At 37.9% G+C, this 115,343-nt stretch carries 102 protein-coding genes, 1 tRNA gene and 6 pseudogenes (2 of these 109 only partly in view); 49 read left to right on the plus strand and 60 right to left on the minus strand.

Annotated elements, in window-relative coordinates; translation table 11 throughout:
- The 6 genes from DYQ05_RS10650 to DYQ05_RS10665 form a co-directional block, all read right to left on the minus strand.
- A protein-coding gene (locus tag DYQ05_RS10650) for a hypothetical protein (protein WP_206183407.1) crosses the window boundary here: on the minus strand, window positions 1–376 show its 5' end (the start). The gene continues 890 nt to the left of window position 1, outside the view; only the first 376 of its 1,266 coding nucleotides appear in the window; it begins with the start codon at window positions 374–376; its stop codon lies beyond the left edge, outside the window.
- A gap of 168 nt (window positions 377–544) precedes the next feature.
- The gene (locus DYQ05_RS14115; RefSeq protein ID WP_353934583.1) at window positions 545–868 is read right to left on the minus strand and encodes a hypothetical protein; all 324 of its coding nucleotides are present in this window, start codon (window positions 866–868) and stop codon (window positions 545–547) included.
- A gap of 91 nt (window positions 869–959) precedes the next feature.
- Entirely contained in the window at window positions 960–1,658 is a 699-nt protein-coding gene (locus tag DYQ05_RS14120; protein WP_252723358.1) for a ComEC/Rec2 family competence protein, read from the minus strand.
- Entirely contained in the window at window positions 1,651–2,151 is a 501-nt protein-coding gene (locus DYQ05_RS14125) for a hypothetical protein (RefSeq protein ID WP_252723359.1), read from the minus strand. The genes DYQ05_RS14120 and DYQ05_RS14125 overlap by 8 nt, the downstream gene beginning before the upstream one ends.
- Window positions 2,145–3,344 (minus strand): hypothetical protein, encoded by a 1,200-nt coding sequence (locus DYQ05_RS10660; protein ID WP_020966011.1) that lies wholly within the window; start codon window positions 3,342–3,344, stop codon window positions 2,145–2,147. Before DYQ05_RS10660 ends, DYQ05_RS14125 begins: the two co-directional genes overlap by 7 nt.
- Before the next feature lie 2 nt (window positions 3,345–3,346).
- On the minus strand, window positions 3,347–4,462 hold the full coding sequence (locus DYQ05_RS10665) for a PilZ domain-containing protein (protein ID WP_020966012.1): 1,116 nt from the start codon (window positions 4,460–4,462) through the stop codon (window positions 3,347–3,349).
- A 32-nt stretch (window positions 4,463–4,494) separates the two neighbouring features.
- Here DYQ05_RS10665 and DYQ05_RS10670 point away from each other — a divergent pair, with 32 nt between their 5' ends.
- Window positions 4,495–4,941, plus strand: a complete 447-nt coding sequence (locus tag DYQ05_RS10670; protein ID WP_020966013.1) for a CPBP family glutamic-type intramembrane protease — start codon at window positions 4,495–4,497, stop codon at window positions 4,939–4,941.
- Window positions 4,942–5,058: 117 nt separating this feature from the next.
- On the plus strand, window positions 5,059–6,840 hold the full coding sequence (locus DYQ05_RS10675; RefSeq protein WP_206183408.1) for a YifB family Mg chelatase-like AAA ATPase: 1,782 nt from the start codon (window positions 5,059–5,061) through the stop codon (window positions 6,838–6,840).
- Between the two features lie 107 nt (window positions 6,841–6,947).
- Here the strand turns inward: DYQ05_RS10675 and DYQ05_RS10680 are convergent, their stop codons facing one another.
- The 4 genes from DYQ05_RS10680 to DYQ05_RS10695 all read right to left on the minus strand — a co-directional run bounded on the left by DYQ05_RS10680 (window position 6,948) and on the right by DYQ05_RS10695 (window position 12,690).
- Entirely contained in the window at window positions 6,948–8,498 is a 1,551-nt protein-coding gene (locus DYQ05_RS10680) for an AbgT family transporter (RefSeq protein WP_024466456.1), read from the minus strand.
- A gap of 167 nt (window positions 8,499–8,665) precedes the next feature.
- Entirely contained in the window at window positions 8,666–9,808 is a 1,143-nt protein-coding gene (locus DYQ05_RS10685; protein WP_020966017.1) for a hypothetical protein, read from the minus strand.
- Window positions 9,805–10,980, minus strand: coding sequence for a (E)-4-hydroxy-3-methylbut-2-enyl-diphosphate synthase (ispG, locus tag DYQ05_RS10690; RefSeq protein ID WP_029409670.1), 1,176 nt, complete (start codon window positions 10,978–10,980; stop codon window positions 9,805–9,807). The genes DYQ05_RS10685 and ispG overlap by 4 nt, the downstream gene beginning before the upstream one ends.
- Window positions 10,981–11,043: 63 nt before the next feature.
- Complete coding sequence (locus DYQ05_RS10695; RefSeq protein ID WP_206183409.1) at window positions 11,044–12,690, minus strand: outer membrane protein assembly factor BamB family protein; 1,647 nt, start codon at window positions 12,688–12,690, stop codon at window positions 11,044–11,046.
- Window positions 12,691–12,868: 178 nt separating this feature from the next.
- Here DYQ05_RS10695 and DYQ05_RS10700 point away from each other — a divergent pair, with 178 nt between their 5' ends.
- Window positions 12,869–13,162, plus strand: coding sequence for a YciI family protein (locus DYQ05_RS10700; protein ID WP_206183410.1), 294 nt, complete (start codon window positions 12,869–12,871; stop codon window positions 13,160–13,162).
- Between the two features lie 230 nt (window positions 13,163–13,392).
- Here the strand turns inward: DYQ05_RS10700 and DYQ05_RS10705 are convergent, their stop codons facing one another.
- The 10 genes from DYQ05_RS10705 to DYQ05_RS10750 form a co-directional block, all read right to left on the minus strand.
- Complete coding sequence (locus DYQ05_RS10705) at window positions 13,393–13,779, minus strand: DUF1667 domain-containing protein (RefSeq protein ID WP_206184141.1); 387 nt, start codon at window positions 13,777–13,779, stop codon at window positions 13,393–13,395.
- Entirely contained in the window at window positions 13,779–15,059 is a 1,281-nt protein-coding gene (locus DYQ05_RS10710; protein WP_206183411.1) for an NAD(P)/FAD-dependent oxidoreductase, read from the minus strand. The genes DYQ05_RS10705 and DYQ05_RS10710 overlap by 1 nt, the downstream gene beginning before the upstream one ends.
- A complete protein-coding gene (locus tag DYQ05_RS10715; protein WP_206183412.1) occupies window positions 15,056–16,510 on the minus strand; it encodes an NAD(P)/FAD-dependent oxidoreductase in 1,455 nt (484 codons plus the stop codon). The genes DYQ05_RS10710 and DYQ05_RS10715 overlap by 4 nt, the downstream gene beginning before the upstream one ends.
- Before the next feature lie 57 nt (window positions 16,511–16,567).
- The gene (gene flgF / locus DYQ05_RS10720; RefSeq protein WP_020966024.1) at window positions 16,568–17,380 is read right to left on the minus strand and encodes a flagellar basal-body rod protein FlgF; all 813 of its coding nucleotides are present in this window, start codon (window positions 17,378–17,380) and stop codon (window positions 16,568–16,570) included.
- Between the two features lie 139 nt (window positions 17,381–17,519).
- Window positions 17,520–19,022 carry a glycerol kinase GlpK gene (gene glpK, locus DYQ05_RS10725; protein WP_024468549.1) on the minus strand — a complete coding sequence of 501 codons (1,503 nt, stop codon included), beginning with the start codon at window positions 19,020–19,022 and terminating at the stop codon, window positions 17,520–17,522.
- Between the two features lie 190 nt (window positions 19,023–19,212).
- Entirely contained in the window at window positions 19,213–19,932 is a 720-nt protein-coding gene (locus DYQ05_RS10730) for an HAD family hydrolase (RefSeq protein WP_024465191.1), read from the minus strand.
- Window positions 19,933–19,943: 11 nt separating this feature from the next.
- Complete coding sequence (locus DYQ05_RS10735) at window positions 19,944–21,608, minus strand: tetratricopeptide repeat protein (RefSeq protein WP_206183413.1); 1,665 nt, start codon at window positions 21,606–21,608, stop codon at window positions 19,944–19,946.
- A 9-nt stretch (window positions 21,609–21,617) separates the two neighbouring features.
- On the minus strand, window positions 21,618–22,046 hold the full coding sequence (gene nusB, locus DYQ05_RS10740; protein ID WP_194075658.1) for a transcription antitermination factor NusB: 429 nt from the start codon (window positions 22,044–22,046) through the stop codon (window positions 21,618–21,620).
- An 11-nt stretch (window positions 22,047–22,057) separates the two neighbouring features.
- The gene (locus tag DYQ05_RS10745) at window positions 22,058–23,134 is read right to left on the minus strand and encodes an MOSP complex formation periplasmic protein, TDE1658 family (protein WP_020966029.1); all 1,077 of its coding nucleotides are present in this window, start codon (window positions 23,132–23,134) and stop codon (window positions 22,058–22,060) included.
- Between the two features lie 109 nt (window positions 23,135–23,243).
- Window positions 23,244–25,043, minus strand: a complete 1,800-nt coding sequence (locus DYQ05_RS10750; protein ID WP_024466355.1) for an alanine--tRNA ligase — start codon at window positions 25,041–25,043, stop codon at window positions 23,244–23,246.
- A 300-nt stretch (window positions 25,044–25,343) separates the two neighbouring features.
- Between DYQ05_RS10750 and DYQ05_RS14130 the strand changes: the two genes are divergently transcribed.
- From DYQ05_RS14130 to DYQ05_RS10765, 3 genes are all read left to right on the plus strand, one after another.
- Complete coding sequence (locus DYQ05_RS14130) at window positions 25,344–25,976, plus strand: CdiA C-terminal domain-containing protein (protein WP_252723361.1); 633 nt, start codon at window positions 25,344–25,346, stop codon at window positions 25,974–25,976.
- Between the two features lie 233 nt (window positions 25,977–26,209).
- The gene (locus DYQ05_RS10760; protein ID WP_206183414.1) at window positions 26,210–26,656 is read left to right on the plus strand and encodes a helix-turn-helix domain-containing protein; all 447 of its coding nucleotides are present in this window, start codon (window positions 26,210–26,212) and stop codon (window positions 26,654–26,656) included.
- Between the two features lie 11 nt (window positions 26,657–26,667).
- Window positions 26,668–27,267: a hypothetical protein gene (locus tag DYQ05_RS10765; RefSeq protein WP_206183415.1), complete on the plus strand. Its 600-nt coding sequence runs from the start codon at window positions 26,668–26,670 to the stop codon at window positions 27,265–27,267.
- Window positions 27,268–27,545: 278 nt separating this feature from the next.
- On the opposite strand, the pseudogene DYQ05_RS10770 reads toward DYQ05_RS10765, so the two are convergent.
- Window positions 27,546–28,147: pseudogene (locus DYQ05_RS10770) on the minus strand (ATP-dependent Clp protease proteolytic subunit).
- Window positions 28,148–28,340: 193 nt separating this feature from the next.
- Here DYQ05_RS10770 and DYQ05_RS10775 point away from each other — a divergent pair.
- Entirely contained in the window at window positions 28,341–28,889 is a 549-nt protein-coding gene (locus tag DYQ05_RS10775) for a GNAT family N-acetyltransferase (RefSeq protein WP_020966037.1), read from the plus strand.
- A 140-nt stretch (window positions 28,890–29,029) separates the two neighbouring features.
- Here DYQ05_RS10775 and pth read toward each other — a convergent pair whose 3' ends face one another.
- Genes pth through pyk form a run of 3 tightly spaced genes read right to left on the minus strand, consistent with a single transcriptional unit; the run spans window position 29,030 to window position 31,975 of the window.
- Window positions 29,030–29,641, minus strand: coding sequence for an aminoacyl-tRNA hydrolase (pth, locus tag DYQ05_RS10780; RefSeq protein WP_206183416.1), 612 nt, complete (start codon window positions 29,639–29,641; stop codon window positions 29,030–29,032).
- Window positions 29,642–30,514, minus strand: coding sequence for a PHP domain-containing protein (locus DYQ05_RS10785; RefSeq protein ID WP_020966039.1), 873 nt, complete (start codon window positions 30,512–30,514; stop codon window positions 29,642–29,644).
- Between the two features lie 45 nt (window positions 30,515–30,559).
- Window positions 30,560–31,975, minus strand: a complete 1,416-nt coding sequence (gene pyk, locus DYQ05_RS10790) for a pyruvate kinase (RefSeq protein ID WP_024466878.1) — start codon at window positions 31,973–31,975, stop codon at window positions 30,560–30,562.
- 279 nt (window positions 31,976–32,254) lie between these two features.
- Here pyk and DYQ05_RS10795 point away from each other — a divergent pair, with 279 nt between their 5' ends.
- Window positions 32,255–34,147 carry an alpha/beta hydrolase family protein gene (locus DYQ05_RS10795; RefSeq protein ID WP_206183417.1) on the plus strand — a complete coding sequence of 631 codons (1,893 nt, stop codon included), beginning with the start codon at window positions 32,255–32,257 and terminating at the stop codon, window positions 34,145–34,147.
- A gap of 193 nt (window positions 34,148–34,340) precedes the next feature.
- Complete coding sequence (locus DYQ05_RS10800) at window positions 34,341–35,462, plus strand: glycosyltransferase family 4 protein (RefSeq protein ID WP_020966043.1); 1,122 nt, start codon at window positions 34,341–34,343, stop codon at window positions 35,460–35,462.
- 24 nt (window positions 35,463–35,486) lie between these two features.
- On the opposite strand, the pseudogene DYQ05_RS10805 reads toward DYQ05_RS10800, so the two are convergent.
- The 5 genes and pseudogenes from DYQ05_RS10805 to DYQ05_RS10825 all read right to left on the minus strand — a co-directional run bounded on the left by DYQ05_RS10805 (window position 35,487) and on the right by DYQ05_RS10825 (window position 40,073).
- Window positions 35,487–36,192: pseudogene (locus tag DYQ05_RS10805) on the minus strand (queuosine precursor transporter).
- Entirely contained in the window at window positions 36,174–36,755 is a 582-nt protein-coding gene (purN, locus tag DYQ05_RS10810; protein ID WP_029410397.1) for a phosphoribosylglycinamide formyltransferase, read from the minus strand. Before purN ends, DYQ05_RS10805 begins: the two are co-directional and overlap by 19 nt.
- Window positions 36,756–37,066: 311 nt before the next feature.
- Window positions 37,067–37,930, minus strand: coding sequence for an Rpn family recombination-promoting nuclease/putative transposase (locus DYQ05_RS10815; RefSeq protein WP_206183418.1), 864 nt, complete (start codon window positions 37,928–37,930; stop codon window positions 37,067–37,069).
- 660 nt (window positions 37,931–38,590) lie between these two features.
- Window positions 38,591–39,364: a leucine-rich repeat domain-containing protein gene (locus DYQ05_RS10820; protein ID WP_206183419.1), complete on the minus strand. Its 774-nt coding sequence runs from the start codon at window positions 39,362–39,364 to the stop codon at window positions 38,591–38,593.
- A gap of 82 nt (window positions 39,365–39,446) precedes the next feature.
- The gene (locus tag DYQ05_RS10825; protein WP_206183117.1) at window positions 39,447–40,073 is read right to left on the minus strand and encodes a hypothetical protein; all 627 of its coding nucleotides are present in this window, start codon (window positions 40,071–40,073) and stop codon (window positions 39,447–39,449) included.
- Between the two features lie 1,148 nt (window positions 40,074–41,221).
- Between DYQ05_RS10825 and DYQ05_RS10830 the strand changes: the two genes are divergently transcribed.
- On the plus strand, window positions 41,222–41,665 hold the full coding sequence (locus tag DYQ05_RS10830) for a hypothetical protein (RefSeq protein WP_020966053.1): 444 nt from the start codon (window positions 41,222–41,224) through the stop codon (window positions 41,663–41,665).
- A 237-nt stretch (window positions 41,666–41,902) separates the two neighbouring features.
- Here the strand turns inward: DYQ05_RS10830 and secA are convergent, their stop codons facing one another.
- A complete protein-coding gene (gene secA, locus DYQ05_RS10835) occupies window positions 41,903–44,653 on the minus strand; it encodes a preprotein translocase subunit SecA (protein ID WP_024466371.1) in 2,751 nt (916 codons plus the stop codon).
- A 98-nt stretch (window positions 44,654–44,751) separates the two neighbouring features.
- Here secA and DYQ05_RS10840 point away from each other — a divergent pair, with 98 nt between their 5' ends.
- From DYQ05_RS10840 to DYQ05_RS10870, 8 genes are all read left to right on the plus strand, one after another.
- The gene (locus DYQ05_RS10840) at window positions 44,752–46,353 is read left to right on the plus strand and encodes an ATP-binding protein (RefSeq protein WP_024469806.1); all 1,602 of its coding nucleotides are present in this window, start codon (window positions 44,752–44,754) and stop codon (window positions 46,351–46,353) included.
- A 150-nt stretch (window positions 46,354–46,503) separates the two neighbouring features.
- The gene (locus DYQ05_RS10845) at window positions 46,504–48,114 is read left to right on the plus strand and encodes a hypothetical protein (protein WP_206183420.1); all 1,611 of its coding nucleotides are present in this window, start codon (window positions 46,504–46,506) and stop codon (window positions 48,112–48,114) included.
- 27 nt (window positions 48,115–48,141) lie between these two features.
- Complete coding sequence (gene dgcA / locus DYQ05_RS10850; protein ID WP_206183421.1) at window positions 48,142–49,251, plus strand: diguanylate cyclase DgcA; 1,110 nt, start codon at window positions 48,142–48,144, stop codon at window positions 49,249–49,251.
- 26 nt (window positions 49,252–49,277) lie between these two features.
- Window positions 49,278–49,907 carry a rhomboid family intramembrane serine protease gene (locus DYQ05_RS10855; protein ID WP_020966059.1) on the plus strand — a complete coding sequence of 210 codons (630 nt, stop codon included), beginning with the start codon at window positions 49,278–49,280 and terminating at the stop codon, window positions 49,905–49,907.
- Window positions 49,908–49,926: 19 nt separating this feature from the next.
- The gene (locus DYQ05_RS10860; protein WP_024467870.1) at window positions 49,927–50,619 is read left to right on the plus strand and encodes a hypothetical protein; all 693 of its coding nucleotides are present in this window, start codon (window positions 49,927–49,929) and stop codon (window positions 50,617–50,619) included.
- A 124-nt stretch (window positions 50,620–50,743) separates the two neighbouring features.
- The gene (locus DYQ05_RS10865; RefSeq protein ID WP_020966061.1) at window positions 50,744–51,943 is read left to right on the plus strand and encodes a coenzyme F420-0:L-glutamate ligase; all 1,200 of its coding nucleotides are present in this window, start codon (window positions 50,744–50,746) and stop codon (window positions 51,941–51,943) included.
- A gap of 38 nt (window positions 51,944–51,981) precedes the next feature.
- Window positions 51,982–52,386, plus strand: coding sequence for a hypothetical protein (locus DYQ05_RS14135; RefSeq protein ID WP_252723362.1), 405 nt, complete (start codon window positions 51,982–51,984; stop codon window positions 52,384–52,386).
- Window positions 52,387–52,411: 25 nt separating this feature from the next.
- Entirely contained in the window at window positions 52,412–53,560 is a 1,149-nt protein-coding gene (locus DYQ05_RS10870; RefSeq protein ID WP_252723363.1) for an LTA synthase family protein, read from the plus strand.
- Between the two features lie 53 nt (window positions 53,561–53,613).
- On the opposite strand, the gene DYQ05_RS10875 is transcribed toward DYQ05_RS10870, so the two are convergent.
- The gene (locus DYQ05_RS10875) at window positions 53,614–55,095 is read right to left on the minus strand and encodes an ATP-binding protein (protein ID WP_024469781.1); all 1,482 of its coding nucleotides are present in this window, start codon (window positions 55,093–55,095) and stop codon (window positions 53,614–53,616) included.
- Between the two features lie 151 nt (window positions 55,096–55,246).
- Here DYQ05_RS10875 and DYQ05_RS10880 point away from each other — a divergent pair, with 151 nt between their 5' ends.
- The 4 genes from DYQ05_RS10880 to DYQ05_RS10895 are packed head-to-tail and all read left to right on the plus strand — an operon-like array spanning window position 55,247 to window position 58,636.
- A complete protein-coding gene (locus tag DYQ05_RS10880; protein WP_024469782.1) occupies window positions 55,247–56,251 on the plus strand; it encodes a cyclic nucleotide-binding domain-containing protein in 1,005 nt (334 codons plus the stop codon).
- 1 nt (window position 56,252) lies between these two features.
- On the plus strand, window positions 56,253–56,912 hold the full coding sequence (locus tag DYQ05_RS10885; RefSeq protein ID WP_020966065.1) for a Crp/Fnr family transcriptional regulator: 660 nt from the start codon (window positions 56,253–56,255) through the stop codon (window positions 56,910–56,912).
- An 11-nt stretch (window positions 56,913–56,923) separates the two neighbouring features.
- A complete protein-coding gene (gene lspA / locus DYQ05_RS10890; RefSeq protein WP_020966066.1) occupies window positions 56,924–57,472 on the plus strand; it encodes a signal peptidase II in 549 nt (182 codons plus the stop codon).
- Between the two features lie 3 nt (window positions 57,473–57,475).
- Window positions 57,476–58,636 carry an FAD:protein FMN transferase gene (locus DYQ05_RS10895; RefSeq protein WP_206183422.1) on the plus strand — a complete coding sequence of 387 codons (1,161 nt, stop codon included), beginning with the start codon at window positions 57,476–57,478 and terminating at the stop codon, window positions 58,634–58,636.
- On the opposite strand, the gene DYQ05_RS10900 is transcribed toward DYQ05_RS10895, so the two are convergent.
- The 3 genes from DYQ05_RS10900 to DYQ05_RS10910 are packed head-to-tail and all read right to left on the minus strand — an operon-like array spanning window position 58,633 to window position 63,487.
- Window positions 58,633–59,829 carry a class I SAM-dependent RNA methyltransferase gene (locus tag DYQ05_RS10900; protein WP_206183423.1) on the minus strand — a complete coding sequence of 399 codons (1,197 nt, stop codon included), beginning with the start codon at window positions 59,827–59,829 and terminating at the stop codon, window positions 58,633–58,635. The two genes, DYQ05_RS10895 and DYQ05_RS10900, sit on opposite strands and share 4 nt — an antisense overlap.
- A 53-nt stretch (window positions 59,830–59,882) precedes the next feature.
- Window positions 59,883–61,055: a M15 family metallopeptidase gene (locus tag DYQ05_RS10905; RefSeq protein ID WP_020966069.1), complete on the minus strand. Its 1,173-nt coding sequence runs from the start codon at window positions 61,053–61,055 to the stop codon at window positions 59,883–59,885.
- 8 nt (window positions 61,056–61,063) lie between these two features.
- Window positions 61,064–63,487: a hypothetical protein gene (locus DYQ05_RS10910; protein WP_493666651.1), complete on the minus strand. Its 2,424-nt coding sequence runs from the start codon at window positions 63,485–63,487 to the stop codon at window positions 61,064–61,066.
- 341 nt (window positions 63,488–63,828) lie between these two features.
- Here DYQ05_RS10910 and DYQ05_RS10915 point away from each other — a divergent pair, with 341 nt between their 5' ends.
- The 3 genes from DYQ05_RS10915 to DYQ05_RS10925 are packed head-to-tail and all read left to right on the plus strand — an operon-like array spanning window position 63,829 to window position 65,374.
- On the plus strand, window positions 63,829–64,356 hold the full coding sequence (locus DYQ05_RS10915) for a pentapeptide repeat-containing protein (RefSeq protein WP_206183425.1): 528 nt from the start codon (window positions 63,829–63,831) through the stop codon (window positions 64,354–64,356).
- Window positions 64,353–64,952 (plus strand): MBL fold metallo-hydrolase, encoded by a 600-nt coding sequence (locus DYQ05_RS10920; RefSeq protein ID WP_206183426.1) that lies wholly within the window; start codon window positions 64,353–64,355, stop codon window positions 64,950–64,952. The genes DYQ05_RS10915 and DYQ05_RS10920 overlap by 4 nt, the downstream gene beginning before the upstream one ends.
- Window positions 64,949–65,374, plus strand: a complete 426-nt coding sequence (locus DYQ05_RS10925) for a hypothetical protein (RefSeq protein WP_206183427.1) — start codon at window positions 64,949–64,951, stop codon at window positions 65,372–65,374. Before DYQ05_RS10920 ends, DYQ05_RS10925 begins: the two co-directional genes overlap by 4 nt.
- 82 nt (window positions 65,375–65,456) lie before the next feature.
- On the opposite strand, the gene DYQ05_RS10930 is transcribed toward DYQ05_RS10925, so the two are convergent.
- From DYQ05_RS10930 to DYQ05_RS10940, 3 genes are all read right to left on the minus strand, one after another.
- Window positions 65,457–65,909 (minus strand): threonine/serine exporter family protein, encoded by a 453-nt coding sequence (locus DYQ05_RS10930; protein ID WP_020966075.1) that lies wholly within the window; start codon window positions 65,907–65,909, stop codon window positions 65,457–65,459.
- Entirely contained in the window at window positions 65,909–66,688 is a 780-nt protein-coding gene (locus DYQ05_RS10935; protein WP_024468151.1) for a threonine/serine exporter family protein, read from the minus strand. The genes DYQ05_RS10930 and DYQ05_RS10935 overlap by 1 nt, the downstream gene beginning before the upstream one ends.
- Before the next feature lie 73 nt (window positions 66,689–66,761).
- Window positions 66,762–67,847, minus strand: coding sequence for a formylglycine-generating enzyme family protein (locus tag DYQ05_RS10940; protein WP_024469679.1), 1,086 nt, complete (start codon window positions 67,845–67,847; stop codon window positions 66,762–66,764).
- 237 nt (window positions 67,848–68,084) lie between these two features.
- Here DYQ05_RS10940 and DYQ05_RS10945 point away from each other — a divergent pair, with 237 nt between their 5' ends.
- Together DYQ05_RS10945 and DYQ05_RS10950 are read left to right on the plus strand one after the other, a co-directional pair.
- Complete coding sequence (locus DYQ05_RS10945; RefSeq protein ID WP_024467233.1) at window positions 68,085–69,914, plus strand: NAD(P)-binding protein; 1,830 nt, start codon at window positions 68,085–68,087, stop codon at window positions 69,912–69,914.
- Window positions 69,908–71,704 (plus strand): [FeFe] hydrogenase, group A, encoded by a 1,797-nt coding sequence (locus DYQ05_RS10950; protein ID WP_024469678.1) that lies wholly within the window; start codon window positions 69,908–69,910, stop codon window positions 71,702–71,704. Before DYQ05_RS10945 ends, DYQ05_RS10950 begins: the two co-directional genes overlap by 7 nt.
- Before the next feature lie 81 nt (window positions 71,705–71,785).
- Here the strand turns inward: DYQ05_RS10950 and miaB are convergent, their stop codons facing one another.
- On the minus strand, window positions 71,786–73,183 hold the full coding sequence (gene miaB / locus DYQ05_RS10955) for a tRNA (N6-isopentenyl adenosine(37)-C2)-methylthiotransferase MiaB (protein WP_020966080.1): 1,398 nt from the start codon (window positions 73,181–73,183) through the stop codon (window positions 71,786–71,788).
- 31 nt (window positions 73,184–73,214) lie between these two features.
- Window positions 73,215–74,096 (minus strand): bifunctional methylenetetrahydrofolate dehydrogenase/methenyltetrahydrofolate cyclohydrolase FolD, encoded by an 882-nt coding sequence (folD, locus tag DYQ05_RS10960; RefSeq protein ID WP_206183428.1) that lies wholly within the window; start codon window positions 74,094–74,096, stop codon window positions 73,215–73,217.
- A 225-nt stretch (window positions 74,097–74,321) separates the two neighbouring features.
- On the opposite strand from folD, the gene DYQ05_RS10965 reads away from it, so the two are divergent.
- Together DYQ05_RS10965 and DYQ05_RS10970 are read left to right on the plus strand one after the other, a co-directional pair.
- Window positions 74,322–74,906: a CbiM family transporter gene (locus DYQ05_RS10965; RefSeq protein ID WP_206183429.1), complete on the plus strand. Its 585-nt coding sequence runs from the start codon at window positions 74,322–74,324 to the stop codon at window positions 74,904–74,906.
- 111 nt (window positions 74,907–75,017) lie between these two features.
- Window positions 75,018–75,371, plus strand: a complete 354-nt coding sequence (locus DYQ05_RS10970) for an Ig-like domain-containing protein (protein ID WP_252723364.1) — start codon at window positions 75,018–75,020, stop codon at window positions 75,369–75,371.
- Here DYQ05_RS10970 and DYQ05_RS10975 read toward each other — a convergent pair.
- The 3 genes from DYQ05_RS10975 to DYQ05_RS10985 form a co-directional block, all read right to left on the minus strand.
- Window positions 75,346–76,401, minus strand: a complete 1,056-nt coding sequence (locus DYQ05_RS10975) for a s-methyl-5-thioribose-1-phosphate isomerase (RefSeq protein ID WP_252723365.1) — start codon at window positions 76,399–76,401, stop codon at window positions 75,346–75,348. The two genes, DYQ05_RS10970 and DYQ05_RS10975, sit on opposite strands and share 26 nt — an antisense overlap.
- Window positions 76,402–76,408: 7 nt before the next feature.
- Complete coding sequence (locus DYQ05_RS10980) at window positions 76,409–77,416, minus strand: DHH family phosphoesterase (protein WP_206183430.1); 1,008 nt, start codon at window positions 77,414–77,416, stop codon at window positions 76,409–76,411.
- A gap of 267 nt (window positions 77,417–77,683) precedes the next feature.
- The gene (locus DYQ05_RS10985) at window positions 77,684–78,103 is read right to left on the minus strand and encodes a hypothetical protein (protein WP_020966086.1); all 420 of its coding nucleotides are present in this window, start codon (window positions 78,101–78,103) and stop codon (window positions 77,684–77,686) included.
- 231 nt (window positions 78,104–78,334) lie between these two features.
- Here DYQ05_RS10985 and DYQ05_RS10990 point away from each other — a divergent pair, with 231 nt between their 5' ends.
- From DYQ05_RS10990 to DYQ05_RS11010, 5 genes are all read left to right on the plus strand, one after another.
- On the plus strand, window positions 78,335–79,468 hold the full coding sequence (locus DYQ05_RS10990) for a GNAT family N-acetyltransferase (protein WP_206183431.1): 1,134 nt from the start codon (window positions 78,335–78,337) through the stop codon (window positions 79,466–79,468).
- A 110-nt stretch (window positions 79,469–79,578) separates the two neighbouring features.
- On the plus strand, window positions 79,579–81,213 hold the full coding sequence (groL, locus tag DYQ05_RS10995; RefSeq protein ID WP_020966088.1) for a chaperonin GroEL: 1,635 nt from the start codon (window positions 79,579–79,581) through the stop codon (window positions 81,211–81,213).
- 354 nt (window positions 81,214–81,567) lie between these two features.
- Window positions 81,568–81,906, plus strand: a complete 339-nt coding sequence (locus tag DYQ05_RS14390) for a patatin-like phospholipase family protein (protein WP_206183432.1) — start codon at window positions 81,568–81,570, stop codon at window positions 81,904–81,906.
- A gap of 116 nt (window positions 81,907–82,022) precedes the next feature.
- Window positions 82,023–82,481 carry a patatin-like phospholipase family protein gene (locus tag DYQ05_RS11005; protein ID WP_206183433.1) on the plus strand — a complete coding sequence of 153 codons (459 nt, stop codon included), beginning with the start codon at window positions 82,023–82,025 and terminating at the stop codon, window positions 82,479–82,481.
- Window positions 82,465–82,815 (plus strand): NusG domain II-containing protein, encoded by a 351-nt coding sequence (locus DYQ05_RS11010; protein WP_206183434.1) that lies wholly within the window; start codon window positions 82,465–82,467, stop codon window positions 82,813–82,815. The genes DYQ05_RS11005 and DYQ05_RS11010 overlap by 17 nt, the downstream gene beginning before the upstream one ends.
- 23 nt (window positions 82,816–82,838) lie before the next feature.
- On the opposite strand, the gene DYQ05_RS11015 is transcribed toward DYQ05_RS11010, so the two are convergent.
- The 5 genes from DYQ05_RS11015 to DYQ05_RS11035 all read right to left on the minus strand — a co-directional run bounded on the left by DYQ05_RS11015 (window position 82,839) and on the right by DYQ05_RS11035 (window position 88,716).
- Window positions 82,839–83,891, minus strand: a complete 1,053-nt coding sequence (locus tag DYQ05_RS11015; protein ID WP_206183435.1) for an ATP-binding cassette domain-containing protein — start codon at window positions 83,889–83,891, stop codon at window positions 82,839–82,841.
- Window positions 83,892–83,927: 36 nt separating this feature from the next.
- Entirely contained in the window at window positions 83,928–85,181 is a 1,254-nt protein-coding gene (locus DYQ05_RS11020) for a peptidase U32 family protein (protein ID WP_206183436.1), read from the minus strand.
- A gap of 41 nt (window positions 85,182–85,222) precedes the next feature.
- Window positions 85,223–86,134, minus strand: coding sequence for an alpha/beta hydrolase (locus DYQ05_RS11025; RefSeq protein ID WP_206183437.1), 912 nt, complete (start codon window positions 86,132–86,134; stop codon window positions 85,223–85,225).
- Between the two features lie 19 nt (window positions 86,135–86,153).
- Window positions 86,154–87,905 carry an ABC transporter ATP-binding protein gene (locus DYQ05_RS11030; RefSeq protein ID WP_029410069.1) on the minus strand — a complete coding sequence of 584 codons (1,752 nt, stop codon included), beginning with the start codon at window positions 87,903–87,905 and terminating at the stop codon, window positions 86,154–86,156.
- Between the two features lie 94 nt (window positions 87,906–87,999).
- Entirely contained in the window at window positions 88,000–88,716 is a 717-nt protein-coding gene (locus tag DYQ05_RS11035) for a hypothetical protein (protein WP_024467246.1), read from the minus strand.
- Between the two features lie 223 nt (window positions 88,717–88,939).
- Here DYQ05_RS11035 and DYQ05_RS11040 point away from each other — a divergent pair, with 223 nt between their 5' ends.
- Window positions 88,940–89,083, plus strand: coding sequence for a hypothetical protein (locus DYQ05_RS11040; RefSeq protein WP_206183438.1), 144 nt, complete (start codon window positions 88,940–88,942; stop codon window positions 89,081–89,083).
- Between the two features lie 52 nt (window positions 89,084–89,135).
- Here DYQ05_RS11040 and DYQ05_RS11045 read toward each other — a convergent pair whose 3' ends face one another.
- Window positions 89,136–89,828 carry a TVP38/TMEM64 family protein gene (locus DYQ05_RS11045; protein ID WP_020966097.1) on the minus strand — a complete coding sequence of 231 codons (693 nt, stop codon included), beginning with the start codon at window positions 89,826–89,828 and terminating at the stop codon, window positions 89,136–89,138.
- A gap of 146 nt (window positions 89,829–89,974) precedes the next feature.
- On the opposite strand from DYQ05_RS11045, the gene DYQ05_RS11050 reads away from it, so the two are divergent.
- The 6 genes from DYQ05_RS11050 to murA all read left to right on the plus strand — a co-directional run bounded on the left by DYQ05_RS11050 (window position 89,975) and on the right by murA (window position 95,494).
- Window positions 89,975–91,576: an ATP-binding protein gene (locus DYQ05_RS11050; protein WP_029408985.1), complete on the plus strand. Its 1,602-nt coding sequence runs from the start codon at window positions 89,975–89,977 to the stop codon at window positions 91,574–91,576.
- 113 nt (window positions 91,577–91,689) lie between these two features.
- Entirely contained in the window at window positions 91,690–92,409 is a 720-nt protein-coding gene (locus DYQ05_RS11055; protein ID WP_152513034.1) for an energy-coupling factor transporter transmembrane component T family protein, read from the plus strand.
- A complete protein-coding gene (locus tag DYQ05_RS11060) occupies window positions 92,397–93,182 on the plus strand; it encodes an energy-coupling factor ABC transporter ATP-binding protein (RefSeq protein WP_206183439.1) in 786 nt (261 codons plus the stop codon). The genes DYQ05_RS11055 and DYQ05_RS11060 overlap by 13 nt, the downstream gene beginning before the upstream one ends.
- Before the next feature lie 86 nt (window positions 93,183–93,268).
- Window positions 93,269–93,340: transfer RNA gene (locus DYQ05_RS11065), tRNA-Glu, on the plus strand.
- A gap of 151 nt (window positions 93,341–93,491) precedes the next feature.
- Window positions 93,492–94,202: an early set domain-containing protein gene (locus tag DYQ05_RS11070; protein ID WP_038095413.1), complete on the plus strand. Its 711-nt coding sequence runs from the start codon at window positions 93,492–93,494 to the stop codon at window positions 94,200–94,202.
- 14 nt (window positions 94,203–94,216) lie between these two features.
- Entirely contained in the window at window positions 94,217–95,494 is a 1,278-nt protein-coding gene (murA, locus tag DYQ05_RS11075) for a UDP-N-acetylglucosamine 1-carboxyvinyltransferase (protein ID WP_206183440.1), read from the plus strand.
- An 82-nt stretch (window positions 95,495–95,576) separates the two neighbouring features.
- Here the strand turns inward: murA and radA are convergent, their stop codons facing one another.
- A complete protein-coding gene (radA, locus tag DYQ05_RS11080) occupies window positions 95,577–96,965 on the minus strand; it encodes a DNA repair protein RadA (RefSeq protein ID WP_038099250.1) in 1,389 nt (462 codons plus the stop codon).
- 139 nt (window positions 96,966–97,104) lie between these two features.
- Here radA and DYQ05_RS11085 point away from each other — a divergent pair, with 139 nt between their 5' ends.
- From DYQ05_RS11085 to DYQ05_RS11105, 5 genes and pseudogenes are all read left to right on the plus strand, one after another.
- A complete protein-coding gene (locus DYQ05_RS11085; RefSeq protein WP_020966105.1) occupies window positions 97,105–98,049 on the plus strand; it encodes an NYN domain-containing protein in 945 nt (314 codons plus the stop codon).
- Between the two features lie 3 nt (window positions 98,050–98,052).
- Window positions 98,053–98,586 (plus strand): hypothetical protein, encoded by a 534-nt coding sequence (locus DYQ05_RS11090; RefSeq protein WP_024468497.1) that lies wholly within the window; start codon window positions 98,053–98,055, stop codon window positions 98,584–98,586.
- A gap of 118 nt (window positions 98,587–98,704) precedes the next feature.
- A complete protein-coding gene (locus DYQ05_RS11095) occupies window positions 98,705–99,409 on the plus strand; it encodes a hypothetical protein (protein ID WP_252723366.1) in 705 nt (234 codons plus the stop codon).
- Window positions 99,402–99,727, plus strand: a pseudogene (locus DYQ05_RS14735) (hypothetical protein). Before DYQ05_RS11095 ends, DYQ05_RS14735 begins: the two are co-directional and overlap by 8 nt.
- A gap of 326 nt (window positions 99,728–100,053) precedes the next feature.
- A pseudogene (locus DYQ05_RS11105) lies at window positions 100,054–102,031 on the plus strand (ATP-dependent helicase).
- Window positions 102,032–102,117: 86 nt separating this feature from the next.
- Here the strand turns inward: DYQ05_RS11105 and DYQ05_RS11110 are convergent.
- The 8 genes and pseudogenes from DYQ05_RS11110 to yajC all read right to left on the minus strand — a co-directional run bounded on the left by DYQ05_RS11110 (window position 102,118) and on the right by yajC (window position 110,255).
- A pseudogene (locus DYQ05_RS11110) lies at window positions 102,118–103,759 on the minus strand (nucleoside kinase).
- 170 nt (window positions 103,760–103,929) lie between these two features.
- Window positions 103,930–104,167, minus strand: a pseudogene (locus tag DYQ05_RS14515) (helix-turn-helix transcriptional regulator); the annotation flags it as partial.
- Between the two features lie 75 nt (window positions 104,168–104,242).
- Window positions 104,243–105,031 (minus strand): ABC transporter permease, encoded by a 789-nt coding sequence (locus DYQ05_RS11120; protein ID WP_206183441.1) that lies wholly within the window; start codon window positions 105,029–105,031, stop codon window positions 104,243–104,245.
- A 1-nt stretch (window position 105,032) separates the two neighbouring features.
- Window positions 105,033–105,833 carry an ABC transporter permease gene (locus DYQ05_RS11125; RefSeq protein WP_020966113.1) on the minus strand — a complete coding sequence of 267 codons (801 nt, stop codon included), beginning with the start codon at window positions 105,831–105,833 and terminating at the stop codon, window positions 105,033–105,035.
- 4 nt (window positions 105,834–105,837) lie between these two features.
- Window positions 105,838–106,662 (minus strand): ABC transporter ATP-binding protein, encoded by an 825-nt coding sequence (locus DYQ05_RS11130; RefSeq protein WP_252723368.1) that lies wholly within the window; start codon window positions 106,660–106,662, stop codon window positions 105,838–105,840.
- 80 nt (window positions 106,663–106,742) lie between these two features.
- The gene (gene secF, locus DYQ05_RS11135) at window positions 106,743–107,984 is read right to left on the minus strand and encodes a protein translocase subunit SecF (protein WP_206183442.1); all 1,242 of its coding nucleotides are present in this window, start codon (window positions 107,982–107,984) and stop codon (window positions 106,743–106,745) included.
- The gene (gene secD / locus DYQ05_RS11140) at window positions 107,981–109,750 is read right to left on the minus strand and encodes a protein translocase subunit SecD (RefSeq protein ID WP_206183443.1); all 1,770 of its coding nucleotides are present in this window, start codon (window positions 109,748–109,750) and stop codon (window positions 107,981–107,983) included. Before secD ends, secF begins: the two co-directional genes overlap by 4 nt.
- 70 nt (window positions 109,751–109,820) lie before the next feature.
- Window positions 109,821–110,255 carry a preprotein translocase subunit YajC gene (gene yajC / locus DYQ05_RS11145; RefSeq protein WP_024466745.1) on the minus strand — a complete coding sequence of 145 codons (435 nt, stop codon included), beginning with the start codon at window positions 110,253–110,255 and terminating at the stop codon, window positions 109,821–109,823.
- A gap of 244 nt (window positions 110,256–110,499) precedes the next feature.
- Here yajC and rpmF point away from each other — a divergent pair, with 244 nt between their 5' ends.
- Genes rpmF through rnc form a run of 3 tightly spaced genes read left to right on the plus strand, consistent with a single transcriptional unit; the run spans window position 110,500 to window position 111,703 of the window.
- Entirely contained in the window at window positions 110,500–110,688 is a 189-nt protein-coding gene (gene rpmF / locus DYQ05_RS11150) for a 50S ribosomal protein L32 (protein WP_024465271.1), read from the plus strand.
- 11 nt (window positions 110,689–110,699) lie between these two features.
- On the plus strand, window positions 110,700–110,936 hold the full coding sequence (gene acpP / locus DYQ05_RS11155; protein ID WP_020966119.1) for an acyl carrier protein: 237 nt from the start codon (window positions 110,700–110,702) through the stop codon (window positions 110,934–110,936).
- Between the two features lie 29 nt (window positions 110,937–110,965).
- Window positions 110,966–111,703 carry a ribonuclease III gene (gene rnc, locus DYQ05_RS11160; protein WP_020966120.1) on the plus strand — a complete coding sequence of 246 codons (738 nt, stop codon included), beginning with the start codon at window positions 110,966–110,968 and terminating at the stop codon, window positions 111,701–111,703.
- Here rnc and priA read toward each other — a convergent pair.
- The 3 genes in view from priA to DYQ05_RS11175 are tightly spaced (at most 18 nt apart) and all read right to left on the minus strand, a layout consistent with a single transcriptional unit that may run on beyond the window.
- On the minus strand, window positions 111,690–113,663 hold the full coding sequence (gene priA / locus DYQ05_RS11165; protein WP_206183444.1) for a replication restart helicase PriA: 1,974 nt from the start codon (window positions 113,661–113,663) through the stop codon (window positions 111,690–111,692). The genes rnc and priA overlap by 14 nt on opposite strands.
- 11 nt (window positions 113,664–113,674) lie before the next feature.
- Complete coding sequence (locus DYQ05_RS11170) at window positions 113,675–114,577, minus strand: uracil-DNA glycosylase (RefSeq protein WP_206183445.1); 903 nt, start codon at window positions 114,575–114,577, stop codon at window positions 113,675–113,677.
- An 18-nt stretch (window positions 114,578–114,595) separates the two neighbouring features.
- On the minus strand, window positions 114,596–115,343 hold the 3' portion of the coding sequence (locus DYQ05_RS11175; protein WP_020966123.1) for a hypothetical protein. Its footprint extends 140 nt past the window's final position; only the last 748 of its 888 coding nucleotides appear in the window; the start codon falls outside the window, past its right edge — the gene reads right to left on this strand; it ends in the stop codon at window positions 114,596–114,598.

Consider the following 115,343-nt stretch of genomic DNA (forward strand, 5'->3'; position numbering starts at 1 on the left):
TTCTCTCGCCGTGCTCATTCGCTTGTAAAAAGTCTTTTTTATAAGTTAATATCAAGTGATTGTTGCCTTGCTGTGTAAGAGTATAATCGGCACTTTGTACGCCGTTTTCAAAAACTATAGGTGAAAGAGAGGCTCCGTTTAAAATAAAGCGGTAATTTTTAGGATTGCGCACCTTTAATATAACCGAAACGTCTCCCGAAGAGCTTACCGAAGGATAACCTTCGCCGTCCTTTATATTCGCGGGAAGTATATGTTCATAAACCGCCGCTTGACTTGACCAATAACTTAAATAGTCCTCCAAACTGTCCTTATATTGCTTACAAGCCGAAAAAATAACCGATAATATTACAAGTAAAAAAAATAAATTTTTGCGCATATTTTATCTCCTTGAGCTCAACCAAGGCGGTTTATCGCCGCAAATTGCCCGGTTCGATGGTTTTACACACAATCAGACACCCTGAAAAACAAAGCTGCACACTTAAAATCTCCAAAATCATTATATCAGTAAAAATCTAAAATGACAAGAGCTATAACCGAGATAAAATTACACCCCGTTAAATTTAAAAACCGCGGTTCTTTTTTCTTTTAAATAACATGCAAAAAGCATTACGGTAACACCTGCCGAAAACGGAACCGCCGAAAAAAAGAATTTCCCGATAAAGGTTTCCGCCCTTATAAGCGGCATACGTGAAAAAGTTTCGGCAAGTGTTAAAATAATACCGTATAAAAAATTCAAAATAAAGTTAAAAATAAAGCCGCTTGACGGTAAAATAAAAGCCGTAAAAATCCCCGTCATTCCCAAAATTAAAAAAACGGAAACCAAGGGACTTATAATTGCGGAAGCGAGTATTCCTATCGGGGCAAGCACTCCGATTTTAAAAACCGCCGCAGGAGCCGTAAACGATTGGGCTCCAAGCGATGCCGAAAGACCGCCTAAAACCCGTTCAGGGATTTTTCCTTTAAAAAACCTCAGTTAAGGCTTTTCCGAAAAGTAAAATTCCTGACAGGGCTCCGTATGAAAATATAAAACCCAAACTGAGAGAGTCTTCAGGTTTTACAGCTATGTGCAAAACAAGCATTGAACTTAAAACCGAAAGCATATCGGGTTGAAGACCAAGCGATTTTCCGGCAACCAAAATAATCATCATACCTAAGGCGCGGTTTAAAGAAGGAGCGGAGCCTGCAAACCATACAAAAAGAATTATCGAAAAAAGCGAAAACTTAATTGCAAAACTGCGTTTACCGAAAACAGTACCCATACGTATCGCGGTAAGACTTACTAAAGAGACGTGCATTCCGGATAAGGCTAAAATATGAGCCAACCCCGCATTTTTAAAAGAAACGGAACAGGCGGTATCCAAAAAATCTTTATTTGCCGAAAGAAGGGCCAGCAATAAACCTCCTGCGCTCCCCCACCCCGCCAAAAGGCGCATTAAATTAAATCTGAGATTTGCACGAATTCCGGAAAAAAAAGAAATCCAGCCTAAAAACTCAGGAATTTCTTTTGCCGTAAAAAAAACCGGCGGAGAAATTTTTTCTTTTTTTTCAATAAACCGCCCTCTTGCAAAAAGAACGGCGCCTTTTGAAAAATTCTTACAAGCGTTATCGGTTTTTCCCTTGTATACCGAAACTCCGAAAGCGTTATTTTGCTTAACCATTTCGGAAGGAAAAAATATTTTTTATATTCCCTTCGGCGGAAAAACTTTGTCCGCCCCTATATGTAAACGAAAAAAGTTTTGCATCGGCGGAATAATATTTTTCTCCGGCAGGAAGGGGGTCTCCCGTAAGTACAAGCTTTACACCTTCGACTTTTTCAGCCTCCGCAAGAGTTGCCTGAGGCGAGTAAAAAATAAGAAGCCTTAAAAAGGATATACAGCCTATTAAAAGCCCGGCAAAAGAAAAAAGAAGAGCTTTTTGCAATTTTTTTTTATTAAAAAAAATGCGTTTAAAAAAACATAAGATTAAAAAACTTACACTTGTAAAAATAAAAAGGGAGCTCCACACATAAAATGAAACATAAGTTTGTATAAAACAAAGTAAATAAAAAGCGGAAAGGGCAAAAGTTCCGGTAAAAATTATGGGGGAAGAAAAAAATAACCCGTTGCCGAACGGCAAGCCGCCGATATTTAAATTTAATTTTTCATTTACCACTTTAACTCCTCTATGGCATTTCGAGAAGCTTGTTTAACCGTTTCCGAATAGTTCAAATATTCCACGTACAAAAGGTAGTCAAATGCGGTTTTATCTCCAAGCCTTCCCAAAGCCGTAATTACGCTGAGCATCAGCTTTTCGTCGTATTGCTTTGTTTTTTCGGTTTCCGAATTTAACACGCCTAAAAATATCGACAAATTTTGTGAAGATTCCGCAGTTCCTAAATTCCCCATACAGTCTATAACCGGAATTAAACTTTCATAAGAAATTCCGGCCTGCTTTAAAGCCGCCTGTTTAAAATAAAAAAACTTATTTACTCCCGAAGAAGCCTTGCTCCATTTTAAATCGGCAAGAACGGGCAAGGTTTCTTCAATAAGTTTTTCCGCAAGCTCGCGCTCCGTTTCCAAATTTTCGATTCCGTAGCTTAAAACGGTTTCACTGATTTCGCCCAATTGCCCGCCGGGAATTTTTTTATTTTCCTTTGCCAATAAATACAGCGTCCATATATATTGTACGTTTTTTTCCGCCTTTTTGTATGCTATTTCATAAAAATAATCAAAAGAAATATTATTTAATGCGGTTTTTACCGCTTTTTTTAGAGTTTCATTTACGGGATAAAGAAGAGTTTTAAATAAAACTTCAAACGAAGAGGTATCGGCAAAATTCCCCAAGGCTTGCGCATAAGCAATAAGAAGATTTATATTAAGTTTTTTCCCTGCAAGTAAATCGGAAAGAGAGTTTTCATAAAGCGAATTTAAGTATACCGTAAACCCTGAATCTTTTTCGAGTAAAACACTTAAACTTTTTAAACAGGCAATTTTAAACTCTTCATTTTCCACCGTAGAAAATAAATATCGTATATCCTGCGCCGAAGATTTTTCGCCCAATTCGCCGAGCTTGGTTACCCCGATTATTCCTATCGTTAAAAGACGCGTATCGTCTCCTAAAATTGCATAAGAATTTTCAACATATTTAACGCAGTCCTTATAAAGCGGAATTAAATTACTTCCGCTTAATTCGGCATTTTTTAAAATTTGCACCTTGTCTTCGATATTTGCAAGCACAAAATCGGAACGCAAGTCGGTTAAAGTGTCGGCCGTTTCAGGGTATAAATTCAAAAAAAAGAAACAAAGAAAAACGGCTGTAAGGCTTCTCGTAAAATGCTTTTTTAAATTAATTAAATTCTCTTTCATAATTACTCTTCCAAGTCGGTTAATTTCATATTATCGGAATGACCTAAGTCTGACTGTAGACCGTTTTCCGAATCTTCAGGTTCTTCCTTAAATACCGAAGTTATAAATTCGTTTGAGTCTTCGGAGGCAATATTATAAACATAAGATAAAATTACATTTTTCATTTTTTGGTCTAAAAATTCACACTGAAAATGAATACGCGATTTATTTGAAGGAATATCATACATAAACCTTACGATTCTTCCGCACATTACAATCGGAATATCCTTTATTTTAAACTGAAGTCTTATGCGCACACCCTTTGCCGCTTTCCCGCGGGCAAAAACCATAGCTCCGTCTTCGGATATATCGTTTAATACGCACTTTACTCCGCCCGATGTCTGATACTTTGAAGTATAAACATCCGTATCATGAAGCGGAAATAAGCGGGCTTCAAAGTTACACGAGGCTCTAACCGACTTCCGCTTTTGAGTGCGTACAATTTTATTTGAATGATTTACGGAAAGCTCCATACAATCTCCTGTTTGACGTGCGTTTATTGCAGTTGAAGAAAAAATATAGCCCGCATCGCCTTGCCTCCAAAAATAAACCCTTATAGGTTTGCCCTGCCACCTAACGGTCTTTGCCCTCTCGGAAGAAGCGTCAAAAAGGGTAAAAATAAGAGAATCTTTTTTATTCGCAACCAGTTTTGCGTAAACCGTATTTTCATTCGGTACAATTATAATGCAAATTTGCCTTGGAGAAATTTCATGAGTCGATTCCAATCTTCGCCTTTTTTGCACCTGTTCAAGTTCAACCTTCGTTCGATATGCGTATAATTGGTTTAAAATGGACTGCAATTTAGCTCCCGTTTCTCCTGAAAAAGAAACATCGACTTGACGGGCAATACATTTTATACAGTCGTCCAATGCGGAAACCGACCAAAACAGCTTTTCTTTATCTTTAATTTTTGCATAAGAACCCGTACGCCAAAGCAACAATAAATCCGAAGAAGTAAATCCCTTATCCTTTCCTTCCGCAAAAAAACGTAGAAAACCGAAAAGCTCAAGGCGGGTCTTGGTAAAATAAATTGCAACAAGAGAAAAAAATACTACAACACAAATAATAAGAATATACATAATTTTCTATTTGTGTTATAATACCATAAATTATGAATTATGATAAGAAGAAGATAGTAAATTTAACCGAATTTATAATTATTTTTTCCTTTTTTATACTGCCCCCTATGCTTACCGAATCTTCCGCCCGATACGAAAACGGAGCATTTTCGTTTTCCGAACTATTACGGATTTGCTTTTTTGCAGGTTACGAGGAAGTATTGTATAGAGCCTACCTTCCTTTCCGCCTGAAAACCCTTTGCTTTAAATTTAAAAATAAAAAGACTTTTTATTTTTGTTTAACGGAAATATTGCCTATTGTTTTTTTTACCGCAGCTCATATTTATTTAGGTGTATTAAATACGGCATACGCTTTTTTTGCCGGAGCCGCATTCAGACTGTTTTACGTTTTTCTAAAAAAGAAAATTCATTATGCAGCCGCATTGGGGGTAATAATTTTTATACATTCCTTAAACAATTGTTTAAGCATATTCTTATAAATAAAGCTCATACCCCTCCCGTTTAAATTTTTCCTCTTTTTTTAAAAATTTTTCCGCAATACGCATTTTTTTCCTTATAAAATAAGAATAGAAGAGTAAAAACTGTAGGGGTCTTGTATGGAAATTTTAAGTTTTTCGTCTTTCGGATATGAAGGTGAAATTATCAAGGTTGAGGCCGATTTAAGGCGGGGCTTACCGGTTACGGATATAGTAGGACTTCCGGGTTCGGCCGTAAAAGAAGCGAGGGAAAGGGTCAGAGCCGCAATAAGGAATTCCGAATTGAATTTTCCGCAAGGAAGAATTTTAATCAACTTAAGCCCTGCCGACCAAAAAAAAGAAGGCAGCGCCTTTGATTTACCCATAGCATTGGCAATTCTTACGGCAAAAGAAAGCGGAAAAGATGAAAGCAATACGAAAAACCGTTTTAAACCGCAAGATTGCGAATTACGGGAAAACGGAGAGGATTTACGTATTATGGTTATGGGCGAATTGGAGCTTTCAGGAGCCGTACGTCCCGTACATGGAATACTTGGAGCAATTTCTTCGGGAACCGATTCGGGTATTCAATACTTTATAGTTCCTAAAGAAAACGAAAAGGAGGCGTCCATTTTGGAAAATACGGAAGTTTTCGGAGCCTCCACTTTAATCGAAGCCTTAAACTGTTTTTGCAGCATAAGGGACGGCTTTTATAATGAAACCCTGAAAAAGCCTTATGTCCGGCCTTTTTCGGACGGAACTTCCATAAAGATACCGGAATTTATATGGTCAAACGATAACGAAGAAGATGATGAAAATTTTCACTCTTCGGCACCAAAGGTTTTAACTTGCGGAGCCGCAAACTTAAAAGAGTGTAATTCTCAAAATCATTCTTTAAATGCGGAGTCTGACTTAAAGCCTTCCGCAGCCGAAGGGTTTGAAGACATACGCGGACAGGATAAATTGGTACGTTCCCTTGAAATAGCCGCGGCAGGCGGACATAACCTTATAGCTTACGGGCCGCCCGGCTGCGGAAAAACCCTTTCTTTAAGACGGTTTAAATTCCTTCTTCCGGATATGGATAAACAAACCGCCCGGGAAGCTACCAGAATTTACAGTACGGCGGGCTTATTACCTTCAGGACACGGTAAAGACGTATTACTTAAAAGACCGCCTTTCAGAATGCCGCACCAAAATGCAAGTTTGGAAGGAATGATAGGAGGTGCCGGAAAGTGTATGCCGGGAGAAGTATCCCTTGCACACGGCGGCACTCTTTTTTTGGACGAAGCCTCTCAATTTAAAGGAAGCGTTCTTCAAACTTTAAGAGCTCCGCTTGAAACGGGCACGGTAACTTTAAGCCGGGCAGGAAAAAGCAGTACCTTCCCTGCCCGTTTTCAGCTTTTGCTTGCAATTAACCCCTGTCCTTGCGGAAACTTGGGAGCAAAAGGAAAGGTTTGTACCTGTATGCCTGCCGAAATAGAAAGGTATTGGAAAAAACTCACCGCCCCGTTACTTGACCGCCTGGATATAAGAATCCCCGTTTTTCCGCCTCCGCCTGAAAGTCTTTTAAAACCGGTAAAATATTCTACGGAAAAAATGCGGCAAAATATTAAAAACGCAAAAATAATTCAATTAAAAAGAATAATGACAATTCGTAAATTGAAAAAGATAAACGGACCGATTTATTGGAATTCAAAACTTTTACCTCAGGATATACCGTCCGTTTGCTTAATGACTGAAGAAGCCGAAAAAACCTTTTCTTTATTTGCAAAAACGAAAAAACTTTCGGGAAGGGGAAGTCATGCAATTTTAAGAATTTCACGCACTATAGCCGATATGGAATCTTCGGAAAAAATCTCCGTCTCTCATATTGAAGAAGCAATTTCATTAAGACAGTGGGCAAACTACCTTCCCGATTTTTAAAACGGAAAACTTTTAAAATCGGGCATAAAAAATACGGCGAAAAAACCTTTTAAGGAAGTTTTTCGCCGTATTTTAAATAACACAGGATAAAAGTTACATATCCCCGTTTAAATACCTATATAAGCTCCGGGTCCGAGCGGAATACCCAGCACATACCATACAATCATTAAAACAATCCATGAAAGAAGGAAGGCAATAGAGTACGGAAGCATAGTCGAAATAAGAGTTCCGAGACCGGAATCTTCATCGTATTTTTTCATAAATACGACAATCATTGCAAAATAATTCATAAGAGGCGTAATAAGGTTTGTACTTGAATCTCCTATTCTGTAAGCTACCTGAGTTAAAGCCGGTGAAAGTCCCAAATTTACCATCATAGGTACGAAAATAGGAGCCATAATTGCCCATTTTGCCGAAGCAGAACCCATAAACAGGTTAAGAAAGGCCGAAATTATAACAAAAGAGATAATTAAGGGAAGCCCCGTAAAACCTATGCTTTGTAAAAAGTTTGCTCCGTTTACCGAAATAATAGTTCCGAGGTTGGTTTTACCGAAATAATTTACAAACTGAGCCGCAAAAAAACTTAACACCAAATAACCGCCCATAGAACTCATAGCAACGGTCATTCCCTTTACTACATCATGAGAGTTATTTATTTTTCCGGTTTTTTTGCCGTATACCAAACCGGGAACTAAAAATAAAATTAAGATAACGGGTAATAATCCGCCGTGCATAAAGTTGCTTAAACTGTTTTGTCCGGTTTTTGCATCTACTTCCTGTAAAATTGCAAGAAAGGGAAGTTTGGGAAGTCCGAACATACCTATAATTAAAACAACCGTAAGAATTAAAATAGAAATACCGGCAAGTTTTAAACCCTTGTTTTCGGTTTCCGAAACGGGCTCGTTGTCCGGTTTATAAGAGCCGGTATATGTACCGAGATTTTTCTCTACGATTTTTTCCGTAACAAAGGTTCCGACGATTGTAAGCAGAACTGTAGAAGCTGCCATAAAAAACCAGTTACAAGTCGGGTCGAGAGGAATATCCATGCCGGCATTATGCAAGGCCTCTACCGTAATACCGGTTAAAAGCGGGTCGGTTGTACCCAAGATAAGGTTTGCGGAAAAACCGCCCGACACACCGGCAAAAGCCGCCGCAAGACCCGCCATAGGATGCCTTCCGGCATTTGCAAAAACTATAGCGCCTAAGGGAATAACAACAACATAACCGGCATCGGAAGCAATATTACTCATAACACCTGCAAATACAACTACAGCCGTCAAAATACGAGGATGCACATTGGAAAGAAGTTTTTTAAGCGAAGTGTTAATAAGTCCTGTCCATTCGGCAACACCTACACCCAACATAGCAACCAAAACGGTTCCCAAAGGAGCAAAACCCATAAAATTCTTTGTTGCGCTGTTTAAAATATAACGGAATCCGTCCGCATTTAAAAGCGAAACTGCACCTATGGTAACCTCTTTTCCCTGTCTTGCATCAAAATAGGTAACGGGTTTACCGAATGCCGCTGCAAATGCGGAAATAATAACAACTGCAATACTTAAAAGTAAAAAAATCATTGCAGGGTGCGGCAGTTTATTTCCGATCCTCTCGACTCCTTTTAAGAAGCCGCCTACTTCATTGTTCTTTTTTATACCCATGAAGAACTCCTAGAAAATGTTAGTTTGCAGAAAATTTACAAAAATCATTCCGCAGTATTTTACGTATAATACACGATAACAATATTGGATTACAAGTAGAAAAATAAAAAAAACGTTTTTATAATACGGTATTTTAACTCTTTTTAAAACTATGCCTTCGGCAAAAATCAATTTACAGTATTATTCAACTTGGCTTTTTTATAAGCGGCTTCCTGTGCATATTTTATTGACGGTATACTTTCCGCCATTTTTTGATATAAGTCGGAAGCCTGCCTCTTATAATTATTTACCGCAAGACTGTCGGCCAAATTTAAAATAGCTTTCCAAAAATTCCGAGTTTCCGCCCATTTAAGAATTTCCTGCCTGCGGTTCAGCTTATGTAAAAGGTCTTGAATGTTTTTATAACCGTAATTAAAATCGACTTTTGAAACCGCATCATCCAAATCGGTTACGGCTATGCTTGCGGCTAAAGCCGCAACCGTTAAAGCCCTTTCTTTATTTCCCGCCTGCAAGTAAATATCCGTTAAATCAATATACGCTTTTAGCGCAATGCTGTTATGGTGCCTGTAAAGTAAAAAGAACTTTTCTGAAGAGTTTTCCGCTGTAAGAGTTCTTACCATTGCCTTAAGTGTGGCGCTTTCCAAACTGGTTGTGCCGTAAACCGGGTCTTCCGTCAGTACAAGCAAAAGATATTTTTCCTGTTCATCATATTTGCGCAAAAGTCTTGAAGTGTCTGCAAGAGCGTAAATTATATCGAAACGGGCATCCGGTATTTCCAAAAACAGGCGGTAATCCCAGGCATTTTTAAAATAGTGAAGCGCCTGACCGTATTCGCCTTCGGCGGAATAAATTTGCCCGGTTAAAAAATCGGTTTCCGGGAAGGAGTCTTTTTTTTCAAGCCATGACATAAGTTTGGAAATAGATTTATCAAAAAACACGGGCGGGTGATTTAAAAAAATCTCATCGAGAATTTCACAAGCATCATAATCTTCCCGCTCTTTTAAAACGGAGTAAACTTCAAAAATATTATCTCCTGCGTGTTTTACCTGTTTCGGTTTTAAGGCCTTAAACATATATTCGTACTTTTTTTCTATTTGCCTTTTATGAACATCGCGTGCCAAATTGGCATAATGAAGAGCCTCTCCGAATTCACCTTTTTCCATTTGTAATTTACCCAGCTCCAATAAATGCCACGTTTTATCTTTTTCTTTTTCGGTTTCCCACCCTGAAAGCGACAAAACAAAAACCGAAAAAAAGAAACAAATGTATAACCCGCGTTTTTTTAAAAATTGAAAATATTTTTTTTTCATAAAGTCTTAAGCTCCTTTTCAAATACCGTATCTACAACCTTAATTTTTTCTTCCGCGTTTAAACCTAAAAGATTTAACCTGTGTTTTATTTCTCCGTGTTTAAAGATTATAACCGAATCTTCCGCACCCGTTATCCCCAAATCGGCATGCTTACCCTCGCCCGGGCCGTTTACAACGCAGCCCATTACGGCAATTGAAGCATCTTTTTTTTCCGCAAGCAGTCTTGTCTGCCAGCGCTTAACAAAGGCTTGAACATCAAAACCTTTTCTTCCGCAGCGCGGGCAGGAAACCAATCTTATTCCGCCTGAGCGCTTTCCGCATTCGGTTAAAATTTCACGGCCAGCTATAATTTCATTTTCGCAAGAATCGGAAAGACTTACGCGGATTGTGCTTCCTATACCCTCGTTTAAAAGGCGGGAAAAAGCGAGGGAGCTTTTTACTATTCCGCTTATTAAGGGCCCCGCTTCCGTTACTCCCAGATGAAGCGGATTGTCAAAATCTCTCGCAAATATTTCGTTTGCAAGAACGGTTTCGTGCACGGTAGAAGCTTTCATAGAAACGACGGCATTTTTAAAATTAAGAGAATCGAATATTTCAAGCTCTCTTATTGCAGCTTCTACAAGGGCCGATGCCCGGGCTTTTTCCTTTTCAAGCGTTTCAAGCCCTTCTTCAGCTTTTTTACGCTTTAATCCGCTTATCTTTTCAAGTTCTTTTTTCATCTTTAATTTTAAATCGGAGGGAATAGAGCCCGAATTTACGCCTATGCGTAAGGCTGTACCCGTATCCAAAGCCTTTTTTATAACCGCTTCGGTTTTTTCCTTTGAACCTATGTTACCTGGATTTATACGTATTTTGGCTGCAAAACCGTCCATACAGCGCAAAGCAAGTTTATAATCAAAATGAATATCCGCAACCAGCGGCATATCGGTAAGAGATGTTAATTTTACAAACAGTTCGGCGGAAACTTCATCGGGAACCGCAAAACGGACAATATCACAGCCGAGCTGTGCAAACTCTCCCAATTGCCGCGCAATTTCCGTCAAATCAGCCCCCGAAAGAGGAGCCTTCCACATAGTTTGCAAAAGCACGGGCGAAAAGCCGCCTAAGGTAAGAGATTTAACATTTCCTTTCCCGCCTATAATAATTTCACGCGGGGTTTTAAATAAATTCATATAATACAATATCGGCAAAAAAAGCTTCTTAGTAAAGAGTTCCTGACCGTTTGTCTTAAAGGTCTATTTTCCTATCGTCTTTATTTTTTGACGGGCATAATTTTGAATAAGACTTGAATATCTTCCCGTACTTACCGAAAAAAGAAGCGCTATTGCGGACTTTGCGGTTTCCCGGTTACCCGTTTTTGTTAATGCTGCAAGACAATCACATGCAGCCTTCATTCTCTCGGAATCTTCATAAGAAGACTTTTGAATAAGAAAATCGATACCTTCAATCGTTTTTCCGTCAGGGTCATAGGCCAAGTATGAAAGTCCGCGTAAAACCCCTGCGTCCACCGTAGAATCATTACTTAAATTTATCTCGCCGAGTAAAATATTTCTATATTCGTAAGAACCGAGTTTTCCCAAAAGCTCCGCAGCATTCGCTCTGTCAAAAGAGGTAAACTCCTGCGCAAAATATGAGGCCTTGCGCTTATTTTGCAAAATCGTTTTTAACTGAAAAGCATATCGCGGCTCTTTTTCACCTACGGAGCCTTTTTTAATCTCATCGGTAATTACTTCCAAAAGCTCACCTACAGTGGAATATTCTATAAAAAAAGGAAGCTCTTCCGCTGCGGATTTTTCTTTTTCATCTATTATTGAATAAAAGCTTTCAGTAACATTGCCGCCTGCTCCCCTTCTGAGCAATTTTGTTTCTACACGGTAAGCATTTAAAAATTCTTTTGTAATACCGATTAAAAGTCCGTTTTCGGTTATAAGAGGAAAAAAACTTTTTTCATTTATTTGCTTTTCCCATTTAATTTTGCCGCTGTCGGTAATTGTGCAGCCGTATCCCTTTGCGGTAATATTAAACTCATTACCCTCGACACGGCAATTAACGCCGTCCGAAAAATTTCCGTTTAAGGAAAGCTCCCAAATAAGCTCTCCCGTTTCAAGAGTTTTAAAAACGGCCTTTCCGTTTTCGAATAAATAAAGAACTTTTCCGTTTTTATAAAAAGCGTTTTTACAAATTCCGTTTTCCGTAACCTGCCAAGCCGCTTCCGAGCCTCCCGCCGTTTTATAATACGAAACCGTTTTATCCGTACAGGCTAAAATATAACCGTTGGGAGCCTCCCCTACAGCCGATACAGTTTTTTTTAGCCGATGCTGTTCCACTACGGTTCCGAAAATTGAAATACGAAGAAAATCTCCCGAGGTTAAAACCAAAACTATATCTTTTGAGCCTGTTTCGGAGGGAGGAGATATGGGAGCGGAAGAAAGAGGAAGAGACCATTTCAATTTTCCCGAGGGAGTAAGACAAATTATGTTATCCTTTTGAATTATAAAACATCTTCCGTCGCGTGCGGTATGAATGGGAAAAATAGGCTTTTTATCGAGTTTATATTGCCATGCCGGAAAACCTTGCGAAGAAAATACTTCAAGATTTCCTTTTGCCGTAACAAGATAAACAAGACCGGAAGAAGAAACCGATAAAAATTCACCGGGAAATTCTTTAGTATTCCGCCGCCATAAAAATTTTCCTTGCGAAGTAATACAATTTAAAGCCCTGTCTTCTCCTGCCGTATAAATATTTCCGTTCCAAAATACAGGTGTAGTTATATTTTTACCGGCCACAACTAAGGTCCAATAAGTATCAAGACCCTGACTTTGAAGCCGTAAAACGGTAAAGAGAAAAAAAGCCGAAATTATTTTTATTTTAACTTTATTCATTTTTTAATCTTAACAATCATGTTCTTATATAAAATTAAGTTTAACATAAAATACGGGATTATACAATATCGAAACTTGACGGGATTCACGGAAATCAATTTTGTAATACGGACGTTAATAAAGGGCTAGAAAAAAATGAAAAAAAAAGATATGATGGACAGCGGAGGCTTTATAAATTATGAAAAAATATGTAGTTATATTAAGCGGAAAAAAGAAAAATACTCTTACCGAATCCTTATTAAAAGAACATGTGGAACATCTGAAGGATATAAATAAAAAAGGAAAGTTATTTATATGCGGCCCTTTAGTAAACAGTGATAAAGCAATAAAAATAATAAATGCCGCTTCTATGGACGAAGCGGTAAAGATTGCACAAAGCGACCCTTTTACCGTCAATGCGTATTATCCGAATATTGAAATATTGGAGCTTGAAGAAGCAAATGAACTGAACGAATATCTCCTTAAGGCTTAAGCGTTATGTTTTGCTCATAAAGCATATAAAAATCTTTATTTTCCGTTGATTTTAATTTGTAACGAAAAATATCATGAGACTTACGGCAAATTGTCGGTACTAAGCTATGCAAAATTGCAAGATATCAATGATGTGCAATATGAAAAAATAAATCCGTCGGATTAAATATTCAACAATATTCCGGGCTTCCACGATAATTCCGATTTTTAATTATGCAATACTTACAAATCTTATAATAAATTTTTTATTTCCATAGTTCTTGCCGCAACTATATCGGAGCCCGTATTAAGGACGTTTTTAATTATTATTTCTCCCGCTTTTATAGGGGCCTTTACCTTAATCCCGTTTATTTTTTCCATTACATTAAAAATCAATCCCTTAGGAATCGGTGCCGAGGTTTTTACCGGAATTGACGGAAGGAAACTTCCTTCTATCATAACTGTAGAGCTTATGTTGCGTCTTGGGTCTTTTATTTCCTGTAAACCGTATTCTATTCCCCGTTTACAAGTATAACCTTCAACAATGTCTTCGTTTTTTTCATTTTTATAAACCGTCAAACGGCAGCCCATAGGGCAGGAAACACAGGTAAATTCTTTTTTTTGCAAGGCTTCCGAAATCATTGTATTACCTCCGCAGTTACTTCGCCTTTAATGTCTTTTAACTTTTCGTAAGAAACCGGAACGGTTATCATTTCCGACGGAACCATTTGCTTCATTTTTTTTTCTGCAAGCACAACACTGCCGCCTTCTCCGTTTGAATTTTCGGCACAAATTTTAAGCACCGCATTTTTATAAACCGCATCGGTACGTAAAAATAAAACGGTACCGTCCTTGTTTTGTGTTAGGATTTTATTGGGCATGATATACCGCACGCCCTTTTTGGCAAGTGTTTTTACTCCGGTTTTTTCTTGAGATATATTTAAGGCATAAAAGGCCGCATTTTTTCCTGCAATACGACTTTCGCGTGTAACAAAATCAACTATGTCATGAACATGCAGTACGTTTCCGCAAGCGAAAATACCTTCCGTTTCGGTTTGCATTGTACTGTCTACAATTGGGCCGCTCGTTATTTTATTTAAAGAAATACCGGCTTTTTGCGACAATTCGTTTTCAGGAATAAGCCCTACGGAAAGTAATACCGTATCACAGGAAAATTCTTTTTGCGTTCCTTCAATTTCTTTAAATGAAGAATCTATTTGCGAAATCGTAACGCCCGTAACCCTGTCTTTTCCGTGAACAAAAGAAATGTTATGGCTTAAAAATAAGGGAATATTATAATCTTCCAAACACTGAGCAATGTTGCGTGTTAATCCGCTTGAAAACGGCATTATTTCAACTACGGCTTTTACCTTAGCTCCTTCAAGAGTCATACGGCGTGCCATAATCAAACCTATATCGCCTGAACCGTAAATTACAACTTCTTTCCCTACGCAATAACCTTCCATATTCATAAGCCGCTGCGCCGTTCCTGCGGTAAAAACTCCTGCCGGGCGGAAGCCTTTTAAAGCGATTGCCCCGGCAGTCCTTTCGCGGCAGCCCATAGCAAGCACAACGGCCCTTGCCGCTATTTTTTTTACACCGCTGCTCCCTACAACGGTAATTTCTTTTTGAGAATTTAAGCCTGTTACCATTGTATTAAGCATTATATCTATATTATTATTTAAAACCTGTTCAACAAACCTTTCGGCGTATTCGGGCCCCGTAAGCTCTTCTTTAAATTCATGAAGGCCGAAACCGGAATGAATACATTGGTTTAAAATACCGCCAAGTTCAAAATCTCTTTCAATTATTAAAACCGAAGAAGCTCCGTTTTTTTTCGCTTCCAAAGCGGCTGCTAAACCGGCAGGCCCTCCGCCTATAACCGCAACTTCGTAAACCGAGTTTTTACCTTCCGTCATTTATTACCGCCTTTTAGTTTTCCGTAAATTATTCTTGCTCCGGCTCTTTCTTTTTTTATTTGCTCAACCGGAATATTAAGTTCCCGCGAAAGGATTTGTAAAACTAAAGGACCGCAAAATCCGCCCTGACATCTTCCCGAACCAGGCCGCACTCTCCGTTTTACCCCGTCCACCGTTCTTGCACCCGCAGGACGGTGAATTGCCTGTACTATTTCCGCTTCCGTTACCGTTTCACAGCGGCACACAATGTGAGAATATTTTTTATCTTTTTTGATAAGTTCGTTTTGCTCTTCCTCGGAAAGCGATGCGAAATGAGGTATAGGAGAGCGAAGTTCTTTAAAGTTTTTCTTTTCGGTAAATTCAATGCCCGAGCTTTTCCCTTCCTGTTTTAAAAGAGCGGCAATATATTCTCCTATTGCGGGAGCCGAGCTTAAACCCGGAGATTCTATTCCGCCCGCATGAATAATACCTTTTGAATTCTTTGAAGCATAAATCATAAAATCGCCCGTGTCGGGACAGGCTCTAACACCTGAAAAAATTCTTATTGTATTTTTAAAATTAAGCGAAGGAACGGTTTTTAAAGATTTTGCATCTACAGCGGAAAGTCCTAAAGCCGAAACGGAGGTATCGTCAACCTCTTTAATATCTTCCGCAGATGGGCCCGTTAAAAAATTTCCGTAATAAGACGGAAGAACTAAAATTCCTTTTCCCATTTTTGAAGGAGCTTGAAAACAAATCTTTTTTACAAGTCCTTCATAACTTTTATCGAAAACTCTATATTCACCGCGGCGCGGTAAGATTTTAAAGTCTTTATCGCCGACCATTTCGGCAATCTTATCGGAATAAAGACCTGCGGCATTTATAACAAATTTTGTTTTAAAACAATCTTTTTCCGTTTTTACCGAATAGCCTTCGTTTATTTTTTCTATTGAAACAACTTTCTGTTCGCTCAGAAATTCGGCTCCGTTTGTAATTGCATTTTCCAAAAATGCAAACGTCATATCGAAGGGACATACCACTCCCGCACTTCCGCAATATAAAGCTCCTATTGCTTCTTTTGAAATATTGGGCTCTTCTTTTAAAAGTTTTTCTTTATCCCAAATTTCAAGAAGTTCCGCTCCGTTTGTAATTCCCCGCTTATAAAGCTCATGTACGGTATTCATTTCTTCTTCGGAAAACGCAATAACCAGCGAACCGCATTGCGAAAAATGAATGCCAAGTTTGTCTTTTAAACTGCGTACTAAAAAATTGCCGCGTACATTAAGTTTTGCTTTTAATGAGCCTTCTTTTGCGTCATAGCCTCCGTGAATAATTCCGCTATTCGCCTTGCTTGTTCCGCAACCCGCTTCCAATTCTTTTTCAAGCACTAAAATTTTCAATTCGTATTTTGAAAGTTCCCATGCAGTGCAGGCTCCTACAACTCCCGCTCCGATAATCACTATGTCGTACATCGGCTTATTTTAGCACTATTTTGAGGCTTGGTCTAGCACCTTGTAAATTTCGATTATTTACCTTTTAACACCTTCATTCCATAATTTCGCCATCATAGTATCGGCCGCCTGTATTGTTTTTTGGTTAGCCTCATAAGCTCTGTTTACTTCAATCATTCTAACCATTTCATTTACTACATTTACGTTGGAAGCCTCGATAAACCCTTGAATTACACTGGGACGCGAAGGACCTTCGGAAGCAATCGCTTCACCTGAAAGAGGAGTGCTTAAATAAAAACTTGAGCCGTTTTTAGTAAGATATCTGTCATTTTCAAATTCAACTATTTTTAATCTATCCAAAAAAACGGAATCGCTTTCCGGTTCCGTAATAGGACGCGTATAAATTTGTCCGTCTTGATTTATTGTATATTCCATATCTTGAAGAAAAATTCTGCCGTTTTCTCCGATAACGGGATAGCCTTCCTTTGTCATAAGATAGCCTTCCACACCGACAATAAAATTCCCGTTACGTGTATATTTTTCGCCGTAAGGTGTTTCAATTGCAAAAAAGCCCTTTCCTTCCAGAGCCAAATCCGACGGAGAGTGAGTTTGCTTTAATGAACCTTGTTCAAATGTTGTAAAAATCTCATTCGTTTCAACGCCTAAGCCGAGCTTACCTATTATGGGAGCTATATCCGAGGAGCCGAAAGGATTTTTCATTACGCCGTCATCATTAAGCCGTCTAATCAACAGTTCGGGAAAACTTTTTTGAACTGCGACGTCCCGTTTAAAACTCGTCGTATCCAAGTTTGCAAGATTATTTGAGATAACGTCCAATTGCCTTTGCTGAGCAAGCATTCCACTTGCTCCCGTATACCAGCCTCGTACCATTTAAACACCTCTACACTTTGTATCGGCTCTTTATTTTTTTTCTTTAGTTTTACACTTTACTTCGAAAAAAGCCAATCGGTGTTTTTAAAGATTACTTATTGCAAATCCGTTCAAAAAGCGTTGCGGGAAAGTATAAATTTTAACTTACCCCCGTTTCCCAATTTAAAGCTCTTTCCACCGCGCGCTGCCAATTTGAGTATAAAAGAGCCGCCCTATCTTCTTGCATTTCAGGCACAAACTCTTTTTCTATTTTTTGAATTTCGCTTACTTCTTTTTGCTCTTTCCAAAAACCTACGGCTAATCCTGCAAGGTAGGCGGCGCCCAAAGCCGTAGTTTCTTTTTCCGAAGGGCGCAAAACCGGAACTCCTAAAATATCGGATTGAAACTGCATTAAAAAATTATTTGCACAAGCGCCTCCGTCTACTTTTAAATAATGCAAATTTATCTTCGAATCTTTTTGCATTGCGGATAAAACGTCCTTTGTTTGATATGCAATTGCTTCTAAAACGGAGCGTACAATATGCTCCCGTTTTGCCCCGCGAGTTAAACCTACCAAGGCTCCTCTCGCATACATATCCCAATAAGGAGCTCCGAGACCCGTAAAAGCCGGGACAAAATAAACCCCGTTCGTATCGTTTACGAGGTTTGCATAATATTCCGTTTCGTGCGCATTATAAATAATTTTTAACTCATCGCGCAGCCATTGCACTGCCGCACCTGCGACAAAGCTGCTTCCTTCCAATGCGTATTTTACCTTGCCGTCAAAGCCGAAAGCAACGGTCGTAAGTAATCCGTTTTCAGATTCTATAATTTCTTCTCCGGTATTCATAAGCATAAAACAGCCTGTGCCGTAAGTGTTTTTTGCACTGCCCGCTTCAAAACAGGCTTGCCCGAAAAGAGCCGCCTGCTGATCTCCTGCGGCCCCTGCAATCGGAATTTTCGCTCCGCCGAATGTGTGTTCATCGGTATGACCGTATACGAAACTTGAAGGCTTTACTTCAGGAAGCATAGATTTAGGAATTTGAAGAACTTTTAATAACTCATTATCCCATTCCAAAGTCCGTATATTAAAAAGCATTGTACGGGAAGCGTTTGTGTAATCCGTTACGTGCACCCTTCCTCTGGTTAAATTCCAAATTAGCCATGTATCGATATTTCCGAAAAGAAGCTCTCCTTTTTCCGCAAGTTCCCGCGCTCCTCTGACATTATCCAATATCCACTTTATTTTAGTACCTGAAAAATATGCATCGATTATTAAACCCGTTTTTTTACGGACCGTTTCGGAAAACCCTTGAGCCTTTAAATCATCGCATATTTTTGCCGTTCTTCTGCATTGCCATACAATTGCATTATAAACGGGACGCCCGGTGTTTTTATTCCAAACTACTGTAGTTTCGCGCTGATTTGTAATTCCTATTGCGGCAACTTCATCGGGGTGAACTCCTGCGGTTTCTAAAACTTCCCTGGCCACACCGCTTTGCTTTCCCCAAATTTCCATAGCATCATGTTCTACCCAGCCTTGTTTGGGAAAAATTTGGGTAAACTCCTGTTGAGCCGACGCAATTTTTTTCCCCTGTTTATCAAATAAAATTGCACGCGAACTTGTAGTTCCTTGGTCAAAAGATAAAATATATTTTTTCATTTTATGCTCCCGAATACATTTATTTACAGTATAGCCTATAAGCTTATTTAATGCAACATACAAATTCCGTATAGCTTAAAATACAAATAAATGATGAGTTTAATAAAAGCTAAGGAAGAATATCTAAAGCGGGTTTTAGGAAACGAAAAAAAAACTGTAAATATTCGGAAGCGAAAGTTTTTCAACTCCGCTAAATCATTTCCGCCAATTCATTCCAATCTTTTATTTGTAAAAATTCAAAATCGGGATTGACATCGGAATCGTTATGGTATGGGCAGCCCAATTCCGTAGTAAACAAAACGGGTTTTATTCCTGCGGAAGCCGCTCCTATAATGTCGGCTCTGCGATTATCTCCGCAATACCATACTTCATTTGAGTTAAGAGATGCTTTTTTTAAGGCGGCTTGAAAAAGCATCTCTTCCGGTTTTCTAAACCCGAATTCGCTTGAAGCGATTATAAATTCAAAATTATTATCGGGTAAATATTTATTTATTCGTTTTTTAAGAGCCTCCGCCGAAAAAGAAATATTGCTTATTACAGCCGACCTTATATTGTTTTTATTTAAGTGAAAAAGCAATCGTTCTATATTAGGCATAGGCATACATGGGGCAAGAGCTTCCCAAAAAATACCTTCAAGCTCGACATAAGATAAATTAAATTCAATACCCAAACTTTGAAAAAGCGAATTAAAAAAACAATGCTGATGAATTTCCAAATCATTGGGAAGAGCTTTTTTCCATATCTTATCACCGATTTCAATTCCCTTTTCATAAAATTCTTGACAAGTTATTTTTAAGGGATTTTTTAAAATGAATTTATAAAGAGATTTATATGCCCTCTCCAAATTAAGTTCTTTTTCAAAAATGAGAGTATTGCCGTAATCAAAAAGAATCATTTTAGGTTTTTGCATAATATAAAACCTCATTGAGCCTGTTTTAAACGCTTTAATAAAACTTCCGCTTGATAGTTTTGCGGATTTAATTCAAGCGAATAACCTAAAACGCTTATTGCACGGTTAAAGGCCTTTCTTTCCGCAAGAATAAGAGCCGCTTCATAATGAAGCCTGCTTTGCTTTTTTTTATCCTGCGTCATAGACGCAGCAAGCGAAAAAGTTTCAATTGCAGTTTCAGGTTTTCCCTGTAAGTATTGGATATAAGCCGTATTTGCAGTTGCCGCATAAGCATTTTCAGGGTTTAAAGCTGCGGCGGCAAATTCCGAAAGAGCGTTTTCAAAGTCTCCGCTTACCGCAAATGAAAGCCCTTTATAAAAAGAATCTTCAGTACGTTTGCCTATTTCGGCAACGCTGAAACAAGCATCAAAATCCCTTAAATTGGAAAAGTACCATTTTGCATATTCCCTAATTACCGGAGAAGAACCGTATTTTTCTACAATTTTCCACATATCTCCTGTGCCGCGCCTTAGGGAATTTTCGGAACGGTCTTTAAACAAGCCGTATCTGAAATTCTCAATGACGAATTTTAAATCGAAATCCGGTTTTTCCATAGCGCGCATTAAAAGAGTTTGCGGACTGTATTTCATTTTAGGCGAGGTAAAATAAGTTTTTTCCATCTGCATAGAATAAAATCCGCGCTCTTCCAAATAAGAAGCTATATCGTCTTTCGAGGCGGCTTCCCGTAAAGCTATATATTCCCGCGTATAGCGCGCAATTACCGGGTAATAATCGGAATATTGCTCTATACATTCAAGAAGCAAATCGGCTCTCTCTCCTTCATCAGGAGCGGTTAAAGCCAGATTGTAAAATATAATCGGCATTTTCCCCGCACCTCTGTCGGCCGCAGCTTGCCAAAAACTTCTTGACCGCTCCGTATCTTCCTGCCCGAAAGATGCGTCGGCAGCAAGCATTAAATGTCGGCGTGCAAAATCGGCATTTTTACCGAAACCGCCGTCCTTATCGGCATAAACAAGAGAAAAATATAAATCGTTAAAAACAGGTTCAAACCGTCCCAAGTCGTACGAAAGACAGCTCCAAAAATACGGGTCTTCAGGAGCGGTCTCTTCATTTATTAAAGAACGTAAAGAAGCGGCTTCTTTAAGCCTTCCTTTGGAAGCAAGTTGAAGAGCTTCATTTTTTAAAAAAACCTGCTCGTCGGTAACATCAAAAGCGGCTTTTAACAAGCCCTTATTTAAATCCGGTTCCATACCTGAAGTAATTGCGGCCTCCGCCCCCAAAGAAGCATAAGCCGAGTTTTCAATATGCTGAAAATATAAGACGGCTTCCCCAGGTTTCCCCGAATCTATAAGCACCGAAATTAAAACAGCCGCAAGCTCGGGGGAAGCGGGAAAGGCCTTTATACCCTTTTCGAGAGTAATAACCGCATCAAAAACCGCATTAAGTTTTAATTGACGTTTAACTATACTTAAATAATTTTTCGAATTTACGGCTTTTTTTTGCAATGATTTTAAATTCTTTAATGCCTTGGAATAATTCCCTTGAATAATATAACTGTCAACGGTATTAAGTTTTTCAGTAAAAATCTCCTCCTTAGTTTTACCCGAACACGATAAAAAAAAGGAAAAAAGAAAAACGATGGATAAGGCTAAAGAAATCTTTTTATCAGGTTTCATTCTTTCAGTTTAAGCGGTCTTTTTGATACTGTCAAGTACCGCATTTACGAATTTATAAGAATCGTCCGTACCGAACTCTTTGGCAAGGTTTATAGCCTCATCTATAATAATAGGTGCGGGAATATCTTTTTGATATAAAAGAGAATAAGCGCTTAAACGTAAAATCGCCCTATCTACGGAATTAAGCCGCTCCAATGACCAATTATCGAGATTGGATTGAATACATCTATCTATTTCTTCAATATTTTCAATTGTTCCAAGAACCATCATTTTCGAAAAAAGATAAGCATTGCCGCTGCCCGAATTTTCAGTTGAAAAGCCGTCTTCGCCGTTGCGCCATGAAAAGGTCAATAAATCATCAAGGACGCTGGCTCCCGCGTCCCAAGCACATAAGGCTTGAAAAGCGAGAATGCGTCCTCTTCTTCTTCCTATATTCATCTATTTTTATTTTACCAAGAAAGAATCTTGTCCAAATCGGAACCCGTTTTAATCAGCACGGTATTTTCCGCAGTACGTAAACTTTCCATAAGCCCTTGAATTGCTCTTTGAAGAGCTGCGGTTTGCAGCTGAGATGAAAGAACGTTTTTAATATATTCGTAAACGGTTATAGGTTGATTCGGGTCAATAACATCGCTTAACGTCAATAACTTAGAATCGTACTTTTCGGTAATAACAAAAAACTGTCTATTATCCTGCATCTCCGTAATATCGGAAACAAAATTAACGGGATTTTCAAAAATTTGCATTAAGGCTTCAGGCTGTAACCCGAGGGCTTCGGCTCCGGCCGCATTTTTAACGGCATAGCGGATTTGTACGGCATAGCCTTCTTTTTCGGCATTTTTTTGAACATCCGCTATGACCTTTACATTCTTTTTAACTTTTTCATTTAATTTTTTTATTTGGTCCCGTTCCGAAGAATCATTTCCCTTTTTCATCACACCCACTATTACAAGTTTCATTGTATCGGGTCTGAAAAAATTCTGTTTATTTAATTCGTATTGCCTTCTTATATCGCCGTCCGTAGGCTGCGACATACGCTGAATTTCTTCAGCTTTTTTTGATGTAACGTATTTTTGAATAAGAATTTGCTCTTTGAGCATTTTTTTCGCTTCGGCAACGCTGCTTCCCGTATTGCTTTTAAAAAATTCATCAAGAGACTGATTATATTTTTGCTTTACCAGCTTTGCAAATTCGCTTTCCGTTATGGGATATCCGACTTGACTTGCCAAGATATTGTTAAAATAATCTTTTACTTCGGAATCGAGAGCTCTTAACCCTTCTTTTTCGGCGGCCTGTAATAATAACCTCTGTCCGATTAAATTATCCAAGGCCCTCTTCCGTTCTTCTACAGTCAATTTTTTGTCTACAAGTTTTTCAGCTTCCGAAACAAACTTTTTAAGCTGCCCGAGCGTAACAGGCTCTTTTTTAAAAAGATTAATCTGTGCAATCGCCTGTAAATCGCTTTGTGCAAAAGCGGCACCGAAAAAACAAAACAACAAAATTCCGATAACTATACCTTTCTTCATTATAAGTATCCTCGTAAAAATACAATTTTTATAATAACAAATCCGATTACGGATAGGTTACGCTGTGAAAAATCGAAAAACCGTCATTTCCGATTAAAAACTAAAGGAGTTATTTTAAAACCGCTTTAATTCTGCGCACTCCGGCTGAAGAAGACTGCTCTTTTTGTATTACAAAATGCCCTAAAGTTCCCGTATGTTCCACATGAGGGCCTCCGCAAACCTCCAATGAAAAATCTCCTATTTTGTAAACCTTTACAACATCTTCATATTTTTCACCGAATAATGCCATAGCGCCTTTTTTCTTGGCATCTTCCAAAGGCATAACTTCCATTGTTACCGGCAAGTCGGCGGTAATAGCCTCGTTTACGAGTCTTTCCACCTCTTTTTTTTCATCATCCGTCATGGGTGCAGGGTGAGAAAAGTCGAAACGGAGCCGTTCTGCGGTAATATTGGAACCTTTTTGCTGAACATGCTCTCCCAAGACCATACGCAAAGCCTTATGTAAAAGATGCGTTGCCGTGTGATATGCCGTAGTTTGCTCGGAATGGTCGGCTAAGCCTCCTTTAAACACCTGTTCGCTCCCCGCCCGCGAAAGTTCCTGATGCTTTTTAAAAGCGTCTTCAAACTCTTCACGGTTTACAGTCATACCGTGCTCCGAAGCCAGCTCTTCCGTAAGTTCAATCGGAAAGCCGTAAGTATCGTACAGTTTAAACGCCATACGTCCCGGAATAACCTTTTTCGGGTTTTTTAAAAGATTCGGAAGGAGTTTTTCAAATTCAGCTTCACCCTTTTTTAAGGTATCAAGGAATTTATCTTCTTCCGTTTTTAATTCGTTTAAAATAAAGGATTCTTTTTCTTTAAGTTCAGTATAAAAAGCCTTATTTTGCTCTATAACGGCGGCGGCAACCGTCTGTAAAAAGTTTCCTTCTATGCCGAGTTTTTTACCGTGCCTGATTGCCCGTCTTATAATTCTGCGAAGAACATAGCCTGCTCCGATATTGGAAGGGGTTACAGTTTTGGGGTCTCCTAAAATAAATGAGGCCGTTCTTACGTGATCGGCAATTATTCTTATGGACATATCCGATTTTTCACAAGCCTTATATTTTACTCCGCTTAAATTTTCAATTGAATTTATTATTGAAGAAAATACCTCCGTATCGTAAACGGAAGGTTTTCCCTGAAGCATTGCAACGGTTCTTTCAACACCCATTCCCGTATCTACACAGCAGCGGCTTAAAGGAGATATAGTTCCGTCTTTATTTTTATGGAACTGCATAAAAACGTTATTCCATATTTCAAAATACTTACCGCAATGGCAACCCGGTTTACAATCCTTTCCGCAAGCAGGTTTTCCCGTATCTACAAAAATTTCCGTATCAGGTCCGCAAGGTCCCGTTTCTCCCGCAGGCCCCCACCAATTATCTTCTTTAGGTAAAAAGAAAATACGCTCGCGCGGAATACCGAGTTCATTCCAAATGGAAGCCGATTCTTCATCGCGGGGAGCTTCTTCGTTTCCTTCAAAAACGGTAACCGAAAGGTCTTCGATAGGAATACCCAGATATTTTTCATCGGTTAAAAATTCAAAACTGTATCTTATGGATTCGTTTTTAAAATAATCGCCTAAAGACCAATTGCCGAGCATTTCAAAAAATGTTAAGTGCGAGTCATCCCCTACATCGTCTATATCGCCCGTACGCACGCATTTTTGCGTATCGGTAAGACGTGTTCCGGCGGGGTGAGGTTCTCCCATCAAATAGGGAACAAGAGGATGCATTCCGGCGGTAGTAAACAAAACCGTAGGGTCGTTTTCCGGAATTAGAGAGCGCCCTGAAATTTCAGCATGGTTTTTACTTTTAAAGAATTCAATATATTTAGACCTAAGCTCATCGGCTGTAATTTTTTTATTCATGAGCTATATAATAAATAATTAGGCTATAATTGTCAAGAAGGATAAAAACAGGGCTTAATCCGTTATGCTGCAAGCCCGCTTATGCAGAGGTTTTTATGAAATTTAAATCAAATACGGCGAATTTGATTTTTCGGATAATATAAAAAAGTATTCTTCTTCCTGGCTCTTTACATACAATATCTTAAAAAATCGAATTGGAGTACCTACGGCTTCCCGCCTTATCATTTTAATTGCCGAACAACATTCCGCGCCGTTTATGATTATGAGATTGGACACGGGACCGAAATTGTAAATACACCGATGAAACAGATAAGGAAAAATTTTAAACTTCAAAAAGGTTTCGGCGGGAATCCGATTGATAACGGCAATTGGTGGATGTTGACCGAAGGGCAAATAGAGCGCGGAATACAGTATGGAATAATCGGAGAATTTAATCGGGAAGAAAATGTTATCGCCGATTATGACAGTGTTTGGAAAGATTATACAAGATATAAAAGTAAAGGCGACGGCTGGTATGACTTGTGTAAAAATCCTCCTAGCGATTGGGAGAAAAACAAACCTGTAGTAGAAGCTCTTGCAAATGCAGGTTATAAAGTTAAGGTTATACCTGAAATTAAGAATATAAAAGATAAGTATAAAAAAGAGTGGAGTAATCCCGATGTTTTCGTTAATGGTTTTTTATGGGATATAAAAGAACCTGAAAAAATGACGGTTAGTGCTATTAAAGGCAGGCTTGTAAGCAGTCAAAAAAGACAGAACCTAACAAAAACCGTTTTAAATGTTCCTGATGAAATGCCTGAAGATGTGTTGATAAACGGCATAAAAAGACAGGCTAATGATCCGAACAATAAGATAACAGATATTCTTTTAATTTATAAAGGGAATATACAAGAATTAAAAATGGCGGACTTTATAATAAAAAAAGCCAAGTAATAAACTTGGCTTTTAAGGGAGGTACAGGTTTCACATACTACTAAGATATGGTAACCCGTACCAGTAAGGTTTTACCTTACCTTATCTTTTATTATACTCTATTATCGGTAAAAGTCAAGTAGGTTTTAACATTTTTTTGTTCAAGGAAGAGAGATGGTATCCCCCCTTGCCTCAGCCGTAGCGGTTGGGCAAAATAGATTAACCAAAACTTCTAGTAGGGAGATACCATCGAAATGGATTATTACACATCTTATAAAAACAGTAAAGACCCCTCATTGTTAAGAAAAGAACTGGTCAGCTATGCGATAAACTGCGGCAACAAAAAAGCTGCACACCACTTTCAAACTACCGTAAAAACGGTAAGAAAATGGAGAAAACGATGGGATGAAAAAAAAGGCGCAGGTCTTAATGACCGGTCTAAAAAACCTGAAAAAAGTCCCCGCATGATGAAGATGTATTGGCAATTCAAGATTAAAAGCATAGCAGAAAAAGCGGCAGCCGATAATAAACGCATTAACGGTGCAATGATTAAACAAGAGTATAGCATTCCTTACTCCGGTAAGACAATCGTCAAATACTTGAAACAATACTACAAACTCCCAGACAAAAAAACGCATCGGGATCGGAACTGCCGCGGGAGATTAAAAATAAATACCGTGCATTTGAAAAAATACAAGTAGATATCAAGTATTTGGACGATATTCCTGAATTTTATGATGATTTTATGCGCTTTCACTTACCAAAATACCAAATAACCGCTCGATGTATCAGAACAGGGGCATTATTCATCGGCTATACACAGCAACATAGTACGACCGCTACCTCCATTTTTATATACCGACTTTTAACTCATTTAAAGCACTATGGCGTAAAACCCGCTGAAGTAACGATCCAAACCGATAACGGTACTGAATTTGCCGCTCCTTGGAACAGCCTGAAAAAAACACTTTTTACTAAAATTATTGAGCTTTCCTTCCGTTCTACACATAAAACTATTCCTGTCGGTGCTAAGACGTATCAAAGCGATGTGGAAAGTTCTCATCGGCTTATTGAAGATGAGTTTTATGCCTGCCGATATTTTTCCGGTACGCAAGACTTTTTGAACAAGGCTCATCAGTATCAAACCTATTTTAACTTTAAGCGTTTTAATACCTACAAAAAAGGCTCTCCGGTGCAGCTGTTACAACAGGCTGCTTGTTATCTTAACCCAGCCGTTTTAAACTTTAAACCGGTTCTTGTTGACAAGTTCTTTAATTTATATAAAGATGAATTTAGATTGCTCGCTTCTTAAATACGGGGGTACCATCTCTCTTCATATCCCATCTATAAATAATTTTTAAACTCTTTCCATTTACCTGCGCTCCCGCAAAGTTCTTTTTAAAAGAGTAAAATAAACTATTATGAAGCATTTCGATTTTTATAAATTAAAAACCGCTTGATTATTTTAAAGAAAACATAATATAGAATGCTTATAAAAACGGTTAAAATAATACCTGTTCGGACTTATTTTTACATACAGGCCAAAACATATAAAACACCGTAAAATTTAAACCGCCTTCTTTATTCAATTCAGATTAAATCTTTTCTTACCGCCGCTATTTTAGAAATAAGACCGTATTTAATCGCTTCTTCCGCATCAAGCCAACAATCTCTGTCGGTATCTTTTGCAACTTTTTTTTCATCTGCGCCCGTTTCTTCCGCAATGAGTTTATTTATTTTTACCCGCATTTTTTCAAGTTCACGTGCATGAATTTCGATTTCCGTTGCAACCCCCTTAATGCCTGAAAGAGGCTGATGAATAAGATAGTGGCTGTTAGGTAAACCGAGTCTTCTTTCTTTTTTTGCGGCAAGAAGGATAATAGAGCCGGCACTTGCAACCAATCCCATTCCTATAGTATAAACGGGAGGTTTAACAAACCTTATCATATCGAAAAGAGCAAAACCGGCATCCGCATCTCCGCCGGGTGTATCAATGTAAATATAAATGGGTTTTGTTGCGGAAATGGATTCCATCAATAAAAGCTGCCTGATTATTTTTTCCGAAAGTTCTTTATTTATTTCTCCCGTTAAAAGAATTTGGCGCGTGTTTAAAAATTTTTGTGTAAGCTGATCCTGTCCTTCGTTTTTTTATTTTTTTTCTCTTCGCTGTCTTCCTCGTTATAAAAAGCCATATTATCTCCTAAAATAAAAATAGAAAAGCACCGGTATAAATAAAACGGCACTTTAAAAGGCAGTATACAAAAAATCCTTATAAGTGTAAAGGCGGGCAAAATACGAACCGATAATACCCGTTGACTTTTTAAATACCGTAATTTATAATACGGCCGTTATAAATAGTTAAAGATAAACTTTCGTGGAGTTTATATGTACATAAAAAAAATGATAGGCTCAAAGTGTTATTTGTCTCCAATAAAAACGGAAGATGCGGAAAAATATGCAATGTGGATAAACGATGAAGAAGTTTCCGATAATCTTACAATGGCTTCCATGTCTTTATCGGCAGAGACGGAATATGAAATACTCCAGCGTATTTCCAAAGAACATAATTACGGTATTATAGATTTACAAACCGACTCCCTTATCGGAAGCACAGGCTTAAGCGGTATCGATTATATTAATAGGTCTGCAAATTTAGGCATCTTTATCGGAAATAAAGAATTTTGGAATAAGGGCTACGGAGTTGAAGCTCTTTCACTTTTAATAAATTATGCTTACAAAAAACTTAATTTGCATAATTTATCGCTTAATGTATATTCTTTTAATAAAAGAGCAATTGCATGCTATACAAAAATCGGGTTTAAAAAAGCGGGAGTAATACGCCAAAGTATTATAAGAAATTTGGAGTATCACGATACAATTTTAATGGACATTTTACCGGAAGAATTTTATAAGTTAAATCCTCAATATAAATAAAGCCATATCCGAAAGAACGGAGACAAGGGCGGTTTATAAATTTAACTTAAAAATTTATTCGCAGGTCTCTTTTAAAATCCTGTCGGATTTTTAGAAACGCCCGTTTGTCTGTATTATACAAACCTTTTACATTCGTTTTTTTAAAAAGTTTTAGGTAATACCTTTGCCCACTCTTTTAATAAAATCTTAGGCTCTTCCGCCTGTAAAAGCTCTTTAAAAAAAACATTTAATGCAGGCACTTGCGAGTTTAAAATGTCAAGTTCCGATTGAGCAAATTTTGAAAGCACATAGCCTGCAATATCCGGGTTTTCTTCCCCGCCCCTATCGGAAAAATCCGGCCGTCCTATTCCTATTCTAAGTCTGAAAAAATCGGCAGTACCCAAAGCGCTTTTTACGGAACGAAGCCCGTTGTGTCCGCCCAAGCCTCCAGCCCACTTAAAACTTAATATGCCCGGTTTTAATTCAAGTTCATCGTGCACTATTAAAATATTTTCAGGCTTTAACCGAAAAAACGAAGCGGCGGCTCCTACGCTTTCTCCCGACAAATTTACAAAAGTTTCAGGCTTTAATAAATGCACGATTTTTCCTTCAGGATAAGAAGGGTTTATTTTTGCATATTGCCCCTTAAATTTATTTTGCCATACAACACCGCAACTTATATCCAATAAGCCGCTAAAAATCCATGCGGCATTATGGCGGGTATTTTCATATTTTTTTCCGTAGTTTCCTAAAAAAGCTATCAGTTCAATCATTTAAATTTCTCCGTCAAAAGGTAAGGGCGGTAAATCCGGGTGAACAGAGCGCAAGTTTTCATAAAAACGGTTTTCGATTTTTATACCGCCTGAGGTAAACCCCAGTTTTCTATCCTTACGTATTGTTCCGTGAAAATCGCTTCCTGCCGTTATCGGCATATTTAATTTATCGGCAAGGGCTTCAAGACGTTTACAGTCATTGTACCGCGTGGAAGCGTTCCACGCTTCAATTCCGATAAGTCCGCGCTCCTTTAAGTTTTCTATAGCCTTCGGAAGATGAGCCCACGAAAGATATAAGGACATAGGGTGCGCAAGTACGGGTATCCCGCCTGCAGAGTCAATTGCACTTACGGCTTCTTCAAAAACGGCATTTTGTTTTTCCACAAAACAGGGGCAGTGCTTCCCCAAATACCTGTCAAAGGCTTTTTGCATATTTTTTACCATTTTATGTGCCTCCATATATGCCGCAAAATGCGGCCGCCCTACCCCTCCTTTTCCGCCTGCAAATTCTTTAACCTTTTCGTAGGTTATATTAAAGCCCTCACCTCTAAGTTTTTCGGCAATAAGAAAGTTTCTGTTTTCACGCTCGCTTTGAAGTTTTTTTAAAAGTTTATCCAACTCACGGGAAGGCTTCCGTAAATCAAGGCCCAAAAGGTGAAACTCTCCCGGCTGCCAGTTTATACTGATTTCAATTCCCCGTATAAAAATAATATTTAAGTTTTTCGCTTCGGCTTCGGCCTCGTCAAGCCCTGCAAGAATATCGTGGTCGGTTAAAGCTATTGCAAAAAGACCGGCCTTTTTTGCCGCTTTAATAAGCTGCGCAGGTGTAAAAGTACCGTCCGAAGCTGTGGAATGTGTATGTAAATCAACCATAACTCTTATTGTATCAAAAAGAGACTTTTAAAGCAAAGGGTGTCTTTATTCTATTGTTTGAACCTTTAATAAATTCGTAGAACCGGACTGTCCGATAGGAATACCCGCCGTTAAAATTGCAAGGTCTCCGGTTTTTACATAACCCGCCTCTTTTGCAATTTGGGAACATATATTAAACATATTATCCGTAGAGTGTATTATCGGAGAAAGTACGGGATATACGTCCCACTCCAAAGAAAGTTTTCGCATAGCATGTACTGAAGGTGTAATTGCAATAATAGGTATTTTCGGTTTAAATTTGGAAAGAGCCCTCGGAGTAATGCCTGAAGCGGAGGCGGTAATTATTACGTTTGCACCCAAACTTAAAGCGGTAGAACAGGTAGCCCGTGCAAGTGCATTGGTAACTGTAGTTTCATGAAGCGAGGCATTTTCTAAAAACAGTTTTTCGTAATCCAAAGTAGCTTCAGTGGTAACCGCAATGGAATTCATCATTGCAACGGTTTCTACGGGGTATTCACCGGCGGCGGTTTCACCTGAAAGCATTACCGCCGAAGTTCCGTCTAAAATTGCATTTGCCACGTCCGTAACCTCGGCACGTGTCGGACGCAGATTATGGGTCATAGATTCAAGCATTTGAGTTGCGGTTATTACAAGTTTTCCCGCAAGATTGGCTTTACGTATAAGTTTTTTTTGTTCATGCGGTATTTTTTCAGGCGGAATTTCCACACCCAAGTCGCCGCGTGCCACCATAATCCCGTCGGCAACCTCCAAAATGGAATCTATATTATCAAGACCTTCCTGATTTTCAATTTTGGCAATAACGGCAATTGTACTGTTGTGTTTATTTAAGATATTTTTAATTTGCATTACATCGTCGGCATTTTGAATAAATGAAGCGGCAATAAAATCCAAGTCATTTTCTATTGCAAATTCGATATCCGCAATATCTTTTTCGCTCATATACGGAATATTTACGCGTAAGCCGGGAATATTTACTCCTTTTTTGCTTGTTAATGTTCCCGAATTAACGGCAACACATTCAATATCCGTATCGTTTAAAATATCTATTACTTGCAGCTCAAGCATTCCGTCGTTAATTAAAATTCTGCTTTTAAGTTTTATATCTTTAGTAAGATTTTTATAAGAAATACTGCATATTTGGTTTGTTCCCGTTACTTCTCGTGAGGTTATTATAAACTCCTGTCCCTGTACGATTTCCGCAGGCTTTTCAAAATTACCCAGTCTTATTTCAGGTCCCTTTGTATCAAGCATAATGGCAATAGGCAGCCCCAAATCTTCTCTTACTTTTTTTATGCGGTCGATTTTAATTTTATGCTCTTCGTGTGTTCCGTGAGAAAAATTAAGACGGCAAACATTTAAACCTGCCTTAAACATTTCTTTTAATACACGCTCCGATTCGGATGCGGGCCCGATGGTACATACTATTTTGGTTTTTTTCATTGTAACAGCCTCCGTTGCAGTGTGCCAATCATACTAAAAACGGAATAAATTTTCAACAGCGCTTGAATATTCGGGAATCTATAAAAACGGAAGATAAAAATACTATTAAAAATCCGCCAAAGAGCATATAATTTTCCCCTTTACCGAATATAAATTATTTATACAATGCCCGGAGTTTACAAGCCAATTTAAGTAGACAGACTTAACAAAATAGTTTATAATACGCCCCTATTTACATTCCGGCTCTGAGGTCGGGATAATTTATTCATGGAGGTTTTAATGAAAAAACTATTATTATTTTTATGTACGGCGGTATTATTGTCCGCCTGTACGGCAAACAATTCGGTTAAGCCTTCCGCACAGCCGATACCTTTGGAAGACTTTTTCCGCAATCCGGAAAAAACCGGCTATTCCGTTTCTCCGGACGGAACACATATCGCCTTTTTACAACCGTGGAAAAACAGGCTTAATATTTTCGTGCAAAAATTGGGAGATGATAATGCCGTAAAAATTACTTCTGCGGAAGAGCGGGATATTTCTTCATATTTTTGGAAAAGCGATAACGTTATTGCATTTTTACAGGACTCAGGCGGAGATGAAAACTATAAACTGTTTGTAGTAAATAAAGACGGAACAAACGAAAAAGCTCTTACTCCCTTTGATAATGTAACGGTAGAGATTGTAGATGATCTTGAAGACCGAGAAAATGAAATGCTTATTGCTATGAACAAACGCAATCCTCAAATATTTGATGTATACAGAATCGATATTGCTACAGGCGATTTAACAATGATTGCCGAAAATCCCGGAAATATTTCAGGTTGGATGACCGACCATGAAGGTAAATTAAGAGTTGCAACTACAACCGACGGGGTCAATACAGGGCTTTTATATCGCAAAACCGAAGCGGAGCAATTTGTTAAAATTATGGAAACGGGTTTTAAAGATAATTTTAACCCTCTTTTAATGACATTCGACAATAAAGACTTGTATGTAGCTTCAAATATAGACCGCGATAAGGCGGCCTTATATACTTTTAACCCGGAAACGAAAAAATTGGGCGAAATGATTTTTGAAAGCGATGAAGCCGATGTTAACAGGATACTTTATTCAAAAAAACGCAAGACGATAACCGGCGTAAGCTATTATACCGATAAACGCCATGTTCATTTTTTTGATGAAGAGAGGCAGGCAATGCAGGAAGACTTAGAAAAACAATTGCCCGATATCGAAATAAATGTAGTATCTTCCGATAAAAATGAAACAACATTTATTATAAGAACCTTTTCGGATAAAACAAGCGGCAGTTTTTATATTTATAATAAGGAAACGAAAAAATTAACTCTTCTTACCGATGTTGCACCGTGGATTAAACCTGAAAATATGGCATCTATGAAACCAGTTCAATATAAAAGCTCCGACGGTTTAACAATACACGGCTATTTAACCTTGCCTGTCGGAAAAGAAAACGAAAAGAATTTGCCGGTAGTTATAAATCCGCACGGAGGACCTTGGGCTCGCGATTATTGGGGCTTCAGTCCCGAAACCCAATTTTTGGCAAACCGGGGCTATGCCGTTTTACAGATGAACTTCCGCGGCTCGATAGGATACGGAAAAGAATTCTGGATAAAGGGATTTAAACAATGGGGCAAAAAAATGCAGGACGACATTACCGACGGTGTAAACTGGCTTATCGCGGAAGGGATTGCCGACCCAAAACGCATTGCAATTTACGGCGCTTCTTACGGAGGCTATGCCGTTCTTGCAGGCGTAACTTTTACACCCGATTTATATGCCTGCGCAATAGACTATGTAGGAGTTTCCAACATATTTACTCTTTTTGAAACCTTGCCTCCGTATTGGGAACAGGGAAGAAAAATGATGTATGAAATGATAGGTAATCCCGAAACGGAGAAGGATATGCTTACGGAGGTTTCTCCGATATTTCACATCGATAATATCAAAGTTCCTCTTTTCGTAGCCCAGGGAGCAAACGACCCGAGGGTAAAAAAAGAACACTCCGACCAGATTGTCGAAGCATTAAAAAAGAAAAACATAGATGTTGAATATATGGTAAAGGATAATGAAGGACACGGCTTCAGCAACGAAGAAAACCGTTTCGACTTTTACCGAGCTATGGAAAAATTCTTACAAAAACACATAGGTAAATAAAAAGCAAAAACGCTTGCCCTAAACGGGGCAGGCGTTTTTTATCCCACTGCTTTGACCTTAATAATAAACTTTCTTAAACAAAGAGCCGAAACTCTATTTTAAGAATACATTTAAAAAAGTTCATACGAAATATGTATCGTTTTTATAGAATAAAAATGAAATTTATGATAAAATAAATACCGGAGGCTTTATTTTGAAGATTGGAATAAATGCATTCGGCTGCGAACACGGCAGGTCCGGAATAGGTTCATATATATTATCGCTCGTAAAAAATTTACCGAGAACCGATTACGAATTTCAACTCTTCGGACCGGAATTGGACAAGTATACCTATACTTCGGACATCGATTATATAAGCTTTGCCGGAATAGACATTGCAGACACGAACTTCGCCGAAAAAATGTGGCATTTTAAAAATTTAAATTCATTTATAAAAAAACAAAAATACGATGCGGTAATTTACCCCTCAGGGATAGATTTATTGCCTCCCATTCTTACGGTACCGTCTATTTTTGTAATTCAGCGTCTTTTATCGGCAAATTTAAACCTCTTGGCAAAAATCGGTGCAAAACGCACATTAAAAAATGCTTCGGGAATTATATGTCCTTCCAAATTCATCAAAGCCGATTTAGCCGAATACGGTATTACCGATTCGGAAGCAAAGGTTATTTATAACGGAATAGATACCTCTCTATTTAAATACCGTGAAAATGACAATTCGGAAGCGGTATTTATACAGCCCTTTTCTATCCGAAAGCCCTATATAATTTATGCGTCCCGTATAACAAGCCCCGAAAAATGCCACATCGAACTTGTAAAGGCTTTTTCGATTTTTAAGAAAAAATTCGGCACAGCTCATAGACTTGTCATTGCAGGTTCCGACGGAGACAATACTGAAACCGTTCATAATGCGGTAATTCAATCGGGCTTTTCATCAGATATTTTGCTTACAGGGTATTTTCCGCATGAAAATCTTCCTCAGCTTTATGCTTCCGCAGACCTTTGCGTCTTTCCGTCCATGGCGGAGGGAGTCGGTTTACCCGTTATTGAAGCTATGGCTTGCGGAATCCCCGTTGCCTGTGCCGCAGCAGGAGCCTTACCAGAAATGGCCGGAGAGGCGGCGGTATTTTTCAATCCTAAAAAACCTGAAGAAATAGCAAATGCAATTTCAAATTTAATAGACACCGAAGAAAATAAAGAACGCCGCGAAGAAGTTATACAAAAAGGACTCGGCTGGATTTCCCGATATAATTGGAAAACAACAGCCGAGGAAACCGTAAAATATTTGGATTCTATTTTTAAGAAAAAAGTATAATGCCGAAATACCGGCTATACGATTTTAATACATCGACGGTTTTTCCCAGTATTCATAAACGTCAATCTGTTCGCGCTTTTTTACAAACCCTATTACTTTATATGTAAGAGGAGTAAAAACAACTTCAATTACGGTTTTAAAAAGATAATTTGAAAAAGCCATAACAATAAGAACAGGAAGACCGTAAAGGCCTAAAAAAGCAACGGCAACAAAAACAATACTATCGATAAATTCTCCTACTACAGTGGAACCTATCGTCCTAAGCCAAAGATGTTTTCCTCGTGTTAAGACCTTTAATTTCGATAAAACTATGGAATTGGAATTTGCTCCCAAAAGATAGCCCAAGAGACTTCCTGCCGTAATGCGCGGCATTTGTAAAAGAATATCATCGAATTCTTTTTGAAGAAGCCATTCTTTTTCGGAAGGAAGAATACTTACAAGATAAATATTTAAAGAAGTGAAAATAAGCATAAAAAAAACCTGCCCAAATAATTTTCCGTGCGGTTTTATGCCCGTACACTTCGGCCAGTACATCGCCTAAGATATACGAAAAAGGGAATAACAGGGTTCCGCCGTCAAAGACGAAAACACCTATTTGAATCATTTTTACCGCTAAAATATTCGATAAAACCAAAACGCCTACAAAGAGTCCTGCAATTACAGGCAAGAAATTACTTTTCTTAATTTTGTCCGTTTCAATGCTCTCAGGCATTAATTTTTCATTTTCCATTTTAATGTCCTTATTATAAGTTTATGTTCCGTTTCGTGAACGCGTTTTTCAAATTCTTCCAAAGTATCATGCAAAAAAAGCGGGACTGTTTCGGTAAAAATTACAGGGCCTGAATCAATCCCCTCATCCGGCACGAAATGTGTCATAATTCCGCACTCCGCTATTTTACCTTCAAGGAAAGCCTTGTATTGCCGCTCTATAGCTTCAGTACCGGGAAATGTTCCGGGCAAAGCAGGATGTAAGTTTATAATTTTATCTTTAAACTGAAGAATAAACGGATTACTTAAAATGCGCATCCAACCTAAGAGCAGCACGTAATCCGGAGAAAAAGTTTTTACGGTTTTTGCAAGTTCTTTATCATAAGCTCTTCTATCGGTACCCTTTTTAAACGGAAAATATACGGCTTTTACACCTGCCTTTTCCGCACGCTTTAAAGCGAAGGCTTCTTTTTTATCGGATATTACAGCTTCAATCGAGTAATCAATTTTGCCTAAGTCAACCGCTTCAATTACAGCTTGCAGATTGCTTCCGTTACCGGAAGCTAAGATAACCAGTTTTTTCAAATTTTTATTCCTCTAGGATAAGCCTCGCATAAACTTTTTTGCTCGCCGCCTTTTATTGTACTTATTTTTTTCCATATATACAAGGAGCCCTGTTCCGCACCCCTTTTACCGTACCTTTGAGAAGTTACGGTTTTGCTCAATACTTTGCCATGCTCTTCCGCTTATTTTTAACCGCTAAGAGCGCAAAGTCCGTTAAGGGTGCCGTATTTTACAAGCCCTCTATTGTCTCTTTGCGTGCTCTGCGAGCTTTGCGGTTTTATTTTTAACCGCTAAGAGCGCAAAGAACGCTAAGAGTTTTAAGGTACTTTGCTCTACAGCTTTTCTATTTCTTCTTTAGTTAAACCGGTAGCCTGCATTATTTTTTGTACCGAATCGCCGAGTTGTTTTAAGACCTTTGCCGTTTCCAGCACGCCGTCGGAAAAGCCTTCACTTCTGCCTTGAGCTATGCCTTTTCTCATCGATTCATTTATCATAGAAACGCGGTCGCTCTCGTATCGCCATGCAGCTTGGTAAAGGGCACGTTGTTCCGCAACAGTGTAGAATTCTTCCATCGTGTCTTCGGCTTTTTGCATTAAAGGATTTTCTTTTGCCAACATCTTCCTCACCTCCTTCTCGTCGGTTTGTATAAACAGCAACCATTTTTCCAGTTCGCTGCGCTGTTCTTTCTCTATTTTCGTTAAATCCAAAAAGTGGATTTCAAGCATTCCGTCCAGCTCGCTGTGTTCTTCCGTTTCCAAAATCTTATAAATTGAGTGGATTTTATTAGCAAGGTGAAACGGCTGATTGAGAATGTTTATCGCTATGCATTTTTTGAGCTCGCTGTAATCGGCTCCCTTGCTGAAATCTTCGAGAAAAAGCTGTGTCCAATAAAAAATGCTGCGTTTGGTAAAGTACTCGAACCAGATGTTTTGCATTTCAAGGTTGATTTTTTCGCCTGAGTGCAGTTTGATTTTTATGTCGAGTCTGCCGGTTTTTTCATCGTAAAAGCGGGTAGTAAGCTCCGTGTTTTCAAGCCGTACATCGGCAAAAGTATTTTCTTGCATTCCGGTTACAAGCGAGACGAATTTTATGAGAATGTCTTTATTCTTTTCCGTGCCGAAGACTTTTTTAAACGCATAGTCGTTGCGGACGGTGAATTTTTCAGGCGGTGCAAGTGTTTCTAAAGTGCTTGCCATAGCGTCTACCCTCCTCATAGTTAAGTATAGCATAAGATACGGGGATTTAAAAGGGGGATAGAGAACCCCGTTCCGAGCAGGGTTTTCTCTCTCCCCCTGTGACCCCCTCTCTTTTCAAAAGAACCGCTTAGGGGCTTCTGCCCTTTGGAATCCCGCTTTACCGAAGTACGTCCTGTACTTCGGTAAAGCCCGAGTTTTCTTACAAGAAAACTCGCGGTAGGGCTGTTCCGGCGGACGTCCTGTCCGCTCCCGCTTGGGTTCGGGGCAAAGGCGCTTCGCTGTTTGCTTGTGTGCGAGGGGGCGGTTTTATTTTAACCGCTAAGAGCGCAAAGACCGCTAAGGGTTTCGGGCTGCCGTGCTTTGCAACCTCCTCTACTCCTCTTTGCGTGCTTTGCGTACTCTGCGGTTTTATTTTTAACCGCTCGGAGAGCAAAGGGCGCCTTGCGTTTAAAAACGGTGTTGCCGAATGCGGAATTGAACATTATTAAAAAGGCGGGGCATGAAGTAAATAAGGATAATCCGATAAGATTGGGAGAGGTGTTAAACGGGTTTTTAGGGTAATAAACTTAAAGGTTGCCCTGCCTTTTATACCGCTTAAAAACGCAAGAGAAAAAAGGCAGAGAGCTTTTTAAAAAGGGGTTAAAAAGCGTTTAAAACAGGTTAAAATGAGCCCTTGTAGCCGAGCTCGCGGAGCCTTTTTTGGGTTTTTACCGATAAGGCAAGTTTTTCAAAGGTTGCATGACCGCCTATTTTAACCCCGTCGGGTATTATAATTTCTTTTAAATTGGGGCACTCGGCAAAGCCACCGTTAGACGGCCCTTCCGTACCGATAAATTTAATATGGGAGGGAATTTTTACTTCCGTAAATGTACAAGCTGCATAGGCACCTAAATGTTCCGCCGATTGTGGCGCCGTAAACTCTTCCAAATAAAGGAAGAAATAGGCGTTAAGCCACTCGTCCTCAATATACGTTTTATACTTGGCGTTTTTACCCGGTATTATTTTTTTTGCACAAAGCAGGGAGAGGTTTCCCCCCTGCACCATAGGGGCTTTAATATAAACCGTTTCGACATTGTCGGGAATAATTACCGCATCATAGGGGATAAACGCATCTTCAAGACTTTTGGCTTCCGGATTAAATTTTCTGTAAGGCTCGGTTACTGTTATGCTTTTTACGGGTAAGCCTTCAATCTTACCGGGGTAGTGAAGGACGGTAAGATTCCACATTTCCCCTTTTTTATCGTAAAACTCTTCTTTCATTTTGTTTGAAAATCCGGTTATTTCAACAGCCTTACCGTCTTTGCTAAGAGTGTAACTGAAATAATCCGCCGCCATGGGCTTTGAGCCCCCTACACCGCTTCCTTCTTTTTCGCTGCATGAGGCTCCCGCCAGGAAAACCGCAGTTAAAAGAATACTTAAGATAATTTTTTTCATTTTTAATCCTCCTATATAAATCGATTAGTTATGAAAAAATCGTTAAGGCGCTTTTTATGCCCCGCGCCTTGATAGGGCTTTTTTACTTTTTTTCTCCCGGCTTCCAAAAAGCCATATCAAGGATTTTCATGGGCGGGTAGTCTATGCCGTCTTCGGTTTGTATTTTAAGCCTCATTTTTTCAAGTTCGGGGTGTTCTTTGTAAAAGGTACAAAGCTCCAAAATCGACTTTTTGTTAAAGGTTTGACACAGATGTATTGCCTGGAGGGCACTACATACATTGGTGTCGTAGGCTACGGAGCAGGCAAAGGCGCCCGTAATAATTTTGGAAATAAGGGTAACGGTAATGTTTCTGTCGTCCTTATTTTTTAAAGAGTCTAAACACGAGAAAAGCTCATTTTTAAGGGTAATTATAAGGGAAGCATTGGCTTCAACCGTGTCGATACTTGCGTTTTGAAGTATTTTAAAACGCGGGTCTTTAAGAAGGTTTATTACCGGAAGTAAGATGCGCCGGTTATGGTTAAGAAGAAAGGAGTTTCTTAACATACCCCAACTTGCCAAGAACATAAAAAGTTCTTTAGCCAAAACGTCATCAGCGGTCTTTTTTTGTCTGAAGACGAGGTTACAGTCAATCCACGAGTAATACCGCGTATTGTCGGATTTAGAGGTTTCTTCTCTAAAACTTTGCAGGTTTTCCAAAAGTTCGCTCATATATGTTCCTCCTAAAAAAAAACAGCTCCATTATATAAAAAAAAAATGTCAAGTGGGGGGGGCAAAGGTGCTTCGCTGTTTGCCTGTGTGCGAGGGGGCGGTTTTGTTTTTAACCGCTAAGAGCGCAAAGGGCACTAAGGATTTTCGGGGTGCCGTGTTTTGCAAGCCCTCTATTTTTTTCTTTGCGTGCTCTGCGAGCTTTGCGGTTTATTTTGCGAATCGGTAAGGTGTTTGCTTTGCCGATGTTCCTATAAAATAAGCCTCCTTTTTTAACGGGTAATGTCCAATTCCCCATTACGTGTATAGACCGTCTATCGTTATGCGGTAACTCTGTCTTACCTTATGTGGTTCGGCTGTCTTACCTTACGTGGTAAGACTCCCTTACCTTATGCGGTAAGACCGACTAACCTTATACCGTTACACTGTGCGTTTAATAAGCCCCCTCTTTCTCTCTGCGAGCTTTGCGGTTTTATTTAACTGCTAAGAGCGCAAAGGGTGCTAAGGCTTTTCAGGGTGTTGCCGTTTGTAAGCCACTCTGTTCTTCTTTGCGTGCTCTGCGAGCTTTGCGGTTTTATTTTAACCGCTAAGAGCGCAAAGACAGCTAAGGAGTTTTCAGGGTGCTTGTGTTTTACAACCCCCTCATTCCTCTTTGCGTGCTTTGCTATATTTAGAAAAAAAATAACTTATGGCGATACGTCGGTAAAACATTTAAACCCCTTGCCGTAGATGTGTGTTTTCCACTTGACAAAAACCGTATTGCCTCCTATACTGTTTACCTATGGTAGAAAACGGTATTTACTTGGGAAAAAAGTTAAATATTCACTCAAAAAAACTGGATAAAAACAGGAAAATACTACCCCCCCCCCCCCGGGAAAAATTTAATTTATACTTATAAATGCTTAATTGAGAAGTACTTTAATAATCACTTACATAAATATAAACATCTTATACAAGATTTAAAACATTTTTTCTATATCCGTAACGCCGGTAAATTTTATCAAGAAAATAACATGTTTCACATCAATAAACGAATTTTACTGAAAGGTAAGTATAACTTACTCTACAGGCTGTTAAAATTTCAGGTACAGCCAACCGTTTCCTTCCCCAGTTCGGGAAGCTGAATATATTTTTAAGGAGATTTTTTTAGAATGAGAAAAATTAAATTATCGGTTATAGCCGTTTTTTTAATAGGAATAATACGGATTTTTGGCACTGAAACTCAAACATATTACAACTATGAAAGAGGTTGGCGCGGGGAGGTTACTATCTCTCCGGAAAACTCTATGACAAGCAATGAATGGGACAAATTTGCAAGCAATTTTGTTGATAACATGAAAAAAAATGGAAAGAAGAATTATGAAACAAGCGGATTAACTATCATAGGAGATTTTAAATCCATTACCAAACTGTCTAAAAAGTTATCATGGTTATGTTGGCAAGCACTTGATGAATATGAGATAGCCTATGGAGAGGTTTATTATATTGTGATAGACTCCGAGCGTACAAAAACTCATATAATTGTCAGAATTGTCAAAGCGGAAGGAAGCGGGAAGTCTTTTGAATGGTATGGAATGCAAGCCTCTTATCATTAATAAAAATAAAGAACAAAAGAATTTAAAAAGTAGGTTTTAACTTTCTTATAAAATCGTAGAACGTTAAAAGACAGTCATTTCCTCCCTTTCCCTTAGACGCCTTTCTATCTTTTCCGTACCTTCTTTTTCGGTTAGTATACAAAAAAGAAAACTGCGGAGAAGTATCCGCAGTTTTCCGGAAACGGGAAAAACATATCAAAAAAATATAGTTTTACCGAAGTTTTTTCTTTAAAATGTTTATACATTCCTGCCGCAGCATTGCTTATACTTTTTACCGCTGCCGCAGGGACAAGGGTCGTTTCTTCCGACCTTGGGCATTGTACGCACTACTTGGGCATTATCAGGGCGGCTTTTACCTGAAAGCACCGTACCTTCGGAAAAAGAGCCCATAGAGCTGTGCTGCGCACTTCCTTGAACAAGACGGGTTTGACGGGAAGCATAGGAATTGTCGTCCAAACTGATTTGAACACGCACCAGTCTCGAAGCAATTTCGAATCTTATTTCATCAAGCATAGAATAGTAAATATCATAACCTTCAAGCTTATATTCGGTAAGAGGATTTTTTTGTCCGTAAGAGCGAAGGTAAACGGCTTCACGCAGCGATTCCAAATTTTCCAAGTGGTCAAGCCATTTTTTATCTATTGCCTGCAAGTATTGAAATCTTATAAACATATTTAAGTTTTCTTTACCCGCTAAAGCCTGTTTTTCTTCAAGCTCTTTTTTAAAATGCTCTACAAGAGAATTTACTTCCGCCGTATTGTCTTTTTTATCGATACCGTCAAGTTCGTTTTCTGTAAGGTTATAAGAAAATTTTGATTTAAATAAATCCTGAAGAGTTTTTGAAAACTCTTCTTTTTCGGCTTTTGAGGCGCTGCGGTATTCCGCAAATTTCTCTTCGATAAACTCGTGTATTGTCGCATAAATCCTTTCAATTAAATTTTCATCGGCTAAAATAGCATTTCTTTGACCGTAAATATAAGAGCGCTGTTCGTTTAAAACATCGTCATATTCAAGTAAGTGTTTTCGTATATCAAAGTTGCGGGCTTCCACCTTTGATTGAGCTTTTTCTATACTCTTATTTATCCACGGGTGCTCAATAGGCTCTCCGGCCTGCATACCGATTTTAGACATGATATTCTTTAAATTTTCTCCGCCGAAAAGACGCATTAAGTCATCATCAAGAGATAAAAAGAATTTAGACCTTCCGGGGTCTCCCTGCCTTCCAGAGCGTCCGCGAAGCTGGTTATCAATTCGGCGGCTTTCATGACGCTCGGTACCGATAACGTAAAGTCCGCCCAATTCTTTTACCTCGTTATAATCGCTTTGCCACTTTGCATATTCTTCGGCAAAAACTTTTTCATAATAGTCGGGATTCGGATTCGTTCCCGTTCTTTTTTTCGCCCGCATCTCGGGGTTTCCGCCCAGCTTAATATCGGTACCCCGCCCCGCCATATTCGTTGCTATTGTTACGGAACCCTTTGCTCCTGCTTCGGCAATAATCAGGGCTTCTCTTTCGTGGTTTTTAGCGTTTAAAACCTCGTGCCTTACTCCGCGTTTGGTAAGCATTTTGGAAATAAGCTCGGACTTTTCAATCGAAACCGTACCTACCAAAACGGGTTGTCCGCGTTTATGTGCATCGGCGATTTCATTACAAAGAGCATTAAGTTTATCCGCCTCATTTAAGAAAATAACATCATGTTCGTCTTTACGTGCTACAGGCAAATTCGTAGGAATAACTACTACGTCCAAATTATAAATTTTATTGAATTCAACGGCTTCCGTGTCTGCGGTACCTGTCATACCTGAAAGTTTGGCATACATTCTAAAAAAGTTTTGAAAGGTAATAGTTGCAAGAGTTCTATTGCGCTGAGCAATTTTTATATGCTCCTTAGCTTCAATTGCCTGATGAAGCCCGTCGGAATAACGTCTACCCTCAAGCACACGCCCCGTAAACTCATCTACAATTTGCACTTGTCCGTCCTGCACTACATAATCGACATCTATATGATATAAAATATGAGCTCTTACCGACTGTGTAAAATAGTGAATATACTCAAAATTTTCCTCATCGAAAAGGCTGCCGTTTTTTATAAGTCCGTTTTTTTGCAAAATATCCTGAATATGAAGCATTCCGGAATCGGTAAAAGAAACCCGCTTGCTTTTTTCATCAAGCGTATAATCGCCTATGACCTCTTCGCCTTCCACCTCGTTAGGATACTCTCCGGTTTCCGGATTTTTTTCAACCTCTTTTAATTGTCCGATAAGGCGGTCAACCTCAAAAAAACGCTGCGTATCGTCTTCGGCAGCTCCCGAAATTATAAGGGGCGTTCTGGCCTCATCTATTAAAATCGAATCTATTTCGTCTACAATCGCAAAAGAAAATTCCCGCTGTGTTTTTTCACGTAAACTCATTTGCATATTATCGCGTAAATAATCGAACCCGAATTCGTTGTTTGTTCCGTAAGTTATATCGCAATTATAAGCAGCGCGGCGGGCTTCGTTATCCATATTTGAAAGAATCGTTCCGACCGTTACCCCCAAATAAGAGTAAACGGGACGCATCCAATCCGCATCGCGCTCCGCAAGATAATCGTTTACGGTTACTATATGCACACCCTTTCCCGAAAGACTGTTTAAATAAGCGGCGGCAACGCTCATAAGAGTTTTACCCTCGCCGGTTTTCATTTCTACGATTTTACCTGAATGAAGAACAAGGGAGCCTAATATCTGTACATCATACGGACGCTCTCCCAAAATGCGTCTTGCCGCTTCCCGCGCCATTGCAAAGGCTTCGGGCAAAAAGGCATCGAGACTTTCACCTTTTTCAAACCTTTCTTTAAATTCGCTCGTTTTCGCCTTAAAATCGGCTTCGGAAAGCTGTAAAGCCCAATTTTCTTTTTCGTTAATTTTATGAAGAACAGGCAGCATTGCCTTTATGTCCCTTTCGTGTTTGGAACCGAAAAGAAATTTAATTATTGAATCTAACATAATAGTAAAGAATAACAAAAATATAATAGAAATTCAAGGGGACTTGAATAAACCGAATGTTGACATCATACCTTCCTTATGCTAAACTGTTATTTATGATGGATTTCAGCCGGAAACTGCCTATCGGTGTGCAGAGTTTTAAAAAACTTAGACAAGACGACTATCTTTATATTGACAAAACCGAATTTGTTTGGAAATTGGTACAGTCGTCATCATCTTATTTTTTAAGCCGACCGCGCCGCTTCGGGAAAAGCCTTTTTCTTTCAACGCTTGCGGCATATTTTTTAGGGCAAAAAGAATTGTTTAAAGGGCTTGCAATCGAACGGTACGAAAACACAAAAAAAGAGCCGTGGCGGGAATATCCCGTTTTTTATCTTGATTTTAATGTAGGAAAATACAGCGAACAAACCGCTCTTGATGAGAGGCTTAATTTATTCTTAAAGGATATCGAAAAAGAATACGGAATAGAAAATGCGGAGCAAACTTCCTTTGCTTCAAGATTTGAAGCCGCATTAAAAGCCGCTTATAAAAAAACGGGTAAGCAGGTGGTTTTCCTCGTTGACGAATATGATAAACCTCTTCTTCAAACAATGGGAAAAAACGAACGCTTAAACGAAGAGTACCGCAACACGCTTAAAGCCTTTTATTCCGTTTTAAAAAGCTCAGACCAATTTATCCGATTCGCATTTTTAACGGGCGTTACCAAATTCAGTAAGGTAAGCATTTTCAGCGATTTAAACAATCTTCACGATATAAGTATGCTTCCCGATTATTCAAGTATTTGCGGCATAACCCAAACCGAACTTGAAAAAAACTTTGAACCTGAAATTAAAAATTTAGGTGAAGAAAACAATTTAACTTATGAACAAACTCTTGCAAAATTAAAAAAGACTTATGACGGCTATTTATTTTGTCAAAAAACGATTTCAGTTTATAATCCGTTCAGCATTTTAAGCGTTTTAAGCGGGAAACTTTTTAAACATTATTGGTTTAAAACCGGGACACCAACTTTTTTAGTCGATTATTTGAAAGAGGGGCACTATTATATTCCCGACTTGGACGGAGGAATCGAACTGAACGAAGCAAGCCTTGAAACCTATCGTGCCGAGGCTAAAGAGCCCTTGCCCATTTTATTTCAGGCGGGCTACTTAACAATAAAAGAATATATCGATGAAGCGGGCTTATACCGGTTGGGCTTTCCGAATGATGAAGTGCGCTACGGTTTTTTGGAAAACTTAATTCCCGCATATACGGCTCTAAGACCGAGCGATACGGGAGTTTCGATTTGGGAGTTTACAAAAGATATAAGAGCGGGAAATGTGGACGGTTTTATGGAGAGAATAAAGGCCGTTATTTCCGGTATTCCTTATGACAGTTTCAGTAAAAAAAATGCGTCATTAAGAGAGCAAAATTATCAAGCAGCCGTTTACCTCATATTCGCTTTAATGGGGCAGTTTGTAGAAACCGAAGTACATTGCGCCTTGGGAAGAGCCGATTGTGTAGTGCAAACGGAAAATGCGGTTTATATTTTCGAATTTAAGCTGGGAACAAAGGGAAGTGCCGATGAAGCGATAGAGCAGATAAAAAAGCAAAATTATGAAGGGAAATACAAGGCTTCCGGAAAACCTGTTGTGCTTATAGGCGCGGGCTTTGACGTAAGAAAGAGAACTGTAAAAGATTGGAAAACGGTTAGGGTGTAAGTTTTAAACGTAACGGAATAAAACTTAAAAATACGGTATTAAACAGGTATTACAATTATATAAACTTTATTTACCGTAAATATGTAAGCCCATTTAAAATAATACCTGCCTTACTTGAAACTTAAACCGTACTGTGATAAAATAAACTTCGTGATATTTTTATCTAATTTCATTCAAAAGATAATAGATTTTTTCTTATCTCTTTTTTCTTCAAATACTGAAGATTATAAGACCCAAAAAGCTTTACGGGTCTTAGCTTCCGAACTTAAAAAGGCAAAGTATCCCGTATTTAGACCTGAAACCACAATTCTTGCAGGATTTCCCATCATTATTTATGAGCTTTACAGGACTGTCTTACCCATATATTCAATTTTAAAAGCATCAATAGCTTCAAGCGATATCAGAATTTCAGGCTTGTTTTTGGACAAAATCGTAGAAAGCGGCTTTTCCAAAGAACAACAGGAATTAAAAGCAAGTCTTACACTTGAAAAACGCTGTGAAAAATTTGAAAATTTTCTTGATGAGAATTTCGATGCAAAGGTTAAAGAACAAAACAAGGCCTTTAACGACTTATTGTTTAATTTAACCGAGCCCAAATTTAACCGTTTCGATTCCATTGTAAATAAATTGTATGCTTTTTTCGATTTATGCGAATTCAAATTTAATTCTTTTTTCGCTCATTTCGATTCAGGCTTTGAGCCGTTCATAGGAACAAACTCAATACGGGACCAATATAATTTTCAAAATATAGAAGGACAAGAAGTTTTACAGGAAATTCTCGATTTGGATTATCTTATAAGAAGGATAATTATTGACGAAGATTTTATAAGCGGATTATATTTTCTTAACTCGAAACTCCCCGAAGAATTAAAACGCGAAGAAAGTTTTATACAACGAGCCTTGCAAAATTTTTCGTATATTATAGAAAACAATTTAGGAATGCACTCTTTACGCAATCTTGCAAAGTTAATAAAAAAAGACCCTCTTTTTGAAGACTCTATAAAACCGAAAATAGCTTTTTCCGCAATCGAAGAATATAAACAGAGAGTAACCGCAATATTCAATGCGGATTCAAAAAAGATTTTAAAAATGCAACAAGAAGCACAAATGGCAAACCTTATAGACAATCTTTTTCATAATACGGAGATGCTTACCGTTGCAATTTATAACGAAGAATTGAACAAACGCATACAGGCCGTAACCAACCTTTCTCTTGATTGGATAAAGCCGTTGGAAATTATTAAAACTTATACAAAAATGTTCTTTGAACCGAAAATAGAGCCGTTTTTAAGGGAACTGATTGTGGAAGGCTTTTTTGAAGATAAAAATTTCCAAAAAGACTTATCTACGGATTATTACTTTTGTTCATCAATTTTGGATAAGCTTAATGAATTTGAAAAATTTATGAGCGGACGAAATGAAAATTCAATAGATTTAATAAAAGGATATCTTACCCGGCTTGAAACCGGGGGAGATTTTGAAAAAAATCTTTCAAAAATTATCGATGCGGTAAATCTTAAAGCCTTATCAATAGTACGTGAAGCGGGTAAACATTATTTCGACTTATTCAAAGCGGCGGGCATAATCGAAAAAGACGCTCATAAGGCTATTCCCGACTATGTAAATAACTTAAAAGCTATGATAATCTCCACGAAAAATAAGGAAAGATTTTCCGCCTTTGAAGAGAGTATGACAAGTTTTGAAAACTTTATAGAAATTTTAAAACATTATGTTATATTGGATATTCCCGGCTTAGTATAGGAAATTATAAATTAAAAAGGTGAATAAATGAGTATAAAAACCAAAAATAAACATAGGAAAAAAAAGTTTTATAAAAAAAACGGTGCAAACAATAATGAAAAACTATCTTTGCAGGAAAAAGAAATTTTCGACTTAAAACAATTGTTGGAAGTTTCAAAAAGTTTAAATTCCGTGCTGGAATTTGACAGACTTATCGAAGCCATTTTATACAGCGTTATGGCTCAGCTTAAAACACTGGGAGCGGCAATTTTTACCAGAAAATCCTTTGATGATGACAGTTTTGTTTTATACCGGGAAAACTACGGATTCGATATTTTGCAAGGCGGTAAATATGCAATAAAAGTAAATCATCCTATGCTGCGCCTTCTCGAAAAAGAAAAAGCCGGTTTATCATTTGATGAAATTACATCAAAAATAATGCCCGATGAAATTACCGATTTGATTTTTAAACTGAAACCCTCTTTTTTTATTCCGTTAAAAGCAAAAAATAAAATGGTAGGCTTTTTGCTTTTAGGAGAAAAAATGGAAGCCGGGCATATTTATGGAGAATATGAATGTGAGCTCATATCAAATATAGCCTCTCTTGCCGCAATTGCAATAAACAATTCTCAGCTTCTTGAAATGACTACAACGGATATTATGACAAGGTTAAAACTCAAGCACTTTTTTTACACGGTTTTAAACGAAAGGCTTGATAGAATAAATAATTCATTCCCGCCCAGAGTTCCTCTTTCAATCGTAATGTTCGATATAGATTTTTTTAAACAAGTAAACGATACTTACGGGCATGCCGCCGGAGATATGGTATTGGAAAAAGTTGCCGACATTATTAAAAACTCTACCCGCAGTACGGATATGGCGGCAAGATACGGCGGTGAAGAATTTGTAGTTATGCTGGATAACACGTCTATAGACGGAGCCAAAGAAATTGCCGAAAGAATACGCTCAACCGTCGAAAATACTTCAATTACATACAACGGCGAAAAAATACAAGTTACAATTTCTGCGGGAACTTCCGCCTATACTTTCGATTTTGAACAAGCGGCCTCCTTGGTAAACAGAGCCGACGAAGCCCTGTATGAATCAAAACAATCGGGAAGAAACCGTGTTTCAATTTCAAAAAAAAACTTGCCTTAAACTAAAAAATTAGAGATATTGATTATATGAATATTTTACGAAAACCATTTAAGTATACTTATAAAAACACGGTGTCTTTAATAATAGGAATAAATGCCGCCGTGTTTTTGCTTACATCAGTATTTTTTAACTTTCAGCTGTATTTGGGACTCATTCCTCTTTATATCATTAAATATGATATGTACTGGCAGTTTTTAACTTACCAATTCGTACATGAGAATTTTTTTCATCTTTTATTTAATATGATTGCCTTAGTATTTTTCGGTATACCGGTTGAACGAAAAATGGGCTCAAAAGAATTTCTTTTATATTATCTTCTTATAGGAACGCTTTGCGGAATCTTAAGTTTTTTGGTTTATATCTCCTTAGGTGTTTATAATATAAACTTGATAGGAGCTTCAGGTGCCGTTTTCGGAATACTTCTTTTGTATGCGGTACTTTTTCCATCTTCGGTTATTTATCTTTGGGGAGTCTTACCTATACCGGCACCTCTTTTAATCTTAGGTTATGCAGTTATAGAAGTTATAAGCATTTTTTCTGCAAACGACGGAGTTGCACATCTTACGCATTTTATCGGGCTTTTTGCAGGCTGGCTTTATATACTAATCCGATTCGGAATAAACCCTTTTAAAATTTGGAATTCAATAAACCGCTGATTTTTCCGATAATATAAGCGTGAAAAAATTCCGCATATCTTTAGGCTTTATTTTTTTATTTTCTCTTTTATGCTTTGCGGATTCTTACTCAGGTTCTTCAAAAGATACCGCAGTAATCGTACGCTCTCCGGTTTGGGTGTTTTTGGAAACCGAACCGGGCAGCTTTGACGGAAAAACAAAAGATGCCGAACTTCCTCCTAAAGAAGCTTTAAAAGAACTGTCCGGCCATATTCTCGGCGGTATGACTTACGGTTGGAAATTCTCATATACGCCTTACGATAAAAAACGCGGAGTTAAAGAATTTTTTGAAATTGTTCCGATAGTTCAAATAGAAAAAAACGATAAAAATATTGTTATTACAGACGTAAAAATAAAATATCCGTTTTGTTATTGTTGGGTCGAATATAAAATATCGGAAGCTCAAGCCGTACGTATGAAATTTTGGAAAAGCATTTCACATAAAACGGTAAAAGGACGGGGAACCGGAGAGCGTTCCGACGAGCTTAAAGGTGTTTATAATGCTTATACTGAAGCTGTCAAAAATGCAGTACGGGAATATGCACGGAAAGTAATTAAAAATAAACCGAAAGAACTTATAGGAGAGCTTTTAATAAAAGAAAATCCCCGTCTTTATGTAGAATCCGGTTTATTTAAAGCCGAATTGGAGCTTTACCTCAATATAGAAAAAATCGTTCCGTATACGGTTTTTTAATATTAAACCTTCCGCCTAAGCCTTTTTTAAACCTATAATCCATTAAAAATCCGATAAACTCATAAATTCCCACACTTGACACCGAAAAAAAAACTACATATAATATATTTTCTAGGAGTTCATAATGAACAAATTTGTAGGAACTACATCGAGGGGCTTAATTGCTCCTATCATAAACGAAGGCGATGACATCGCTCTCATAGCTTCGGAAACGCTTTTAAATGCGGCAAAAAACGAAGGCTTTAAAATCAACGACAAGGATATTCTTTCCGTAACCGAATCTGTGGTAGCCCGTTCTCAAGGAAACTACGCTTCGGCAGACGACATTGCAAAAGATATTAAGGAAAAATTCGGCTCTTCTCCAATCGGTTTAATTTTCCCGATTTTAAGTCGTAACCGTTTTTCGGTATGTTTGGAAGGAATTGCCCGTTCAAAAAATAAGCTGATTATGATGCTGAGTTATCCCAGCGACGAAGTCGGAAACCATTTAATAGACCCGGACGTTTTTGAAGATTCCGATGTAAATCCGTGGACAAACACCTTTACTCATGACGAATTTAGAAAACAATTCGGAGACCATAAACATAAATTTACGGGTATTGACTACATAGAATATTATGAATCGATAATGAAAAAACATAACCCCGACTCCTTTGTAATCTTATCCAATGACCCGAAAAAAATTATAGAGCATACTAAATTCTGTTTAACATGCGACATTCACACGCGTAATCGTACAAAAAAACTTTTAAAAAAAGCCGGAGCGGAAACCGTTTTAGGCCTTGACGATATTTTAAACAAACCCGTAAACGGAAGCGGTTTTAATGCCGAATACGGTCTTTTAGGTTCAAATAAGGCGGGCGACGATAAAATTAAATTATTTCCTAATAATGCCCAACCTATTGTAGAAAGAATTCAAAGTATAATAAAAGAAAAAACCGGTAAAACAATTGAAGTTATGGTTTACGGAGACGGAGCTTTTAAAGACCCAATCGGAAAAATTTGGGAGCTTGCCGACCCGGTAGTTTCTCCTGCATATACAAAAGGCTTGGACGGTAAGCCGAACGAGGTAAAATTAAAATACCTTGCGGATAATAATTTTAAAGGTCTTTCCGTAGAAGAACAGCAAAAACAAATCGCAAATTATATAGAAAAACACCAAAAAGAAGCGTCTTCAAAAATAGATTCTATGGAATCGCAAGGGACAACGCCGCGCCGCTTAATAGACTTAATCGGCTCGCTTTCCGACCTTACTTCAGGTTCAGGAGACAAGGGTACGCCTATAATTTTTATACAAGGTTATTTCGATAAATACACGGGATAATTTTTTTTTAATTTTATATAATCGCCTCAAGGGTTTTTATGCTTGTATATGAAAATATATTATTCGCCGATAAAAAAGAAAAAGCGATTACCGCCGTACTTTCCGTTTTATACGTATTTTTATACAGCATAACCTTAATGCTGATTGTTTGGATACTTGGAGTATTTCCCAATATAAATATCGACCAAGTTATTTTTACCGCAATGACGCCCATAGACGGAACAACCGGTACGATAATGTTAAGCTTTTATATTAAAGTCATTGCAGTACCGGTACTTTTTTCTTTAATTACCCTTATTTTAATTTTAAAAGAAAAAAAAGCGGTCTTAAAACTAAAAAACGGAAAAACTTTTAAACTTGTTCCGATACTTTGTAAACACCCCGTAATTTATTTTTCAATCTTAATTTTTTTTTATAGGTATATATTCTCAATACAAACTTGAATATATCCAATATATTTATTACATTATGCAGCCCTCAAGTACGCTTTATGAAAAAAACTACATAAATCCGGCTAAAGTAAAATTCACCTTTCCCGAAAAAAAAAGAAACTTGATTATTCTTTATATGGAATCAATGGAAATAACGGCAACATCTAAAGAATACGGAGGTCTTTTAAAAAACAATCTGATTCCGGAGCTGACTGAACTGGCGGAAAATGAGTTATCCTTTAGCAATGGGGAAAAACTCGGCGGAGCAACACAAACGGCGGGAGCTACTCATTCAATTGCATCTTTAGTATGTCTTAATATGGGAATTCCCCTTATTTTGCAAATTCCTCCCATAGGTTCAATAGGTCCGTTCGAAGATTATAAAATTAATTTTTCAAAATTTAAAATAAATAACTTTATAACGGGAGGTTACGGTTTAGGCGATTTATTATACGATAACGGATATAACCTGGTATTCAGTATGGCTTCCGATAAAGAGTTCGGCTGCTTGGGCCAATTTCTCGAAAACCACAAAAACTTTAAAGTAAAAACTTCTTATGAATACAAACAAGAAGGCAGGCTTCCAAAAGACTACAATGTTTGGTGGGGTTTTGAAGATGAAAAACTTTATCGGTTTGCGCGGGAAGATATAAGCGCTCTTGCAAAAGAAGATAAGCCTTTCGCTTATATTTTCTTTACCGCCGATACTCATTCTCCTTCAGGGTACAAAGATGAAAAATGCCCCGATACTTATTTTGAAAAAATTCATAATGTATATGCGGGAGCCTCAAAAAAAGCCTATGATTTTATACAATGGGCAAAAACGCAGGATTTTTATAAAAACACTACGATAGTAATTGCCGGAGACCATCTTTATATGGGAGGAGACTTATATCCGATTACGGTAAAATTGGAGGAAAGACATACCTATAATGTCTTTATAAACTCGGCGAAAACCTCAAATAAAAACAAAAACCGCCTTTTTGCAACCTTTGATTTATTTCCCACAATTGTGGAAAGCATGGGAATAGGGTTCAATGCAAAAGGGCTGGGATTGGGAATTTCTCTTTTTTCAGGAGAAAAAACTTTACTTGAGAAAAAAGGCTTAAAACGGTTAAATGCCGAAATTAAAAGAAAGTCCGATTTCTATGAAAAGTACTTAATGAAAAAAGAAAACGGTAAATAAACCCGTATATAAAACGATATACCTACTTTAAATAGAATTTTTATATATTTTAATTATTTATCTGCTGCCTCTTCAAAACGTTTACATATAACTTTTAACTGTTCTTCGGTTTTTATTTTAAACTTATCCAATAATACTTTAGGTATTTGATAAAATTCTATATTTCCTTGCGAATAATTAAGCATAAAATCAGCCAATCTGATAGTTTCAACAAGCTCTCTATATTCTTCCGGAGCCGCTTCAAAATTATTTTTATAGCGGATTGTTATTACAATCGGTGTAGGAAAATGCCATTTTTCCGCAAGAGCCGCTCCTATTTCGGCCTGTTCCATTCCGCTCATAATCATATCCATAACTTGAGGAGAAATATTTCTTTCAGCTTGAATTTCGGCAAGTTTTAACATAAGCTCGGGGTACATCAGTTGAAGAATTATTTTACCTAAATTATGCAATAACCCGCAAACATAAGCATTTTCCACAAGGTTTCTTTTACCTGTAAGTTTTGCAGTATTAAACGAAAAAAATGCCAACTTATAAGCGTCTTCCCAAATTTGTCTTTGCTCGCTTTCGTTCGTTTCCAAAAGTTTAACGGTTCCTACCGAATAAAGCAAATTCTGGATTCCTCTAAGACCCATAAGTTTTACGGCTTCCGCAATATCCATACACGGCTTTACCAAGCCGAACGCCGTAGAATTTACGCATTTTAAAAGGTCCGTAGCAAGCCCTATATCTCCGCTTATAAGAGTTGCAATTTGCTGCATATTCGAATCGGGGTCGTTAATAGCCCTTTGTATTTGCATAATATTTTCAGGGAATTGAGGAATTTCATTTATATATTCTACAATTGCTCTTGTAAGAGGTTCCGCCTGTTTCTTTAAACCGGTACTTAAAGGAATTGTAACACGGCTTATAGTTACTCCGTTTACAACATCTATACTGAAAGCCTTTTCGCTAAGCCCGAGTTTTTTTAACATTAAAACCATAATTACAAGCCCCAAACCGGCGCCCTCGCTGCTGTCCAAAACTTGAGTAAATACTTCATCAAGAGAAGAAAATTGCCTTGCCCGAACAAGCCTGTCGAAAATTCTTTTAAATTCCTGCTGTGTAATAGGAGAATTATTGGAAATTTCCAAAATAAAATTATCCTGTACTACCTGCATAGAAACCTTTACATAAAGTCCGGCTTTTTTTTGCAAAGTCAGGTAATATTCCAAATTAGAAAGCGTATCTTCTTTAAATTTGGACATACCCAATTCGTAATCGTTTTGCTTGGAAATATCAAGACTTTTTTCTTTAAAATAGCAGCGTTTCGTATTTGCTTTTTTAGCATTAGTCGAAAGCTCGTTGCTGCAATAGACTACATAATCAACCATATCGCTGTGATGTAATTGTTTTAAAAATTCCGTAATTACATCGGCAATATACGTTTCCATTTCTTTGGGCAAGGTATAGGACGTTACCGTAATAGGAACGCCCATTCTAATCGCCGTTTCGATTTTATCTTTATCGATTAAAAGTTTTTGAGTTTGTGCCATAGAACAATTATACCCCAATAAATAAAAAAAATCAAATAGTTTCAACTGTTTTTATCAAATTTTATTTATAAAAAAGTCAAATCAAGGACTAGGTTTTTATTGACAAATATGATATAATAGCTATAAGCATTTTTTAGTTTTGGAGGCTGCGATGCCTAAGGCTATTCGTTACAAGGCAAATTCGGTAGTTTACTTCTCAGGAGATTTTGACGAGCGCGTTTTTTTGTTAAAGACGGGAAATATCGCACTTACTTCTATAGATATAGAAACCGGAGCTCAAGTTACCGATTACATAAAAACGGGAGAATTTTTCGGTGTAAAATCCGCACTAGGTAATTTCCCCAGGGAAGAAAGCGCTATGGTTTTAACGGATTCTCTTGTTTACTCTTTTACGAGCAAGGAATTCGAAGCTTTTGCCCAATCAAACACCAGAATTATTTTACAGATGATTAAGGTTTTTTCCAAACAGTTAAGGTCCATTCATAGACAGTTATCTTCTCTTTTAGACAGCGAAGAAGAATCAAACCCGGAAGAAGGGCTTTTTAACGTTATGAATGCTTTTTACGGTTCTCAGCACTATCATGCAGCCGGACAGGTAGGAACACGGTACAAAACAATTTATCCTAACGGAAAATATATTACACAGGTGGAACAGATTATACGCAGCGCTTCGGAAGTAGCCGGAAGAACTTTCGGAACAACCGAAGGGAAAAACGAAGCCGGGCAAATTTCCGCACAGCCTGAAAAAAATGCTTCAAGTGATGACGGAACGCTTTATCTTTCTTTAAATACGGCAGGAGACCTATTTTCGGAAGGAAAATATGATGAGGCCTATGACCAATATCATTACATAATAGAAGCCGGCTCTTCAGGAGATATTGCACAGGAAGCCTATATAGGAGCCGGAAAATGCCTTTTAGAGCAAAAAGAATATGTACGCTGCTTACAGCTTTTAACCGGTTTTATATCTCAAAACCCGAAATCCTCTAAAATTGCGGACGCTTTAATGTATTTAGGTATTTGTTATCAAAATATGAATAGGCCGGATAAGGCGCTCGCCTTTTACGACAAAGCCGCCCTGCTTGCAAGCCCTCCGTTAACTCAAAAAATAAAAGAGCTTCAAGCGGTATGTTCGGACCTGATGGAAGGAGTTTAATATGTCGGATCTTTTTTCTTCTTTTTCGCGGTTTGCAAAAAAATTCCCGAAAGGTTCGGTTATTTTTTCCGAATTTGAACCAGGCTCTTCATTTTATTTAATTCAATCGGGACGTGTTCAGCTTATAAAAATTATAAACGGTTTTGAAAAAAACTTGGATATTCTACAACCGGGCGAAATATTCGGTGAAATGGCTATTTTGGATAACTCGCCGCGCTCCGCATCGGCAATTGCCTATGATGAAGTAACCGCACTCGAATTCAACAAAGAGAATTTTGAAATTTTAATGACCGGAAATCCCGTAATTGCAATGAGGCTCTTAAAAACCTTTGTTAAGCGCATTTACACGCAAAAACGCAGGTTTATGATTTTAACTATAGAAGATAAATCGGCAAGAATTGCCGATGTTTTTTTAATGCTTGATGAAACAACGCCTAATATCGACCGTTCTACTGAAATGCGCACCTTCGATATTTCAATAGATGAAGTTTCAAGATGGGCAGGAATTTCAAAAGAAGAAACCGAAGACAGCATTCGTAAATTCATAGACCAGGGAAGAATTTCCGTTTATGATGACAGAATAATCGTACAAAATATGACCGATCTTACACGCTATGTAAATACGCGCCGGTCAAAAGAACACAATCTCTATATGATGTAAGGAAAAATTCAATGAAAAACAAAAAAGAGTTATTTCTTCCGTTTTTGTTGACCGCAATTGTAATTGCAGTCGACCAAATCAGTAAATTTTTAGTTGTAAAGTATATGGAACCTTATTCCATATTTCGCTCTTTTCTAGGCGATTTTTTAAATTTACGTCTGGTTTATAATTTAGGAGCGGCTTTCAGCTTCGGAGCGGATTTAGGAGAGCTTTCCCGCCGCCTTTTTTTAGGAGCTTTACCTGTAATATTTTTAATTATATTGATTGTTTTTTATTTTAAATCCGATGAATTTACAAAACTGCAACGCTGGTTTGTATGCGGAATAATAGGCGGCGGTTTCGGAAATCTTTTGGACAGGTTTTTCAGAAGCGAAGGTGTAGTCGATTTTATAGATGTGAAATTTTTCGGAATTTTCGGTATGGAACGATGGCCTACATTTAACGCCGCAGATGCTTTTATAGTTTGCAGCGGAATAGGACTTGCAATTACGTTTATAATGCAAAACATACAGCAGCGGAAAACTTCTACCGAACAAAATACGAACGAAAAAAGGCAATAACCTATGAGTTCACAAAAATTCAAACCGTTTTACGCGGTACTTATTTTATTTTTTGCCGTTTTATTTTTTTTCGTTTTGTTTTTTTCTCACTATCCGCAAGAATTAAAAGAATACGCCAAAACCGATGCCGTACTGGGTACCGTTTGCAGAGTTAGACTGTTAACCGAAAAACCCGAAAAAGAGGCGCACGAAATTTTAAATTCGGTTTTTACGGAGCTTTTCCGTCTTGAATCTCTTTTTAATGCAAACTCCGATATTCAGCATACGAACCAATATGAAATTTCAGAACTTGAAAAAGTAAACCGACTTGCCGGAATTGAACCCGTAGAAGTTTCCGAAGAGCTTTATTCTTTGGTAAAAACCTCGATATTTTTTGCGGAAAAGACGGACGGAGCTTTTAACCCTGCAATAGGGCCTTTGGTAAAACTTTGGAACATAGGCTTTAACGAAGCGGAAACGGCTTATCCCGATAAGCAAAACGGGGATGTAGAGCTTATCCCCTCAAAAGAAAAAATCGAAGCCGTTTTACCGCTTTTAGATTATCGGGATATTATTTTAAGTGAAAACGGCTCGCAGCATAAAACGATTTTTTTGCGGAAAAAAGGTATGCGTCTTGACCTCGGCGGAATAGCAAAGGGTTATGCTGCGGATAAAGCATCTTTACTTATAGTAAGTGCAGGAATTAAAAACGCTCTCATAGATTTAGGCGGAAATATTTCGGTTATAGGAAAAAATCCTTCAAATAAAAATTGGAAAATAGGCATAAAAAATCCCAATTTGGGAAAGAATAATTCGATAATGAATATGGAAGTTACGGACCGCTCACTTGTAACATCCGGAAACTACGAACGCTATTTTATCCGAGAAGGGGTTTTATATCATCACATTTTAGATTCAAAAACGGGATATCCCGTAAAAAACGATTTAAACGCCGTTTCGATTTTATGTAAAAAATCCGTTTATGCGGACGTCCTTTCCACAGCCTGTTTTGTTCTGGGCAGAGAAAAAAGTCAAAGGCTTTTAAACGAATTGGAAAAACCGGAGTACGAAGCCGAAGCGTTTTTCTTTTTTAAAGATAATACCGTTTCGCATTTATCCGATTTAAAAAACGAAAATTTCAAATTTGAAATTACCGATAAGGAATTTAAAGAAAACACTTTTTAACTTTTGTATTTTTCAAAAATTCCTAAAGTTTCGACATGGTGAGTTTGAGGATAAAAATCAAAGATAAAATGTTTTTTCAGTTTATAGCCTGAACCGATAAGTTTTGCGGCATCGCGCGCAAATGTTACGGGGTCGCATGAAATATAGCAAATAAGCGGAATATTACTTCGGCAAAACCAATTAAGCGAAGCGCTGTCAATACCGCTGCGCGGAGGGTCTATAAAAGCAAGATTGAAAAAAAGACGGGAAGCTTTCGTTTTTGCCCAAGCCGCCCCGTCAATTGCATGATAAAAAATTTTCGTACGGCGGTTTTCTCCTAAAGTTTTAAGGTTGAAATTTTCTTTTGCATAATTCAAAGCGTGCTTATTATGTTCCACAAGATGAATTTCCTTTGCCGCATCACCTGCACATATCGAAAAAGTGCCTACGCCTGCATAAAAATCCAAAATTCTATCCAATGTTTTAACATTACCTAAAACTTCAACCAAAACGGTATCAATAAGTTTTTCCGTCATTTCCAAATTGGACTGAAAAAAGCCCAGCGGATTAAATTTTAATATTTTTCCGCATAATTTTACGCTGCAATCTTCCGAGCCGTTCCCCGTAAAAATTTTTCCGTCCGAAGAAAAAAGATGAATCCTTTCACCCGGCTTAAATACGGTACCGTGAAAAAATTCCGAATTTTTTACCTCCCGCCTCAAAAAATCTCTGATTGCGGGAAGGGCGACCGGGCAATCCTTTATCAGAACAAAAGAAGAGCTGTTATATTTTTTTTGTGCCGGCCCGTTTTCCGTTATATGGAATTGAAACCGAGCTCTGTATTCCCAACTTTTACCCGAAATAAAATCGGACCGTATATTAAGCCTTTCTCCCCCGCCCCGGTTTAAAGCCCTATCAAGGGCTTCAAGAGCCGCTTCATACCGCAGCTCTTTTTGATACGCATCGTTTGCAATTTGCATATTACATCCTCCGCAATCATAAAAATAAGGGCATTCGGGTTTTACCCTATGAACGGAAGGGTTTAAGATTTTTTCTATTTTTGCTTCCGAATAATTTTTATGCTCTTTGGTTATAAAGATTTTAAGCGTTTCGTTGGGCAATGAATACGGAATAAATACCGTTTTTCCGCCGATTGATGTAATACATGATGCACCGAAAACCATTTTTTCGGCGGTAACTATATAAGAACTCATAAACGGAAAAAATTATAACATAAATAAGTCAAAAAGTGGAATAGATAAGGCTATTATTCATTCATTTCTTCCGCATATTCGGGAACTGGAGGTTCCATATCTTCGTGTTTTTCAGTCAATTCGGCTTTAAAATAGTCGGCGGCACTCTCATATCTATATTCCGTTTCTTCTATAAAATATTGCAATTGCATTATAAGTTTTGCCGTATTTACTACGGCATCGAAAATGGGAGAAGCTGCGGAGCCTTTTTTAGCAGCCGTACCGCCGTAGTTTTTTTCAGTCTTATGTACCGCATTGTCTTTATCCGCTTTTACGGACTTTGTCAATTTATCCGGATTTTGAGAAAGGAAAAAATCGCGTATATATAAAAGTTCGGGACGGTATTCAAAATGCATATTATCCCAAAGAGTCCATTTACCGCCCCAAATAAAACCTTCATCTTCAAAAATTTTAATAACGGAATCGGGGGGATTCCAGCGTTTATGCGGCAAAACTTTCATCCAATTATCATTATGTACGGCTTCCCAAAACCAATAAAGTTTTTTATTACGGTAATTTTTAGGAAGAATATCCACTGCGGTTCCCCAACAGTGATTGCTGAGTTTTCCGGAATCCGCAATTACACGCCAATTAAACCCCCAGCATGAGCCTATGCTTTTTACAAATAACCGTACTTCCGGACTGTTTTTTTGTAACAAAATAATTTTCTTTTCGATTCTTTTTAAAGGCTCCGCAACTCTTTTATGTATCCAAATATCTATTCCGAAAAATTTAATTTTTTTTAGCTGTTTTATAATTTCACGTTTTGTCTTACCCTGATAAACAAGATGATGAAAGGAATAATTAGGCGAAGGCTCATACCTCCTGTGTTTTATTAAAGATTTGGGTTTTAAGGCTTCGATAAAGTTTTCAGGATAATCCTGCGGATTCGGAACGTTTTCAGGATAAAAATACGATATAAAAGGATTCCATTTTATCCATTTTGAAGAATGATTTTTAGGCAAAAGCCTGCCTGATGCCCAATATAAATAAGAGCCCCGTATTTTAATACACCAATCGTTTGCTTCGGAATCGAAAAAAAAGTCTTCAACGATATCATTATAACTTTCCTGAATAGCTTTTAAATATAACCACGGATTATCTTCTTCATCGGAAGCAAAGCAAAAAATAATACATACAATAAAAATTAAAGAGAAAATTATTTTTTTATATCTTGCATTAAGCATTGAAAATCCTATTTTAATACCGAATCAACAAGAGCCTTAAAATCTTTATTTGCAGGTTCTACACCTTCATTCTTTTTTATAACGAAAATTCCGCCCTCGTTTATAATGGTTCTTTCGTCAGCTTCATCTAAAAGAGGAAGAATTTCCAATCCTCCTGAAATTTCTAAAAATTCCTTCACATTGGACTCTCTATATCTTCCCCACATAGCTTTTTGAAAATCGTATTCACCGTCCAAGTATCTTACTTCTTCAGCTTCAATTTCATCTTCGGCACTTTTTATTTCGGAAATAGGAATATTTAAATCCGAAAAATCCAAGCCTGAAATTGTATACCCTGTTGCATTTAAAAGCTGCATAGGGTCGTCAAGGTTTATATCGTCCGATGACATTGCCCCGTCAAATTCTTTAAGTTCTTCAATGACGGGAATTTCTTTAAGCTCGCTTTCCGTAAGGTCTTCAACAAGTTCGGCCGCATCAAGTTCCGAAACGGCTTTTACGGGTTTATCTTCTCCCGATACGGGGATTTCTTCAAAACTTTCCGGACTGTTAAAGTCGGGTAAATCTTCGGTAAACTCTTCTATTATTATTTCCGGTTTTTGCTTATCCTGCTCATTGGAAGATTCCGTACGGCCGAGAGAAACGGTTTTTACAACTTTATCAACAGCCGCCAACTCTTCAAAAGGCTCCGCATTATCGAGTTCTACAAGTTCTTCGGCGGTTTCATCTTCTTTTTTCAAAGGTTCAAGGTCACAGACTTCCGCCAATTCCTCAAGGTTTTCCGGAGAGCTTTTTGTTTCTCCGCCGAAACCGGTTTGAGTTTTTTCATTTTTAATTTCCTCAAGATTTTCAAGGGGCTCCGCCTCCTCAAGCTCTTCAATAGGTTCCGCCTTAAGGTCTTCAACAGGCGCCGCTTCTTCAAACTCTTCAATAGCTTCAAGCGCTTCCGCCTCCTCAATTTCCTCAACAGGCGCCTCCTTAAGCTCTTCAACAGACTCCGCCTCTTCAAGCTCCTCAATAGGCGCCGCCTCTTCAAGCTCCTCAATAGGCGCCGCCTCTTCAAGCTCCTCAATAGGCGCCGCCTCTTCAAGGTCTTCAACAGGCGCCGCTTCCTCCGTTTTTTTAAGTTCTTCTATATGAGCCGAGCCCGCCTCTCTTTCCGATTTTGTAAAAGACGTATGAGCCGCATTAAAATTGCCCGATTTTGATTCTGCAATAATTTGCCTTAATAAGGCCGCAAGTTCTTCATTATCAATTTTTAAACCTGAAGAATCGGAAGACGCGTTTTTAGCCTTTACCTCATTTTCGGCAAATTTTCCGTTTATTACGGAAAATATTTCTTCCCAATTTTTTTGTAAAAATTCATCGACTTTTTTACCGTTCTTTTTTAAAAACCGTTTACCAAGCCCCTTTTTTATTTCCGAATTGGCGTCATGTCTTCGGTATTCCAATTCCTGTTGAAGCTCTTTACGGTTTTTGCTTTCACTGTTTTTAATATAATTTTGCAAAATTGCCAAATGGAGTTTTTGAATTTTTGTGTGAACAATATCAAATTTATCCTGTTTTATATTAAGCAAGAGGAACGAAATAAGAAATACCGTTATCCCTGCGGCAAAGGTTAAAAAATATTTTACGGCCGGAGGAAATAAAAAAAGCGTTTTTTCACAAATTTGTCCGGTATAACCGAAAGACGACGGACGGCTTACCAAAATCCATTCATCATTGTTATTTAATGAAACGATGTTAAATACTTCGGGAGAATTTTTCCAAGTTGAAATAATACGAGGTTTTAATTCCTGAGAAGAGGAATAAGGCATTCCCGTTAAAATTCCTAGAGTGGAATGTATCGAATCGGATAATAAAGTTAAATTATCGGTAAGCGAAAGAGTTTTTTCGCTTATAAGCTTTTTTAAAAACGCTTTTTCCGAAACATAAAAAACGGCAATTCCCCTATATGTGTCATAAGAATCGAAAAAAGGAAAGCTGTATAAAAAAGAATTTGTATTGGAATCCGCCGTAATTTTTATTTGCTCTTCTTTTCCTACGGAAATAAATTGAAACGGCACATCTTTTTCGTCTTTTCCGTATTTTGTGTATGAAATTAACGTGTCGGAGCTGTTTAAAATATCCGTTGAGATTGTACTAAAATGAATTTTTTGCGTTTCACCGTCGATTATACGGATTCCCGTAAGCCCCGGAACGGAAGAAATTAACTTTACGGAGGCATCGCTTACCATTTTTATGTCAAGAGAAGACTGCTCTTGCCGTACACATCTTTTAACGGCCTCATTTTCAATAAACCCTGAAAATTCTTTCTTATTCTTGGAATGCCACTGTTCGGAGCTTTCGGCAATTTTCCCAAGATTATCATAAACGGCATTAAGGACAGCCGGCTGATAAATTTCCGTTTCTATAATAGACTTATATCCTGAAATTTTTTAAAAAATACCAATCCGGTAAAAAAATCCAAGAGAAATAACTAAACTGATAAGTATCTTAAATCCCGTACGCAAAACATTTTCTCCAATACTCTTTTATTATCGGCAAAAAAAGCCGCGATATTAAGTAAGAAAATAAAAATATCTCTAAAATATGTAAGAAAAGTTTAAGTATAAATAAACCCGTAAATTCATTTTTTAATCTAAAAAGAGTGCCCTTTACTTAAAAAAAGACTGTGCTTGCAATATTTTTTTTTACGGGCTATAATGAATTAAGTTTATGCAAAATTTGCCTGATAAGGCTTTTTTAATCCGCTGCTGAACAAAGGAAGGTTACGATGTTTAAAGCCTGTGAAAAACCGGAATACGCCTGTTTTACCGATAGTTTAAAAACTGCAAAAAATATTCACAGTTTTAATTTAAAAGGGTTTGAATTTATAGGTGTAGATTTTTCACAAAAAAAAATTACGGGCTGCAATTTTTCCTACGGAAAATTTAAAAACTGTAATTTTAAAAATTTAAATATGAGAATGTGTTTTTTCGATTTTTGCAAAATAGAAGACTGCGATTTTGAAAATTCCGATATTCAGTTTTCAACCTTTGCAGGTTCGGAAATAACAAATACCAATTTTAAAAATTCCGAACTTTTGCAAAATAATTTTAACGGAATAAAAACAGAAAAAGTTTGCTTTAACGATTCCGACCTGTACAATTCAAGGTTTATGTTTTCAAATTTAAATTATACTTCTTTTCAAAATTGTAATGTAAAAAAAACGGTATTTTTATATTCACGGCAAAATGAAGTTTCCTTTAAATATTCAAACACACGTGAAGCGACTTTTACCGAAGGAGAGAGGTCGGAATGAAAATTTATTTTCACTTTGCTCCTTCCGTTTTTGCAAATACGTATCTTATAGGAAACGAAAATACGAAAGAAGCCTTAATAATAGACCCGTGTAAAATTACGGAAGCTTTAATCGGTCAAATAGAAAAAAATAATTTTAACCTTTCGGCGGTTTTTATTACGCGCAATCACAGAAAATCAAACGAAAACGGACTTAAAACAATTTTAAAAATTTATTCTCCAGATGTTTATGCGGGAAATCCTCTTATCGATAATGTAAAAACGATAGCCTTACGCGGGGACGGAGTTACGGAAGCTGCCGGATTTCAGGTAAAATATTTTTTTATACCTGGTCATGCTGCGGATTCTTATATGTTCCAAATTGAAAATACGGTTTTTATAGGGGCTTCTTTATCTGCCGGTATGATGGGTAAAACTTCCAACATATATGCCGCAAAAAATCTTCAAAGCAATTTACAAAAAAAACTGATGTCATTATCCGATGATACAATCATAATGCCTGCCTACGGTCCTCCGTCTACCGTAGGAGCCGAAAAGAAATTTAACAGCGGTCTTTTTAAAAATTTTAACCAGAAAATACGGGATTATGCAAAATGATTGAAAGATGCTTATTTTTACCCGATAATCTTATGGCGATTTTATCCGAAGAACAAAGGTTAATTCAAAGTTTACTTAATTTTCCGTTTAGAAAAACCGTTCCCGTTTTTAAAACCTCACAAGAACATAGCTTAATCGAAATACTTCCCCCCGTTTCACACAAGGGGTTAATAATACGCCCATGCGTAAACTCTTTTAAGTTTAATGAAATCGAAGGTTTCGTATTGGGACAAGCGGACAGTTTTGCGGATTACATTCTTTCGCAAATAAATAATTTAAAGTTAAAAACACTTACTCCCGTATTTACAGTCCTTCGATGTAAGGCATGGTATTACGCAGACTTTGATTTTTTTGAAGACGAGACGTCCGGATTATGCCGATGGACCGTTCAAAACAAAGTTTGGAAAAAACGTACGGAATAAAACTCTCTTTTTTAATTTTATACAAGAAAAAAAATATCCCGTACGGCTCTTACAAATAATAATTATAAAAAGAATATAAAAATTATTTTTTAGTTCGCTTTAATTTCCGTCTTAATATTTTATATAAGGTATGCCCCGATGCAGAAATGGTTAAGCCTATGGATATTGCAATCGCTATAAAAAGAGCTTGAACTCCTTCCGCAATTCCCTTATCGAGCCTGTCGGTTACAAAATAAAGCATTGTTTTATAAACCTTAAAGCCGGGTACCAGAGGAATTATTCCTATAACTATAAAACAGGTAACAGGAGCTTTTTGTAATACTGCAAATGTTTCCGAAAGGATTCCTACTGCAAGGGCTCCTATTAAAACCGCAAAAATATAATTTACTCCATGTTCCTGTAAAAATATGAGGATTCCCCACGAAATGCTTCCGCATAGGGCGCTTAAATAAGTATTCTTTTTCGGAACATTAAACAAAAAACAAAAACAAAAACTTGCTATAAATGATGCAATAAAATGAACATATAAAGGCATTAAATTCCTCCGAAAAGGGAATATGCAAACAATACCGCACCTATACCGAAGGCTATTGCAACCGCTACCAATACGGCTTCCAAAGTCCTTGCAAGGCCCGAAATCAATTCGCCTAAAATAAAATCGCGGATACCTGAAGTAAAAGCAACGCCCGGAACTAAGGATAAGACAGCCCCTACTATTATCAAATCCAAATTTTTTACAAATCCTATATGATAAAAAATTACTGTTATTATACCTACAAAAAAACCTGCAACGAAATTTCCTAAAAAGATAGTCTTTGAAAATGCGGTAATTTTATCGTTTAAATATACTGCAACCAAGGTAGCTAAAAAGGTAACTGCAAAATCATTTACGGTACCGCCAAGCAGCATGGAAAAAATACCGCAGCCTACCCCTGCGGTTATTAAAATTAAATAATACGGATACCCTTTTTGATTATCGATATTTTTCAATATCTCCATTGCGTCCTTAGGTTCTATAGCTCCGGCCGTAAATTTTCTTGAAAAATCGTTTACAAGAGATATTTTCTTTATATTGCTGCCCCGGCTTTTTATATTTTTAATATATGTAGCACCGTCCCTTGTGTCATCTCCGATTAAAATTACCGTAGGGCTTACGGAAACCGCAGGGTTTAAAATCCCGCGGGAAGCGCATATCCTTAAAATAGTTTCTTCCGCTCTGTGCATTTCCGCTCCGTTTCTGACCAATAACTCGGCTGCGGCAAGCGCAATTTTAAAAATAGCATTTACAGATTGTTCGTTTTCAGTTACTTCCATAAATAATTCCTCTTTGCGCAATAAATAATGCGCTTAAATTTTTATGTGTATTTTTGCCGTCAATTTGTGTGATTTACTTTGTAATACTTTGTGCAAGCCTAAAACCCAAGATATATCCCGGATTTACAGGCGTTGCATAACCCCAAGATGTTACCCTTGAAAATGCAGGTATGTTTTTGGCGGAACCGCTTTTTATAATACGGGAACGGGCACCGGTCCTATTCATAGGATTCGTAAACTCTCCTGCAGAACGTGCATTATACCTGTCAAAGCACCATTCCCAACAATTCCCCGACATATCATAAAGTGTAAGCCTGTTCGGTTTTTTTTGGCCTACAGGATGAATATCGATAATTCCGCTTTCCGCACCTAAATTAAAAAAAGAACTGTTACCAGAATGCCATACATAATCGTCAATTACGGAAAAATCGTCGGTACCCGCATATCCGAAATTCCAATCCGGAGCCGACATATCTCCGCCTCTGGCCGCAAATTCCCATTCCGCTTCGCTCGGAAGTCTATAACCTGAAGCCGTTAATCTTACTTCAGGATTTTCGCTTTTTGTAATATCCAGCGCATCGCGTATAATCTGACCGTTATAATAATATACGGGGTCAAGGCCTTCTTTTTCACTTAAAGCGTTACACCAAACAATTGCATCGCTCCATGACATTTTCGTTGCAGGATAAAATCCGCATTCTACCGTTTTATATTCGGCTCCCGATTCTTCAGCCTTCTTTTTTAGTTCAGGTATTTCATAAAAAGCGTCAACCCTGCTGCTTGCCGTCATATAAATTCCGGGTTGTGCGGGCGAGTGAAAATTATACTTATACCCGCTTTCGTTTACAGCCCAGTCATAAATTTCTTTCCAAAAAGAAAAAGACACTTCATATTTTCCTATTTTATACGGACTTAAAGTTATCGTTCTGTTTTGAAGAAAGACCCCCTCATTCCCCTCCCCTACTATCGTTACGGGTTCCGAAATAACGGTTATCATTGTTTTAAAATTTTCAACGGGACCGTAAGAATAATTTATAATTTTTTCACGGGTAGCAAACAAAATACTGAAAATTAAAAGAACAACAAAAAATAAAATAATAAAATTTACTTTTGCATACGAATCTATTTTTTTAATTTTTTGAATTCTTTTACTGAACATCGGGTTTTCTCCGCTTATATAAATTAAATTTATGCAAGGGCATTATACTAAAACTTATTTAATAAGTCTACAGGTAAAGAAGTTCCTCTCGTTAACATAAATGACTTCAACTTATAAAAAAGTCGTTTACCGCTATAAATAATTTATAAAACCCTTGCTATTTTTTTTTACATACTGTACAATGCAGACTTATAAAAAATTTAGCGGTAAGTAAGTTATGCCATAAGGAGTATGCAAATGAGCCGGCTTGAAATATTTTCACAAAACAAATCTCAACTTGTAATTGAAGAGCTTTATAAAAATCTTCAACATAGAATTGAGGCCAGTCCGCCGGGACTTTGTCCTGTTTATATAACACGCGCTTTTATCGAAATGTGTCATGCACAAACTTGCGGTAAATGCGTTCCATGTCGTATAGGTCTTTTACAATTAAAACATATTTTAACGGATGTGCTGAACGGAAAAGCTTCAATGGAAACCCTGGACCTTATTGAAGAAACTTCAAAAACAATCAGGGAAACGGCCGATTGCGCTTTGGGGTATGAAGCCGCCGATATGGTTTATAAAAGTATAATATATTGCCGAGAAGATTTTGAAGCCCATGTAAGAAACGGAAGATGCGGTTGTATTACAGCTCAGCCCGTCCCCTGTGTGGCCCTTTGCCCCGCAAATGTAGATATTCCGGGATATATAGCCCTTGTAAGAGAAGGCCGATATGCAGATGCCGTCAGACTAATCAGAAAAGACAATCCCTTTCCGAGTACTTGCGCTTTTATCTGTGAACATCCTTGCGAGCATAGATGCAGACGGAATATGGTAGACAGTGCCGTCAATATACGGGGTTTAAAAAGAGTTGCCGTAGAGTTTGCAGGAAAAGTTCCGCCGCCGCCGTGCGCTCCGCCTACAGGAAAAACAATAGCGATAGTAGGAGGCGGCCCCGCAGGACTTTCCGCAGCTTATTATCTTCAGTTAATGGGACACCAAACCACAGTATATGAAATGCTCCCCGAACTAGGCGGTATGCTGCGCTACGGTATACCCAATTACCGCTTACCCAAAAACAGATTAAATGAAGATATTCAAGCCATACTTGAAACGGGGGTTAAAATAATTAACGGAACGAAAATAGGAACGGATATAGACCTTAATGAGCTTATAAAAAATAACGATGCCGTAGTAATAGCTATAGGAGCTTCGACAGACAAAAAATTGGGACTTGAAGGAGAAAACTCCGAAGGCGTTATTTCCGCAGTTCAATTCCTTCGAGATACCGGAATGAATAAGGGTATGAATTTAAAAGGAAAAAAGACCGCAATAATAGGAGGCGGAAATGTTGCTATGGACGCCGTGCGGACAGCAGTTCGCTTAAAATCAGAAAAAGTAACATGTATTTATAGGCGCCGTACTGCGGATATGACGGCTCTTCCCGCCGAAGTTGAAGGAGCCTTAGCGGAAGGCGTTGAAATGATGACTTTAAAAGCTCCTTCAAAACTTGAGATAAAAGACGGAAAACTGACAGGAGTTTGGGTTACTCCGCAAATGATTTCCCGTATAAAAGACGGGCGGGCATCCGTAATTGCTACCGGAGAGCCGGATATATTTATTCCCTGCGAAGTTCTTGTAGTTGCAATAGGACAGGATATTGAAACCCGATATTACGAAGCTTCGGGAATACCGACCGATAAAGGCAAACTTTTTACAATGCCTAACGGAGGCTTTAAAGGTTTGCCTGGATTATTTTCAGGAGGCGACTGCGCTTCGGGGCCCGCCACGGTAATAAAAGCCGTTGCGGCCGGAAAAGTTATGGCGGCTAACATCGATGAATACTTAGGCTTTAAACACATTATAACATGCGATGTTGAAATACCCGCTCCAAATATCGATGACCGCGTTGCCTGCGGACGGGTGGAACTCGGAGAAAGAGAGGCCTGCGAAAGAATCAAAGATTTTGACGGAGTTGAACACTGTATGAGTAAAAAAGAAGCCTATCAGGAATCCAACCGCTGCCTAAAATGCGACCACTTCGGATTCGGAATATTTAAAGGAGGACGTGAACGATTATGGTAAATATAACTATAGATAACATAAAAATAACCGCCGATGAAGGAATGACTATTATGGAAGCTGCGGAAAGAGCCGAAATTCCTATTCCGAAACTTTGCTTTCTAAAAGGAATAAATGAAATTGCCGCCTGCCGCGTTTGCGTAGTCGAACTTGAAGGAAAAGATAAACTGATTACTTCATGTAATAATACGGTTGAAGAAGGTATGGTTATTTATACCAATAGTCCCAAAGTACGTATAGACAGAAAAAGAACCGTCCAAATGATTTTATCCCAACATGACTGCAAATGTGCAACTTGCGTAAGAAGCGGAAATTGCACCTTACAAACTTTGGCAAACAGCTTAAATATTCAGGAAGTTTTATACGAAGAACAGCTTGAAGAACAACCGTGGGATAAAAATTTCCCTCTTATAAGAAATTCAAAAAAATGTGTTAAATGTATGCGCTGCATACAAGTATGCGATAAAATTCAAAGCCTTAATATTTGGGAATTGGAAGGAACCGGAGCAAGAACAACAATAAACGTTTCAGGCTCAAGAACAATAGCGGAAGCGGATTGCTCTTTATGCGGACAATGCATTACTCATTGTCCGGTCGGAGCCTTACGGGAAAGAGACGATACGGAAAAATTCTGGAAAGCGGTTGCCGACCCCGATAAAACAGTTGTTGTTCAAGTTGCTCCTGCAATACGCACGGCTTGGGGAGAACAAATAGGTCTTAAAATAGAAGATGCCTCGGTAAATAAGATATTCGGTGTCTTAAAAAAAATGGGCGCGGATTATGTTTTCGATACATGCTTTTCGGCAGATTTAACGATTATGGAAGAAGCTTATGAATTTATTGAAAGGTTTTCAAAAGGAGAACTTAAAGATAAGCCGATGTTTACTTCATGCTGCCCCGGTTGGGTACGCTTTATAAAAAGTCAATATCCGCATTTGGTTTCTTATCTTTCCTCCGCAAAGTCTCCTATGCAAATGTTCGGAGCCGTTATGAAATCTTATTTTGCGGAAAAAATAGGCAAAAAACCTGAAGATATATTTTCCGTAGCCGTTATGCCCTGTGTCGCAAAAAAAAGTGAAATCGATATGGAGCTGTTTTACGAAGAGTACGCAGGTCATGATATGGACTGTGTTCTTACTACAAGAGAATTTATAAGAATGATTAAGGCTTCTCATATACTTCCGCATACTATCAAAGAAACGGAGCCCGATAAACTTTTTCATGATGTTTCCGGTGCAGGAGTTATATTCGGTACCACGGGAGGCGTTATGGAAGCCGCCTTACGCACCGCATATTATGCGATAATGGGAGAAAATTGCCCTCCCGACGCTTTTAATGTTGTAAGAAATTCTTCATTAAAGGATTCAGGCATTATTGAAGCATCGTTTAAATTAAAGGGTACGGACCTACGAATCGCGGTAACAAGCGGACTTGCCAATACAAGACGCCTTATAGATTCCATAGAATCGGGTGAAAAACATTATGATTTTATAGAAATTATGGCATGCCCGGGAGGCTGTGTAGGCGGCGGCGGACAGCCCATACATGACGGATATGAGTTGGCTTTTGAAAGAGGGCAAAACCTTTATTTTATTGATAAAAACTCAAAGCTGCGCTATTCGCATGAAAACGCGGATATAAAAACTTTATATGATAATTTTTTCGGAAAACCCAACAGCCATAAGGCACACAGCCTTTTGCACACGAATCATTTCGTATGGGAAATGCCTAAAAGTCCGAAGCGCGACAGAAAAGGCTATGTAATAAACGAAAAGCTAAGGATATCCCGCTAACGGTTAAAAGAGTTAAGATTTTATAAAAATAAGGGTATTTTAAAAAAAGTTATAACTTTTATAAAATACCCTTAATATCTTTTAATCTTCTTCGATAAGTCTCGCTCTAAAAGTTTTACCCTTAATTTCTTTTAATTCTACAAGGGCAAAATTTCCTATAAGCGATTCAGGCAGTCCGTTCGGAAAGCTGTTTTCGATTACGGTCATCTCGCCGAATTCCGTATGACCGAAAAGCTCTTCCTTGTTATTCCGCGAATGCGATTCTACTAAAACAAAAAGTTTTTTACCCAAACGCTTTTGCATTTTTTTTGCGGTGGTTTTTAGCTGTAAGTCTATTACACGCCCAAGCCTTTCAATTTTTACGCTTTCTTCTATTCTGTCGGGAAAATTAAAAGCCCTTGTTCCTTCACGCGGATTATAATGATACATAAAGGCTGAATCGAATTCTATTTCGCGCATTAAAGAAAGAGTTTTTTCCACATCGTCTTCGGTTTCTCCCGGAAACCCCATTAAAATATCGGTGCTTAAAGCCAAATCCGGTACGGTTTCTTTTAATTTTTTAATTCTGTTTTTATAATGTTCTATCGTATAAACCCGGTTCATGCGTTTTAGAATTTTATCCGAACCGTGCTGCACGGGCAAGTGTACAAGTTTACATACGCGGGGTTCCGAAGCAATTACCTCTATAAGCTTATCGGACATATCTTTAGGATGGCTCGACATAAATCTAATCCACTTGATGGAATCTTTTTCCTCCGCCCGCTTTGCAATCAATCTTAATAAATCCGGAAAATCTACAGTGTTATTTCCGCCGTTTTCACCATTTATCCGTGAAACCGTTCCGCAATAAGAATTTACATTTTGCCCTAAAAGAGTAATTTCGCGGACTCCTTTTCTTGAAAGAATATCTATCTCGTTTAATATTTCATCGACGGGACGGGATACTTCCCTGCCGCGGACATAAGGAACAATACAATAAGTGCAAAAATTATTGCAGCCGTTCATAATGGGAACAAAACTTTGAAAGGCATTCGGACTATGGGAAAATTGTGCAAAATGATAGCCCGAAACCGGTTTTTCGTCTATACTTTTTCCTTTAAATTCCGAAAGATAATCGTCATCGCTTACACGTATTTTTATTTCGTCAAAAATTTTCGGAAGAAGATTCCTTTCAAACATTCCGACAACATAATCGACAAGAGGAAATTCTTTTTGAATTTCTTCGTAAAGGCGTTCCGCCATACAGCCTATCAAGAGAACAAAAAATTTCCGTTTTTTCTTTAATCCGGAAAAATGCCCTAACCTGCCGAGCACTCTGTTTTCGGCAGTTATACGCACCGAGCAGGTATTTATAATGAGAAGGTCGCAATGTTCAGCATCCGGCGCGGAAGTCCAGCCGGAATTTATTAAAAGCTGCTCCATTGAAGAGGACTCGGCCTGATTCATTTGGCAGCCGTAAGTTTCAAAAAAATATGTCAAATTTGTGAGTACCTAAATTGTTGTATTAAAGTTATTTTATTCCGTTTTGTCTTCTCGCCGCAATTAGCGTATTGGCAACAAGCATGGCAATTGTCATAGGCCCTACTCCCCTGGGAACGGGGGTAATTGCGGAAGCGATTTCGCATGCAGGTTCGTAATCTACATCGCCTACAAGCCTGAAGCCGGATTTTTTTGTACTGTCGTCAATTCTGTTTACGCCTACATCGATAACAACCGCTCCCGGTTTAATCATATCGGCGGTTATAAATTTCGGTTTACCCATAGCGGCAACCAAAATATCAGCCTGCTTTGTAACTTCACCCAAATTCTTTGTTCCGCTGTGACAAACCGTTACGGTCGCATTTACATCTTTATTCATCATAAGAACCGAAAGAGGTTTTCCTACTATGTTTGAACGACCCACTATCACGGCATTTTTTCCCTTTGTTTCAACTCCGGCTTTTTTCAGTAAATGGATAACTCCGTGCGGGGTACAGGGTATAAAGGTTTCATGACCGAGTAATAGCTTTCCTACATTTACAGGGTGAAATCCGTCTACATCTTTTTCCGGGCTTATAGCTTCAATTACCGAATCGGGGTCGATTTGCTTCGGTAAAGGAAGCTGAACCAAAATACCGTTTACGAATTTATCACCGTTAAGCTCTTTAATAAGTTTAATTAATTCTTCCTGCGTTGTAGTTTCGGCTAAACGGAAGGTTCTGTCGTTCATTCCCACTTCGTGCAAAGCATTTGTTTTTCCTTTTACATAAGACTGGGAAGCCGGGTCGTTACCGACTAAAATAACCGCCAATGTGGGCTGAACACCCTGTTTTTTAATTTCTTCAACTTCTTTTGCAATATCGGCTCGTAAATCCGCCGCTATCTGAAAACCGTCGATAATTTTTGCACTCATTTTTTTCCTCCGATTAATTCCTGTAAATAATTACAAGAGTTTTTCTAACCTACATACTATTTTATAACATAATTTCTATTTGTGCAAGATAGCGGAATAAAAACTTAAAGTAAAAAATAAACTTGTTTCTGCCGGCGTACTTTTATAAGATTGTATTTTTCGGCAATTTGTAGTATAATTATTTAGAAGTACAATTCTGAACGATTATACTACAAAGGAGTTTTTATGCATATCTCGGACGGAGGTTTATCGACTACGGTATGTGCCGTAACTTATGCGGCAACAGCCGTAAGTATAGCGCTTGCAGCTAAAGGCACAAAGGAAGAAGATATACCTAAAATAAGTTTAATGGCGGGAACATTTTTTGCCATATCTTTAATTATGATTCCCATACCGCCAAGTTCGGTACACCCGCTTATGTGCGGGCTTATAGGAATTATCGCAGGTTTTAAGGCCCCTCTGGCGTTCTTCCCCGCCCTGCTCCTGCAAGCTCTTCTTTTTCAGCACGGCGGCATAACGACGCTCGGAGCCAATACGCTTATGCTTTCGATTTCTTCATATCTTTCGTTTTTTATTTTTCAAAAATGGAAAACAAAAAATGTCTTTTTAAAAGGAGCCGTAATAGGAGGCTTATCGGTTATTTTTGTAGTTGCGGTTTTATCCGGACTGTTGCTTACGGGAGGGAAATTTGCAAAAGAAACTTTTATCGCTCTTTTCATTTCACACTCCGTAATTATGCTTGTAGAAGCCGTTCTTACCGGCTTTGCCGTCCGCCTTATTTTAAAGGCAAAACCCGAATGGTTTAAATAATACAAAAGGAGTTAAAAATGAAAAAAAAATATATTTATTCTATTGTTTTGTGCGGCCTGTTCCGTTTCCCTTTTTGCTCATGCCATGTTCCTTGACTTAATAGAGCCGGGAGTGTTTAAGGTAGAGTACGACGGAGGAGGCTTTACACCAGGAACAACAGTTACGCTTTATTCCGACGGAGGCACGGAAGAAATTCAAAAAGGAACCGTTGATGAAAACGGTCTATACCGCTTCGACCCTAAAATTGAAGTGGTTTCCGCAATGGCGGAAGACGGAGCGGGACATGTAGCTTATTGGGAGCCCTCTTATGAAGAAAGCGGAGAAGGCTCCGCAAAGGTTTTGCCGACAGGAAAAACAAAACGGCCAAGTAAAACTCTTGCGGTTTTAACCGTTCTTAATACCTGCGCTTTAATTTACTTATTTTTTGAATTCAGACGGTTTAAAAAAGAGAAGAAGAACCTGTAATAATACCGGTGCATAATTCAGGCGGCGTAATATCAAAGGCGGGATAAAGACCTTTTACCCCTTCGTAAACGCCGCCTGAATTTTCCGAAAAAGAAGGAAAAGCCGTACGCACACCCATTGCGTATAAGGCTTCTTCCGGATTACGGTATTCTATTTTTACCCCGCTTACCGTTTGATATTTTTTATCCGGAAAACCTATCGCATAATACGGAACGCCGAAATACTTCGCACAAACGGCAATTTGAAGCGTACCTATTTTGTTTATTATATAACCGTCCATTGTAATTACGTCCGCCGCCGAAACGCAAAAATCTATCTTTTTTTCCGCCATTAAAAAAGCCGGCATATTATCGGTAATGACGGTTACATCAAAGCCCATATCTAAAGCTAAACTTGCGGTAAGTCTGGCTCCTTGAAAAAAAGGCCTTGTTTCGGCACAAAAAATTTTTATCTTTTTACCGGTTTCATTAAAGCGCCTTAAAAAGCCTCCCACGGTAGTTTCACCGAAGCATTGCGTTAATATTGAAGAATTATCGGGTACAAGACTCGCAAAGGCGGCTCCCGCCGCCGTATTTTTTTTATAACGCCGGTTATTTTGCTCTATCGCATTCAGTTTTAAAGCGCATATAATATCTTTTGAAGACACATCTTTTTCGACTAATGTATTAAAAACCTTAAAAGATTCCGATGTGCAGCGCTCCATCTCGGCACTTGTAGTCGGCCGCGCATAAGCTATAAGCCGTGCCGCATACCTCATTTTTTCTATATATTGTTTTTTAGGCAAATTTTTAAATTGAAAAGCGGCTAAAACCATTCCCATTGCAGCTGCGGAAAAAGGCCCTCCGCTTTGAGTAACCATATCGGAAACGGCCCTTGCAACATCTTCGCAAGTTTTACAAATAACGAACTCTTCTTTTAACGGATAAATTCTTCTATCCAAAATCCTGACGATATTGGAAGCCTCATCAAACCATGCAACATTTTCGTATTTTAAAAGTTTTCCGAGATTATAATCTTCGCGCAATTCCATAACAAATTTAACCTTGCATTTGAGGTTTAAAAGCTTCTATAAATTTAGGCATAAGGTCTTTAATTGTACCTTCGATATAAAGTCCTGCGGCCTGTTTATGCCCGCCGCCTCCGAAAGAAAGAGCTATACTGCTTACATCTATCTTGTCAAGAGAACGGAAGCCCACGGAACAATGAGTAAGAGACTCCTGGCGTACAACACAAATAGCTTCCACACCTTCAATAGACTGAATAAGCTGATACAAAATATCCGAATCCCGTCCTTCAAGCCCGTATTTTTGAGTGTCCTCATAAGTTTCATAAGCTGTAATAAGTCTTCCTCCGTAATGCTTTTCCATACGGTTTAAAATGCGCGAAATAAGAAGTCTCGATTCAAAGGGTTTTCCCCCGTTCATTTGCAAAAACGTTTTTTTGGGATTAGCCCCCGCCGCAATCAACCTTGAAGCATGAGCAAAAACTTCTGCGCTGCGTTCGTCCAAATGACGGAAAAAGCCGGTATCGGTACAAAGCCCGAAAAAAAGAGCTTCGGCTTCTTCTTGCGTAACGGCACCTGCAAGTTCTTCTATAACGGATTGAATTAAATAAGTGGTGGAGGGAGCCGTTGTCATTACAAGGGAATTATCCGATTTTTCGCTGTTGGTTGCATGGTGGTCGATTACTATATATGGAAAATCTTTTAAAAGAGGGGCAATATCTCCTATTCTATCGAATCCGGAGCAATCCACAATTATAAGGCCCGCAGTCTTATAATTAAATTTATCAAGTTTCGGTAATTCGGAAGAAAAAAGATGCTCATATTTTTTTATTTCGGTACGTTTAAAAGGCCCCGCCGACATTAAAAAACAGTCTTTTTTCAGTCGCCTTAAAAAAAGAGCCATAGCTATACTGCTTCCTATACAATCACCGTCAGGCTCTTTATGCCCTGCAATGATAAAATTATCGTATTCTTTTAAAAACTTAATTAACTTTTCCGGAATTACAGGCGGTTTAATTATATCCACACTTCTTTCCTGCATTAAATTCCTCCATCGTTTCATAACAATACTGAAAACGGCTTGTAAACGGCACTCCGGCTTAGTAAAAGCAAAGTTTTACCGTATACAAAGCTATAAGCCTTTTTAAGCGGTAAAATTTATTCCACCTAAAACAAACCTACATACAAATAACCCCCGAGGTGAAATAAGGAAAACCGTACAAAGGAGACAATACGGAATCCACCTCAGGGGAGAAAAAACTTATATTAATTTTTACAAAATAAATTTAAATTTCTTTATTTTTTAAAATTAAAATTTTAATTCGAGGCTTTCAACACCTTCAAATTTCGAGTCGTATTCCTGAGGGGCCGCAAGCGCTCCCCAAATAGGGCTTGTTAAATCTCTTGGTGCTGCAATTTTTATATGGTCAAATTTCCCGTCTTTAATATAAAAAGATAAATAGGGATTTACTCTTGTATTTACCAATTCCATTTTCGCCCTACCGTCCGAGGCCGTCAACCATTCATGAGGAATAAAAACCTCTCCCGTTTCCAAACCGGCTCTGCGGTAAATTACATAATATCCCTTTTGATGAGGGAATATTTTTAAAATCTGCACATTAACGTAATATACATCAGCTTCCTCTACTTTTTGAGTAAAAACGGGAGCTGCCGTAAAAAGAGAAAAAACAAGAACAACAAATGCAATGCGCAATATGGATTTCTTCATAAAATTCCTCCGATTGAATTTAATTATACACTTAATCGAAGCTTTTGGCAAGCGGGTAAATAAAGGAATTCGGAATAATTATATGAAAACCGCAGATAACAACTTTTTAAATTACCTTAAAAAATATTCTTTATTATAACATAAAAAACGTTTTTTTATTCTCTCACAAAAAAAATTCCATTGACAAACATCTGACAAAAATAGTATTTTATTTCGCATCAGGTAACAATTATGGAAGATATTATTTTATATGAGGTAACCGGCGGTAAACTTTTAGACGAATTCGCCGTCCTCCCTTTTGAACTGTATAAAGACGATAAAGCATGGGTGCCGCCTATAATAAGCGAATATAAAAAATATGTATGCGGTATAGGAAATTCTTTATGTGAAGCAGGCCCTCACGTAAAAATGATTGCAAAACGTAACGGCAAAACAATCGGAAGAATTTTATTCGGTATAGACGAAAAACTTAACGATTATAAAAAGTTAAAAGTAGGCTATATTTCCCAATTCGAGTGCATAGAAGATTATGAAGCTGCAAAAACAATGCTTGATGCCGCAAAAAAATGGTTCTCGGAAAAAGGAATGGATAGAATAAAGGGGCCGTTATCTTTACCAGGAGGTGAAGATAATCGCGGCTTTATAACGGACAACTTTAAAAATCGCACTTATATTATGAATACCTATAATAAAGAGTATTATAATCGCTTTTTTATCGAATACGGTTTTGTAAAATATTGGGATTGTTATGCTTATCATGCAAAACTTGATAAAATAAACATCGAGCGTTATATGAGGCTTGTACCCCTTGTTTCAAAACGCTACGGTTTTCATGTAGATAAAATAGATTTAAAAAAGAACATTAAACGTGATGCCGACGACATACACAGGATTCTTCTTAGAGCGGAACCTGAAGAATGGGAAGATTTTATGCCTATGACGCGCAAAGAAATAGATATGGTGCTAAAGCAGCTTATTCAATATGCGGACTCCGATTTGATTTTTATTGCAAGAACAAATGACGGTAAACCGATAGGCTTTAATGTAACCTTACCCGACTATAACGATGTTTTAAAACACCTTAACGGAAAGATTTTTCCTTTCGGTATTTTTAAATTCTTTTATTATAAAAGAAAAATGAATAGAATCCGCACCTTTGTTCTTTTTGTAGACCCCGAATACCATAATAAGGGAGTTTCAGCTGCAATTTATGCCAATTTATATCATAATGCATGTAAAAAAGGGTATACCGAAGGAGAAGGTTCAACAATTTGGGAATATAATATTCCAATGATAACCGATATTGAAAAAACGGGAGCCGTTAGGGACATAGTTTACAGAATTTATCAATACAGATTAAAATAATGCAGGCATCTTTTACAAATTCCGTCCCTCTTGCCGTTTTTGCGTTTTTTTTGTATCTTATAGAAAGATTTTAAAAACACTCTCAAAATGAGTTTTAAGGAGATATTTTAATGGCTAAACAATTATTGTTTAATGAAGAAGCTAGAAAGAGCTTACTTGCCGGTGTCGAACAAATTTCAAATGCAGTAAAAGTTACACTCGGCCCTAAGGGACGCAATGTTCTCATCGATAAAAGTTTCGGGGCTCCTACCGTTACAAAAGACGGTGTTTCCGTAGCAAAGGAAGTTGAACTCGAAAACAAATTCGAAAATATGGGAGCTCAGCTTTTAAAAGAAGTTGCAACAAAAACAAACGAAGTTGCAGGAGACGGAACTACAACGGCTACCGTTCTTGCATATTCTATGGTAAAAGAAGGTTTAAAAGCCGTTGCCGCCGGAATGACTCCGCTTGAATTAAAACGCGGAATCGATAAGGCCGTTGCAATTGCCGTAGAAGATATTCAAAAAAATTCAAAAGAAATAAAGGGAACTGAAGAAGTCGCTCACGTTGCCTCCGTTTCGGCAAATAACGATACCGAAATCGGAAAAATTATTGCAGATGCAATTGCAAAGGTAGGAAAAGACGGTGTTATTGACGTAGGTGAAGCCCAAACTATGGAAACTACTACCGATTATGTTGAAGGTATGCAGTTCGACCGAGGTTATATCTCTTCTTATTTTGTTACCGACCGCGACAGAATGGAAACCGTTTTTGAAAATCCTTATATTTTAATTTATGATAAGTCAATTTCTACAATGAAAGACCTTTTACCCCTGTTGGAGCAAGTAGCTCAGGCGGGAAGACCTCTTCTTATCATTGCTGAAGATGTTGAAGGCGAAGCCTTGGCAACTCTGGTTGTAAACAGCTTGCGCGGAGCCTTAAAAACTTGTGCCGTAAAAGCGCCCGGGTTCGGCGACAGACGCAAAGAAATGCTTGAAGATATTGCAGTTCTTACAGGCGGTCAGGTTATTTCCGAAGAACTCGGTCTTAAACTTGAAGCGGCGCAAGTTTCAATGCTGGGCCAAGCTAAGAGTGTAAAAATCGATAAAGAAAATACAATGATTATAGACGGAGCCGGAAAGCCCAAGGATATTAAAGACAGAGTAGCTCAAATTAAGGGACAGCTTGAAGCCACCGATTCGGAATACGACAGCGAAAAACTTCGAGAGCGCCTTGCAAAACTTTCAGGCGGTGTTGCGGTAATTAAAATAGGTGCCGTAACCGAAGTGGAAATGAAAGAGAAAAAACACAGAGTTGAAGATGCTCTTTCCGCAACCCGAGCTGCAATTGAAGAAGGTATTGTTGCAGGAGGAGGTCTTGCTCTTATTCAGGCCATTGCTTCCCTTGAAAAAGCCGAAACGACTTCTCTTTCCGAAGATGAAAAAGTGGGCTTTAAAATTGTAAAACGAGCCTTAGAAGAGCCGATACGACAAATTGCAATAAATGCAGGCTTGGACGGTGCCGTTATAGCGGAAAAGGCAAAAGAGAAAAAAGGTATCGGTTTTGACGCAGCCAAAATGGAATGGACGGATATGGTAAAAGCCGGTATTATAGACCCTGCTAAGGTTACCCGTTCCGCACTTCAAAATGCGGCTTCAATTGCAAGCCTCTTATTAACCACGGAATGTGCAATTACCGATATTCCTGAAAAACAGGCAGCTCCTGCAATGCCCTCACCCGATATGGGCGGAATGGGAATGTATTAAACTTTAAGTTTATATCGGAACGCAAAGTTTTATTACACGATAAAATTAATCCTTAAAAATAAAAGCCCGCCTTGGCGGGCTTTTTCATTAAAACCTTAAATCTTAAAGGTTATCCTTATACGCAAGCCTTAAATCTTACCCGCCCTCTCCTCTTTCACAGTCCTTTTTACAAACGCCAAAACCGCTAAGGCAAATTTTCTATTATTGTATAATGCTTATAACGGAGATTATGACACGGTATAGCTATAAGCCAGGATTGTAACGGTAAACCTGAAAGACGGCGGCAGCATACAATTAAATTCTTATATCAATAGCTAGAATAAAAACCGCTTTGCATATATAATTGCTCACTGTATGAAATGGGCATTAGTTTTATCGGGAGGCGGAGCAAGAGGCATCGCCTATGTAGGAATGCTAAAAGCATTTAATGAATTAAATTATCCTCAACCTAATTGTATTGTAGGCTGTTCAATGGGAGCCGTTATAGGCGGGCTTTATGCCTCCGGTATGACTGTAAACGAAATGATTTCGTTTTTTTCTAACGGTTTTAACTTAAGCGACTATGTAGAAGTATCAAAGTTTTCTTTAGGACATACAAAAATTTCCAAGATTTTACAATTGGGGGCCGGTTTAAACAATCTTATAAATAAACAGGGTATAGACTCCGGAGAAAAAAAGCTATACCCTGTTTAAAAAAACTTTCCTGTTACCAAACCTTCGAACAAACTCAAATTCCGTTTTACTGTAATGCGGTAGACCTTTGCGAAGGAAAAGAAATTATTTTTAAAAGCGGATTTTTAGCGGACGCAATGAGAGCTTCCTCATCATACCCCGGCTTTTTTAGTCCGTACCGCTATAGCGGAAAATTATTTGTAGACGGTTGCGTAAGACATAATACACCCGTTTGGATTGCAAAAGAAAAGGGATTTAAAAATATTTTAGCGGTAACTCTGGGAGTTTTTAAAACAAAGCCTGAAACCGAATTTGAATCGGCTATCTCGATTTTAACCCGCTGCCTTGAAACTGCCGTAAGTGCGGCAGGCTATACAAAAAAAGACAGCCCGACTTATATTTTAGATTTGGATTCAAACACGGCGGCTTACGACTTTTCAGACCCTTCTTATTTAATACAGCTCGGATATTCGCTTACTATGAAAAGCAAAAAAGAACTCGACGCTTTTTTTACAAAAGGAATTTCAGGCTATTTACTGCGCAAACAGGTGGCAAAAAAAACCGCCGAGAGGTTAAAACATGAAAGAATTTTTTAAAAAAATCAAACCTGCCGACATTTTAATTTTAGCAACGGCACTCAGTATAATTTTTCTATACTCATTTTTCATTTATTCGGAATCTTCTTCAAAACCGTATCTATGTATAAAAACCCCTAAGGGGGAATGGATTTACTCTATGGAAGAAACGGCGGATATCTATGTCGAAGGCTCAATAGGAATTACAAATATTAAAATAGAAAACGGAGAAGCCTTTGTTGCGGCCTCGGATTGTAAAAATAAAACATGTATTTCCGCCGCCCGTCTTAAAGAACCAGGAGATTGGAATGCATGCCTTCCGAACAGAGTTTTTCTTTCGGTCGAAAGCAGGTAAGGCTTATAGATTTTAAAGAAGAGCTATGCTAAAAGTTTTCCGCTTCTTAACATAGTCCGCAAATATTGAATTCTCTCATCTATAATTTCAAGTTCGGCAAGTACTTTTTTTTCTTCAAGCGATGTTTCTATTACCGCAGCAATTCCGCCGTTCTTAATTACAATGCGTCTATCCGCATAAAGAGCCAAGGCGGGGTCATGAGTTGCCATTAAAACTATTTTTTCTTTTGAAACTAAAAGCTCCAAAGCCTTTTTTCTGTCAATTCCCGCATTTTCTATTTCATCAATCAATACTATCGGAGAAGAACTTAAAATAGCCGTATCGGCAATCATCAATGCCCGCGACTGACCTCCGCTTAAAGCTGTAATAGCGGTAGAAAGGTTAAATTTTTCTCCTGCAAGATTATTTGCCGCTTCTATTATATTTTCGGTAATAATTTTTTTATTTTCGATTAATCGGCTTTCCGCATGTAAAGCAATAAATTCTTCAACGGATAAATCCATTACGAAATTCATATTTTGTGAAACCTGAGCAACCAATTTATTATTAACGGAAAATCGTATACTTTTATCGGGCAATTTTCCGTTAATTAAAACGGTTCTATTTGTAGGGGTATCTTTTTGCGCAGCCCATTCTATATCTGCAAGCAGCCTGGATTTACCTGAACCCGTAGGGCCTACGATTGAAATAATTTGCGAAGTATGTAAAACAAGCTCTCCGAAACTTTCAGGCTTTCCGGTTTTATCGGTACCGGGTAAAACGGTTAAACTTTTGACGGTATTGTCGCTTTCCAAATTCAAAAAACTTTTCATTTGAATTACATATTCAAAAAAAGAATCGTAAAGCACTTGTCTATTTATTGCATTTTCTTCAAGTTTCTCTTCGGAAACTGAAAGCAAAAACCGTTCAAAAGTTTTTTCCAGATTCTCATAAATTTTTAATCCGTTTAAACGGTTTTCGTTAAAAAAATCTTCAACAAAAGGATACTCTTTTAAAATTTCTCCTATGGATTTTTGTGCAAGAGTTTTATTATCTTCCGATTGTAATGTCAATTTAAAACTATTCTCTTCTTTCATATTTTAACCCGGTTTATTTTAATTTAAAAACTCGCTTTAAACCTTACAACGTACTAAAAATTTTTCCGCAACAGGTTGTGCCGTTTTTATAATACAACCGTGTCCGTGACAAACCCAATCCATTTTTTCCTTCGTTTCCGGGTTCAACAAAATATATCCGTTGTCCTTAATCGAACAAATATCGGGGCCTACATATTCCAATTCAACACCGGCATTGATTTTATTCATAGAAATAAATTCATATTCATCGGAAGATATTTTTTCCCCTATCGTACCTGCAAGCATATAAGGAGATTTTGTTTCCCCTGCGGTAGTTTTATTCGCTTCTTCCGAAGAAAAATAAAAACCTGTTGCAAACTCTCTGTGCGCGGTATTGTAAAGTTCATTTACAAAGGGCTTTGCCTCCGCTTCAGTTATTTTACCATCCAAGTAATCAAGCTGTTTACGATAAGAACGTGCAGTTAATGCGGTATAATAAATGCTTTTCATTCTACCTTCGATTTTTATTGCATCGGCACCGGCTTGTTTTAATTTATCCAAGTGGTCTATCATACATAAATCTTTTGAAGAAAACATTGCGGTATAATTTTCTCCTTCCTCAATCGGAAAATATTCACCGGCTCTTTCCGATTCTTCAACTGCAAAACTTGCGGAATTTTCTTTTAATGAAGAAAGGAGTTTGTAATTCCAGCGGCATGAGTGAGAGCAGGAACCTGCATTTGCGCTTCTATTTGTTAAATATGCACTTACAAGACAGCGGCCTGAATAAGCGATGCACATTGCTCCATGTGCAAAACACTCAAGCTGCATTTCAGGCACTTTTTGTTTTATTTCCGCAATATCGTTTAAATCCGCTTCCCGACCCAATACAATTCTGGAAAATCCGAGAGAGCGGTATACTTTTACCGCTTCATAGTTTATACAATTTGCCTGAGTACTTAAATGAAGCGGAATATCCGGAAACATTTTTTTTAAAACGCTTGCAATTCCTATATCTTGAACAATAAAGGCATCGAAAGGATATTTTTTAAAGTAATCCGCTTCCGCAAAAAACGCTTTTAAATCCGAATTATGAAATGTAATATTAATTGCACAAAAAAGTTTTTTAGTTAAACCTCTTTTTTTATATTCGTTTTTTAAAGCTTCAATATTTTTATATTCATCATCAAAAAAATTATCGGCCTTTGTCCTTAGAGAAAAATTTTTTAATCCGATATAGGCCGCATCGGCTCCGTATTCCCATGCATAATTAAGTTTTTCAAAATTGCCCGCAGGCGAAACAAGTTCCATTTTTATTACCTTTAATTATATTAAAATATATAGTTTAATTTTTATTCTTCATTTTTGCAAAAAAACGAGTTTACTCTTTTACCTATACTTCCGACAGCAAGATGAGCTTCGGCAAAATAATCAGGCAAGGCTTGAAATAAATGAGGCATTCCTTTATAAATTTCAAGCTCTACACTTCCACCCGCTTCTTCAATTTTTTGTTTAAGCAAAACGGAATCCGCATAAAGGATTTCATGTCCGCCGCATTGAATATAAACTTTAGGAAAATTCTCAAAGCTGCCGAATAACGGCGAAACCAAATTATTGGTTAAGTTTTTTTCGTAAGTATAAAGTTTTGCGGAACGCAAAAGAGAATCTTTAGAAAAAACAAAGTCTTTTTTTCTGTTTAAATTTAATTCTTCGTTTGTACAACTTAAATCCGCCCAAGGCGAAAGTAAAACAACAAATGATGGAAGAGGAAGTTTTTTACTTTTTAAATAGTGAATTAAAGCAATTATCAAGCCTCCGCCCGCACCGTCGCCTGCAAGTATAATATTTTCAATGTCGATTTTCTCTTCATCGGCTAAACGGGCATATACATTGTATAAATCTTCCAATGCCGTCGGAAAAGGATATTCAGGTGCCAATCTATATTCCGGCAAATAAAGACTTGCGGAAGATTCATGAGCAAGCGAAGCGCAAAAACTTCTGTAAGATTTACAAGAACCTGAAATAAATGAGCCGCCATGAGCATACAAAACGGTTCTTCCTAAAACAGCCATTTCAGGACGCAATAAATCGGTATGTATTCCTTTAAATTCTTTTTCGCAAATTTCAACATTATTCGGAGTATGCGGCGAGTAAAAAATATTTTCATATTCTTTGCGCAGTTCTTCCAATGAAGACTTAACCGAAAATGTAGTTTTTTTAAATTGTTTTTTTAATTTATAAATACCGTTAAATCCTGCCGGCATATTCTCCTCCTCATATAGTTTAAATTTCATCAAGTTTACGTAAACCGGCATATATACCGTTTAGTTTTAATAACTCCGCATGCGAACCTCTTTCCGCAATTCCCTCATCGGTAATTACTAAAATCGTATCGGCGTTTCTGATAGTTGAAAGCCTGTGAGCAATTACAATTACGGTTCTGTTTTCCGAAAGCTCTTCGATTGCCTTTTGAATCAACACTTCGTTTTCCGTATCCAAAGCCGAAGTTGCCTCATCTAAAATAAGAATTGGAGGATTTTTTAAAAATACACGTGCAATCGAAATACGCTGTTTTTGACCGCCTGAAAGCCTTACCCCTCTCTCTCCTACATAGGAATCATATCCGTCTTTTAAGCTTAAAATAAAATCATGAATATGCGCATTTTTTGCAGCCTGAATAATTTCTTCATCTCCGGCCTCAGGGTTTCCGTAAGCTATATTTTCTTTAATTGTTCCTCCGAAAAGATAAACGTCCTGCTGTACAATTCCTATATTTCCGCGTAAAGATTTTAGCGTCAAACTGCGTATATCCTTTCCGTCTATTGTAATTTTTCCGCTTGTTACATCGTAAAACCTGGGAAGAAGAGAGCAAATTGTAGTTTTACCGCTTCCTGACGGACCTACAAGGGCAACCGTTTTTCCTGCAGGAATATTTATTGAAATATTTTTTAATACGCTGCTGTTTTTGTTATAAGAAAAATCAACATTTTCATATTTAATATCGCCTTTTACGTTTTTTAATTCTTCGGCATTTTTATCTTCGGTAACGGACGGAACCGTTTCAATAATTTCCAAAAAACGTTTAAACCCTGCCGAACCTTTTTGAAGCATTTCGGTAAAATTTAAAAGAACGTTAATAGGAGCAATATAAATGTTAATATATAAAACGTAAATAGTTAAATCCGCAACGGTTAAGGTTTCGGCTGCAATAAAAAAAACTCCGGCTGCTACGGTAATAACAAAAAAAAGACCCTGCAAAAATCCGTTCCCCGCAAAATATCTTCCCATTTGCGTATAATTTAAATATTTTGAATGAACAAAGGCTTCGTTTGCCTTATAAAATTTTTTACTTTCCAATTCTTCATTTGCAAAAGATTGAACAACCCTTATTCCGGAAAGTGAATCCTGAACTTGAGAATTTATTCCTGCAACGGTTTTTCTGTTAAGCATAAATACTTTTTGCATTCTCTTATTTTCAAAATAAGTAAATATAATCATTGCAAAGGTTACAAACATTAAAATTAAGGTCAGTTTTACATTTATAAATAAAAGTAAAATAAATGAACCGAGAATTTTTATTGCCGAAATAAACAGATTTTCAGGCCCGTGATGTGCAAGCTCTGAAATATCGAATAAATCCGAAACAATACGCGAAATCATATCGCCCGTATTGTGGTTATCGTAATAAGAAAACGAAAGTTTTTGCAAGTGATTAAAAAGGTCATTTCGCATATCGCGTTCCATACGGGCACCCATTATATGGCCCCATGATGTTATAAAATACTGGGCAAAATATTTTAAAATATAAAGCCCTAAAAGAATACTTGAAATAATCAAGCCTAAATTTATTATCTCTTGCTTAAACCCTTGAGCATATCCCATTTGCGGAATAATACGGGTTAGATAACGTATTACTTGCGGAAAGACCAAATCTACCGCCGAGACTGCAAAGGCACATAGTAAATCGAAAAAAAATAAAAATTTATACGGCTTATAATAAGCTGCAAACTTACGAAAGGCTGTTTTTTTCTGCATAAGACTTTTATAATATATGATATGAGTAAAAAAGTAAAGCGGTAGTTTTAACTGCCGCTTTGCAATTTTCTTTTAAGGTTGGGAAAATCGATTATTACGGAGTAAATTTTACTTCAACAAAAATAGCATCGCGAACACAAAGAATTTCCGCTAAGGGAATATTTGCATAAGCCTTATTTCCCTCTTTTTGTCCTCTTCCGAAAGGCTTAACACTTATACTCTGTACTTTTTTAGGACAGGTAACGGAAACTTTCATAACCGATTTTTTAAGTTCTGCGGCAAGTTTTTCTCCGTAAGCACTTTTAATCAACTCAATATAACCTTCAGAATCAAGATTTTCACCGGTAATTGCAGGAGCCATTAAAAGTTCTACATATTCTTTATCATCTGAAGACAATAGATTTACAAACTCCTTGATATTATCGGGCCCTATTGCAAATAAAAGAGTTCCTTCTTTCATATCAGTTTTAACAAAGGCTTGTTCCTCCTGCATTTGCTCTTTTGAAATTTTAAGCTTGGCATTTATTCCCGCAAGAGACTCGGTATTTATTGAAAGCACCTTAACACCCTTTTCTTCAAGCTGCCCCTTAATTTCTTCAGCATTAAAAATAGATTTGTTTTCAGCTCTTTCTTCTTTAGAAAAATTTGATACATTTTCTAAAAGAGAATCCATAACCGCCGATGTTTTTATATCGAGCGTTACTACCGTATCTCCGGAAGGTTGAATAAAGATATCGGTTTTAGGAGAGCATGATAAGATAAGTATTGAACACAATGCCGTAAAAAAAATAAATTTAAAAGTATTTTTCATTATAACCTCTTTAGTTAAATATCGGGTATAAATTGCAAGGATTTTAGTCTTGCAATACTTCAAAAAAAGAAGATACCGGCTATATAAACAACAAAGGCCAAAAAAGTTTCATGCATTTATATTTAAATCGGTAATGGGATAAAAATCTCTTCCGTTTCTTTAAGTTTATTTACCCTTCCCTTTATCTTTTTCATAAATATCGCATAGGAGTTTGTTCCGGCTCATGTACTGCAAAAATTCTTTCAGTTCTCCGTCCGTTTTTTCCGCCGCCGTGCCGTTTTTCAGTTTCAACAGTCTTTCTTCGGTGGAACAGTCGGAACAGTCAAAGACGGCCGATAAAAATACGGCTCACTTCTTCTGCGGGTGAAACTCCGCCTTATGCACTTATAATCCATAGTTTATTATAATGTCAAGCTTTTTTATTTTCCGTTTATTTTATGGAAAATAAACATTCCGAAAACAGCTATAAGTCCTCCTGCGGCAAAAAATATAAAAGCAAGCATATAACGGTTTTCCGCAAATACCTTCCCTGCAACCGTAGAAGTAATAATTGAAGGTGTCCGGGCAAGCGTTGATATAAAAAGCCAATCCCTCATTTTAATCGGTGTAAGAGCTGCCGTATAAGTAAGAAGGTCTTTAGGTGTGCCCGGGATAAAAAAGACTATAAAAGTTATAAGATTTAGCTTTTTCTTATTTTGAAAAATCTTTACCGATTCTATTTTTTCAGGGGGAATAAACAGCTCTACAACAGGCCTTCCGAAACGTTTTACCGTTAAAAAAATTACCGCACTTGCCGCAAAAATTCCTACAAGACAAATTATACAACCTTCGATTGCACCGAAAGCATAACCTGCCCCCAATTCAAAAGGTTCTCCCGGTATTATAGCAAAAATTACCTGAAAAAAAACCGCCGTACAAAAAAATAACCTGCTCAAAACAGGATTAAGTCTTACATACTCATGAACACGTTGCGCATTTGTTACAAAGTCAATTATAGGTTTTCCCCAAAAAATATAAACAACAATACTTAACACAGTGAATAAAAACAAAACAAAAACGGCAATAATTTTCCGCTGTTTATCGGTAAAATCCTTATGTAGTTTTCCGCTCATGAAGTCATTATAATTACGTCATTACGGTCTGTCAACTCCATTTTACCGATTTTCCATATATCCGTTTTGACGGAATAAAACAAATAAACTCTGAGGTCCCTTATAAATTTTTTTTAATTATGTTAAAATATAAAGCGGAGGTATTTATGGATTTCAGTAGAAGACTGCCTATAGGCGTACAAAGTTTTGAAGTTATGCGAAGCGATAAATTTCTCTATGTCGATAAAACGGAATTCGTTTACCGTCTCGTTAATTCAAGCAGGGTATATTTTTTAAGCCGTCCGCGCCGCTTCGGTAAAAGCCTCTTTCTTTCCACATTGGAAGCCTTCTTTTTAGGCAAAAAAGAATTATTTACGGGCTTAAAAATTGCGGAATCGGAAGACGCTCAAAGCACCCCGTGGAAAAAATATCCGGTTCTCCGCTTTGATTTCAGCCCGAAAAATTACGAAACTGAAAAATCAATTTACGAGATTATCGATTCGAATTTATCGTCAATTGAAACTATGTATTCCATACCTAAAACAAAGAACGCTCCTGAAGACAGATTTAAATTTATTTTAGAAACCTTACATAATAAAACCGAAGAAAAGGCAGTCGTGCTTGTTGACGAATACGATAAACCTCTTTTACAAACAATGAATGTAAACGAAAAATTAAATGAAAAATACCGAAACGTTTTAAAAGCCTTTTATTCTGTATTAAAAAGCTGTGACCACGTTATACGCTTTGCCTTTTTAACGGGAGTTACCAAGTTCAGTAAGGTAAGTATTTTCAGCGATTTAAACAATTTAAACGATATAAGCTTAAAACCCGATTACTCGGGAATATGCGGAATTACTCAAAGCGAACTTGAAAATACTTTTAAACCCGAAATAGAAGTCTTGGCGGAAAGAAACAGGTTAAGCTATGAGCAATGTATAAAAACATTAAAACAAAATTATGACGGCTATTGTTTTGCGGACGGAACGGAAAATATGTATAACCCTTTCAGCTTATTAAATGTGTTTGACGGAAAACAATTTGAATATTATTGGTTTGCAACGGGAACGCCTACATTTTTGGTAAATGCTTTAAAAGAGGCAAATTATAATATACCCGATTTGGACGGAAATGTGGAAATGGACGCCTCGGGATTATCGGATTACAGGGCGGGAAACGATTCTGCAATACCTATTTTATTTCAAGCGGGATACTTAACCATAAAGAGCTACGACAGTGATTATAAGATGTATAGGCTAGGCTTTCCCAATGATGAGGTAAGATACGGCTTTTTGCATAATCTTTTACCGGCGTATTCAAATTTAAATTTCGGGGATACGGCGTTCAGCGTAGTAAGTTTTACAAAAGACCTTAGAGCCGGGCGGGTGGAAGAGTTTATGCAAAGATTAAAGTCCATAATGGCGAGTATTCCCTACGATAATGTAAAGAAGGAAAGCGGAGAAAGCCTTGCATTAAGGGAGCATAATTTTCAAATATGCGTTTATTTGGTGTTTGCCCTTATGGGACAGTTTGTAAAAACAGAAACGCATTGTGCAGGCGGGAGAAGCGATTGTACGGTGGAAACCGAAAATACGATTTATATTTTCGAGTTTAAATTAAAAGGAAGTGCGGAGGAAGCCTTAAAGCAAATAATAGAAAAAAAATATGCTGAAGCATACAGGGCTGAAGACAAAGAAATAGTTTTAATAGGCGTAAGTTTTAATGCGGAAGAAAAAACGGTAGGAGAATGGCTTACGGAAAAAGCGTAAACTAAAATTGCAGCACTTACGGCTCAAACGATTTTAAATCCCCCTTGTTGTAATTTTATTATAAATGTGATATTGTGCTTACAATATTAAATTAAGGGATTCTTCAATTTACAATGAAAATTTTAAATTTGCGCTCCGCTCCGCAAGTAACTTTAACAATCTTGGTCTTATTTTTATTTTATCTTTCCGCTGTTAAGCATTTGGAAATTCTTATAATATGGCTTATAATAATTATAGGTGTTATCCTTATTTTTTCCAAAGAAAAAATAAGGAATTTAAAATCGGTTTTAGGTGTTTTACCTTTTATAATTATGGTGCTCATACCGTTTTTTATACATGGATTTTCATGGGATTCTCTTGAGCAAAAAGAGTTCTCGGAAAAACTTATTATCCGTTTAATGTGCGCTATGATGAGCGTTTCATTTATTTCCGCACGATATTCTTATTTATACCTGGTTGAAGGTGTTTTAAAATTAGGCCTTCCTAATTTTTTAAACCAAATCATTGCACTTACCTTTAGATACTTCTTTATGATACGTGAAGATGTGGATAAAACCTCAAAAGCTATGAATGCACGCTGTTTCGATAATGCACCGTTTTTTACAAAACTTTCAAGCTATGGAGAAATGATAGGCGGCTTTTTTTTAAAATCCTCCGACCACGGCGAAAAGGTTTACAACGCAATGCGTTCCAGAGGTTTTACTGCGGAAAGTAAATTTAAAACCGAAAAAATAAATTCGCTACGGAATATTGCATATCTTATAATTTGTGCTGCAATTTTTATAGCTCTAACTGTTTTTGACAGATTTGCGGAGGTAAAATGGCTATTTTAATTAAAGATTTATCTTATACATATCCCGACGGCAGACAGGCCCTAAAAAATGTAAATATGGAATTTCAAACCGGAAAAAAGACTGCAATTGTAGGTTTAAACGGTTCGGGAAAATCAACCCTTCTTTATCATCTGAACGGAACAATACTGCCGCAAACGGGAAGCGTAAGCGTTTTAGGCGAAGAAGTTTGTAAAAAGAATTTAAATTCCATTAGAAAAAAGGCTGGGTTTTTATTCGACTACCCCGACCATCAGCTTTTTTTAACCACCGTTTATGAAGACATAGGCTTCGGATTAAAAAATCTCGGGAAGGATAAAAACGCGACGGCTTCAGCTGTAGATAAAATTTTATCGGAGCTTAATATCGGCCATTTAAAAGATTACCCTCCGTATCAATTAAGTTTGGGGCAAAAAAAGATTTGCGCAATTGCAGGAATATTGGTAATGCAGCCTGAAATAATAATTTGCGACGAACCTTTTTCAGGTTTGGACAGCAGGGTAAAAGAAAATTTTAAAAATATTCTCGACGATTTTTCCGCAAAAGGGAAGACAATAATTTTTTCCACTCACGATCAGGAATTTTGTTATGAATGGGCCGATAATATTTTTATTATGAATAAGGGCGAAATAATAGCCTCCGGCGAAACGGTAAATATCTTCAATAATAAAGAAATATTGGAAAAGGCCGGACTGGTTATGCCTAAACTTGCACGCCTTTTCGGAAACAGAAATCCGGCTCCCAGAAACGTAGAAGAAGCCTTAAATCCTGTGTAGATTTTTTTTATTTTTTCTATATTTCCTATTGACATTATTATAAAAATACTATATACTCTCTTTTCGTCGGCTATGTGCCGGTTTATGTCTCCTTCGTCTAGTGGTTAGGACATCGGGTTTTCATCCCGACAACAGGGGTTCAATTCCCCTAGGAGATGCTTTAGAAAAGCTCTGAAGTATTTTGTAAATCTTCAGAGCTTTTTTTATGTCTTTTTCCCTTTAAAAGAGGATTTTTTTGATAACGGCTAAATAAAGAAAATTATTAAGTTTTCCGTATATATTCCGAAACTCTAAATGCGGAGTTTTCAAATGAGGAAGATAAAAAAGAAATTTATATTTTTTTTAGTTTCGGTATTAAGCATTATTTCCGTCTTTGCCGAACAGGATGAATATGTATACGGTCAACTTGTAGAAACTATATCTCGTGTAGGAATACCTAAAATTGAAGGCAGATATATAATATTTACCGCTTCAGGAAAAAGACATGCGGGGATTTCATTTGCCCATGAAGATTACAGGCATATCCATTCCTTTAAAAAATTGGTTCGTTCCGATTTTCAAAGCGATGCCGAAAATCAAATTTTATTTTATATTTTTCAAATTCCTGACGGCATAGGAGAAATCCGCTACAGACTTGTAATCGACGGCCTTTGGTCTTCGGACCCTGAAAACCCCGATTCGGTTTTCGATTATACTCATGGAATGAGCGTATCGGTCGTAAACGTTCCTTTTTATAAAGAATATAAAACTTCTATAGAAGGAAAAAACCTTGTAAGGTTTACATATATAGGAGAAGCAAAACAAAGAATAAAACTGGCGGGGACTTTCAATAATTGGGACCCTTTTATGTACGAAATGGAAGAGGTTGTTCCGGGCAGATATGAGCTTGCTTTAAATTTACCTAAAGGGACTTGGTTTTATGCCTATTTTTCGGGAAGTATGCAGCTGCCCGATTCTACAAATAAAAACTATGTTTATACTGCCGACGGCCGCAGGGCTTCGGTAATTACAATTCAATAAACCGGAGAAATTTTATGCACAAATACATAATTCAAGGCGGCTTTCCCGTTAAGGGAACAATTAAGGCAAGCGGCAATAAAAACGCGGCACTTCCCTGCATTGCGGCGGCTCTTCTTTCGGAGGAAGCCGTTATTTTAAAAAATATTCCCGAAATAGAAGATGTCTTTGTAATGCTTAAAGTGTTTGAGGCTTTGGGAGGCATAACCGAAAAACTTGAAAAGAATATTTTTAAGCTTCAAATGAAAAAAATCAAATCAAGTGAAATTCCTGAAGAATTGGCGGCAAAAATACGGGCATCTATCTTATTTGCAGGACCTCTTCTTGCAAGAACGGGCAAGGCCGTCCTTCCCCCTCCCGGAGGAGATGTAATAGGAAGAAGAAGACTGGATACTCACTTTTTAGCTCTGACGGAACTCGGCGCAAGGGTTGAAACGGACCAAAATTTTTCATTTATTGCACACAAATTAAAGGGGTCGGATATGTTTTTAGATGAAGCTTCCGTTACCGCTACGGAAAATGCGGTTATGGCGGCTTGTCTTGCGGAAGGAACTACAATTATTACAAATGCGGCAAGCGAACCGCATGTTCAGGAACTTTGCATAATGCTGAATAAAATGGGAGCTAAAATTTCAGGCGTGGGCTCCAATATTCTTACTATCGAAGGAGTGGAAAAGCTGGGCGGTACGGAGCATAAAATAGGTCCCGATTATATGGAAATAGGCTCATTTATAGGACTTGCAGCCGTTACCCGCGGACAGCTTAAAATTACCGATGTGGAACCTAAGGATATGCGTCCTCTAAAGGTGGCTTTCGGCAAGCTGGGTATAGGCTGGAGACTTGAAGGGTCAACTTTAACGGTACCTGACCAGCAGCGTATGCAGGTAAACTGCGACTTGGGCGGAATGATTCCTAAAATAGATGATGCTCCGTGGCCGGGTTTCCCTCCGGATTTAACCAGTATTATGACGGTAATTGCAACTCAAGTTGAAGGCACGGTTTTAATTCATGAAAAGATGTTTGAATCCAGAATGTTTTTTGTAGATAAACTAATAGGAATGGGTGCAAGGATAACCCTATGCGACCCGCATCGCGCAGTTATTTCAGGCCCCAGCGCCTTACACGGAAGCGAACTTGTTTCGCCGGATGTCCGCGCCGGTATGGCTATGGTGCTTGCCGCCTGCTGCGCCAGAGGTGAAAGCATTATACGCAATGTTTATCAAATTGAGCGCGGATACGAACATCTTGTAGAAAGGCTTCAATCCATAGGCGTAAAAATTACAAAAAAAGAATAAATTTTGTCTTACAGGCAGACTCCGTATTCAGTATAATACGGAGCCGAATTTAAAAAAAAGAATTAATCAGAAGCTAAAGTCTTTACGGTTTAAAGGCTTCTTTTATAACCGAGCTTAAATTTTCCGCAGTAAAAACGTTTTTTATATCAATATCAAAAGGCTCCGAATCGGAAAAAGGCGGCGAAAATACTTTTATAAAACCCATTCCTTGAGCGGTTTTAATACGCGGTTTTAGCCGCTTAACCGGTCGTATTTCTCCCGCAAGGCTAAGCTCTCCTATATAAGCTTCATTTTGTTTTGCAGGGAGACCTGTTCTTGCGGAATAAAGGGCCAAGGCTATAGCCAAATCGGCAGCGGGTTCACGCAATCTTATTCCGCCTGCAACATTTATATAAATGTCCTGGTCCGAAAACTGTAAACCTATTCTTTTTTCCAAAACGGCGGCTATGCGGCTTACTCTGGCGGAATCTATCTTATCTGAAAACACGCGGGTAACGGCACCTTTTGCGGGTACGGTTAAGGCTTGTATTTCCACCATAAAGACTCTTGAGCCTTCAAAAACGGGTACTGCCGCGGAACCTGCCGGAAGGGCTCCCGTTCTTCCAGTTATAAAAAGAGATGAAGGGTCTTCAATCGGTTTTAAGCCGAATTCGTCCATGGAAAAAATACCAAGTTCGTCAACGGAACCGAAGCGGTTTTTTAATGCCCGCAAAAATCTTACATCATCTTCGGTACGTTCAAAAGAAATTACGGTATCGACTAAATGCTCCAACACCTTAGGCCCTGCTATATTTCCGTCTTTTGTAACATGTGCGGTTAAAAAAAGTACGCTGTCTCTCTCTTTTACCCAAGACACAAGCTCGTGAGCGCAAAGCTTTAGCTGATTAATCGTACCAGGAATTGCACCTGCATCTGCGGAATACATAGTTTGAATGGAATCTATGACTACAAAAACGGGGTTTACCTTATTTAAAACTCGCTCCACGTCTTCAAATTTACAAGTACATAAAAGTTCGATATTTTTTAACGGAAGAGCCAGCCTGTCGGCTCTGGCACGTATTTGTCCGCCCGATTCTTCTCCTGAAACATAAAGCACCTTTTTTCCGCAAAAAGCTGCGGCTTGTAAAAGAAGAGTGGACTTTCCTATACCGGGCTCTCCTCCTATTAAAACGGCTGAACGCTTTACCGCTCCTCCTCCCAAAACCCTGTCGAATTCCGGAATACCCGAACTTAAACGCACTGCATCGTTTGCTTCAACGGATTCAAGCGGAATTGAAGACGCCCGTTTTGAAAATTTTTCGGCTGAAAGTCCTTCTCCCCCCCGTACGGAAGGCGTATAGTCTTCGTTAAGTGTAACTTCTTCAAATGTATTCCATTCCCCGCAATCGGGGCATCTTCCGAGCCAGCGGGGCTGAGTGTATCCGCAATTAGAACATTTAAAAGCGGTTTCTCCGGTTTTCTTTTTTGACATAAATTTAATATACAAAAAGCCGTAAATTGTGTAAAGGGATAATGTCTTAACATGGTATTCGGAAAGACTGTTAAGTTATAGGTAAAAGCTTATAACGGTTCTCTTGAATTAACACGCATATTTTATTATAATACACTTTATGGAAAAAAAATACGCAATTTTAATTGACGGAGATAATATTACACCGTCGTATCTTGAAGCAATAATTTCGGAAGTTTCAAAAGAAGGCGATGTTTTAATAAAAAGACTTTACGGAGACTGGACTACACCTAATATGAACGGCTGGAAGATATGGCTTGAAAAAGTTCCCATACGTCCCGTTCAGCAATTCAGAAACGGTCCCAATGCAACCGATAATACCATAATTATGGACGCAATTGAATTGGCAAATACAAATCAGGGAATAAATGCGGTTTGTATAGTTTCCACGGATTCCGACTATTACAGTCTTGCTTTAAAATTACGCGAGTATGGGCTTTATGTTTTGGGTATAGGAAGAAGGAATGCCAAACCTCTTTGGGTAAATGCATGCAACGAATTTAAATATATAGAAAATTTCGATGAAAGCTATGAATACGAAGCCGACGGTGCAATGGAAAAGAAAGCCGTTTCGCTTGAAGCTCTTATTTTTCATGCCTATAGAAATTCGAAGATGACCGAAGAAGGCTGGGTAAGCCTTTCCGATTTGGGCAAATCCATTCGTAATTTTATGCCCGAATTCGAACCTCGCTCGTACAGTCATAATACTCTTCTCGAAATTATGAACGCCCTGTCGGATAATTTTGAAATAAGCTCGGACGGCAGAATTCCTCCCAATTATTGGATAAAGGCAATTGAAGAAAAAAATCCTCATCCGAAAGTTATAGGAAAAGTAAAGCGCTTAATGGACCATTACGGAATAATAGAAAATGAAAAAGGAGATTTTTTCTTTTCATTTACAAACATAGAAAAAAAATACAAAGACGATTTACTTACGGTAGGCTCTCCGGTAAAATTCAGAATTTTCAAAATGCCTAACCCTACGGGAGAAGCCTCATCGGACAGGAACGGAAAAGCTGCCGAAATAGAAATAATCGGGAATTAAATTATGAATAAGATTAACTCTTACAATCCTGAAATAATTAAGTTTGCCGCATTAAAGCCTTGGCTGCGCTGGACGGCTCTTGTATTTTCCGTTTTAATTTTTAGCATAAATATTTCATCAATTAAGACGGGAGAGCACTCCATAACGGCAATGGTAATAGGAGCGGTATTCTTATTTGCTTCACTTTATGAAAATTCATGGCAGTTTAATTTAAATGAAAAAACGGCAGTATTAAAACGCGGGCTTATTTTTTTAGCGAAAAAACGTCTTATAAATTTTTCCGCAATTCACAGTATTACGGTTGATACTTTTAAACAGCCTGCACGCTTCGGAACCTTTACACAAATTTATATGAAACTTACGGACGGGGAAACTATTATTATAGACCGTGATAAAACCAAGGCCTTACAAAGAGAAATAGAAAGAATTGCGGAAGTACAGGAACTGATAAGAAAAAACAATGAACAAAAGGCGGAAGATTTTTTTAATGCCGTTGCGGCGGATATTTTAAACACCGATACGGAAAATAAATCATAAAAACGGAAATACTGAATGAATTTATATGAGGAAATTAAAAGCCGTTACGGTAACATAAAAAGAACTCGCGGATTTTATTTATATACCGAAAAAAAATGTCAGACTTTTGGATATGTACTTGGACGGTGGAAGAGCAATACTCGGAAGGAAAAACAATAAGGCGGCTCTTATAATAAAACAATTTACCGATAAGGGGCTTTATTCCTTTTTACCCACTTCCGCGGATTATAATTTACAAAAAGCATTAAACGCTCTTTTTCCGGAACATACTGAAATAGGTCTTTACACCTGTGATAGAGAAGTTTTGGAGCTTATGCAAGAGGAAACAGGGAAAAAAACTTATACGGAAAATTTATGGAAACCTTTTTTACCCTCGTCGGAAAGTTTAAAAAGCCGAAACTGTTTTTTTGTTCAGCCGCCGTTTTGCACTTCAATAAAAATTGCGGTTTTTAAAAAAGAATTAAGTTTAAAAATTCCTCCGAGTTCGTTTGTAAGCGCATTGGAAAAAGCGGCCATTGCACGCTCTTTTTTCGATTTAATTAAATTTATCGATATGCCGCAAAAAAAAACTACGGCCTCTACGGAAAAGCAATACAATAAGGCAAAAGAATTATGCGGCTCTTTTTGGAAAATTGAAAACATTTATCTTTTCCCGAAAATAAAAGAAACGGAATATGAATGTTTTTTTAAAGCTGCATTGGACGCTCATATTTTAATTTCACCTAATTTTAATACTCCGTCTATTTTTCCCGATATAAAAACATATTCGGAACTTATAAGTTTTCTTAAATTTAAAAATAAAGGAGAGTGTCAATATGAATAATTTGGCTGCATTTACGGCGGAAGGATATGGAGTTTTACTGTTTGCCAAACTGATATTCGGAGCTATAGCGGTTTTTTCGGAATATTAACTTGGCATAAAACACGTAAGTCTTATATGATTTTTTTTGTTTTCGGAATTTTTGCTCTGTATATTTCGATTTTATTGCAAACCGCAGGATATTTCGGATTTATAATTCTGGAGCCCCTAAAGATAGGAAACATTTCACTTCCATTGTGGCATATTTTCTTTGAAACTCTGCCGGTTATATTTTTTATCACGGCTTTGTCTTTGTTTTTAAAATCCGAAGGTTTATTTTAAGCGACACAAACGGTATCGCTTAAAAACACTTGCAGTTTTGCTTAAGGCAAAACTTTTATTATTGTATGCACTTTTTTTCAGCTGCGCTTACAAAAGTGCGGGAAAATTATCAATCCTCAGAAACCGATGTTTCTTCCGGTTGATAATTTTATAAGAAAGGTTTATTTTAGTCGATACAAATAGTATCGCCTAAAAACACTTGCAGTTTTGCTTAAGGTAAAACTCCTATTATTGTATGCATTTTTGATTACAAAGCGGCTAAAAATAAACACCCATCGGAATTTAAAAATCCTTTAGGCCGTTTATTTTATTTAAGGAATAAATTTATGGAAGACTTGAATCCTGAACAATTTAAGGCGGTAACTACGATTAACGGCCCTGTTTTAATTATTGCGGGAGCCGGTTCGGGGAAAACGCGTGTTATTACTTTTAGAATTGCAAATATGCTTGAACAAGGCATTCCTCAATCGCAAATTTTGGCTCTTACTTTTACAAACAAAGCAGCCCGAGAAATGGAGGAACGTATAAAAGAATTAACCGGAAAAAAATTACAAAATTTAACAATCAGTACTTTTCACGCTTTCGGAGTAAAGGTTTTGCGAAATAATATTGAAAAACTGGGCTGGCGTTCCAATTTCAGTATTTACGATGAAACCGATAGAAATCAACTTATACGAGATTGCGGAAGAGAACTTAAATTTTCTCAAGATGCCTTAGACGTTTATAAAATAGGAGTGCTTTTTTCCAATATAAAAAATGGGAAGGAAAGATTGGCGCGGTGAACACGATTCTTATCAAGCCCTGTACAAAGAATACCAAGAAGGCCTTAAACTTTACAATGCGGTGGACTTCGACGACTTAATTATGCTGCCGATTAAACTTTTTACGGAATATCCTGAAGTCCTTGAAGAATATAGGAACAGATACCGCTACATAATGGTAGACGAATTTCAGGATACCAGTACACAGCAATATAATTTTATGCGCCTGATTGCAAATGAAAATATTTGTGTCGTAGGAGATGACGACCAATCCATTTACTCTTGGCGCGGCGCAAGTTTTGAAAATATCAAAATGTTTGAAAAAGACTTTCCGAATCTTTTGGAAATTAAATTGGAACAAAATTACCGCTCAACGGGAACGATTTTGGCGGCGGCAAACGGCGTTATTTCGCATAACACAAACCGTAAAGAAAAGGCTCTTTGGTCTGAAAAAGATTCGGGGCGCCCGATAGAGATTTTTATCCCCGAAAATGAAGCCGCCGAAGCGGATTTTATTGCCGATATGATTTTAAGTTTAAAGGAGAGGGAGCATTTTAAATATTCCGATTTCGGAGTATTAATTAGAGCAAACAGTTTAAGCAGAGCCTTGGAAGAATCTTTTTTGGAACTTAACATTCCGTACAGAATGTCGGGCGGAACAAGTTTTTTTCAACGCAAAGAAATTAAAGATGTAATAAGTTACCTTAGGGTAATTGCAAACCCGGACGACGATATAAACCTTTTACGTATTATAAATACACCGCGCCGAGGTATCGGAAAAAAAACTATAGAAACTCTTTCCGCTCTTGCTACGGAAAATAAATGCTCTATACGTACTGCCGCCCGCCTTCTTTTGGAAAACCCTCCTGAAGAAATGCGGGGTAAAAGCATTACCGATTTACAGGACTTTGCCGATTTAATTACCGAACACCGTTCTCACCTTTTATCGGGCAAGGGACTTGCTCAAAAGGTTCGAAAACTTTTGGAAGCTATTGAATATAACGAATATCTTATTGCAGAATTTCAAAAAAGCGAAAAGGCCGCTCAATTTAAAATGATGAATATAGAAAGTTTTTTACGCTCTATGGAAGACTGGGAAAAAAATCCCGATAATTGGGATTTAAATCTTTATGACTATTTAAACCGTATTACGCTTTTAACCCGCGACGATACGGAAGAAGAAAAAGGTGAAGTAAATATAATGACAATCCATGCTTCCAAGGGTTTGGAATTTCCTGTTGTATTTATTGCAGGAGCCGAAGACGGTCTTATTCCTCATGCAAGAAGTATGGAAGAAAACGAAGGTGATGTAGAAGAAGAACGCCGCCTTTTTTACGTTGCAATTACACGGGCAAGACAAAAACTTTTTATTACAAGCTGCCGTCAAAGGCGTAAGCAAGGCGGCTTAACCGAATGCGCTCCTTCTCCGTTTCTCGATGAAATCCCTGCGGAGTTGGTAGAATACCACGAGCCAGATGCGGCTGCGGAAGAAGAAAGTATCGCAAATATTTTCAGTCAAATGAAACAAAAATTCTCAATATAAATACCGTACAAAACAGTAAGCCTGTTTTTTAATACCATATTCGCAACACGCTCCATTCGGTAATTAAACAGGCTTATATTTTTACTCTATCTATAAGAAAAATCGCTGTTGCCGATAAACTCGCGCAAAATAGACTGTCCGTGTACAAAGTGAGCGGGCAGCGGCAAAAAATTTCCTAAGAAGGTTAAAAGCCGGGACGCTTCGTTATATTCGGCTTGAAAAGGTTTTACCGCTTTTAAAAGAGGTTCCGCGTAAACCTTTAATACCGCCAATTCATAATCAAGAGCGGTATTAAAAACCGCATCGGCATTCCCTTGAAACGGGAAAATATATTTCGCTTCGCCTGAACGGACATCTCCCCACATTCCGATTGTACGCGAAGCAGGACTTCCCCTAAATTGAGCGTCCCGTACAATGCGGCGCAGCAAGCGGTTATCGGAAGTAGGAATTCTATTATGGTCGTCCAAATTAAGTTGGGTTAATGCTGAAAGGTAAATTTTAAATTTAAGAGAAGAATCGACCTTTGCAGTAAGTTTATCGTTTAAAGCGTGAATTCCTTCGAGGATAAAAATAGTGTTTTCTTCGGCTTTTAAAGGCTTTGTTTCCGCCCGTCGGGCGCTAAGTTTAAAATCATAGGAAGGCATTTCCACCGTTTCACCTTTAAAGACAATCGTTTAAAAGTTCGATATCCAAGGCTTCAACACATTCAAAATCAGGGGTACCGTCAGGATTTTTCGGAGCCTTTGCAGCACCTAAATAAAAATCGTCAAGACTTATAACCTTGGGCGAAAGGCCTAAAACTTGCAGCTGCATAGAAAGTTTTTTTGCCGAAGTTGTTTTTCCCGAGCTTGAAGGCCCGGCAATAAGAATTACCTTTGCACTTTTTTTTGCGGTAATCTTTTTTGCAATTTCCGCAAGTTTATTGTTTTGAAGAATTTCCGTAATCTCTACATATTCTTTTATTTTGCGGGAAGTTATCAAATCGTTAAGCTGCCCTACGGAAGAAACTCCGACCAGTTTTCCCCACGCCTTATATTCTTTATAAATTTCAAAAAGCTGCGGTATATCGTTAAATTGAGAAAGCTCGCAATATGAAGAGGTTTTAGGAAAGCGAAGTAAAAAACCGTCCCCATAAGGCATCAAATCGAAAACCTTAACTTCGCCTATTCTATCCATCAGTGGCTGAAAATATAAGTCTTCATAAGAACCTAAACGGTTTACTAAAATTTTAGGCTTACTCGTATAATTTAAAAGGCGATAAGTTTCAGGCTGATTCGATTTTTCAAATTTTTCAACCGCTTCTTCATAAGAAAGCCATACGGTTTCAATAGGCATATCGGCTTGAACAAACTCATCCATTTTTTTCTTTATTGAATTTAAATCGATTTTTTTTGACTTTGTTCCTTCAAAGGTATAATAATAACCGTAATCCAAACTATGCCCCATTAAAAGCCTAAGCTCCGGGTAAATCTCTTTTGCCGCCGCCGCTAAAATTAAACATAGGGTTCTTCTGTAAATATTTGAACCTTCTCTATTTGCAAGGGTTACCGGTTCAATGCGGGATTGAACATCGACTATTTTATTAAGAGGCACTACCAAATTATTAAGTTTAACGCCTACTATGGGAGCGTCCAATTTACCTAAATACGGAATAAGCTCTCGGGCGGAAACGGGCTGTACAAATTGCTTTTGACTTCCGTCGGGAAATGTAATTTTAAATGAACTCATTAAAGACTCCTTTCAGTTTAAAGCCGTTTTACAGGCGGTTTTAAAATATTTAAGTTTTTAAAAACCGCCTTGTAATATTTTCAGCATTTACGAAATATATTTTGCATTATATAAAATTCAATATGAAAAGGCAAGCGCAGTTTATATTTTAAGTCCGACTGCATAGGTTTTTATTTATATGTATATTGTAAGAGCAATATACGTAAAGCCTCACGGTTTGCAACACCTAAATTTTTACAGGCAGCCGCCATATCTTTTTTTTACCACCGAAATACTTACATGGTGTTCGGCTGCAAGCTCTTCGTAAGTTTTACCTTCAGCAAACGAACCGAAAATAAAATCTTTTTGGCGGTCAGAAAGACCGTAGTTCGACAATTTTAAAATAGAACCCTTAGGCGGAAGAGGAATATAAACGGATTTAAAAATAGATGAGCCTTTTCGATTTATCTTAATTCGGTAAAGTATGTATACAATTTAAATACCCTATGAGCCGGTCGATTTATATTTTTTTACACCATACCGCCACAAGGCATAACACGGAATTAAAAATAAAAATGCTAAAAGCGGGAAAAAAGGTATTGCACTTTTTTGTGTTTTACCGAACAAATACAAAAGCGGGTAATATTGAAATAAAGAATAAGGAATTATAAACGTACAAACTTTTAGTATTTTTTTTCCGTAAATCGAAACAGGATAAGCTCCGAAGGTTCTGGCTCCGTCCGTAAAAATATTTACAAATTCAAGCCCTTCAACCGTAAAAAAACATAAAGCCGCATAAACTAAAAAAAGCCCCGTAAAAACCGCGACCCCTCCTAAGAGCATAAAAGCTAAAGTAAAAATCTTTAAGGCATTCCACGTTATATTCGAAAAAGCGATTCCGTAGCCAAGCATTACAATGCCCTGAATAAGTCGCCCCACACGGGCAAATTCAAATTTACTTCCCAATACTTGTAAAATTAAACTTCGCGGGCGCAATAAAAGCCTATCGAAGTCTCCGGTAACTATAAAATTTGAAAACGAATCAAAACCGCGGGCATAACTTTCCGCAACGGAAAAGCTCATTAACACTATCGAAAAACAAAGCATTATTTCGCTGAAAGTAAAGCCCTTTATATTATTAAACCGTGCAAATAAAAAATAAACTGCAATAATTTCGTTAAATGTCAATAAAACCTGCCCGGCTAAAGAAAGAAAAAAAGAAGTCTTATACTGCATAGTACTTCTAAGCAAAACCGAAATATAATTAAAATAAAGTTTTAAACCGTTTTTCATTTTAACCGCCCTGTACAACAAGTTTTTTTTCTGCAACCTTTGAAATTATTTTTCCGCATAAAATTAAAACGATAAGCCAAAACAATTGCAAAGCAATTTTATAATAAACATAAACGCCTTTTATATCGCCGCCGAAAATTCTTAAAGGAATATTTTGAATACCTGTAAAAGGCAAAACCTCTATTACCGCACGTATTTTATCGGGAAAAAAAGGAATCGGGATTACCTGTCCTGCAAGAATTTCCGATACGGAAATAAAAAGCATTTGCAAACCTCGTGGCGATATTGTAAAAAACGATAATATGTATATTAACACTATAAATGCGGTTGCCGTAAAAAGCCCTAAAATAAGCGAAAACAAAAATAAAGAAAATGTAAATAAATTCGGTAAAACAAGGCTGTAAGGAAGAGGCAATAATAATGCCGTAATCAAAATGGGAAAACATCTTAAAAGCCCCCGTGCAAGACGCATTGAAAGAGTTCTTACAAACCATAGATTATAAATGCTTACGGGGCGCACCATAAGATATGCCGCAGAACCTTTAACTATTGCATCATTAACCTCAGGCTCAAAAACCCATAAGGCAAAAAAAGCTAAAAAGGCTTGCTGAATCCAAATATAAGAAACGGTTGCGGAAAAACTCATCGGAAAATTTTGCGGAGAAGTTTCGTAGAAGGCTTTAAATAAAAATACGGTTAAAAACCCCCAAGCAAATTGAGTGCTTATTCCCGCAAAGGCGGCAGCCCTGTACTGTAAGTTGGCAATAAATCTTATTTTAAAAAACGCAAAATATTTTTTCATATACTTATTGCCCGGAATAATCGGTATCTATATTCAATCGCTTATAAAGAGCCGCCAAACTTTCATCAAGTGTCATACCGTTTAATTTTATAGCATCAAGAGTTCCGTCCAAAAGCAGCATACCCTTTCCGATTAAAATAATTCTATCCGTAATCGCCTGTATATCCTGCATATCGTGCGTAGTTAAAATAATTGTAGTTTTCCGCTTTAAATTTAAATCCGAAATAAATTTGCGTACCGCCAATTTTGAAACCGCATCAAGCCCTATTGTCGGCTCATCTAAAAACAAAATTTCAGGACTGTGCAAAAGAGAAGCTGCAAGCTCGCACCTCATACGCTGCCCTAACGAAAGCTGGCGCACCGGAGTTTTGATAACCTCTTCCAAATTTAAAAGAGATATTAACTCTTCGGAATTATTTTTATAAACACCTTCGGGCACCGAATAAATATTTTTTAATAACTCAAAGGAATCTATTACGGGAATATCCCACCAAAGCTGCGAACGCTGACCGAAAACCACTCCTATATTTTTTACATAAGCGGTTCTGTTTTTCCAAGGAATAAAACCGTTTACGGTACACTCACCCGAATCGGGAGTAAGTATCCCGCTTAAAATCTTTATGGTAGAACTTTTACCCGCACCGTTAGGCCCTATATATCCCACAGTTTCACCTTTTTTTACGGAAAAACTTATATCCTGTAAGGCGGTAATAAGTTCATACTTTTTATTAAATAGCCCCTTAACGGCCTCCCGAAAACCTTCATTCCGTTTTGCAATTTTATAAGTTTTAAAAAGATGTTTTACGGTTATCATAATTTCCATGTCCATTATTTAAATATTCAGGTTCAGAAAAAAAACTGCGGCACGCCAAACAGTACCGCAGTTTTCTTTTTTTTATTTTTAAAAATTTAAATTGTAACGCCTGAAAGCTCTCCGGGAGCTTTTTTCCCTCGCGTTATCATTTCGCTCGCTTTTTTACCCTTTGATGTAAAGGCGATAAATGCCGAAGCGGTGTAAATTGAAGAGTATGTACCGCTTATAAGACCTACTAAAAGCGCCAGGGCAAAGTCTTTCATTGAGCCGGTAGTAAAAACAAATAAGGCAACGACTGCAATCATTGTCGTAATCGTTGTAATAAGAGTTCTTGTAAGCACCTCGGATAAGGCGGTATCCAAAACTTCATTGCATTCGAGTTTCGGTTCAAGATTTATCTTTTCTCTGATTCTATCAAAGATAACGATTGTATCGTTTATGGAATAACCGATAATGGTAAGAATAGCCGCTATCGTTGTAGAGTTAAATTCCATTTGCGACCATGTTATAAACATAAGCATAATCAAAGTATCATGCATTAAAGCCAAAATAGCGGCAACGGAAAAATTCCATTGAAAGCGGAACATTGCATAAATAAAAATTAAAATCAAAGCTCCGCTTACAAGTAAAATTGCCTGTTTAGCCAAGGCGGAAGAAAACTGAGAGCCTACAAAGTCCGTACTCATAACCGCAATATTTTCTTTACCGTAAGCTGCGGTAAGAGAATCCCCGATTATTGAGCGTAAAGCGGTATTGGCGTCTTCGTGGCTCCCGTCATCGGGAAGACGTATTTGAAAATATCTGTCCTGCGGTAAACCTAATTGCTGTACCGAAACCGCCGGTACGGAAGAAAGAGCATGTCTTACCTCGTCCGTAGTTATAAGCTTAGCCGTATTATCGATATAATGCAACCTGAAAATTTCCTTAGACAGCTTTGACGAAGATTCGGAATCGGAAAAAAGCTCTTTAAGTTTAGTGTCGGAAGAAGCCTGCATATTTACTTTTAAGCCTTCTATTTCGGATACTCCGGCAGTAAATTCCTTAATCGTGGGATTATCGGAAAATTTAAAAACATAAGCCTTATTTTGCCCGTCCAAAGAAGTTGCCGTAATCGAAATATCGGAATTGCTTTGAGCAAAAGAAACCGTAAGAGGCCCCTCATAAGAAAGCTCAAGCGCGGTAGGTGCAATTTTTATCTTTTCGATAAAACCTGCCTGAAAATCTATACCGAAGTTAATACCCTTTGTAAAATATCCGACCAAACCGAATACTATAAAAATAATACTTAATATAACACAAGGAATAAATAATTTTGAAAATTTAATTGTTTTATTCATTTGACAACTTCCTCCAGCTTATATGGATTTTTTTTTATCTTTAATGTCTGTGTTCCGAAGTCGAAAATTAAACGCGAGACGAATAAAGCCGTAAATACCGAGGAAACTACTCCTATTGCCAAACTGTAAGCGAACCCCTTAATGGGCCCGGTTCCCAATATCGAAAGAAAAGAAGCCGCAATAAAGGTTGTTATATTGGAGTCCATAACTGCGGAAAGAGCATGTTCAAACCCGGCTTTAATGGCAGCTTCACGGCTTTTATTAAGCCGCAACTCTTCCTTAATGCGCTCAAAGACTACAACATTTGCGTCTACCGCCATACCTATTGTAAGAATCATACCTGCAATACTCGGCAATGTAAGAGTTAAGTTAAAGGCGGATAAAATACTGAACATTATATAAAGGTTAAGTATTTGCGCAATACAGGCGTTAATCCCAGCTTCTTTATAGAAAATAAGCATAAAAATAAGAACAGCCAGTAAACCCCATTGCAAAGCCTTAATACCTTCTCTGATTTTTTCATCTCCCAAACTCGCTCCTACAACCTGCTGTGTCTCAAGCTGTAAAGGAACATTAAGCCATGCCGTACGTAAAACGGTCTTTAAATTTTCAGCTTCGGTTGCCGAAAAGCCGCTTATATTTCCGCTACCGCCGGTTATAGGCTCTTTAATGTTGGGAGCCGACTTAATTTTGTTATCGGAAACAATTGCAAGCCGTTTTCCCACATTTTGAGCGGTTAAATCGGCAAATATTTTTCCGCCTTCCGCATCGAGAGTAAATTCAACTATAGGCGTATTCAATGTGCTATCGGCAGCCGTATTGGCACTTATCAAATGCTTTCCTTCAAGTCCGGCCTGCTTTTTTACAACCAAAAACGGCGTATTTTCATCACGCTCATCAATTCCATAAGCGTCCTTATGATAAACACCTAAAACCATACAATCTTCAGGTATAACGGAAGAATCAAGTAAGTTATAATCGGCATCAAAGGTTTTTCCCGGATTATTTCGGTAATATTCTATAAACTTCGCCGAAGCTTCATCATCTACAATATGAAAAGAAAGAAGACCGCGTCCCATAATAATCGAATTTATCTTATCGGCATCGGCAGCACCGGGCATTTCTATATAAATTCTGTCATCGCCCTGTCTTCTTATAACGGGGTCGGTAAGACCGAACTTATCTATTCTGCTGCGTAAAGTTTCCATTGCAAGCGTCATTGCCGCCTTTTTGGACTCTGCAAGAGTTTCGTTACTTTCACCTTGAGATGAAACGGCGGCATCCAAATCGGCCTTAATTATAACCAGCATACCGCCTGAAAGGTCGAGACCGAGTTTTACCGCATTGGCTTGGTATCCCTTTGTGCTTAAAATAGCTTCCCTGTATGAAGTTTCCAAAAAAGGTTGAGCTGCAGGAATAAATTTTTCTTTTGAAGAAAGTTTAAAACTGGCAACAACATCTTCCGCAGTCCACTGTGCGGGTATTTCCATTTTTAAATTTTTTCTCATTTGCTTGGCGGCTTTAATTAAGGGGTCATACTCTTTAGAGAGAGGTTCTTTTGAACCCGACATTGCCATTTCAATGAGTCTATCAACATCGGCTCTTGCCATATTTTCCGAATAATCCTTAATTTTTTCGCGGGAAGCAAGAGCCAAAGCCTTATCTTCTTTATCCGTCCAAAAATACCACTTTAAAGTAGGATATAAAAAGGCAAAACACAAACCGATAACAACGAGAACAATTATAAATCTGGTTCTTTTGTTCATTATTTTTCTCCCAATTATTTACTTTCTAAAGGAGTTCCAAAATCGGACAATTTTAAAACTCCCGTATGTTTTATTTCGAATCGTCGGAAAAGGTTGCGGAATTGGAATTCTCGGCCGAATTTGAGGAGCTTTCGGTATTTTTCTTTTTACCGAAAAAGAACCCCTTCTTTTCACCGTTACCTGCAAAATCCGGAGCGGGGCGGGCGGGTTCGTCTTTTAAAACTACACCGACTGCAGAACGGTTAATTTCAATCTTGCAATTTTCATCAACTTTAATAATAAGAGTTTTTTCCTTGGCGGAACTTACAGTGCCGTGTATTCCGCCTATAGTGATAATCTTATCGCCTTTTTGAAGCTGCGAAATCATTCTTTCGGTTTTTTGCTGTTCCTTTTTTTGCGGACGTATAAGCAAAAAGTAAAAAATAACAAAAACCAGCAGCATAGGAATCATAATTCCGTAAGAACCGAAGCCTTGCGCCGTTTGCAACAGAGGTATCAAATTCATAAGTACATCCTTTTATAAAATAAAATCCCTAAACGGGTAGTGTAGAATATCACATTTAGACTTATTTAGTCAATAGATTTTAAAATTATCGGTGATTTTAAAAAATAAGATATAAAAACGGGCTTGACTTTTTCATACGTTTCTTGTAAAATGTTTCACTGTTTACGGCAGCTGTACCTTAGCCGGCTGCAAGCGGAAAACCGCAAATTTAACTTAGATACTTTTTGTATTGGAGGAATTTAAAATGGCTGTACCCAGAGCGAATACGTCAAAAGCTAGAACACGCCGCCGAAGAGGCATTAATATGAGGCTTCATGCACCGAATCTTGTAGAATGCGCAGGATGCGGAAACTTGATTATGCAGCACCATGTATGCCCCAAATGCGGGTTTTATAAAGGAAAACAAGTTATTAATCCCGATAAGTTGGATTAAAGGAGTATTTTATGGATGAATTGTTTAAAAAAATTCAAAAACTTATTGCAGACAAACTGGAAATTGACGAATCGAAAGTAACTTTGGATTCTTCATTCAGGCAGGACTTGGGTGCCGACAGCTTGGATACTTACGAGCTTGTATATGCACTCGAGGAAGATATGGGAATTACCATTCCGGACGAAAAAGCAAACGATTTTGAAACCGTCCGCGATGCCTACGAATTTATTAAATCTCAACAAAAATAAGGTTAAGCTTATTTAAAATGAAGTTGTCCTTGTTTCCGATTAAATTTGGGATTGAGACCAAAAGGAAGCAAGAACTCCTTGAGTTTCAAAAGCAGGCGGGACTGCATTTTAAAAATCTCCGCCTGCTTAATCTTGCATTTCATCACAGGTCTTACTCTAACGAGCATAATAATTTTCGCGAAAATAACGAGCGTATGGAATTCTTGGGAGATTCCGTGCTGGGGCTGGTTACCGCTTCGTATCTTTATGAATCGTTTGCGGAAAAAAATGAAGGAAGTTTAGCGAAAATAAAGGCTTCCGTCGTATCTGAAGAAGCCCTTTCCAAGATTGCTTTAAAGCTGAATATCAGTAAATTTTTAGTTTTAGGACGCGGTGAAGAGATGTCTGGAGGAAGAGAAAAACGGGCTATTTTAGCCGATGCAGTAGAAGCCATAATAGGAGCCTATTATTTGGATTCAGGCTACAAAGCCGTTCAAAAATTTGTACTTAATCTTTTATCCGACACAATAAATGCCGTTGTGCAAAATAAAATCGTAGGAGATTATAAATCGGTTTTACAGGAATTTGCACAAAAAAACTTTAAAACCGTTCCCAAGTACGAACTTAAAAAAGAATCAGGTCCTGATCATAACCGAACATTTTGGTTTTCGGTAAGTATTAACGGACATACTTACGGCCCCCTTTCAGGTAAAACCAAAAAAGAAGCGGAACAGGCGGTTGCGGAGCTTGCCTATAAAAACCTTTCCTCCGCTATTACATCAAACTGACAGGGTCGGTATCGGCTTCTATATAAATACCCGAAAGAGGTTTATAACCCTTAACAAATTTTTCGCAAGCCTCTCTAATTAACCCGAAATTATCGGAGCGCAAAAGGAGCTGTTGTCTATAGTTTCCCGAAATAAGCGAAAGAACGCATTCCGAAGGCCCCATAACCTCGGCACCTTCAGGCAAAAGTTTTTTTAAAATACGGGAGGCTTCTTCAGCAGCCAATTCGGACTTTTTTAAGTCTTTACTGCGGAAAACAAGTCTTATAAGCCGTTTAAAAGGCGGAAAATCTAAAAGTTTACGTTGTGAAAGCTCGTATTCATAAAATTCTTTGTATTTATGGTCTTTTGCACATACAATTGAAGGGTGTTCCGGTTTTAAGGTTTGAATAATTACAAGCCCGTCATCGGTATACCGCCCTGCCCTTCCGGCCGCTTGGGTAATAAGAGCAAAACTTCTTTCCGCCGCACGAAAATCGGGCATTTGAAGTCCCGTATCGGCTAAGATAATTCCTACAAGCCTTACTTTCGGAAAATTTAACCCTTTGGCAATCATTTGCGTGCCGAGTAAAATATCTATTTTACCTTCCCTAAAGTCCGAAACGGCATTTTCCAAATCCTTAGCTTTCGTAACCGTATCCGTATCAAGCCTTACAACGCTGCAATCGGGAAAGGTTCTGCGGACTTCTTCTTCAATAAATTCCGTGCCGAATCCCGCGTAACCTATATCAAGCGAATTACATTCAGGACAGGCGGAAGGAGGCTTAGCCTGCATACCGCAATAATGGCATTTCATTACACCTTCTTTTTTATGAAAGGTCATAGGTACCGAACAATTTTTACAAAGCATTTCATAACCGCAATATCTACAGCGAAATAAATGTGAAAAACCGCGCCTGTTTAAAAAAAGAATTGTCTGTTTACCCATATTTTTTGTTTTACGGATTTCTTCAATCAGGCGTGCTGTTAAAGAGCCCTTTGAACCCGATAAATTTTCAATTTGAATTGAAGGAAGAGAACCGCCTGCAAGCCTTTTTGTCAAAGAAAGAAGTCTTATTTTTCCTGTTTGAATCATGTTCCACGCTTCAAGTGACGGCGTAGCCGAACCCATTACAAGCGGACAGTTATGCTTTGACGCAAGATACATAGCCGTTTGCCTTGCATGATAGCGGGGAGAGGCTCCAGATTTATAAGAGCCGTCATGTTCTTCATCAATTATAATAAGGCCTATTTTTTCAGCCGGAGCGAAAACGGCACTTCTTGCTCCTACAATCATTAAAGCTTCTCCGCGTTTAATACGCATCCATTGGTTTAATCTCTCGCTTCCTGTAAGCCCCGAATGTAAAACCGCTGCGGAATCTTTAAAACGGTTTACGGCAGCGGTAATTACTTGATAAGTTAAGCCTATTTCGGGGACAAGATAAATTACGGACTTACCCTTTTTTATCACATTTTCGGCAGCCTGCAAAAAAACTTCGGTTTTACCTGAGCCCGTAAGTCCGTATAAATAAAAAAAACAGGCTTTATCCGCAGCGCTTATTTCGCTTATTGCTTTTTTTTGCTCTTCGGAAAGAAGAAAATTTTCTTCTTCAAATCCGCTTCCGTGTATTTTTAAGTTTTCAAAAGAAGCTTCTCTTTTACCTGAAGGCAAAATTGCGGAAAGGGCTTCGCCGAAACTGCAAATATAAAATTTGGAAATCCATGCCGCAAGTTCTATTTGGGCTTGTCCGAAAACAGGTTCTTTATCGACTACGCGGTTTATAGGTTTTATTTTATCTTCGCTTACCGGAATATTTTTAGGAAGACTCTCCGACTCGCTTATAATACAGCCTATTAAATTCCTTGAACCGAATTTAACCGCCGCTCTTTTTCCTACAAGGGATTCAAAATTGCCGTCAAGATTTTTATAAGTAAAGGTTTGATAAACGGGAAGATTAAAACTCAGCTGAAGCCACTTAGCCATTATTTAATCCTTTAAAAAGTATTTTTAATTTCATTTAATTTTGAGCGGAATAATTTTAAGTCTTCCCATGCGGGGCGCTTTAAATTTTCATCGCGTAATAAGGCGCTCGGATGATATGTAGCCATTAGAGGAATGCCGTTATATTCCAAAAAGCGCCCGTGCATTTTTCCGATACCGTCCGAAATATGCAATAAATTTTGCAAAGCCACTCTTCCCACCACCAAAATCGCCTTAGGTTTAATAATAGCAATCTGTCCGTCTAAAAAACCGCGGCAGGCGGCAGTTTCATCCGGAAGGGGGTCTCTGTTATTCGGCGGACGGCACTTTACTACATTCGTTATGTAGCAATTATGAGTACGGAATAGTTGAATTGCAGCAAGCATTTTATCCAAAAGCTGCCCCGCCCTGCCTACAAAGGGACGCCCTTGAGTATCTTCATCAGCTCCGGGCCCTTCGCCTATAACCATAACTTCTATTTTTTCATTAAGCTGCGAAAAAGCGTTTTGCCCTTCCGCATTTGAATAAAGCCCTCCTTGAAAATTTTCAGGGCCTTCTCCCGGCACGGTATTTTTACGCCTTTCGCAAAGACGGCAAGCTCTGCAAACGGAAATTTCTTTATAAATTCTTAAAAGACTTAATGCCTGATTTTCAGGCTCCTTCTTATACGGCATCTCATTATCGGCGGAAAAAAAGACATCTCCGACGGCTTCCTTAGAAGCCTTTTCCGAAACGCCGCTGTGCCCCGGAATCCGAACCGTATCTTTTTGAGTTTTTACGGGCTGTATAATAGGCTCTTCCGGTTTTGTAAAATCATCCGAAAAAACAGGTTCGATTTCTTCCGTTTTAAACCCTGAAATATAAGCCGATGCAGTGAGAAAAAATTTATAAAGAGTTTTTTTATCTTCCGCTTTCATAAAATAAAATTATAAGCTTTATTCCTGCGGTTTAACTTCCTGTTTTCCCTGCAATTCGCGCAAGGCTTTTAAGGTTTCCGCAGCGTCATTCCGTGCTACCGCTAAAAAATCTATTAAAGTCGGATATTGTTTTAAAAGTTCTCCCCAGTTTTTCAGCTCTTCCATTCGGAACCTTTGCAAGGCCGATTTTTTTCCTTCCGCGGTTGTAAGCTCCGCAAGCATTTCAGCCTGTTTTTTTTCGTAATTTATATATGCGGAACGCATAGCCGCATAAAGAGATAAATCGGGCATAACAAAACCTGAGGAAAGCCGTACGGTATTAACTATAATTTCATCACCGAGCTTTTTTTGAAGCTCATTTGAAATTTTAGTTTGAAATGCACCGTACTGAAGTTTTACTTTTTCATATTCTTCGGTATTTTGAATAAAATATTCGATAAATTCATTAGCCGTCTTTTGTGCAGCTTCTTCGATTTTTCCTTTAAGGTATGAATCCAAATCGGATTGAAGTTTTATATTTGCATTTTTTACAAGAGGGATTAAACTTTTAGGGTTAACGGAAGCGGAAACGGTAAGCCCCCATGCCCAACGGAAATCGTGTTTTTGCTCCATAATTACGGAAAATTTTTCGCTTGAAGGTAATGCCCCTTCAGTTTTATATTCGATTTCAAGCGGAGTCAAATTAAATATAAGTATCTCCGCATTTGTAGGAACAAGCCGCTCCCAGCGCCATGTAAACTCTCCGGGCATTATCGGCTTATTATAA

This window comes from Treponema pedis (assembly GCF_017161325.1).
Taxonomy (GTDB): domain Bacteria; phylum Spirochaetota; class Spirochaetia; order Treponematales; family Treponemataceae; genus Treponema_B; species Treponema_B pedis.

Coding starts and splice junctions, on each gene's coding strand:
- DYQ05_RS14120 (WP_252723358.1), bottom strand. CDS start 1,658: ATGGTTAAGCAAAATAACGCTTTCGGAGTTTCGGTATACAAGGGAAAA.
- DYQ05_RS10660 (WP_020966011.1), bottom strand. CDS start 3,344: ATGAAAGAGAATTTAATTAATTTAAAAAAGCATTTTACGAGAAGCCTT.
- DYQ05_RS10665 (WP_020966012.1), bottom strand. CDS start 4,462: ATGTATATTCTTATTATTTGTGTTGTAGTATTTTTTTCTCTTGTTGCA.
- DYQ05_RS10670 (WP_020966013.1), top strand. CDS start 4,495: ATGAATTATGATAAGAAGAAGATAGTAAATTTAACCGAATTTATAATT.
- DYQ05_RS10675 (WP_206183408.1), top strand. CDS start 5,059: ATGGAAATTTTAAGTTTTTCGTCTTTCGGATATGAAGGTGAAATTATC.
- DYQ05_RS10680 (WP_024466456.1), bottom strand. CDS start 8,498: ATGGGTATAAAAAAGAACAATGAAGTAGGCGGCTTCTTAAAAGGAGTC.
- DYQ05_RS10685 (WP_020966017.1), bottom strand. CDS start 9,808: ATGAAAAAAAAATATTTTCAATTTTTAAAAAAACGCGGGTTATACATT.
- ispG (WP_029409670.1), bottom strand. CDS start 10,980: ATGAATTTATTTAAAACCCCGCGTGAAATTATTATAGGCGGGAAAGGA.
- DYQ05_RS10695 (WP_206183409.1), bottom strand. CDS start 12,690: ATGAATAAAGTTAAAATAAAAATAATTTCGGCTTTTTTTCTCTTTACC.
- DYQ05_RS10700 (WP_206183410.1), top strand. CDS start 12,869: ATGAAAAAATATGTAGTTATATTAAGCGGAAAAAAGAAAAATACTCTT.
- DYQ05_RS10710 (WP_206183411.1), bottom strand. CDS start 15,059: ATGACGGAAGGTAAAAACTCGGTTTACGAAGTTGCGGTTATAGGCGGA.
- DYQ05_RS10715 (WP_206183412.1), bottom strand. CDS start 16,510: ATGTACGACATAGTGATTATCGGAGCGGGAGTTGTAGGAGCCTGCACT.
- flgF (WP_020966024.1), bottom strand. CDS start 17,380: ATGGTACGAGGCTGGTATACGGGAGCAAGTGGAATGCTTGCTCAGCAA.
- glpK (WP_024468549.1), bottom strand. CDS start 19,022: ATGAAAAAATATATTTTATCTTTTGACCAAGGAACTACAAGTTCGCGT.
- DYQ05_RS10730 (WP_024465191.1), bottom strand. CDS start 19,932: ATGCAAAAACCTAAAATGATTCTTTTTGATTACGGCAATACTCTCATT.
- DYQ05_RS10735 (WP_206183413.1), bottom strand. CDS start 21,608: ATGAAACCTGATAAAAAGATTTCTTTAGCCTTATCCATCGTTTTTCTT.
- nusB (WP_194075658.1), bottom strand. CDS start 22,046: ATGAATATAGGAAGAAGAAGAGGACGCATTCTCGCTTTTCAAGCCTTA.
- DYQ05_RS10745 (WP_020966029.1), bottom strand. CDS start 23,134: ATGAAGAAAGGTATAGTTATCGGAATTTTGTTGTTTTGTTTTTTCGGT.
- DYQ05_RS10750 (WP_024466355.1), bottom strand. CDS start 25,043: ATGAATAAAAAAATTACAGCCGATGAGCTTAGGTCTAAATATATTGAA.
- DYQ05_RS14130 (WP_252723361.1), top strand. CDS start 25,344: ATGAAACAGATAAGGAAAAATTTTAAACTTCAAAAAGGTTTCGGCGGG.
- DYQ05_RS10760 (WP_206183414.1), top strand. CDS start 26,210: ATGGATTATTACACATCTTATAAAAACAGTAAAGACCCCTCATTGTTA.
- DYQ05_RS10775 (WP_020966037.1), top strand. CDS start 28,341: ATGTACATAAAAAAAATGATAGGCTCAAAGTGTTATTTGTCTCCAATA.
- pth (WP_206183416.1), bottom strand. CDS start 29,641: ATGATTGAACTGATAGCTTTTTTAGGAAACTACGGAAAAAAATATGAA.
- DYQ05_RS10785 (WP_020966039.1), bottom strand. CDS start 30,514: ATGGTTGATTTACATACACATTCCACAGCTTCGGACGGTACTTTTACA.
- pyk (WP_024466878.1), bottom strand. CDS start 31,975: ATGAAAAAAACCAAAATAGTATGTACCATCGGGCCCGCATCCGAATCG.
- DYQ05_RS10795 (WP_206183417.1), top strand. CDS start 32,255: ATGAAAAAACTATTATTATTTTTATGTACGGCGGTATTATTGTCCGCC.
- DYQ05_RS10815 (WP_206183418.1), bottom strand. CDS start 37,930: ATGGCAAGCACTTTAGAAACACTTGCACCGCCTGAAAAATTCACCGTC.
- DYQ05_RS10820 (WP_206183419.1), bottom strand. CDS start 39,364: ATGAAAAAAATTATCTTAAGTATTCTTTTAACTGCGGTTTTCCTGGCG.
- DYQ05_RS10825 (WP_206183117.1), bottom strand. CDS start 40,073: ATGAGCGAACTTTTGGAAAACCTGCAAAGTTTTAGAGAAGAAACCTCT.
- DYQ05_RS10830 (WP_020966053.1), top strand. CDS start 41,222: ATGAGAAAAATTAAATTATCGGTTATAGCCGTTTTTTTAATAGGAATA.
- secA (WP_024466371.1), bottom strand. CDS start 44,653: ATGTTAGATTCAATAATTAAATTTCTTTTCGGTTCCAAACACGAAAGG.
- DYQ05_RS10840 (WP_024469806.1), top strand. CDS start 44,752: ATGGATTTCAGCCGGAAACTGCCTATCGGTGTGCAGAGTTTTAAAAAA.
- dgcA (WP_206183421.1), top strand. CDS start 48,142: ATGAGTATAAAAACCAAAAATAAACATAGGAAAAAAAAGTTTTATAAA.
- DYQ05_RS10855 (WP_020966059.1), top strand. CDS start 49,278: ATGAATATTTTACGAAAACCATTTAAGTATACTTATAAAAACACGGTG.
- DYQ05_RS10865 (WP_020966061.1), top strand. CDS start 50,744: ATGAACAAATTTGTAGGAACTACATCGAGGGGCTTAATTGCTCCTATC.
- DYQ05_RS14135 (WP_252723362.1), top strand. CDS start 51,982: ATGCTTGTATATGAAAATATATTATTCGCCGATAAAAAAGAAAAAGCG.
- DYQ05_RS10870 (WP_252723363.1), top strand. CDS start 52,412: ATGCAGCCCTCAAGTACGCTTTATGAAAAAAACTACATAAATCCGGCT.
- DYQ05_RS10875 (WP_024469781.1), bottom strand. CDS start 55,095: ATGGCACAAACTCAAAAACTTTTAATCGATAAAGATAAAATCGAAACG.
- DYQ05_RS10880 (WP_024469782.1), top strand. CDS start 55,247: ATGCCTAAGGCTATTCGTTACAAGGCAAATTCGGTAGTTTACTTCTCA.
- DYQ05_RS10885 (WP_020966065.1), top strand. CDS start 56,253: ATGTCGGATCTTTTTTCTTCTTTTTCGCGGTTTGCAAAAAAATTCCCG.
- lspA (WP_020966066.1), top strand. CDS start 56,924: ATGAAAAACAAAAAAGAGTTATTTCTTCCGTTTTTGTTGACCGCAATT.
- DYQ05_RS10895 (WP_206183422.1), top strand. CDS start 57,476: ATGAGTTCACAAAAATTCAAACCGTTTTACGCGGTACTTATTTTATTT.
- DYQ05_RS10900 (WP_206183423.1), bottom strand. CDS start 59,829: ATGAGTTCTTATATAGTTACCGCCGAAAAAATGGTTTTCGGTGCATCA.
- DYQ05_RS10905 (WP_020966069.1), bottom strand. CDS start 61,055: ATGCTTAATGCAAGATATAAAAAAATAATTTTCTCTTTAATTTTTATT.
- DYQ05_RS10915 (WP_206183425.1), top strand. CDS start 63,829: ATGTTTAAAGCCTGTGAAAAACCGGAATACGCCTGTTTTACCGATAGT.
- DYQ05_RS10920 (WP_206183426.1), top strand. CDS start 64,353: ATGAAAATTTATTTTCACTTTGCTCCTTCCGTTTTTGCAAATACGTAT.
- DYQ05_RS10925 (WP_206183427.1), top strand. CDS start 64,949: ATGATTGAAAGATGCTTATTTTTACCCGATAATCTTATGGCGATTTTA.
- DYQ05_RS10930 (WP_020966075.1), bottom strand. CDS start 65,909: ATGCCTTTATATGTTCATTTTATTGCATCATTTATAGCAAGTTTTTGT.
- DYQ05_RS10935 (WP_024468151.1), bottom strand. CDS start 66,688: ATGGAAGTAACTGAAAACGAACAATCTGTAAATGCTATTTTTAAAATT.
- DYQ05_RS10940 (WP_024469679.1), bottom strand. CDS start 67,847: ATGTTCAGTAAAAGAATTCAAAAAATTAAAAAAATAGATTCGTATGCA.
- DYQ05_RS10945 (WP_024467233.1), top strand. CDS start 68,085: ATGAGCCGGCTTGAAATATTTTCACAAAACAAATCTCAACTTGTAATT.
- DYQ05_RS10950 (WP_024469678.1), top strand. CDS start 69,908: ATGGTAAATATAACTATAGATAACATAAAAATAACCGCCGATGAAGGA.
- folD (WP_206183428.1), bottom strand. CDS start 74,096: ATGAGTGCAAAAATTATCGACGGTTTTCAGATAGCGGCGGATTTACGA.
- DYQ05_RS10965 (WP_206183429.1), top strand. CDS start 74,322: ATGCATATCTCGGACGGAGGTTTATCGACTACGGTATGTGCCGTAACT.
- DYQ05_RS10975 (WP_252723365.1), bottom strand. CDS start 76,401: ATGGAATTGCGCGAAGATTATAATCTCGGAAAACTTTTAAAATACGAA.
- DYQ05_RS10980 (WP_206183430.1), bottom strand. CDS start 77,416: ATGCAGGAAAGAAGTGTGGATATAATTAAACCGCCTGTAATTCCGGAA.
- DYQ05_RS10985 (WP_020966086.1), bottom strand. CDS start 78,103: ATGAAGAAATCCATATTGCGCATTGCATTTGTTGTTCTTGTTTTTTCT.
- DYQ05_RS10990 (WP_206183431.1), top strand. CDS start 78,335: ATGGAAGATATTATTTTATATGAGGTAACCGGCGGTAAACTTTTAGAC.
- groL (WP_020966088.1), top strand. CDS start 79,579: ATGGCTAAACAATTATTGTTTAATGAAGAAGCTAGAAAGAGCTTACTT.
- DYQ05_RS14390 (WP_206183432.1), top strand. CDS start 81,568: ATGAAATGGGCATTAGTTTTATCGGGAGGCGGAGCAAGAGGCATCGCC.
- DYQ05_RS11005 (WP_206183433.1), top strand. CDS start 82,023: ATGAGAGCTTCCTCATCATACCCCGGCTTTTTTAGTCCGTACCGCTAT.
- DYQ05_RS11010 (WP_206183434.1), top strand. CDS start 82,465: ATGAAAGAATTTTTTAAAAAAATCAAACCTGCCGACATTTTAATTTTA.
- DYQ05_RS11015 (WP_206183435.1), bottom strand. CDS start 83,891: ATGAAAGAAGAGAATAGTTTTAAATTGACATTACAATCGGAAGATAAT.
- DYQ05_RS11020 (WP_206183436.1), bottom strand. CDS start 85,181: ATGGAACTTGTTTCGCCTGCGGGCAATTTTGAAAAACTTAATTATGCA.
- DYQ05_RS11025 (WP_206183437.1), bottom strand. CDS start 86,134: ATGCCGGCAGGATTTAACGGTATTTATAAATTAAAAAAACAATTTAAA.
- DYQ05_RS11030 (WP_029410069.1), bottom strand. CDS start 87,905: ATGCAGAAAAAAACAGCCTTTCGTAAGTTTGCAGCTTATTATAAGCCG.
- DYQ05_RS11035 (WP_024467246.1), bottom strand. CDS start 88,716: ATGAAAAATACTTTTAAATTTATTTTTTTTACGGCATTGTGTTCAATA.
- DYQ05_RS11040 (WP_206183438.1), top strand. CDS start 88,940: ATGTACTGCAAAAATTCTTTCAGTTCTCCGTCCGTTTTTTCCGCCGCC.
- DYQ05_RS11045 (WP_020966097.1), bottom strand. CDS start 89,828: ATGAGCGGAAAACTACATAAGGATTTTACCGATAAACAGCGGAAAATT.
- DYQ05_RS11050 (WP_029408985.1), top strand. CDS start 89,975: ATGGATTTCAGTAGAAGACTGCCTATAGGCGTACAAAGTTTTGAAGTT.
- DYQ05_RS11055 (WP_152513034.1), top strand. CDS start 91,690: ATGAAAATTTTAAATTTGCGCTCCGCTCCGCAAGTAACTTTAACAATC.
- DYQ05_RS11060 (WP_206183439.1), top strand. CDS start 92,397: ATGGCTATTTTAATTAAAGATTTATCTTATACATATCCCGACGGCAGA.
- DYQ05_RS11070 (WP_038095413.1), top strand. CDS start 93,492: ATGAGGAAGATAAAAAAGAAATTTATATTTTTTTTAGTTTCGGTATTA.
- murA (WP_206183440.1), top strand. CDS start 94,217: ATGCACAAATACATAATTCAAGGCGGCTTTCCCGTTAAGGGAACAATT.
- radA (WP_038099250.1), bottom strand. CDS start 96,965: ATGTCAAAAAAGAAAACCGGAGAAACCGCTTTTAAATGTTCTAATTGC.
- DYQ05_RS11085 (WP_020966105.1), top strand. CDS start 97,105: ATGGAAAAAAAATACGCAATTTTAATTGACGGAGATAATATTACACCG.
- DYQ05_RS11090 (WP_024468497.1), top strand. CDS start 98,053: ATGAATAAGATTAACTCTTACAATCCTGAAATAATTAAGTTTGCCGCA.
- DYQ05_RS11120 (WP_206183441.1), bottom strand. CDS start 105,031: ATGAAAAACGGTTTAAAACTTTATTTTAATTATATTTCGGTTTTGCTT.
- DYQ05_RS11125 (WP_020966113.1), bottom strand. CDS start 105,833: ATGAAAAAATATTTTGCGTTTTTTAAAATAAGATTTATTGCCAACTTA.
- DYQ05_RS11130 (WP_252723368.1), bottom strand. CDS start 106,662: ATGGACATGGAAATTATGATAACCGTAAAACATCTTTTTAAAACTTAT.
- secF (WP_206183442.1), bottom strand. CDS start 107,984: ATGAATAAAACAATTAAATTTTCAAAATTATTTATTCCTTGTGTTATA.
- secD (WP_206183443.1), bottom strand. CDS start 109,750: ATGAACAAAAGAACCAGATTTATAATTGTTCTCGTTGTTATCGGTTTG.
- yajC (WP_024466745.1), bottom strand. CDS start 110,255: ATGAATTTGATACCTCTGTTGCAAACGGCGCAAGGCTTCGGTTCTTAC.
- rpmF (WP_024465271.1), top strand. CDS start 110,500: ATGGCTGTACCCAGAGCGAATACGTCAAAAGCTAGAACACGCCGCCGA.
- acpP (WP_020966119.1), top strand. CDS start 110,700: ATGGATGAATTGTTTAAAAAAATTCAAAAACTTATTGCAGACAAACTG.
- priA (WP_206183444.1), bottom strand. CDS start 113,663: ATGGCTAAGTGGCTTCAGCTGAGTTTTAATCTTCCCGTTTATCAAACC.
- DYQ05_RS11170 (WP_206183445.1), bottom strand. CDS start 114,577: ATGAAAGCGGAAGATAAAAAAACTCTTTATAAATTTTTTCTCACTGCA.